The sequence below is a fragment of the Brevibacterium sp. 239c genome (genome assembly GCF_900169365.1).
Classification (GTDB): Bacteria; Actinomycetota; Actinomycetes; order Actinomycetales; family Brevibacteriaceae; genus Brevibacterium.
Genome location: NZ_FXZH01000001.1, coordinates 57,228 through 172,570 on the forward strand (window position 1 = coordinate 57,228; position 115,343 = coordinate 172,570).

Here is a 115,343-nt window from a genome sequence, read left to right on the forward strand (position 1 = left end):
GCACTTCGATGACGCTCCGATCATCGAGGTCGCCGGCCGAACCTATCCGGTCGAGGTGCGCTACCGCCCACTTGTCGACGACTACGAAGAAGACGGCGACGACGGTCCAGAGGAATCCGGGAGCTACGAAACGGGGCCCGAGGAACAGACCGAGGGCATCATCGCCGCCTTCGACGAACTCAGCGCAGAAGAACCCGGCGACATCCTCGTCTTCCTCTCCGGGGAACGCGAGATCCGCGATACCGCCGAAGCCCTCGAGGCTCATGTGCGCAAACGTCCGCGTCTGAGCAACTGGGAAGTCGTGCCGCTCTTCGCCCGACTCTCCGCCGGCGAACAGCAGAAGGTCTTCAAACCTCACTCCAGACCCCGCCTCGTGCTGGCCACGAACGTCGCCGAAACCTCGTTGACGGTGCCTGGCATCAAATACGTAATCGACGTCGGCACCGCCCGCATCTCCCGATACTCCAACCGCACCCGAGTCCAGCGACTGCCGATCGAACGCATCTCCCAGGCGAGCGCGAATCAGCGCAAGGGCAGGTCGGGTCGAACCAGCGACGGCATCTGCATCCGCCTGTATTCCCAAGACGACTTCGAGTCGCGACCCGAGTTCACCGACCCGGAGATCCTGCGCACCAACCTCGCCAGCGTCATCCTGCAGATGACAGACCTGGGGTTCGCTTCCAGTGACAAGGAGATCCTCGAGTTCCCGTTCCTCACCCCACCGGAGGCCAAGGCCGTTCGCGACGGACGCACCATGCTCTCCGAACTGGGGGCTCTGACCAGCGATAAGGCCGGAACGATCACGGTCACCCCGACCGGTCGACAGTTGTCCCTGCTCCCGATCGATCCGAGGCTGGCGCGCATGGTCATCGCCGGCGCCGAGGCGGGATGTGGGGGAGAGGTCACCGTCATCGTGGCCGCACTGTCCATTCAGGACCCCCGCGAACGACCTACCGAGGTGCGCGCGGCCGCCGATGAGAAGCACGCCCGCTTCACCCACCCGGGCAGCGACTTCCTGTCCTACCTCAACCTGTGGAACTACCTCGACGACCAGCAGTCGGCGCTGACGAGTTCGAAGTTCCGCCGCCAATGCAGGGCCGAGTTCCTCAACTTCGTGCGCATCCGCGAATGGCAGGACCTCGTCGGCCAGCTGCGCTCTTTGCTCGGCTCCTCCGGCATCCGTGTCAACAAGTCGGTGTGGCGCCCGGTCGAGGCGTCTGCTGCCGACGCATCGGCGTCGCCGGCAAAGGCTTCCGGGCCTCAGACGAGCACGTCGAACACTGCCGCTGCTCCGACGAGCTCGAAGAGCGCCAACGGCAAGGTCGGATTCGCCGAACTCAGCGCACAGAAACGCAGTGCGAAGAAGAACGGCGGGCAGGATGCGGAGAAGGACTCCGGACAGAGTGCTGCAAGCGCGAGACTCGACCCTCATGCCGCGGCTATCCACCGGGCACTGCTGACGGGGCTGCTGTCGATGATCGGTGCCCGGTCCGAACGCAACAAGGACTATCAGGGAGCCCGAGGTACCCGCTTCGCGATCTTCCCCGGATCGGGTCTGTTCAAGAAGAAGCCCGACTTCGTCATGGCCGCCGAACTCGTCGAAACCTCCAGACTGTGGGCCCGTACCGTTTCAGCGATCGAACCCGACTGGGTTGTCGAAGCAGCCGGTGATCTGGTGACCAGACAGTATTCGGACCCGCACTGGTCGAAGAAGGCCGGCGGTTCGATGGTCTACGAGAAGATCTCGCTCTACGGCGTCACTCTCGTCTCTGACAGGCGGGTCGGCTATGGGACCTTCGACCAGGAGGCTGCACGGGACATGTTCATCCGCAAGGGCCTCATCGAAGGTGACTGGCACGAACGCTTCGGATTCCTCGAACACAATGTGACGGTCATCGATGAGGCAGAAGCGCTCGCCTCACGCACACGTAACCGCAGGGTCCTGGACCAGGACGATGCGCTCTTCGAGTTCTACGATGAACGGATTCCTGCCACAATCACCTCGGCGGCGGACTTCCGTGCCTGGTGGAAGAAGCAGAAGCGTCGCGATTCGCATCTGCTGGATCTGAACACGTCGATCCTGCTCAGCGACGACAGCGAGGAACTCACCGCCTCGGTGGCCGACGATTTCCCGATGGAATGGGAACTGGTCGACGGTTCGATGGCGAAGCTGAGGTATTCCTTCGAACCCGGCAGCACCGAGGACGGGGTGACCGTCGAACTCCCGGCAGCGTCCGTGCCCCTGGTGGATTCCGATGAGTTCTCCTGGCAGGTCCCGGGCCTGCGTGAGGAACTCGTCGCCGCCTACATCCGGTCGCTTCCGAAGAACAAGCGCCGCTATTTCGTACCCGCGCCTGACGTCGCCCGCGACATCCTGCCCATGCTCATTCCCTACCGCGGGGCTCTGCCCGAGGTGCTCGCCGCTCACCTGAGCGAACGTGCAGGCGGGGGAGGCCTGAACGACCTGGTTCCCATTACCGTGACCGCCGCGGACTTCGACGAAGATCGTATTCCGCCGCACCTGCGGATCCGCTTCCGCGTCATCGACGGGACCACAACAGTGGGTATCGGCGAGGACCTGACCAAGCTGACGGCGACGGCGAAACCTCAGGTGCGCAGGGCCCGGGCGAAGCAGGTCTCGTTCAATGCTAAGACGGGACTCACCTCATGGTCGTTCGGCACGCTGACCAGCCCGGACGAGGCTGAAGTCGGGGCTGTGCCCGGGTTGGTCGACCGTGGAACCAGCGTCGACCTCGTTGCCTTCGACACGGCTGCCCAGGCCCGTTTGGCCTCACGCGAGGGGCTCATCACCCTGTTGGGCCTGCGCACGAACGAGGCACTGAAATACCTGCGAGAAGGACTGACGACCGATGAGAAACTCGTCCTCGCCGGTCACCAGCAGTCCTCGGACGAAATGCTCCACGCCCTCATCAGGGCAGGAATCCGCAGCGTCGTCGAGACCGAGCTGGGTGCTGCTGAGACCAGCTGGGTGGCAGATGCCGGAGAGTTCGGGAAGCTGGAAGCCGCGATGCACGCGGTCCTGACCGACATGTGCTCGAACCTGCTGCCTCATCTGATGAAGGCACTGCGGTCCACCACCGAACTCGACCGGCGCGTATCAAGGGCCTCATCGTTGGCGATCCTGTCCAACCTGGCAGATGTGCAGACATGGCGGGGAGCACGAGTCACAGGTGAGTCGGTGGCCGCGATGACCGGGCAGATGCTCCGCGATCTGCCCCGGTGGGTGCAGACTGAGGTAGTCCGCATCGATGGAATGCAGAACTCGCCGATGCGCGACAAGCAGCTCATGGACCGTATCAGCGGCAGCAGCGACGCCGTGTTGAAGAAGGTCGGCAACAGGTTCCCCGAGCTGGCCAAAGCGAATTGGTCACGGATCGTGGTCTCGGTGCCCAGTGAGTGGCGGGACGTGATCATCATGCTCGAGGAGCTGCGCGTCAGCCTCTACGCGAATTCGCTGGGAACTGCCCACCCGGTGTCGGAGAAGAGGATCGCGAAGGCACTCGCACAACTGTGATGGGTCGCGGCGCTGAGAGTTGCGGCTAGGCGGGGCCGGAGGTGAAGTAGCCGGCGAACAACCACCAGATGGGGAGGACCGCGGCGGCGAGGAATGCGGCGACAGACCACCAGATACGCCATTTCCACGTCCGTCGGCGGGTCCCGACGAAGAGGAACACGAGGTAGAAGACAAGGCAGAACGCGCCTGAGAGACTGAGCATCACCATGCTGAAGGCCTCCCACCCGGATGTCCCGAGGTCGAAGAGGTAACTGGTGACTTGACCGATCTCGAGCGAAAACTTGAGCGCGTACACCAGGGCAGGGATGCCGAGGATCGCCGCGAAAATCAGCGGCAGGGCCTTGAGCAGGCGTTCCCTCGGTTCGGAGCGTCCGGCGTATTCAACAAATTCCTCATTCATCGCCATCCAGCATAAACGCGAAATCCGACAAGACGCTGGACACCCCGCGGAGCCGACCGCGCACACTAACCACAACTGTGACTGACCGGACACCCGTTCAACGACAGAAGAGAGATAAGATGTTTTGGTGACTTCTGGCCAGTATTCTGACAAGGACATTCGAACCGAGGCGGCTCGCCGCCGGACGTTCGCTGTCATTTCGCACCCCGACGCGGGTAAATCGACGACCACCGAGGCGCTCGCACTGCACGCACGAGCCATCGGCAAGGCCGGCGCCACCCATGGCAAGGCCGGCCGCCGCGCCACTGTCTCCGACTGGATGAAGATGGAGCAGGACCGCGGCATCTCGATCTCCTCAGCGGCGCTGCAGTTCGAGTATCGGGATGCGGTCTTCAACCTCGTCGACACCCCGGGTCACGCGGACTTCTCCGAGGACACCTATCGAGTACTCTCCGCCGTCGACTGTGCCGTGATGCTCATCGACGCAGCCAAGGGCCTCGAAGCGCAGACCATGAAACTCTTCGAAGTCTGTGCCCACCGCAACATCCCGATCATCACCGTGATCAACAAATGGGACCGTGCCGGTCTCGACGCGCTGGAGCTCATGGATGAGGTCCAGGAACGCACCGGACTCCTGCCCACCCCGCTGACCTGGCCTGTTGGCCAGTCCGGTGACTTCAGGGGAGTCCTTGACCGTCTCACCGGTGACTACACGAAGTACGACCGCACCAATGCCGGTGCCACCATCGCCGGCGAAGAGACCTATGGCGCGGACAAAGCCGTCGAGCTCGAAGGCGATGCCTGGCAGACTGCTGTCGACGAATCCGATCTTCTCGACATGGAGGATCAGAACCACGATCAGGAGACGTTCCTGGCCGGCAAGTCGACCCCGGTGATGTTCGCCTCGGCGGTGCTCAACTTCGGTATCCACAAACTCCTCGACATGCTCGTCGACCTGGCGCCCGCGGCAGAGGCGCGTCTGGATAAGAACGATGTGCCGCGCGACGTGGCCGATCCGTTCTCCGGATTCGTCTTCAAAGTCCAGGCAGGCATGGACTCCAACCACCGTGACCGGCTGGCCTACATTCGAGTCTGCTCCGGTGTCTTCGAACGCGGTTCCGTGCTCACCCACGCCGCGACCGGCAAACCCTTCGCTACGAAGTATGCGCAGCAGGTCTTCGGCCGTGACCGCGACGTCGTCGATGAAGCCTTCCCAGGAGACGTCGTCGGACTGGTCAACGCCAGTGCACTGCGGGTGGGCGATTCGCTCTACCTGGACAAGAAGGTCGAATTCCCCGGCATTCCGACGTTCTCTCCCGAACACTTCATGGTCATCAAGGCCAAGGACTCCTCGAAGTACAAGCAGTTCCGCCGCGGTATCGAACAGCTCGACCACGAAGGAGTCATTCAGGTGCTTCGCTCTGACCTGCGCGGTGACCAGGCCCCGGTTCTCGGAGCCGTTGGACCGATGCAGTTCGAGGTCGCCGAGGACCGGATGAACAACGAATTCCACGCGCCCTGTTCGCTGGAGCGCCTCAACTTCTCCTTGGCTCGGCGCACCACACCAGAATGCGTGCCGACGCTGGCGAGGGAACGATCAGTTGAAGTTCTGCACCGCTCTGACGGTGAGCTGCTCGCCCTGTTCTCAGACAGGTGGCGCCTCCAAGGCGTGCAGAAGAATCATCCGGATCTGGTTTTGGAACCGCTCGTCGTCAGCTGAGCCCACACACCGCGATCGGCAGGGGAATAAACTTCCGCCGATCACACGTTCGTCGTTTCGACGAGGACGTCTCGCCGTTTTGACGAGGACATTAAGATGAATAGTCGGGGTCATTTCAAGATGGCCCCAGTTGGGGAGACCTGACGCTCGGGGAGACCCGAAATGACAAAGGAGAGATCACAGACGTGGGAACGAAATCGATTCGAGTCGCGATTGCCGGATTGGGCAACTGCGCCTCTTCCCTGATCCAAGGTGTTGAGTATTACCGGGATGCGGCCCCAGGAAGTAAAGTACCGGGACTCATGCACGTTGAGTTCGGCGATTATCACGTCGGTGATATCGAATTCGTCGCCGCATTCGACGTCGACGGCAAAAAGGTCGGCGCCGATATCGCTGAGGCGATCACGGCCAGTGAGAACAACACGATCAAGATTGCCGACGTGCCATCGACCGGTGTCGAGGTTCAGCGCGGACCGACCTTGGACGGCCTCGGCGAGTACTACCGCGAGACCATCGTCGAATCCGACATCGAACCCGTCGACGTCGCACAGGCGCTGCGTGAGGCACAGGTCGATGTTCTCGTCTGCTACCTGCCCGTAGGTTCGCAGGAAGCCGTCGAGTACTACGCACAGGCCGCCATCGATGCGAAGGTCGCCTTCGTCAATGCCCTGCCTGTCTTCATCGCCGGCACCAAGGAATGGGACGAGAAGTTCCGTGCCGCCGGCGTGCCGATCGTCGGCGACGACATCAAGAGCCAGATCGGTGCGACCATCACTCACCGTGTGATGGCCAAGCTGTTCGAGGACCGCGGCGTCGTCCTCGACCGCACCTACCAGCTCAACGTCGGCGGCAACATGGACTTCAAGAACATGCTCGAGCGCAAACGCCTCGAGTCGAAGAAGATCTCGAAGACCCAGGCCGTGACTTCGAACACCTCGGCCGAGCTCGAGCCCCGCAACGTCCACATCGGACCCAGCGACTACATTGAGTGGCTCGACGATCGCAAATGGGCTTTCGTCCGTCTCGAAGGCCGCAACTTCGGTGATGCTCCGGTGTCGCTGGAATACAAGCTCGAGGTCTGGGACTCACCGAACTCGGCCGGAGTCATCATCGACGCCGTGCGTGCGGCCAAGATCGGACTCGACCGCGGCGTCGGCGGAGCTCTCATCTCCGCCTCGTCGTACTTCATGAAGTCGCCCCCGGAGCAGAATGGCGATGACGCAGCTCACGACGCAGTCGAAGCCTTCATCCAGGGAAACCTCGAACGCTGAGCTGAAGACCCCCGCAACCCGAGAATGCCGATCGCGCCTACGTGCGGTCGGCATTTTCTCTGCGCGCAAGCGATCCAGGATATGAGATCGGCTCGCCTGTAATCGGTGTTGTCCATAACACTGGGGCGTGCACACAGTGGTCCCTGCCACAGACGAGCCGTGACTCGACCACTGGATGAGCTTCGGCCCATCTGCACACCCCTTTTGACGAATCACCGAGGAGTATCGATGTCACGCAATGCAGCTGCCACCGACACCGCGAAGAAGAAACCGGCCGAACTCGACTGGCTGATGCGCCTGCTGGTCATCATCGAAAAGGCCGGAAACAAACTTCCGCACCCCTTCTGGCTGTTCCTGTCCCTGGCCGTCGTAGTGATGGTCCTCTCCACGATCTTCTCCGCCGTCGGATTGGAAGCCGTCAACCCGGCCACCGACAAGACGGTGAGCGTCACCAACCTCTTCAGCACAGAGTCCCTGCGGGAGATAGTCGCCGGAGCCACGAACAACTTCGTCACGTTCCCACCGTTGGGTCTCGTGCTCATCGTCCTCATCGGCGTAGCCGTGGCCGAGCAGTCCGGACTGATCCCGGCGATGCTGCGCGGAACCATCGCCGGTGCCTCACCGAAGTGGATCACGTTCATCGTGGCACTTGCCGGAACCGCTTCCTCGATTGCCTCCGACGCCTCCTACATGATCATGATTCCCCTGGGCGGGCTCGCGTTCAAAGCTGTGGGGCGCAATCCGCTGCTGGGGTGTCTTGTCGCCTATGCCGCCACCTCGGGTGGGTATTCTGCGGCGCCGATGGTCAACTCCCTCGACACCATCCTCGGCGGGCTCTCCACGTCGGCGGCTCAGATCATCGACCCCGACTACGTGGTCAGCCCGATTGCGAACTTCTACTTCAACTTCGTCTCGATGTTCGTCGTCGCCGCCGCCGTCACTCTCGTCACCGAACTGCTGCTGTCGAAGCGAGCCGACCAGATCGAACTCGACGAACCAGACGAGAACGATCCCGACAACTTCGATGTCAAAATGGCGCTGGATGCCAACGAGAAGCGCGGCATGGTCTTCGCTGTGCTCAGCATCGTCGCCTGCGCCGCACTCCTCTTCTTCCTTGCACTGCCCCAGGATTCGTTCCTGCGCGATGAAGCCGGTGGCTTCGGCCCCGAATCGGGACTGATGGCAGGAATCGCAGCCATCATCGGCTTCGGATTCTTCATTGTCGGCATCGTCTACGGCTACGCCACAGGATCGATCAAGAAGACTTCGGACATTCCCGACATGATGGGCAAGGGACTGCTGCCGTTCGTCCCCGTCATCGTCCTCTTCTTCGCCGCCAGCCAGTTCCTCGCACTGTTCAAGATGTCCAACCTCGGCGAGATCCTCGCCATCCGCGGCGCCGAATTCTTCGGCTCACTCGACACCGGACCCTTCGTCATCCTTCTCGGCGGGTGGCTGTTGGTTGCCCTCGGCGCAATGTTCCTGACCTCGGGATCGGGACTGTGGACCCTGATGGCACCGGTCCTCGTGCCGATGTTCATGCTCCTGTCCATCGCCCCGGAAACCACGCAGGCCCTCTATCGCATCGGTGACTCCACGACGAACATCATCTCCCCGATGAGCCCGTACTTCGTTGTGGTCCTCGGCTTCATCCAGCGATATAAGAGGGATGCGGGAATCGGCACCGTTCTGTCGTTCACCATTCCGCTCTCGTTCGCAATGTTCATTCTCTGGGGACTCCTCTTCTTCATCTGGTGGGCCACAGGAATCCCATGGGGCCCGGGTGCAGCCACGAGCTACCACATGGGCTGAGGCTCCTGGTACGGCCTACGAAACTGGAGCGGACACGACACCTCCCACGGAATCGGGAATATTCGGCCCGTCGGGCGACGTTGCGATCGTGCAACGCTCGTTCGCTCGAGCATCGGTTCTTCAGCGACTGTCCAGCTCAAGTGACTAGACTGAGACAATGATTCAACTCTCGTGCGGCATTTCGTCTGTGCGAGCAACCTGCTCAGATCGAAAGGATCTCGACCGTGAGTAACCCCATGATGAACCGGGCGATCAACCAGGGCGCCCAGGCGGGCCGCAACGAACCGGTCATGTCCGACCAGGAGCTCAACAACCTGTTCGACAAGCCAGCCGCGCAGAACCGCAATGCTGGCCCGCAGGCCGCTGACCGGGCAATGACCTACGACGACGTCATGATGAAGACGGGTGTTCTCTTCACCATTCTTCTCGCCGGGGCCGTGCTCGGCTGGTTCGTTCCGCCACTGGCTTTCCCTGCGATGCTCATCGCACTGGTCCTCGGTCTTGTCAACGCCTTCAAGAAGGAACCGAACAAGGGCCTGATCATCGGCTACGCTGCGTTCGAGGGAGTCTTCCTCGGCGGCATCTCCTCGATGTTCGAAACGATGTTCCCCGGTATCGTCATCCAAGCCGTGCTGGCCACACTCTGCGTCTTCGGCGTCATGCTCGCCCTGTTCAAGTTCAAGGGCGTGCGCTACGGCTCGAAGATGAAGAAGTTCATGATGATCGCCATCGGTGGGTACGCCATCTTCTCGCTCATCAACTTCGGCATCGCGATGATGACCGGCACCGGGGGTGCCCGCAGCGTGCCGATCAACATCATGGGATTTGAAATGCCGCTCGGTGTCATCATCGGCATCGTCGCCACCGTGCTGGCGGCCATGACCTTGATCATGGACTTCCAGATGATCGAACAGGGTGTGAAGCAGCGGATCCCGGAGAAGTACTCCTGGATGTGCGCCTTCTCCCTCATGGTCACCCTCGTGTGGCTCTACATCGAAATCCTGCGCCTCATCTCCTACTTCAGGAACTAGACACCGTTGGTCCCGGCACCCCACACCAGCTGTGTGGTCCCGGGGACAGCGTCTATGATTGGGCCATGAACAACGTGACGGCGGACCTCGAAACGGAGGTCCGCCGTCTGCGTATCCGCATCATCGGCCTCAACCCGCGTCAGCTCGCCGCGGCGGGCCCGAATTCTCCCCCCACCGACGTCGGCTCCATGTCCAGGAGAGACACCATCGCCGAGGCGCTCGCACGGTTCTCATCCATCGGCTCCGGTGGCCGTACGGTCCCTGACCTGGGAGATCAGAGCCTGGCTGATCAGGTCGTCGTCCTGATCGATGAGGGGATAGCCTCGACCGCGAATCTGCCGGAGGTGCAGCAACAGGCACGCCTGGAGCAGCTGCTCGACGCCGCAGTACGACTGCGCCGAAACCTCGCCTAGAAGTTCCTGCCCGCTGACGGTCGCGGAGGAGGATAATCGAGGGCACCATCACTTGCCCTAAGAAGGTGCGAAAATCCGATGACAGATCGCCGCCCGCTACTCTTCACCCTCGCCGGTATCGTCGCGACCCTGGTGTATTTCGGTACTGCAGAGTTCATCGCCGGCGCCGTCTCTGCAACCTCAGCGCCCCTGCTGATCCTGGGGCAGACGATCATCCCACTCGTGCCTACCGCCATGATCAAGACCGCCATCAGCGTATTCGGTACGAACGACAAGCTCGCACTCGTCATCACCCTCGTCATCGTCGGAGCGATCCTCGGCGGTGTGATCGGGCGCATCGGCCTGCACCGCAGGGCCCTGTCCTTCGTCCTCCTCATCGGCCTCGGAATCCTGCCCGTCGTGGTGCTGCTGAGCACAGGAGGAACGATCCTCGACACGGTTCCGGCACTCGTGGGTGTGGCGTTGGGATGTGCAGCCTATGTGGCACTGATCCGATTCAGCAACGGCACCGAGTCATCTGCCCGAAATTCTGTCGGACGCGATGAGGACTTCGGTGCTGACAATCAACCGGGCACCGACCGTCGCGCCTTCTTCGGTCTCGCCGCAGGTCTGAGCGCGGTCGGCATGGCCGCGATCGCTGCAGGTCAGTCGGCTTCGATCCTCGCCCGAAATGCGGCAGGAGCGGTGACTAAGCTGGTGCTGCCACGGCCGGCCACCTCGGCGCCCAAGATTCCAGCTGGAGCAGACTTCGACATCGAGGGGCTCACACCGATCATGACACCTAACGATGACTTCTACCGCATCGACACCGCACTCATCCCGCCCTCCGTCGACGCCGCGTCCTGGTCGCTGCACATCCACGGAATGGTCGAAGACGAAGTCACGATCACCATGGCGCAGCTGCTCGAGCTGCCGCTGGAGGAGCATCGTGTGAGCCTGACCTGCGTCTCGAACGAGGTCGGCGGCGACCTCGTGGGCAATGCCACCTGGCTGGGCTACCCGGTGCGTGAGCTGCTCAAACGCGCCGGCCCGAAGAAAGGCGCAGACATGGTGCTCTCGACATCCGATGACGGCTTCACTGCCTCGACACCTCTCGAAGCACTCACAGATGATCGGGCGTCCCTGCTGGCAGTCGGGATGAACGGTGAACCGCTGCCCCGCGACCACGGGTTCCCCGCCAGGCTCGTCGTCCCCGGACTCTACGGTTTCGTCTCCGCGACCAAATGGGTGACCGAACTCGAAGTCACCCGCTTCGCCGACAAACAGGCCTATTGGACGAAACGAGGATGGTCCACCCACGGACCCATACTCGTCGCTTCTAGAATCGACGTTCCCCGCGCCGGTGTCCATGTCAGCCCCAACAAAGACGGGCAGATCGTCACCGCGGGAATGGCCTGGGCCCAACACGTCGGCATCGCCGAGGTGCGAGTGCGCATCGATAACGGCGACTGGCACACAGCGGAGCTGAGTGAGGAGCTGACCACCGACACCTGGCGACAATGGCGATGCCCCTTCGACGACTTGGAACCGGGCACCCACACCGTGACGGTCAGAGCGGTCGACGAAGACGGCAACGTTCAGATCTCCGAACGCCGCCCCGCGATCCCCGGCAGCGCCACCGGCCTCCACGACCGCCAATTCGTCGTGGACTGAGAGGCTGGTCGCGGTGTCCTGAACAGCGGCACGCCCCGCGCGTGAGAAGTGTGTGAGCTGACTGACAAAACGTTGTATGGTCACCTATGGTGCGGTCGCTGTAGGGGCCGCACCTGCCAGTCCTGTTCAGTGACACAACGAGGTGGTCTCAATGTTCGGTCTCCCGACGGCAACCGTCGTCATCATCTTCGGCATCCCCGCAATATGGGTGATCTACACGCTGATCTTCGTCTACCTCTCACGCGGTTGGAAAGCCGAGGATGTGGCCGAGGACCAGCTCACCCCCTCGGCGACGGAGCGCCGCTCCGGGACTGAGAACGGGGGACTGGCATGAACCTCGAAACCTGGTTCCTCGTCATCTACTTCATCGCCATGGCCGGCATCGGCGTGTGGACACTCAAGATCGGCAATAAGGACAGCGAAGGCTACCTGCTGGGCGGGCGCAGCCTGGGTCCTGCGGTCACGGCACTGCGCCTGCAGAGTTCGTCGATGTCGGGGTACATGTTCCTCGGTGCCGGATCGCTGGCGTACACGAAGGGCTACTTCTCACTCTGGTACGCGATGGGCGACATCGGCGGCGGAGTGCTCAACCTGTCGATCCTGGGGCGGCGCATGCGCAAGCTCTCCCAGATCCTCGGATCGCTGACCTCGATCGAATATCTCGAGCATCGCTACCCTTCGAAGTGGATCCGGATGATCGCGGCCCCGGTGGCGGTGTTCTGCATCTTCTTCTACGTGATGACTCAGTTCATCGCGGGCGGTCGCGGCTTGGAGATGGTCACCGGCATTCCCTACGCTTGGGCCCTGCTCGTCGCCATCGGCGTCATCGTCTTCTACACCTTCCTCGGCGGCTACCTTGCGGTGGCGTACACCGACTTCGTCCAGGCCATCATCATGCTCATCGGCATGGTCTGGATCCTCATCGGCACCCTGCAGGCCGTCGGCGGTTGGACTGCCGGCAACAATGCGGTGGGAGAGATCAACCCGAACCTGCTCACCATGTGGGGGCCCGAGGGATTCGGCTCGGTGCAGTGGGGCGTCATCATCGGCGCCGTCCTCGTCTTCTCCATCGGCTACATGGGCTGGCCGCACGTCAACGTCAGCCACATGGCCATGAAGCGCCCCTCGGTCGCGCGCACAGCAAGCCTGTACGCCACCGGCTTCAACCTGCTCTTCATTCCGGCGCCCTACATCGTGGGCATCATGGCCTTGATCATCTTGCCCAACCTCGACAACCCTGAGCTCGCAGTCTTCCAGGTCGCGGACACGGTTCTGCCGAACTTCGCCGTGGGTATCGTCATGGCAGGCATCATGGCCGCGATCATGTCCACGGCCGATGCGCTGCTGCTGCAGTCGGGCACGATCGCCAGCCAGGATCTGTTCCAGCGCTTCATCAAGAAGGATATGAGCGACAGGCAGTCAGTGTGGGTCTCACGCTTCACCGTCCTCATCCTCGCGATCATCGGCTACTGGGTTGCTGTCAACGACCCGCCCTCGGTTGCCGAGGTGGCCATCTTCGCCACCACAGTCCTCGGTGCCGCATTCGTCCCCGTCTACGTGGCGGCCGCCTGGTGGAAGAAGGCAAATGTTCCCGGAGCCATCGTCTCCATGATCCTGGGCACCGTGTCCTCGGTGAGCTGGCAGATGGCTGGCCTCGTCGACGTCACCGGTGTCGATCCGATGGGTGTCGGCATCGTGTGCTCGACCCTGGGCCTCATCGTCGTGTCTCTGGCCACGCAGAAGTCGCACCCTGTCCCGGCATATGTCATCGACGCGCTCAAGGAGACCGACAAGATCGGCGCCATCCCCGCACGCATGCTCATCGGCCAAAACGATGCGCTCGCCGGACAGGTGCCCAAGGATGCGTGAGCACCCGGACAGTTTCGCCGGTGGGGGAGAGAAGCCAGAGCTGATCGCCCCGGAGACGGCGTTGAAGCTGGCACCGAACATCACCGCCGCCGAGGCGCTCGCCGTCTTCAGGCGCAAGCTGCCCAATGCCGACGCCGAGGTCAGAGAGGTCCTCCACCCCTTCTGGTCGACGGTGCTCAGTGCCCAGACGAGCAGCATATTTCGGCGGAACCGAAAACCTGAACCGGCCGGTCGTGCTAGGGCGGAGGCAAGCCCAGGGCAGTGCATGAACGTCCTGGTCAACGCCTATTCGGGCAAGGGGTATCTCGCGGACTTCGATCCTCGTGGTGAGACGGTGGCCGTGACAGAGTGGCTGGATGCCTTCGAATCCTCTGATCAGGCGGGCCCACAACCTGGCCCAGATGATGTGAGGCGAACAGCACGTGCGTTGGTGCGCACGAAGGTGCTGAAGACGGTGAAACTGGGCATGGGGCTGAGCCTCGACGAGATTGCCGCACCCAGTGGAATCCTCAAACCCAACTGGGTGGTCACCGGCGACAACGACAAGTTCTCGGCCACGATCCTCGTCGACGGCCTCGACTCCTCCCATTACATCGTTCGGGTCGAGAAGCTGACCCAAGATTGAGACGCGTCCCCGCGGGGACGTTTCGGTGGGACAGCGCAGATGCGTCAGCCCCAGTTCTTCGCATCAGAGAGGCAGAATGGGTGCCCTGCGGGATCGATGAGCACTACCCAGGTTTCGCCTGGCTGAGGATAGGCCCTGCTCGCTCCGAGTTCGATGCAGCGAGCGGCCGCAGCTTCGATGTCATCGGCGGCGAGATCGAGGTGGAACTGCTTGCGTCCGTCGTCGGGCCAATCCGGGCGTTTGTAGTCCGGGATCGTCCCAATGCCCAGAGCGTTGCTGGGGCCGGTGAGCATTGCGTAGTTCTCATCTGAGTACGCCACCGGCCAACCCAGCACCGCGGAATAGAAGTCGCCGAGCGCCGAAGCGTCCGGGGCGTCGAGCGTGACCATGGCCAATTTCGCGACAGGTGTTGCCTCGGTGGTGGAGGCAGTGGCAGGGGCTTCCTTCATCTCTGTGTCAGTCATGTCTGCCATTCTTGTTCCCTGGACGATGTCGTCGATAGGAAAAATCCGCCACGTAGCGAATCACCGCCCGAACATTTCTTCGGGCGTGTGCTCAGGCCGGCGGAGATGCTTCAGCACGCCAACTATTCCGTGCCGGCGGTGGTCGTCGAAGAGCTGCGTCCCTGGGTGAAGCGGTTGTGGTCGGTGACATGGGACCTGCCCGAGGGCGAGCGCTATCAGACGGCGACAGTGTCGGAACCAGGCATCAACCTCACCGTTGAGTTCGGCGATCTCTATCGGGCGAACACGAACGGTGCCGGGACGTGGCTGACGGGTCCGGTGACTACTCGTCGATTCGATGTCGGGCTCTACGGTCGTGGTGGTGTCATCGGGGTCAACTTCCACCTCGGCGGGACACTGGCGTTCGCGAATGGGTCGCCGGCACTGATCCGGGACACAACTGTGCGGGCCGGTGACTGGTTTCCGGGAATTGATGAACAACTGGGCGTTGACGAGCAGCTGGATGTCGACCAGGTGCGTGAAGCTGATCTGGCCTCCTCAGCTGAGGTGCTTCAGGCGTGGCTGCTGTCTCTGCACCCGAGGATGACCGAGGGATATACCCGGTTCCGACGCGTGCTGGAACTCCTCGACGATCCGAGCGTCATCAGCCTCGGCGAACTGTCATCGCATTGTGCAATGAGTGAACGGTCGCTGCAGCGGATGTTTCACGAATACTGCGGTGTCGGTGTCAAGAAGATCCTCACCCGTGCCCGCGTCAGAGATGCTGTAGCGGCAATCGATCAGGGGTGGGATCGGTCGTTTGTCGAGCTTGCTGCTTTGTTCGGTTGGTTCGACCAGTCGCACTTCACAGCGGATTTCCACCGCGTGACCGGATGCACACCAACCGAGTATCTCGGCTCCCGGATGACGAGCGCCTAGGAGTGCGGCGGCGACGAGAGCAGGACGCAGGAGAGGAGCGGCGTCAGAGGTCGCAGCACGCTCAATCAGCGTCAGAGGTCGCGACACGTTTGGCGATGCCGAATCCGGTGTATCCGAGGATGATGGCAAAGGCGAAGCCGACGTAGCAGAACACTGCCCACGGGGCGTAGTCGAGGACGGAGACGCCCAGTACGCCGGCCATGTAGACGCCTGCCGAGGACCAGGGAACGAGTGGAACGACGACCGTGCCGGAGTCTTCGAGTGTGCGTGAGAGGTTCTTGGCATCCAGGCCCCGATCAGCGTAGGCCTTCTTGAACAGTTCGCCCGGGACGATGATCGACAGGTAGGAATTGCCGGTCACGATGGCCATCGTGATGCATGAGAGCACCGTGGAGAGGACGAGGTCACCTGTGCGCTTCACGAACGTCAGCAGGGACCGGATGATGGTCTCGAGAGCACCGGACTTGGACATGATGCCGGCGAAGGCGAAAGCGCTGAATGCGATGAGGATGACACCGGTCATCGATGCCATTCCGCCCTGGGTCACCAACTCGACGACCTGCGGGTCCAGATTCTTCAGGGTCGAGGGCCCGACTTCGAGCATGTCCGGGGTGAACCCGTCGACGGTGGAGGCGAAGATCGATTCGATGTTGACCTTCTGGAAGATTGCGGCGAGGATGCCGGCAACCAGTGAGGAACCGATGATCGTGGGAAGAGTGGGCAGTTTGAGAATCGCTCCGCCGAGGACGATGAGCATCGGCAGGAGCAGGAGGACGTTGAAGGAGAAGAGACTGTCCAAGGTTCCGGTGACGGCACTGATCTGATCCGAATCGGTCCCGCCGGACTGCTGGTTGATGCCGACGATCAGGTACAGCGCCAGGGCCACGACTGTGGCCGGGATCGTAGTGTAGAGCATGTGCCGAATGTGCTCCCACAAGGTGGTGCCGGCAGCGATCGGAGCCAGGTTGGTCGTATCCGAGAGCGGCGAGAGTTTGTCACCGAAGTACGCACCGGCGACGATCGCTCCGGCGGTGGCCGCCAGCGGTGCGTCCAAGCCCGCGGCGATTCCCATGAGGGCGACGCCCACTGTTCCTGCCGATCCCCACGAGGTGCCGGTGATGACCGAGACGATCGCGGAGATGACGAAGGCGATGAGCACGATGAACTGTGCGCTGATGAGTCCCAAGCCGTAGTAGATCATCATCGGAATGGTGCCGGCGATCATCCAGGTGCCGATGAGAATGCCGATGGAGATGAGCACGAGCAGCGCCGGCATTGCAGTGTCGAGTTTCTCCCTGATGCCAAGGAGCATCTCCTCCCAGCTCAGTCCCATCCGCAGAGCCACCAGGCCGGCGATGATGGCGGAGAGGATCAGCAGCGGTTCGGGTGCGAGCCCGAGAACGCCGTAGCCCACAGCCAGCAGCGCGAGCATCGCCGCCAGGGGCACCAGTGACCAGCCCAGGGACGGGCGCTTCTCCTCGACATCATCGGGCAGAGCCGTCGTGTCGTGCTCATGGCTCATTCGAAGGTTCCTCGGATCTGTGGTGTGCCGTCGCGGACGACCTCTCGTCCCCGGGCAAAGGCAAGCTGGATGGTGTGGTCATCATCGGTCAGCAGGATGTCGGCATCCGCTCCGACACGCAGGCGTCCCTTGTGGCTGAGGCCGAGCGCATCGGCCGTATTGGACGTGACGAGAGATATGGCCGCAGACAGGTCGACACCAGGGAGGTCGGCACACGCCCACACCTGCTCATACAGGGTCGTCTGCTTGGCGACGTCCATGCCGATGAGCCGTCCATCGGGGTCGAACTCCGGCAGGCTGCCGTTGGCATCGGAGGAGAGAGTGAGACGGCCAAGTTCACCGCCGAGGTCGATGTAGCGTGTCAGCGACCTGGTCGTTGTCGACGAGGCCGTCATATCGACTGTGGCGCCTTTGGCGGCCAGATCAACGGCGTCGGCCAGCAGCTCGGGGGACCGGGTGATGTGGGTGGCGTAGATGGCCTGCGGCGCGATCGGATATTCGTCGAGGAGACGATGCAGCGGGGCCAGCCGGGTCTCGTAGGGGCCGACGTGGAAGTGGGTGATTCCGGCCTTGCCGGACAGCAGTCCACCGACATGAGACTGACTGACGAGCTCGGCCAGAGCCTCGATTGTGGGTTGGAACGAACGCCGGTCCGAGATCGCAACCTCTCCGACGCCGATGACCTTGTCGATGAGGACGACATCATCGACGACAGCACCGGTCAGGGTCCGTGCCGGGACCTGGTAGCTGCCCGTATAGATGTAGGTGGAGATGCCCTCGGCTTCGAGCCCTCTGGCCTTGGCGAGGAGATCGGCGTGGCTGCGGGTCACACCGTCGGTTCCCAGACAGCCGATGACGGTGGTGACTCCGGCGCCCACGATGTCGCTGACCACGATCTCGGGGGTGCGGTTGGCGTAGCCGCCTTCGCCTCCGCCGCCAGCGATGTGGACATGAGGATCGATGAAGCCTGGAGTGGCTGTGAGTCCCTGTGCATCGATGACGGTGGCGTGGGGAAGACCGTCGAGGGCCTCGGCGGGGAGGTCACCGATGAAGGTGATCTGCCGTCCCTCGATGAGGACGTCCTGCTTACCAAGTCGTTCCGGGGCACAGATGTCGGCGCCGCGCAGCAATGTGACCATGGTTCGTCTTCTCCTCGGGGTCTTTCCTCGCAATGGCTATCCGGGAATGATTCCTTTGCCGTCGACCTTTGGGATGGCAGCGAGCAACTTCTGCGTATAGGGATGCTGAGGGTCATTCCAGATCTGTTCTGTCGAACCGACCTCGACAATCCTACCTGCCTCCATGACAGCCACACGGTCCGCGATGTCACGCACGACCGAGAGGTCGTGGCTGATGAAGATCATCGACGCGCCCGAGTCAATGGCCAGATCTCTCATCATCCGCGCGATCCTGGCCTGGAGAAACGCATCCAGAGAGGCGATCGGCTCATCGCCGACGAGCACCTTAGGGCCAGCCGCCAGCGCACGCGCGATGGCGATGCGCTGCCGTTGCCCGCCCGAGAAGGAATGCGAGAACCTCTCCGCAGCATCGACGGGCAGATCGACGGCTTCGAGGAGGGACTCCACGCTCCAGTTCTGTTCCGGGTCGAGAGCAAGGGCGTCGGTGAGCTGATCCCGGATGCGTCTGCGCGGGTTCAATGATGCGTAGGGATTCTGGAAGACCATCTGGACTCCCCGCAGGTTTTTGGGCCGGCGGGCAAGGCCGAGGGGTTTCACCGGCTGGGATTCGAAGGTGATGGAGCCACCCGCGGTCTTCTCGAGTCCGCAGATGAGTTTGGCCAGCGTGGACTTGCCGCAACCGGATTCGCCCACGAGGCCCAGGACTTCCGAATGCCGCAGCTGCAGGGAGACGTCGCTGACGGCACGGAACCGGCCGCCGCCATTGAGCTTGTACTCACACGACACATTGTTGAGTTCAAGCAGCGGCGTCTGGGACGTACGAGGAGCACCCTCGGTCGTTGTCGTCGTTGTCATCAGCGTGAGACCTCTGCTCCTGGCAGCGATTCGATGAGTGAGCGGGTGTACTCGTGTTGGGGTGCTGTGATCACAGGTTCGCGATCACCGGTTTCGACGACCAGTCCGTTCTGCATCACGACGATCGTGTCGGCTACCGAGGACAGGACCCCGAAGTCGTGAGTGACTAGGAGGACGGCCAAGTTGAGGTCATCGCAGAGTTCACGCAGCAGCCGCAGGATTCCCGCCTGCACGGTGACATCGAGGGCGGTGGTCGGTTCATCGGCGATGAGCACGTTCGGGTCGCAGATGATCGCCGAGGCGAAGGCGATGCGTTGGAGCTGACCGCCGGAGAATTGGTGGGGATACTTCCCGATCGCCTCCTCAGGGTGCGGCACGCGGGTACGTTCGAGGATATGGACCGCGCGTTCCAGGGCTTCCTTCTTCGAGACCTTCTTATGATGGCGAAGGTGATCGGTGATCTGATCGCCGACGGTGAGCATGGGATGGAACGCGGAGGAGGGATCCTGGAACACCATCGACAGCTGCACCCCGCGCAGCCGGTTGTGGACCTTGGCAGGCATACCCACCAACTCGGTGCCGTCGAAGTCGATGCTGCCGCTCAGCTGGGCGCCGGCGGGGGAGAGGCCCATGATCGCCAGTCCCGTCTGGGTTTTGCCCGAGCCGGAGGCACCGGCGACTCCGGTGATCTTTCCTGCCTCCAGATCGAAGGAGACGTTGCGGAGGATGTGCTTCTCGTCCTTGCCCGTCGTCACCGACAGGCTGAGGTCTCTGATGCTGATCATGCTCATGAGGTGGTCTCTCCGACTTCCTGTGCCGTATGCGGGTCAAGTGCATCGCGCAGACTGTCACCGATGAAATTGAAGGCCATGACGATGGTGAGGATGCACAGTCCGGGGAAGAACGCGATCCACCATGAGGCGAACTGCGAGACTCCTTCGCTGATCATGGCTCCCCAGTCCGGAGTCGGTGGGACGACGCCCAGAGACAGGAACGAGAGTCCGGCCATCGTGAGAATCGCCGAACCCACATCGAGGGTGGCGAGAACCACGACCGGGGAGAGCACATTCGGCGCTATCTCGCGGATGAGGGACTTCCCGGCGCTGAAGCCGAGCAGTCTGCCGGCGACGACGTATTCGCTGTTGCGTGCTGACATCACCAGAGACCTGGTGACACGGGCATAGGAGGGCCAAGAGACAAGGAGAATTGCGATGATGGCGTTCTTCAGACCCGGTCCCAGCGCTGCTGCGATGACCATGGCGAGGATGATGGTCGGAAACGCGAAGACGAGATCGGCTATGCGCATGATGACCTCGTCCACTGCGCGTCCGAAATAGCCGGCGATCGCACCGAGAACTGATCCGAGCAGTGATGAGCAGATGACGACGAAGACCGCCGCGGGCAGGGTGGTGCGTGCGGACACGACGAGTCTGGAGAGCACGTCTCGGCCCAGGGTGTCGGTGCCCAGCAGGTTCCCGCTTCCAGGAGCGCTGAGCCTGGGGAAATCCTGGGCCAGCGGATTGAACGGGGCGATGAGAGGGGCGAAGATCGCCACGATCAGCCAGAGGGCAAGGATGACGGCGCCGACGAAGCCCAGGGGCGTGCGCAGTGCCTTCGGGAATCTCAGCTTCCACCGTTTGACACCGAGGTCGACGGGATTGCGATCGAGCACCTCGGCGCCGGTGTCATGGGTGTTCGTCGGTGGCTGTTTGGGAGTCCCGATGCTCATCGCACCCTCACTCTCGGATCCACGAAGCCGTAGATCAGGTCGACGATGAAATTGACGATGATGTAGACGATGCCGATGACGAGGCCCACGCCCATGATGACCGGGAGATCGAGTGTCGTAGCACCGCGGAATGCATATTGACCCAGACCATTCCAAGCGAAGACGGTCTCCGTGAGCACCGCACCGGAGAGCAGTGAGCCGAAGGCCAGGCCGACCACCGTGATGATGGGGACGAGGGCGCCGCGGAAGATGTATTTGAAAATGACGGTGCGCGCAGACAGGCCTTTGGCCTTAGCCGCTGTGACGTAGTCGAGCCTGATGATGTCGAGGACACTGGAGCGGCTGAACCGTGTGAGCAGGCCGATCGTGAACAGTGCCAGGACACATGAGGGCAGGATCAGATGCCCGAAGGCGTTGACGAACGTCGACATCTGGCCGGCCAGGAGGGAATCGAGGGTGTAGAGGCCGGTGACCCGAGGAGGTGGTGTAATCCAAGGGTCGAGGCGCCCGGCACCGGGAACCACACGGAGTTTGAAGAAGAAGACGTAGTAGCCGACGGCTGCGATCCAGAAGGTCGGGGCGGAGATGCCGATGAGGCTCAGCGTACGGATGGCGTGATCGAGGAACCGGTTTTGATTGAGCGCGCTGGCCAGACCCAGCAGCAGGCCGATGATCACCGAGATGAGGATGGCTCCGATGCCCAGTTCGATCGAGGCAGGGAAGACCTGCCCGATCGACTGGAGGACTGGTGTTCGGGTTTGGTTCGAGACACCCATATCACCGTGAAGCAGATTGCTCAGATATGTGAAGTACTGCACGATCAGGGGTTGATCGAGGCCGAGGCGCTCGCGGGTAGCCGCGACGATAGCGGGATCCGCGGCCGCCCGGTCGCCGAGGATGGCGGCGACCGGGTCGGTGGGAACCAGGTTCGTCAGCAGGAACGTCACGACGGTGACACCCCAGATGAGAATCAGGCTGATCCCAATCCGAATGAGGATGTAGCGCAGCAGCGGAGGCAGCAGCGGGGGTTTGATGCGCTGCGCTTCGTCGGAGCTCGGCGGGTGTGCGGTGGAGCTATCGGCAGTGCTGACCGACATTCTTACTCGGCTTTCGCGAAGTCGAATGAGATGTCGGCATTGGAGACGTACTTGTTGATGCTCGATCCCACTGCCACGGTGTTGACGGGCTGGACCAGAGGAATCCAGACACCCGTGTCCGTGGTCGCCTTGTACAGCTTGGCATAGGCGGCGTCACGGTCGCTGTCTGTGGCCTTCTCTGCCTCCGCGGCGAGTTTCTTCAGCTTCGGATCGGAGTCCCAGTTGACGCGATCGGCGACACTGCCGCCGGGGATGAAGACGTTGTAGTTCGTGGGATCCGGGTAGTCGGCACCCCAGGTGCCGATGCCCATGGGCTGTTTGGCCGAGCGGAATCCGTCGAGCTGTGTCGAGCTCGGTGCCGGTTTCAGCGCGAGATTGATGCCGGCCTCCTTCAGCTGAGCCTGCAGAGTCTCTGCCAGCTGAGCCAGATCGACTCCGTTGACTGCTTGGTCACTCGAGTAGTGGAAGGGAATCTTCTCACCCTTGTAGCCGGCCTTCTTCAGCAGCTTCTTCGTCTTGGCAAGGTCCTTCTCTGGCGCCTGATCCTTCGGGACGGCACCGATGAACTCGTTGGGGACGAGGCTGGCCATGCGCTGAGATCCCTCCCCGGCGAGGTCGGTGAGTTTGTCGTAGTCGATGGCGGACATCACGGCCTTGCGGAAGTTCGGGTCGGCGGCCGGTCCGCCGAGCTTCTCATCGGTGTTGTTGAAGATGTAGAGGCTGCGTGTCGATGGCAGGCTCGCGATCTCACCCATGGAGTCATCGATCTGCTTCGCCTGGTCGGCATTGAGGTCATAGGCGACCTGCGCCTGACCGGACTGAATATCGGTCAGCTGGGTCTCTGCAGAGACGTTGCGCAGCACGACGCGCTTGAACTTCGGCTTCGGGCCGTTGTAATGCTCGTTCGCCGTCAGCACCACCTGGCTGTCGGCATCATATTTGTCGACCTTGTACGGCCCCGAGCCCTGCGAGTTCTCGTTGAGGAATGCCTCGGCACCGTCCTTCTCATCGGTCGTGCCTTCATTCTCCTTGACAACTTTCGAATTCACGATGCCGATCGAGGCATTGGGCAGAATGTAGGGGAGCGCAGGATTGGGCTTTTTGCTGGTCAGCTCGACGGTCTCATCGTCGACTTTCTTGATGGTGACGCCGTCGAGGAAGAACGAGGGATTGCCCTTGATGCCCTTAAGCCGTTCGAAGGAGAAGACGACGTCATCCATGGTGACAGGGTCGCCGTTGGAGAACTTCGCGTCCTTCTCCTTGAGCTTCAGCGTCATCTTCTTGTTGTCGTCGGACATCTCGAAGGAGCACAGGCCATCGGTCGGCTTGGTGAGATCGCCGTCTTTGAACTCCAGCGCCGTCTGATAGATCGCGGTGTCGATCGTGGAACCGGTGAACTCGAACTGTCGGTGGGGATCGATCGTCTTGAGGTTGAAGGCGGTTTCGGCGACGATCGTGTCGCCGGCCTCGCCTCCTCCTTTGTCGCCTCCGCTGCATGCTGCGAGACCGAAGGTGAGAGCCAGGGCGGAACCGATCGCGAGCGCTCGGCGGGGGAGACGGACCTTCATGTGAGCTTCCTTACGTTAGGTGTTGTAGCTCACACTAAATCCCCATCGGCCTCCGTTCAATCTGCCATGCCACAACGCTGAGTGTTCTATGCTGTGGCATTCCACCAATGTCTCACCAGGTGGGAGCCTTAACCTGCGGTTTCAGCCGGGCGGAGGTGCCGAGCCCGAGTGCAGCGTCGGTGGCGGCGGAACTGCGCGCTACAGCCTCGGTGTCCCAGTCTGTTCTGTCGATGTCGGGGATCGCCTGGCTCATGATGTCCTTCCATCCGCGATGCCACCGGGTGGGGAAAGCCGAGCGCAGCAGATTGAGCATGATCGGCACGGCGGTCGAGGCTCCAGGAGAGGCGCCGAGGAGTCCCGCGATCGAACCGTCGGCACCGACGACGAGTTCCGTGCCCTGCTGCAGAACGCCGATGTGCTTGGCATCCGGTTTCACCAGCTGTGCTCGCTGCCCGGCGGGAACGAGCTGCCATTCGTTGAATCGTGCCTTCGGATAGTAGCGACGCAGCTGTGCGAACTTCTTCTTCGGACCGGCGGCGAGCTCCGTGACGAGGAATTTCACGAGGTCGAGGTTCTGCAGGCCCGCGGCGGCGATGACGTGGAGATTATCCAGGCGCAGCGTGGTGAAGAAGTCACTGAGCTTGCCGTGTTTGAGCAGCTTGGTGCTGAACGTCGCATAGGGGCCGAACAGCAGATGCTCCTTGCCGTCGATGATGCGTTTGTCGAGATGGGGCACGGACATCGGGGGAGCGCCGACATCGGCCTGACCGTAGACCTTCGCCTCATGGTGCCGGACTGCAGCGGGAGTGGAGCTGCGGTAGAACGAAGCGCCGACCGGCAGCACGGCATAGCCCCGCACCTCCGGGATGTGACTCTTCTGCAGGAGATGCAGGGCGAATCCGCCGGCGCCGACGAAGACGGTTCCTGCGCGAAGTGAAAATCGGCCATGGTGTGATTTGCCTGTGATCTCCCATCCCTCGGCGGTGCTGGACAGCCCGGTGACCTCATGGCCGACAAGGATCTTATTGGCCGAATCGTCGGTGACGATCGACATCAGTGCCTTCGTCAGTGCTCCGAAGTCGACGTCGGTGCCACGCGGATCGCGTGATGCGGCGATGGGTTCGCCGTCGCGGACTCGCCCGTCCATGGTCAGCGGCGCCCACTTCGCGATCTGCTCAGGGTCAGCGGTGAATTCCATGGTCGAAAACAGCGGATTCTCCCGCAGCGTTTCGACTCGATGACGCAGATAGGCGACATCCTCGGCTCCGAAGACGAGGTTCATATGGGTCGTGGAATGGATGAAGTCGTCTGCGGCGATGAGGCCCTGCTGAGCCAGGTATGACCACCACTGGCGGCTGAGGTGGAACTGCTCGGCGATCGCGGCCGGCTTCGCGCCGTTCGAAGGGTCTGCCATGTAGTTGAGTTCGCAGAGCCCGGAGTGTCCGGTTCCGGCATTGTTCCAGGGGTCGCTGCTCTCGCCAGCGATGGTGTCGGCCTTCTCAAGGACGACGACGCGCAGCTCGGGGTCGAGCACAGTGAGCATTGAGCCCAGGGTGGCCGACATGACGCCGCCTCCGATGAGTACGACATCTGCGTTGGGGAGGGTGTGGGGTGCAGCAGTATTTCGCTTCATGCTCTCACCATGCGCCGCAGCGAATCATCCGTCCAATGCGGAATAGTATCGATATAATCCGAATATGGATGGATGGGTGGCGGGCCAGATCCCGCAGCTGAGCGCTCTGGTGGAACTTGTCGACCAGGAGGGGCATATGACTGAGGCTGCTACGGCACTCGGCATTCCCCAGTCGACGATGAGTCGGCGGATTCACGGTCTTGAGGACCATCTCGGCGTGCCCCTCATCGTCCCCGATGGAAGGGCGATCAGCCTGACTGGGGCCGCCAGGGCGCTCGCAGATTCGATTAGGGGGCCGATGCGAGAGATCGGAATCGCGATCGCGGACCTCGCCGAGGCTGCCGATCCAGATCATGGAACGATTCGGTTCGGGTTTCCGCTCACGATGGGTGCGGGCCAGATCCCCGACCTTCTGGCCGCCTTCAGCTCGCGACACCCAGGAATCCGACTCGATCTCAAGCAGGCACATGGTGCTGAGCTTGTCCGGGATCTGCAGAAGGGGGCACTCGACCTGGCGATCATCATCCCGACACCGTTCCAGATGCCGCATGAGGTCATCGCTTCTCAAGAGATAGTGGCCGCAGTACCTGCTAATCATCGGCTTGCGGGCAGGCGAAGTGTCACCGTGGCGCAGCTGGCGAACGAGGAATTCATTGCCAATCCAGCGACCTACAATCTGCGCAGCCTCACCGACCAGTGGTGCGCGGATGCCGGGTTCGGGCCACAGGTGAAGACCGAAGTCACGGAGTTCTCAACGATCCGCGAATTCGTCAGCCGGGGAATGGGTGTCGCGCTGATCCCGCGCAATGTGCGCCACATGGAGGGAATCGCCGAGGTTGTCCTGCGTGGCGGTGACTATGTCCGTGAGGTCTCTGTGTGTTCGGCTGTCCGTCATCCCAGTCGCGTCGTTGGCCGCCTGCGCGACTTCATCCACGAGCGAGCCCAGCAGTGGGAGGCGATGCCGTAACCTCGGCGGCAGCCTGACCAGCGGTGAGGAGCACTCCTTCTCAGGCCCGCGAGCGCGCCAATAGGTACACGAAGTACGGAGCGCCGATGAGTGCGACGATGAGTCCGGCAGGAATCTGCGCGGGAGCAATGACCGTCCGTCCCAAAGCGTCCGCCACGACCAGTCCGAGCGCACCCAGGAGCATCGCGGTCGGAACGACGCGGGCATGCCGGCTGCCGACGAGGGCACGGGCCGCATGCGGAGCGACAAGTCCGATGAATCCGACGACGCCGACGGCGGAGACGCTGACAGCGGCCAGCACCGCCGCAGTGACGAGCACGCCCAGGCGCACGGGTTCACGCGGAACCCCGACCAACCTCGGCGTATCGTCGTCAAGTGCCAGCAAGTCCAGCTCCCTGGTCCACACGAAGGCCAAGGGAATCGCTGCGAGGAGAACGAGGGCCACAGGCGCGACATCCGCCCAGGCCCGGCCATAGGTGGAACCGGAGAGCCAGGTGAAGAGCGTTGGAGTGTCCCAGGGATTCGCGCGGACGAGGAACAAGGTGGTCAGGGCGGTGAAGCCGAACCACATGCCGATGCCGATGAGCACGAGTCGGTCGGTGTTCATCCCACCGCGCCAGGAGAGTCCGTAGATGATGGCGAAGGCCACGAGAGCACCGATGACGCCGGCGCTCGAGATGAGGACGACGGTGGCTCCGGGAATCAGAGTGATGACGATGACGGCACCGAGACCGGCGCCACCCGTGATGCCGAGCAGTCCCGGCTCCGCCAACGGATTGCGGGCGCTGGCCTGGACGAACGTCCCCGACAGCCCCAGGGCGGCACCAGCAGCCAGAGCAGCAGCTACACGCGGTGCGCGGGAGTCGAGCGCAAAGGAGATGACCGGTGCCGCCCGGTCCTGGAGCCACAGCGCGACGTCGCCGAGGAGGTAGAACCGTTCACCGGTCAGCAGCGCGAGGACGGCGACGGCGATGAGCACGACGACCCCGGTGGCGATGATGACGACTGCGCGACGAATGCCGAACACCCGCGATCGGGCGGCCGAGGTCGCTTGAGCAGGTCCCGAGGAGCGCATGGAACGAGCCAGGACCACGAGGACGATTGCGCCGAGCACCGTAGTGGTCACCCCTGAGGGCAGGGTGATCGCCTCGGTGGCTCCGACGATGGCGCGCAGCACGGCGTCGGCGAGGATGACGATGATCGCGCCGATGAGCGCCGTGGCCGGAATCATCACCGCATGCTTGCCGAGCACTGGAACGAGGCGCGTGAGCAGCCTGGCGATGACCGGGGCGCAGAGCCCGACGAACCCGATCGGCCCGGCCAGGGTCACTGCCGTGGCGGTGAGGATGACGGCGAGCAATATCCCGATCGCACGAGTCGAGCGGATCGGCACGCCGAGAACCGAGGCGGCATCATCACCGAGACTGAGCAGATCGAGGCGGCGTGAGAGCAGTATGGCGGCGGCGGTGATGACGGCGATGACAGGGATGCTGCGGATCGCGGCCGTCCCATCGAGCTGATTGAGGGTACCCGATCCCCAGGAGTAGAGGCTCGTCGTCTCCTCCTGGAAGAGGATGAGCAGCGTCGAGGTGCCGGCTTGCAGGGCCAATGCGGTCGCAGTGCCTGCGAGCACCAGGCGAGTAGTCGAGGACGCTGCGCCACCGGCGAGGCCGAGAACGAGGGCGGCAGCGAGCAGGCCACCGACGAAGGCGACACCACCGGAGGCCCACATCGGAATCGAGATCCCGAATGCCGTGACCACGGTGACGGCGAAGTACGAGCCTCCGGTGACGGCGAGGGTGTCCGGTGAGGCCAGCGGGTTGCGTGCCAGTGACTGGAACAGTGCACCTGCCACGCCGAGGGCGACGCCCACGAGTATTCCGGCACCCACGCGCGGCAGCCGTGACCCGATGAGGATGTCACGGGCACTCGGTCCCACCTCGGCGGGGGAGTCCGAGGCCCCTGTCAGCGCAGCGAACAGATCCCGGAATCCGATCCCCGAGGTGCCCTGAGTGATGTGCCAAGCCGAGATCAGGGCAAGGACGACGGCCAGTCCGAGCAGGACGCCGCCGGCGGAAAGTGCGCCGATGGCTCCGAACCTCCGTGCCGGAGCGTCGGGCGTCGCCATCGCCGAGGTGTTCGCAGGCATTTTCGTGGGTGTGTGAGCGGACATGGACTACTTGGTCAGCGCCTCGACGTAGGCGTCGAGAGCCTGTTCAGAGGACTTGGGCCCGCCGAAGGTCCAGATGCCGGAGGGGAATGGGTAGGTGCGCTTGTCCTTGACAGCAGGAATGTTCGACCAGATGTCGTTCTTCTTCAGCAGCTCGACATAGTCCTCTGATTCCGGGTCGTCGGTACCGGTGTAGAAGAAGTTCGCGTCACCGACCTCCGAGATGCCCTCGATATCGGTCTGCCCCAGGCCATAGGCCGGGTCGACCTCACCGGTCCATACGTTCTTCAGTCCCAGTTCCTCACCCAGCTCACCGAACAGGGAACCCTGACCAAAGGGGCGCAGGGCGACATTGGAGCCGTTGACCCAGCCGTCGAAGTAGACGAAGTCCTTTGTGGGCAGGTCAGCGTCGGCGAGTTCTTTCTTCGACTCCTCGACCTTGGCATCGAAGTCGGACAGGACAGTCTTCGCGCGCTCGCCACGGCCGGTCACCTCGGCGAGGGTGGAGAAGGTGTCCTTCATGTAGCCGATGGGATCCTTGCCGTTCGCTCCGGTCATCGCCATGACGGGGATGCCCTGGTCCTCGAGCTGACCGACGATCTTGTCATCGCGAGAGGTCGTCTCGATGATGACGAGATCGGGGTTCGCCGAGAGGATCGACTCCACATTGGGTTCCTGCCGGGTACCGACATCGGTGACGCCCTCAGGCAGCTTCTCCGCAGTGTCCCAGGTGGTGAAGCCCTTCGCATCGGCCACGGCAGCCGGGTCGATGCACAGTGAAACCAGATCCTCGGTGTACTGCCACTCGAGTGAGACGACCTTCGCGGCAGGTTTGTCGAGATCGATCTGGTGGCCAGTGTCGTCCTTGACGGAGACAGGGTCCGCCGAGGTGGTGCTTGAGTCGTCGGCACACGCTTCGGATGTCGATGTGGATGAGCCATCATCGGCCGAAGCATCGGTGGAGGTCGTGCCGCAGGCCGACAGTGTGAGGGCGCAGACAGCCGAGACGGACGCGAGGACGAATACGGGCTTGCGCAGATGTGTCTGAGGCGAAATTTTCACGGAGGTGTCTCTTTCTTGAGAGGTGAAACGGCGGTATTTCAGTGAAGAAGTCAGGAAGCTGCGTCGAGGGTCCGACGACGCCGACGTGGCAGCGCCTCAATCCGGACCATTCCGGTGTCCTCATCGAGGCGGGTGGTGATCGGAAGACCATAGACTTCGGTGAGCACATTGGCGGTGAACACGTCCTCGCAAGTGCCGGCGGACCTGACCCGGCCCTGGCTGAGCAGGACGATGTCATCGGCGACGGCAGCGGCATGGTTGAGATCGTGGAGGACGACGCCGACGGCGGTCCCGTGATCATCGGCCAGGTCGCGCATGAGGTCCAGGATCTCCGCCTGGTAGCGCAGATCCAGGTGGTTGGTGGGCTCGTCGAGGAGCAGGACGCCGGTCTCCTGGGCCAGGCAGGTGGCCAGCCACACCCGTTGGAGCTCGCCTCCGGAGAGCTGATCGACGGAACGATCGGCCATCGAATCGGTGCCGGTCAGTTCCAGGGCCTGATCGATGGCGGCCCGGTCGTTGGTGGTGAGTGAGGCGAACCGGCGGCGGTGCGGGTGGCGGCCATAGGCCACGATCTCGCGCACGCTCAGCCCCGATGGATGGGGGCGCGATTGGGAGAGCAGGGTGACCGTGCGAGCGAATTCGCGGACCGACAGTGCAGCCGCCGGCGTGGTCGATCCTGCCGAGGAGATGGTGACCTCGCCCGAGCTGATGGGATGCAGGCGGGCCAGGGACCGCAGCACCGTCGATTTCCCGCTTCCGTTGGGGCCGATGAGTGCTGTGACTTTCCCAGGGGCGATCGAGACGGATACGTCATGGACGACCGACGCATGGTTGTAGCCCAGGTGCAGGCCCGAAGCCTGCAGCTGGGCTCGGTTCAAGGTCTCTGTGCGGTTCACATGCATAGCCTAACCTAAGTAAGGGTGGGGTGGGTTGAAATTCGAGCCTGCGAGCGAGGGTCGACCGCGTCATGCGGCAAATTTGCTGGGTGCACTCCCGGTGAATATGACTCGCCTCACATGCCATGTCAGTGTCGAATCGTAGGGTGGGGTCTGAATACATAGGATGGGGGAGACCCCGAGGAGGAACCCATGAGATTCGTCGCCACTGGTGACTGGCAGCTGGGCATGACGGCTCACTACCTCAGCGCCGAAGCCCGCCCCCGGTTCCACCGTGCCCGCCTCGACGCTGTCGCGCGGATCGGTGAGATCGCGGCCGAACGCGACTGTGAATTCGTCCTCGTCTGCGGAGATGTCTTCGAGTCGAACCAGCTCGACCGTGCGATCGTCTCCCGCACCTTCGAAGTCCTCAACACCTTCACTGTGCCCGTCGTTCTGCTGCCGGGTAACCACGATCCTCTCGACGCTGCCTCTATCTACGACTCCTCGGATTTCACCTCTCGTCAGCCAGACCACGTGCACGTCCTGCGTGACAGCGAACCGTTCGACGTCATCCCCGGCGTCGAAATCGTCGGCGCCCCATGGTTCTCCAAGCGTCCTCAGGCCGATCTGCTGGCTCAGGCAACCCGGAACCTCGTCGAGGTGGCCCCGGGGAATGTGCGCATCATCGCCGGTCACGGGGCCGTGAGTTCCCTTAACCCCGACCGGGATTCGCTGGCGACCATCGATGACGCTTCCCTCCGAAGCGTGCTGATCGAGGACCGAGCCCAATTCGTCGCATTGGGTGATAGGCACGCAACCCATGCGGTGACTGAACGCATCTGGTACCCGGGCGCTCCCGAGGTGACATCGCGCCGCGAGGACGATCCGGGAAATATCCTCCTTGTCGATATCGACCCCGAAACTCATGCTAGTTCCGTGGAGAAGGTGCACGTCGGAGCCTGGTCCTATCTCGTCGTCGAGGAGGACGTGAACTCCTATGACGACATCACCCATTTCGAGCAGCGGCTGGCCGATATTCCCGACAAGGACCGGACGGCTGTCTGGTTGATCCTGCGCGGAACACTCTCGACTGCAGCTAAGACGAAGCTCGATGAAATCCTCGACCACGCCTCGGACCTCTTCGCTGTCGTCTCCCTGTGGGAACGACACACCGACATCGCAGTCATCGCCGCCGATGACGACTTCGCCGGACTGGGATTGAGCGGATACCTGCAGGAATCGCTCGACGAACTCTCCACGCAGGCGGCCGGCGACGAGGAAAGCGCGGTGGTCGCACAGGATGCCCTGGGACTGCTCTACCGGTTTGCAAGGAGCGGATCATGAAACTCCATTCCATCCACCTGCAGAACTATCGCGGGATCACGGATGCGCGCGTCGAATTCACGGATGGCGTCACTGTCGTCGAAGGGCCGAACGAGGTCGGGAAATCTTCGATCCACCAAGCCATCACTCACCTTCGTGACGACAAATCGAGCTCACGCAAAGGCAGCATCAAAGACATACAGCCCGTCGGAGCCGATGTGGGCCCTGAAGTCGAGCTGCATCTGAGCACCGGCGGCTATGAGCTCAAATATCGCAAACGGTGGCTCAAACAGCAGGAGACGCAGCTCAATGTCCTGCGGCCGGCCCCCGAGCAGCTGAGCAGCGACGATGCCCACGACAGGTTCCTTGCGATCCTCGACGAGACCGTCGACGTCGACCTTCTCGTTGCACTCGACGTGGCGCAGGGGGAGAGCCTGGCACAGGCACCCCTGGCACAGATCAAGGCACTTCACAGCGCCTTGAGCGAATCCGGCGCCGAAGTCGCTGATCACGATGACTTCCTCGACCGGGTTGAGGCCAAGTACCTGAAGTACTTCACCGCCAAGGGGCGGGAGACGGGGGAGTACAAGGAACTCATCGCGCAGGTGCCTGTCGTCGAGGCCGCCTATGAGGACCTGCTCGAACGCAGTCGCGGAATGGATGACCTCGTCGACAATCATGCACGGGCCGCGGCACGAATGGAGACCGTGCGCATCCAGTTGACGCAGGCCAGCGAGGACAAGGAAGAGGCAGAGAAGGCCTCGGCAGCGATTGCGGAGCTCAAAACCGTCCTCGACCAGGTCACCGATCGCGCGAAATCCGCTGCTCGGGATGAACAGATCGCTCGGGAGTCCTTGGACCGCCGTACAACGCTCATCGAAGAAGTGACCGCAGCCGAAGACGCCGTGGACGCTGGTTCCAAAGAAGTATCCGAGCTGGAATCCTCTCAGAAGGAACAGGACACAGAGTTCGAAACAGCGCAGAAGGCCGTCGATGCGAAGCAGGAGGTGCTCAACGCCTCGCGTTCCTCGGCGAAGGATCTGACTCGTGAACTCACACGGGCTCGTGCCCGGGCAGATCTGACCGATCTGAGCCAGCGCCTCGAGACCGTCAGAGACCATGACGAACGTCGAACCCAAGCGCAGGCGACCATCGCATCGATCGCGGTGACCAGCCGGGAAGTCGAGACACTGAACTCGCTGGCGACAGACCTGCGCATCGCCGAGAACGCGAAGACGTCCGCGGCGGCGCGGATCGTCGCCACCCAAGTCGGAGACCAAGCGGTGACGGTCGATGATGCGATCGTCGGGCAAGGGGCCACTGAAGACGTTGCTGTCGTCAAAGACGTGCATATCACGATCGGCGGAATCGCCGACATCACCATCCGGCCGGGAATCTCACCAGCAGAACTGGACCAAGCGATCACTTCGGCGAAGAGGGCCTTCGATGCCGAGTGTGAACGGCTTGGAGTCGATTCGGTCGAGCAGGCACGAGAGCGGGCCCACCGGCGGGCCGATGCCGAAGCTGTCCTGGCCGAATCGACGTCGACTCTCAAGGCGCTGCTGGGCAACGAAGAGCGCACGACCCTCGAAGCGAAATTGGCCCGAGCTCAGGAACTGGCCGGTGCAAACGTCGAAGACAGCACAGGCGATGACGACAGTGCAGACGGCGAATCATCTGCAGAACGTGAGACCGACACGGCTGATGAGGCTGATACCACCGCCACCCGCAGCATCAAGGAATTCGAAGCTGCCGTCGAGGAGGCAGAGAAGGCCGCCGACACAGCACAGCGTGACCTCGATGCTGCCCGGACAAATCTCGACCGTCTCCGCACGTCACGTGATGAAGCACGCGTCGCCACCGTCCGCGCCCAGACGACGCTGCAGGAAGCGAGCGCACAGCACGTTCGTCTGAAGGAATCACTTGAACAGGCCCGAGCCGCAGCAGCGGATGAGGATCTCGAAACTGCAGTGAAGGCGGCGGCATCGGAGTCCGAGGCCATTGCTGCGAAGGTGACAGAGGCCAGAGCGAACTACGAGGCTGCCGACCCCGAGACGTTGGAGATGCAGCTGCAGAACGCCCGCCAACTGGTGCTCAGCAAGGAGACGCAGCGGGAGACCGACCGGCAGAAAGTCGACCAGCTGTCGGCACTCATCGACGACCGTGCGAGCGAAGGCATCTACGAGAAGCTCGCTGCCGCCGAAGAGACCATGGAATCGGCACGTCGGAGACTGTCACGTCTGAGACGCCAGGCCCGAGCAATCGACCTGCTGCGGTCCACGGTTCTTGCGCACAAGGAAGAAGCACAGCGGAAATATGTGGCTCCGTTCAAGGAACAGATCGAGCGACTGGGACGACTGGTCTTCGGACCGGGACTCTCCGTCGAAGTGTCGGAGAACCTCGAAATCGTCTCACGGACACTCAATGAACGCACCGTTGCATTCGAATCACTCTCCGGAGGCACGAAGGAGCAGCTGGCACTCATCGGCCGCCTCGCTGTGGCCACGCTCGTCGACAGTGATTCTGGGGCACCGGTCATTCTCGACGATGCCTTCGGCTTCGCCGATGCTGAGCGTCTCAACGCTCTCAACGTCATCCTCGGTACAGTCGGTCAGCGCGCTCAGGTCATCCTGCTCACCTGCCAGCCCGACCGCTTCGGGAACATCGGCGGAGCAACGACGGTCAGTCTGAGCTGAGCGCGGCCTCGCGCGCATCCTGAGCTGCCTCGACAGCATCCTCTCGCAGCGTCCGCCGGAGGATCTTGCCCGAAGTCGTCTTCGGCAGCTCACCGATGAACGTCACCCGGTGCGGAGCCTTGAACGAAGCGAGATGTTCGCGGCAGTAGGCGATGATGTCGGACTCGCTGACAGCGTCGGCCTCGGCGCCGGGAGCGAGCGTGACGAACGCAGCAACGTCCTCGCCACGGTACTCATCGGGAATGCCGACAACTGCGGCCTCCTGGATGGCCGGATGAGTGTAGAGGACATCCTCGACTTCACGCGGCCACACCTTGAAACCGGAGGCGTTGATCATGTCTTTCATCCGGTCGACGACGAAGAGCCACCCTTCGCAATCCATGAAACCCACGTCGCCCGTGCGCAGCTCCCCGCCGGGAATCTGCTCGGCTGTGGCCTGCGGGTCATTGAGATACTCGGAGATCACCTGAGGGCCGGAGATTGCGATCTCCCCGATCTCGTTGGGCCCCAGCGCCTGACCCGAGGCATCGAGGATCCGGATCATCGTGTCCGCTTGGGGGAGTCCGCACGCGAGGTTCCCGCTGTTCTCATCCACCGGAGCACGCAGATTCGTGGGCACTGTCGCGGCCTGAGCGCAGGTTTCAGTCAGACCATAGCCTTGAGCGAGGTAGAGACCGGTCCTGTCCTCGAACTTGCTGACTAGGCCCTCGGGCAACGGAGCGCCACCCGACTTGAGGCGTGTGAACGAGGAGAAATGATCCCTCGTGAAATCAGGATGCGCCAACATCGCCGTGTACACAGTCGCCGGTCCGACCATATAGGTCGGCCGTTCACGCCGGCACAGCTCCAGCATCGGACCCGGCGCGAAGCGATAGTTGAGGATGAGTCGGGCACCACCGGCCACAGCAGCGATGAACTGGCTGACGAAACCGGTGATGTGGAACAGCGGCGCCAACGTCGCGAAGCCATCACCGGGTGCGAATGCTGCGGTGCGCACGGTCTGGCGAGCATTGTTCGAGACGTTGCCGTGCGATGCAAGCGCACCCTTGGACTTACCGGAAGTCCCTGATGTGAACACCACGAGCGCATCGTCGTCAGGCAAGGGAGTGAAAGGAGTGAAGTCAGTCTCGAGGTAGGCCTCAATGATCTCGTGGACAAGGTCGAGCTCAGGAGTCGCTGGTAGATTCGCGAACCCGGAGAAGATGGCCTCCGGGCCGTGAACCTGATAGCTGAGGTCATCGCTGAGCACGACCACGGGAAGCGATTGTGCATATGGCTTGACCCGGTCGAGGTAGGTGGCTTTCGACACGACGAGGCCCTTGACCTCGGCAGTTGAGAAGATATGTTCGAGTTCCCCGCGATACATTGGGTTGAGCGGGACGACGGTGCCGCCTGCTTTCCAGATGCCGAAGGCGGCGAGAGCGAATTCCGGGGTGTTCTGGTCATAGATGCCCACCCTGTCCCCGCGAGTGATTCCCTGCGCCGCCAGGTACGCGGCGAAAGCTGTCGACCAGCGGTCGAACTGCGACCAGGTGAGCGAGAAGCCGTAGTAGCTGATGGCTTCTCGCTCGCCGTGGTGTTCAACGGTGTCGGACAAATCCGCAAGAGGCGTCGACGCTTCCAGTCTGTAGGGCCGTGGAGCATCCTCGCCCAGTGTTGCCAACCAGGGTCGCGTCTCGCACCAATCGCTCATATCCGAATTTACCTTCTTCGTGTTTCTTCAGGTCGGCGCACGTCACCGGCTCCATAGAAGTACGCTACTGCGACTGCCTGCCGAGAGCAATCGAACGATCGAATAGCGGCAGGATCGGGTGCTGTACCGTTCAGTTCGTGCCGGCTGCCTATTGCGCGGCCTTGGCTGCGGCAACCGCATCGGCACGAATGGTGCGCCGCAGAATCTTGCCGGAGCTCGTCTTCGGCAGCTCGTCGATGATGGTCACCCGACGTGGAGCCTTGAAGGAGGCCAGCTTCTCGCGACAGAACTCGACGATAGAGGCCTCGGTGACCTCGTCGGCTTCGGGACCTGACTGCAGAGTCACAAACGCAGCAACACTCTCTCCCCGATACTCATCGGGAATGCCGACAACTGCTGCCTCCTGAATCGCGGGATGCATGTACAGGACATCTTCGACTTCCCGCGGCCAGACCTTGAAGCCGGAGGCGTTGATCATGTCCTTCTTACGGTCGACGATGAACAGCCATCCTTCGTCGTTCATATAGCCGACATCGCAGGTGCGCAGCTCCCCATCTGGGATCTGCTCGGCCGTGGCCTTCTCATTGTTGATGTAGGCGGAGACGACCTCAGGGCCAGAGATGGCGACTTCGCCGATCTCATCGGGTCCCAACGGTTCGCCGGCATCATCGAGGATGCGAATCATCGTGTCTGGCTGCGGCAGACCGCAGGAGAGATTGCCGCTGTCGGGATCCACCGGCGCCTTCAGCCCGGGCGGGACAGTGGCGGCCTGCGCGCATGTTTCAGTCAGGCCGTATCCCTGCCCGATGTAGACACCGGTCTTGTCCATGAACTTGTTCACCAGTCCCTCGGGCAGGGGAGCTCCACCCGACATGATCCGCTTGAACGACGCGAAGTGTTCTGCAGTCGCAGCGGGATGGGCAAGCATCGCCGTATAGACCGTGGCTGGCCCCGCCATATACGTCGGCTTCTCCCGCAGGAAGAGTTCGAGAAGAGTTCCCGGCTCGAACCGATAGTTGGGGATCAGCCGAGCACCACCACTGACTCCAGCGATGAACTGGCAGATGAACCCCGTGATGTGGAAAACCGGGGCCAGCGTGAGGAAGCCATCACCTGGCTCGAAGGTCGGTGTCCGCACACAGTAGCGTGAGTTGCTCGACACCGAGGCATGAGATCCGGAAGCGCCCTTTGCCTTGCCAGAAGTCCCGGAGGTGTAGACAACGATCGCCTCGTCCTCAGGAGTTGGGATGACCGCCGTGAAATCGGTACCCAGATGGGACTCGACAACGGCCTGGAAATCAGGGAGGTTCGGTGTCTGGCCCATGCCGGGATTCTCGCCAGGTGTTCCGGGCAGTTCATCGAACATAGAGAAGATCGCATCGGGACCATCGACCTGATAGCTCCGGTCATCGCTGAGCACGACAACAGGCAGGGCCGCCGCATACGGAGCCACCCGGCCCAGGAATGCTGCTTTCGAGACCACAAGTCCCTTCACCTCGGCGTCGGCGAAGATGTGCTCCAGTTCCCCGCGATACATGGGGTTGAGCGGGACGACGACGCCTCCGGTCTTCCAGATGCCGTAGGTGGCGATCATGAAGGCGGGAGTGTTCTGCTCATAGATCGCGACGCGATCGCCGGCGGTGATTCCCCGTTCCACCAGATAGGCGGCGAACGCCGTGGAATACTGGTCGAACTGCGACCAGGTCAGGCCGAATCCGTAGTAGCTGATGGCCTCTTCGTCGCCGTATGAGGCGACCGTCGACGCCAGGTCTTGGAGAGTGGTGGACTTCTCGAGGGTGTAGGGGTTATTCGCGAGATCTCCCCAGGTCTTCAGCCAGGGCCGGGTGTCAAACCAACTGCTCATTGCTTCGCTTCCTTCGTCGTTGAATGGATGTCGAACAGGATGTGCTGGACTTACTTACGATACTTCTTGATCTCGTTGCGGGCGATCGAACGTTTGTGGACCTCATCAGGACCGTCGGCCAGACGCAGGGTGCGCATGTGCGCCCACATGCTGGCCAGCGGGAAGTCCTCGGTGACACCGGCGCCGCCGTGGACCTGGATCGCACGATCAATGATCTTCAGCGCCATGGCCGGGGCGACGACCTTGATCTCAGCGATCTCGTTCTTCGCGACCTTGTTGCCGTGCTTGTCCATCATGTCCGCAGCATGCAATGTCAGCAACCTGGCCTGATCGATCTCGATCCGGGCCTCGGCGATCCAGTCCTGAATATTCGCGCGAGACGACAGCTTCTCACCGAAGGTCACCCGCTCCTCGGCGCGTTTGACCATGAGCTCCAGCGCCCGTTCGGCCGCACCGATGGCACGCATGCAGTGGTGGATGCGACCTGGACCCAGGCGGGCCTGGCTGATCGCGAACCCCTCACCTTCGCCCTTGAGGATGTCGCTGGCAGGGACCTTGACGTTTTCAAACGTGATCTCGGCGTGGCCCTCCCGATCGTGGTAACCGAAGACGGGCAGGTTGCGGACCACGGTGACACCGGGGGCATCGATCGGAACTACGAGCATCGACTGCTGACGGTGCACCTCGGCATCGGGGGAGGTTTTGCCCATGACGATGAGGACACGGCAATTGGGGTGCATGCCGTTGGAAGCGAACCATTTGCGGCCGTTGAGGACGAACCCGTCCTCGGTGGGCTCCATGCGCATCTCGACGTTCGTGGCATCGGAGCTGGCAACCGCGGGTTCGGTCATTGCGAACGCCGAGGCGATCTCTCCGTTGAGCAGAGGTTTGAGGTATTTCTCCTTGTGCTCATCGGTGCCGAAGCGGGTGAAGACTTCCATGTTGCCGGTGTCGGGAGCGTTGCAGTTGATGGATTCGGGAGCGATCTCGATGCTGTGGCCGGTGATCTCGGCAAGGGGTGCGTACTCGAGGTTCGTCAGTCCCGGGCCCCACTCGGGGTCGGGATGGAAGAGGTTCCACAGTCCCTGGCTCTTGGCCTCGGCCTTGAGGTCCTCGAGGATCTGCGGCTGAGTGTGCGGGCTGTCTGCCGCCGCCATCTGCTCGGCATAGACGGACTCCGCGGGGTAGACGAAGTCGTTCATGAACGTTGTCAGGCGCTCCTGGTAATCGCGGCTGCGTTCACTTGTTTCCAGCATGTGTGGTCTCCTCGTTGAGTCGGTTCGCTTCGTTGAGTCGGTGCTGATAGCGGCTCATGCCCTTGAGCCAACGGTCGTAGTCGCTGCCCTTCATGCGGTACATGTCGAGCACCTCGGGGTGGGGGAGGATGAGGAACTGCTCAGCCTCGACGGCATCGAGGGCGACGTTTGCGACGGCCGCGGGCGTGTGCACCTCGCCGGCCTCGGTGACCGCGGACTGTGCCGGTCCGTCGGCACCGCTGTCGCGCAGCAGGTTCGTGTCGACGCCCATCGGGGCGATGACCGAGGCCCGGATGCCGTCGTCGCGGTAGGTCAGGGACAGCCATTCGGCGAACCCGACCGAGGCATGTTTGGTCACCGAATACGCGGCCGATCCGATCTGGGTGAGCAGGCCGGCCGCCGAGGCGGTTGCGACGAAATATCCTGATCCGGCTTCCTGCCAGCGGGGGATGAGGGCTTGAGCTGCGCGGATGTGGGCGCGCAGGTTGACGTCGATGATTGCGTCCCAATCTCCGTCGGAATCGCCGAGACCAGCAGGCCCGATGATGCCGGCGTTCGCAAAGTACATGTCGACCCCGCCGAGGCGGTCGTCGGCGAAGGCGATGAGATCGTCGATTCCGTCGACCGAGGACACGTCCCCCACCCACGCGTGCGCACCGGAATGGAGCCCGGCGGCGGTGTCGGTGACAGTCGCGGACAGGTCGGCGAGGACGACGGTGGCTCCGCGCACGATCAGTTCGGTCGCCAATGCCGCACCGATGCCACCGGCGGCCCCGGTGACGATGGCCTTGGTATTCGCGAGGCTGCTCATGATTTCTCCAGAAGTGTCAGGGCCTGCCGTGCGAGGTCTTCGACTCCGGCACCGGCGGCTTCCGGATCGAAGTCGAGGTCGCCCATCTTGCCGGTCACCAGGCGTGTGTAGACACCTTCGCGGATGCACGCGAGCTTCCACATCGCGAAGGCCTCGTAGTAACCGACGTCGTGGACCTCGTGTCCGCTGACCTCTTGGTAGCGGTCGATGATCTCCTCAGCCTCCGGGAAGCCGAGGTTGGGGGTAGGAACCCAGATGCTCGTGTAGTCGGTGGGCACCGTGAGCATCGCGACGAAGTAGCCCAGATCGGTGAGCACCTCGCCGACGGCGGTGAGCTCCCAGTCGACGACCGCGTTGACCGCACCGCCCGGGGCAAAGATCATGTTGTTGGGCTTGAAATCTCCGTGAGCCAGGCCGACTGGGCTGCCGGCCGGGTCGGGCATTCTCTCGGCCAGGGCGTCGTGGACTTCGCGGATGATGGGGATGTCGCGCATCGAGATCTCTTCAACCTGTCCGAGCCAGCGTCGCAGCTGCCGTTCGATGAGCCCGCCGTTGCGGCGCAGGTCGCCGAGTCCCACCTCGTCGATGTCGACGCGATGGATTGCCGCCAACGTGTCGACCATGCCGAACGCGCACGCGCGCTTGTCGTTGAGTCCCGGGCCATCGGGGATCTGCGCCCAATCGGCGGGTTCGTTGATGGCGAACCCGGGGCAGTGATCCATGAAGACGAAGGGTACGTCGAGGATCTCAGGATCGTCGACGATGTCGATGACATGGGGGACTGGAACGGGGCTGTCGGACAACGCGGCCATGATCCTGCCCTCCCGCGAAACGTTGTGCGCGCTTCCGCCGGAATGCCCGAGCGGTGGACGTCGGAGCACCCAGCGCGGGAGTCCGTCCACGGTGATGGTGAATGTGAGATTTGAGCGTCCGATGGACATGACTTCGACGTCGAAGTCCGTGACTCCGAACCGGTACTCAATCCATGCTCCGATGGTTGAAGCATCGAATCCTGCAGGTGCTGTGGTCAACGTCGACCCTCCCGAGTGAACAATCGTTCAGTTTCAATCACAGTATTCAAACGGAGCGTGGGAGTCAAGCTGAAATCGTGATGCCGGTCACCACCGAATGTGATAGTGATGAGTGGGCCATCCCAAGCTTCTTTCATCCACAGTGAGGAAATCATGAGAGCCATTCGCGTTGCCGCCTTGACCGGACCAGATGATGTAGAGCTCGCCGAGGTCGACCGGCCAAGCCCGGGGCAAGGTGAGGTCCTCATTGAGGTCGCCTATGCCGGCGTGACGTTCCCCGAACTGCTCCAGACCCGGGGCATGTACCAGGTCAAGCACGACCTGCCTTTCGTTCTCGGGTCGGAGGCTGCCGGCATCGTCGCCGAGGCGGGCCCGGGATCCCGGTTCTCCGTGGGCGACCGTGTGGCCGCAATTCCCGGCAAAGGCTCGTTCGCCGAATTCATGGTGGTCAACGACGAGCAGACGGTGCCCGTGCCTGATGGCATCAGTCTGGCGCATGCGGCGGGAATGCCGATGAACGTGCTCACCGCGGACTTTGCGTTGCGCTTGAGGGCGCAGGCCAAGGCAGGACAATCCATCCTCGTCCACGGCGCCGCCGGCGGACTCGGATCAGCGGCGGTGCAGATGGCGCTGGCCATGGGCCTCGAGGTCATCGGCGTGGTATCGACCGAGGCCAAGGCTCAGACCGTCCGCGAACTCGGTGCCACCCACGTGGTCATGGCCGAGGGGTTCAAGGACGCGACCAAGGAGATCTACCCGGACGGAGTCGACTATGTCTTCGACCCGGTCGGCGGGGCCCGCTTCACGGACTCGACCCGAGTCCTCGCCCCCTATGGTCGCCTTCTTGTCCTCGGATTCACCGCCGGTGAGATCCCTTCGGTCAAGGTCAATCGTCTGCTGCTGAAGAACATCTCCGTCGATGGTGTGGCGTGGGGAGCCGCGACCCGCGAGCGGCCCGGCTACATTGCCGAACAGTGGGATTCGATCGCCGCCTATGTGGCGGCAGGTAAGCTCAACCCGGCGATTCACGGCACCTATCCGCTCAGCGACGCCGCGAAGGCGATCGGCGAACTCGATTCCCGCAGTGTGCAGGGCAAGGTGCTCCTCGAAGTCAAAGGCGAATAGGGAACACTGAAACACAATTGTGCGGTGCGGCTGTGGGCAAACCACCGCAGCACCGCACGCGTCACTTTTGGCGGTAGCGCTTGGCGATGTCGCGGCCGACGAGTTCCTTCATAACCTCGTTCGATCCGCCGAAGATCGCCTGGACCCGGCTGTCCTTGAATGCTCGGGTGATCGGGTATTCGAGCATGTAACCATAGCCGCCGAAGAGCTGCAGGCACCTGTTGATGACCTCGATCTCGAGGTCGGAGCCCAGGTACTTCGCCTTCGCCGCATCGACGGGAGTCAGCTCACCGGCGTTGAGCGCCAGCGCACAGCGGTCGACGAATGCTTCAAGGGCATCGACGCGGGTTTCGAGCTCGGCGAGTTCGAAACGCGTGTTCTGGAAGTCCCCGATCGTCTGTCCGAAGGCTGGCCGGGTGAAGACGTATTCGCCCGTCCACGCAAGTGCTGCTCTGGCGCCGGCCAGTGTTCCCGAACCGATGAGCATGCGCTCGGTCGGCAGGTTGACCATGAGGTGGATGAACCCTTGGTCGAGTTCGCCGAGGAGAGCATCGGCGGGCACGCGCACATCGGAGAAGGACAGCTCCGATGTGTCCTGGGCGTCCATGCCGAGCTTCTTGAGCTTTCGCCCGCGTTCAAAGCCCGGAATGCCGTCGTCGACGATGAACAGTGAAGTCCCCTGGGACGGCTTGGCGTCGGGGTTCGTGCGGGCGACGACGATGACGAAGTCGCAGTGGTAGCCATTGGTGATGAAAGTCTTCGCGCCGTTGATCACCCAGTCGTCTCCGTCGCGCACAGCCTTAGTCGTGATGCCTTGGAGGTCAGAGCCGGCATTCGGCTCGGTCATGGCGATCGCACCGATCGCCTCGCCCGAGGCGAGGCCTGGCAGGTATTTCTCCTTCTGAGCCTGGGTGCCGAAGGCCAGGAGGTAGCCGGGAACGATACCGTCGGATACGCCCCATCCACTTGTCGTCCCGCCGACGCCTCGCCGGGCGATCTCTTCGCTGCGGACCATCTCGAATCGGAAGTCATCGACTCCGGCTCCACCGAATTCCTCGGGGATGGTCAGGCCGATGACGCCCGCCTCGGCGGCCTTCTTCCACATTGATCGGTCGACGAGGTGCTCTTCCTCCCAGGCTTCGACGTGGGGCACGACCTCACGGTCGAGGAAGGTGGCGACGGTGCCGCGGAAGGCTTCGTGGTCCTCGTTGTACAGGTTTCTCTTCATGGGTGGTGTCCTCTTCGTCAAACGGGTTCAGAGCAGTTCGAGGATGGTGGCGTTGGCTTGGCCGCCGCCCTCGCACATCGACTGCAGTCCGTAGCGGATTCCCTGCTGCTGCATGTGGTGGATCATCGTCGTCATCAGCCTCGCACCCGAGCCGCCGAGTGGGTGGCCCAGAGCGATGGCCCCGCCATTCGGGTTGAGGCGTTTGATGTCGGCTCCGGTTTCCTGCAGCCAGGCCAACGGCACCGAGGCGAAGGCTTCGTTGATCTCGAAGACTCCGATGTCGTCGACGGAGAGCCCGGATTTCTTCAGCGCCTTCGCAGTTGCGGGGATGGGGCCGGTAAGCATGATGACGGGATCGGCGCCGGCGAGGACGGCCGTGTGCACCTTCGCAATCGGGGTCAGGCCCAGTTCCTTCGCCTTGGCTGAGGTCATCATCAGCATGGCTGCCGAACCGTCGGAGATCTGGGAGGCGTTGCCTGCGGTGACGACGCCGTCCTGCTTGAACACGGTGTCGAGACCAGCCAGCTTGTCCACGCTGGTGCCGCGGCGAATGCCCTCATCGGTTCTGAGGTCTCCGCTTTCGGTGCTCACAGTGATGATCTGGGATTCGAAGCGACCGGCATCGGTGGCTGCGGCTGCGAGTTCGTGGGAACGCACGGCGAGTTCGTCCAGTTGGGTGCGACTCAGCTTCCATTGTTCTGCGATCATCTCAGCGCCGATGCCCTGATTCGGCGTGACGTCGTCATAGCGGGCATTGAACTTCTGCCCGTACGGGGACTGGCCAGCGGCAGATGAGCCCATGGGGACGCGGGACATGGACTCGACGCCGCCTGCGACGACGACGTCGTACTGTCCGGCGATGAGACCGGCCGCAGCGAAGTGCACGGCCTGCTGGGAGGACCCGCATTGCCGGTCGACCGTGACGCCGGGCACTGACTCGGGGAGTCCTGCGGAGAGGGCGACGGTACGTGCAATGTCACCGGTCTGCTCGCCGGACTGGGACACGCAACCGAAGATCACGTCGTCAATGACTTCTGGATCGATCCCTGTCTGGGCGACGACATCGGCCACGGCGATGGCGCCCAGGTCGGCCGGATGGATGCCTGAGAGCATGCCCTTGCGCTTGCCGGTCGGTGTACGTCGTGCGGCGACGATGACTGCGTCGTTCATCTGTGCTCCTTCGAGGTGCCGAACCTGCAGTCAGAGAGCTGGAGGTCGATGGCGAGTATGTGACTCAGATAACTGATCGTGAGTTAAGATTTTCACGAAGCCAAGAAACAGTCAAGATAGACCGTAAGTAGACGGGGCAGTCGATCTGCAGGCGGAGGAGAGTGCAGTGGATCAGTCGAACCGGACGGCACTTTCGCGAGAGATCATCCTCGACGCAACGATCGAATGCCTGCTCGCCGAGGGTTACTCAGCCACGACGACGATGAAGGTTCAATCCAGGGCCGGAGTGACTCGGGGCAGGCTTCTGCACCATTTCCCCTCGAAACGGGAGCTGCTCACGGCCGCGGTGGCCCGCCTCGGCGAACAGCGTCTCGACCGTCATCTGGAGGACCGGACCGATGATCTCAGCCGTTCCCTGATGCGCAAGCGCCCTCCTGCCGCCGAGGTGGGACCGCGATCCGACTGGGCGGTGCTGACGCTGTGGGCCGGTCTCATGCATTCGAGCTTCTTCACCGCACTCGAGCTCTGGGGTGCCTCCCGCACGGACGACCTGCTCGCGGAGAAGGTGCGAAACCATGAGAAGACGGTCCTCGAGCGAGTCAGGGACAACGCTCGGGAGCTGTTCGGGCCGAAGATCTGCGCGTCCGAGCGGTACGAGCACATGTTCAACATTCTCTTCTCCAGCATGCGCGGGATGGCCGTAACCTACACCTTCTCCCACCTCGACCCCGCAACCGAACCGATGATCGGAGAATGGCAGCGAACCGCGCGTACGCTCCTCGCGCACACAACCACCGGATGACCTCAATGCCGACACTCACAAGGACGTGACATGTATCCAGGAAAATGGGCAGCGGAGACCCCCGACAAGCCAGCCGTCGTCATGGCAGACACCGATGCCGTGCTCACCTACGGCCAACTCGAGGACAGATCGCTGCGCCTGGCCAACCACATGCGCGCCGCAGGATTGGTCAAGGGCGACCACATCGCCGTCATGTCAGAGAACCGTTTCGAGATCGTCGAGGCACTCTGGGCGGCGCTGCGCACCGGTGGGATCATCACAGTCGTCAACTCGCACCTGACGGCCGCGGAATCGGCCTATATCGTCGACGACTGCGACGCCAGGGTCTTCCTGCTCTCCACTGCTCTGGATGCGGCCGCCGAGGTGGCGGCTTCGTGTCAGCAGGTGGAGAACCGGATCCGCATCGACGCCGTCCCCACGGGTGAGGGCGGTGACGTATTCGCCGACTGGGACGAATATGAGGCGGTGCTGGCAGCCGCCTCGGCGAGGAAGCCGGTAGTCGAACCGCGAGGGGATGACATGCTCTACTCCTCGGGCACCACCGGGCGGCCGAAAGGGATCCTGCCCGGGCCGACAGATCTGCAGATCGAAGACGAGGATGTGTCGATCGTCAAGCTGTTCACTATGCTCTTCGGTTTCGACTCGGAAACTGTCTACCTCTCACCGGCACCGCTCTACCATGCTGCGCCACTGCGTTTCGTGATGACGACGCATGCCAGGGGCGGAACCGCAGTCATCATGTCGCATTTCGAGGCCGAGCCTGCTTTGGCGATGGTCGAGAAGCATCGCGTGACCCATTCCCAATGGGTGCCGACGATGTTCATCCGAATGCTCAAACTCCCCGAGGCAGTCCGCAGCTCCTATGATGTCAGCAGTCTTGAGGTGGCTATCCATGCAGCCGCTCCCTGTCCGCCGGAGGTCAAACAGGCGATGATCGAGTGGTGGGGGCCCGTCCTCTACGAGTACTATGCGGCAACCGAGAGCATCGGCCTGACCGTGATCACCAGCGAACAGTCCCTGGAGAAGCCCGGCTCGGTCGGTCGTGACGGAATCAAAGGCATCGTCCACATCTGCGGTCCGGATGGACAGGAGCTTCCGGCAGGGGAGGTCGGCGTCATCTACTTCGAAGACGCAAGATCCCTGTTCGAGTACTACAAGGACGATGCGAAGACGCAGACATCCAGACATCCGGACCACCCCGACACCTGGGCGACGACCGGCGACATGGGGTACCTCGACGAGGATCGCTACCTCTACATCGCCGAGCGAACTACTGGCCTGATCATCGCGGGCGGAGTCAACATCTACCCTCAGGAAATCGAGAATGCGTTGGCGCTTCGACCTCAGATCGCCGATGTCGCCGTCGTAGGACAGTCCGATGACGAGTTGGGGCAGGTTCCGGTGGCATTCGTGCAGCTGGCCGACGGTGTCGACGAAGCCGGAGCGGCGGACGAGATCCGGATGTGGCTGAGCGATAAGCTGGCCCGTTTCAAGATTCCCCGCGAGTTCTATTTCGTGGCCGAGCTGCCGCGGACACCGACAGGGAAGTTGGTCAAGCGTCGACTGCCCGACCCCGCTGCGTTCACGGGCTGAGTGCTCGGCACTCACAGATTGAGCGCTCGCCGGATGAAGATGCCTAGGGCGGGAACACTCAGCTGTCCTCGATCCGGTCGAAGACGCTGAGATCACCGACGACTACGAGTTTGGTGGTCGCCCGTGACATTCCGACGTAGAGCATGTCCAAGGCTCGTTCGGAGTCGCGGAAGCCATTGAGACAAAGGACGACGACGGGACGTTCGAGGCCCTTGAAGCCGAGGACGTGACCGTAGAAGACGTCCTCAGCGGCGAAGAATTGATCCCAATAGGCCGAGGGGCCTTCCGCTTCGACGATCGATCTCTGCTCAGGGTGGCGGCTGCCGGTCGTCAGCAGGGCGATGTCACCGGGGTTCCATCCGGAGTCCATGAGCGATTCCACCTGGGAATCCGCCTCGGCGATGGCATCGTCGATCTCGACCCTGCTCCATTCGATCTCCTCTCCGGGTCCGTTGCGGGGGATGGGTGGTTCGAACGCGAGGTGGGCGAACCCGGCGACGATCTGTTCGGAGTTCCGCAGATTCTCATCGAGCTGGATAGGATTCATCGTGATCGGTGACTCGCCGTCGCGACCGAAGATCCGCTGCCGCTCATCGGTGAAGACATAGAGGGTGCCCTCGACCTGGTTGCGCAGGCACGACTGGACAGCCTCCCACCACAGCAGGCTGAAGTCCTGGCCCTCATCGATGACGATGGCGTCGAAGAGGCTCTTGCGCGGGCGGCTGTCAGCTAGGTCCTTGAGCTGAACGGGAAGATTGTGCTCCCAATAGTCGGAGTCGTCATCGCTGCCCGGTGCCGCGCCCCAGGAGATCGGCAGATCGTGGAACAGGCCCACATACGCCGGCCGGTCGGATTCTGGCCACTGCGCGGTGAAGAGCTGGAGAAAACGCCCCAGCCCCCGCGAATAGCACATCAGCGCGACCTTCTTGCCCTCCTGCGTGAGAGCTCTGGCTTTGAGGAGCGCCAGATAAGTCTTGCCCGAGCCGGCACCGCCACTGATCTCTGCGCGGTTCTGGTGGCGCAGGATGCGGGTGAGCTTCGCCTGTTCACGGCTGAGTGCATCGGCTCGATCCGAGATCTCTGAGGCCGTGATGCGTACATTCTCAACAGCCTGATTCGTCCGCCGCAGGTTCTTCAGGACGAACTCGTGTGGGGTGAAGACATCGTCGCGGGCAGGATCGAAGTCGAAGCGCATTTGGGTGGCAATCGCTGCGGCGATCGAATCGAGCTGTGTGGAGTCCACGAGCTGGCGCCTCGGCGCATCCGGCTGCTCCCAATCCCGGGGCAGCTGGGTGTAGGGCAGCACCGCGAGGTGACTGATGGGTCCCGGTGTCTTCGAGACACGCGAATTCAGATAGGTGACGAGGGTGTGCTTGGCGACCATCGCCTGTTCGAGTGGGGAAACCTTGAGTCGATTGCGATGCCCTTGCGCACCCTGTGTGATCCAGGTTCCGTCCTCGACGCTGACGCGACCGCCCTTGACCTCGATGACGGCGATCCCGACACCGGGCCAAAGCACAAGAATGTCGATCTCGACGTCTTTGTCTTCACCGGTCAGACGCTGACCGTGGACCATTGTCGCCTCGTCGGGGAGCTGTTCGCACAAGGAATTCCAGACGGTTTCCTCGGCGGTGGAATCAGCGAAATCAGGCTGCTGTGGGATCAACGTGACCATGGTCCGAGACTATCCCAATAGTCAGCAGATGCTGTTCGGGCGCGCTGGGAGTCCAGCGGGCCCGAACAGCACCCTGAGGCTATCTGCGCTGTGCTCTGTCAGCCTTTGTCAGCGCTTTGTGAGTGCAGACGTCGGTCACTTCGCGTCTTCGACGAGTTCCTGCTCTTCGAAGACGATGTCGGCTCCCTCTTCGGGAAGACCAGAGCCGCGCAGCGACGCGCCCTTCGTCTCCTTCATGAAGATGGTGGCGATGAAGCCGATGGCACACGCCCCCATCACGAAGTAGGCAGGCACGATCGTATTTCCTGTAGCCCCGATGATCGCATCATTGGCTGAGGGTGCGGTGCCTCCGAAGAGCGCGGTCGAGACGTTGTAGGAGATCGCGAAGCCGGCAAAACGCACTGGGCCGGGGAACATCGCAGGGAAGGTCGCCGAGATCGTCGAGATCTGCGGGATGTAGAGAATCCCGAGTACAGCGAGCCCGACGAGGGCCCAGACGAAGCCGTTGGCCATGAGCATGAACATCGGGATGGCGGCGACGAAGAGGCCGACGAGCGAGAAGTACCAGACAGGTTTGCGTCCCACCTTGTCCGAGAGTATCCCACCGAAGGGAATGAGGATCATCATGAACGCTTGGGCCAGGAACATCACTGTCAGGGCGGCATTCGAACCCATGCCGACCGGGCCCTGCAGGTAGGCGGGCATGTAGGACAACAGCGTGTAGTTGACGACGTTGACCGCGACGACCATGCCGCCCAGGATGAGCAGCTGCTTCCAGTAGTCGGTGAACAGGATGCGGAAGACTTCCTTGACCGACTTGCCCTGGTCGTTGTCGTTGAGCTCCTCATAGACGGGAGACTCGTCGAGCTTTGTGCGCATGTAGAGGCCGACCACGCCGAGGACGCCAGCGAAGACGAAGGGAATTCTCCAACCCCAGTCCATCATCTTCTCGTCGCCCAGACCGAGCTGGAGCAGAAGGACGAAGAGCGAACCGGCGGCCATGCCGGCCAGTGTGCCGAACTCGAGGAAGCTGCCATAGAAGCCACGGCGCTTATCGGGGGCGTACTCGGCCATGAATGTGGCTGCGCCGCCGTACTCGCCGCCTGAGGAGAATCCCTGGATGACGCGCAGCAGTACGAGGATGATCGGCGCGAAGACGCCGATGGTGGCGTAGCTGGGCAGCAGTGCGATGCAGAAGGTCGAACCGGCCATAAGCAGAATTGTCAGAGCCAGTACCTTCTTGCGACCGAGACGGTCGCCCATCGGACCCCAGACGATGCCGCCGAGCGGTCGGAAGATGAAGGACACGGCGAAGGTGAGCAACGCGAGAAGCTGACCGTGGCTGCCCGGGAAGAAGTGCTGGGTGATGTAGGTGATCGAGACCGCGTACAGTCCGTAGTCGAACCACTCCGTGGCGTTTCCCAGCGCCGAGGCGGTCACTGCCTTGCGGACGGTTTTCAGGTCTGGCTCGGGTGGGGCATCGGGGATGTTGGCATCGGGATGCGTGTTGGAGTTACTCACGTGTTCCTCCGATCGTGTGGGGCCATCATCGTGATGGACCTCATGAGAGAAGCGACTATGTACGCTACGAGTATCTTCTGAGCGAATCAACGCGAAAATGTTGTCAAGCCAACGGCGTGTCTATGTCGGTTCCCTAATTTCATGAGTCTCTGACCTGGAGTGACGTGAAATTCAGGCAAAATCTGAACGCACGAATAGTTTCACAGGAAACTCTGCAGATATCGTTACCTGTTCCCTATTGACACAATTTCGGTTTGATGGCGCGCTTCGTCTGAGGTGCGAAGAGGCGTAAAGTCCGCTCACCGCCTTTTCTGCACTTCGGTGGCTCCCGCGGTGGTAGTCTGCCGGAGCTCATGGGAGTGCTGCGCAGGAATGACGTCATCCACCAAGACGACGAGCCGGGGGAGGGCGGGCATCTTCACGCTCACCGGTCTGGAAGCCAAAGACAATGCGGGACCAGCTGTGATGGTCTCCTTCGTCATTGCAGGACTCGTCGCTCTCCTCGCTGCCCTCTGCTATGCGGAACTGGCAGCGGCAGTTCCCACCGCAAGGCAGTTCCTATACCTACGCCTACTCCACGATCGGTGAGATCTTCGCCTGGATCATCGCATGGGATCTCATCCTCGAATTCGCACTCGGTGCCTCGGTCGTCGCCCGGGGCTGGTCCGGATACATCGCCGGTGTGGTTCGCCGAGGAAGGGTCGATCGCCAATCTCGACGACATCTTCATCTCACTCGTCCTCGGCTGGGTGGCCTTGCGCGGCATTCGCGAGTCGAAATGGGTGACCAACGGCCTCGTCGACATCGTCGCGATGGCATGCATCGGCTTCGCTCTCTTCCGTGACGGACTGCTGCCGCCGATCTTCTCCCGCATCCACCCCGGCTGGGGCACACCGGTGCTGATGACTGCCCTGACCGTCGGATCCGTGGTGCTGTTGTCCGGGCTGGTGACGATCGAGATACTTGCCGAGATGGTCAGCATCGGAACACTCTTCGCCTTCGACGTCGTCTACTTCGCCTACGGGTACCGGAAGTCGCGATTGGCTCGCAAAGAACGTGAGGAGGCGCTGAAATGAGCGTTCTCGTCGGATTCGGCATCGATACGAAGAGCCGCGCCGCTGTGCGCTTCGGCGCTGACCTCGCCCGGACCACGGGGGAGCCCCTGATCCTCTGCCTCGTCGTCCAGGACCGGTTCTCGTCCAGCCAGATGTCAGATTCCTCTGGGGTCTCCGACGACTGGAAGAAGGAGATCAGAAACATGTCCTCCCAGGCGATCGCCGATGCCAAGGAGGCCCTGCCTGAGGATGTGGACGCCGAGGTGGTCACCCGATCCGGTCGATCCGTGACCCGAGTGCTCCACACCGAAGCCACCGACCACAATGCACAGGCCCTCATCACCGGGTCCTCGGTGCGCGGGCAACTGGGGCGCATCGTCCTCGGTAGCACGACCGACCGTTTGGTCCATTCCTCGCCGTTGCCGATCGCACTGGTGCCTCGCGGCTACAACTCGTACCGGACCGAGGCTCGACGGTTGGTCTTCGCTGTCGACCCCTCGCGCAGGACCCAAAGGTATTACGACTCCGTGTCGCGCCTGGCTCATTGGCTGGGCATCGGAGTCGAGGTTGTCACCTTCGCAGTCAGGCCGTCTCGACCCACCGGCCTGGGAGCATTCACCGATCACGGTATGTACTCATACTGGTGGGATCAGGTGGCTTCCGGACACGCACATCATGCGCCTCTCGCCGGTGCCGATGATTCTGCTGCCCAACCCCCGGCGCCAGCCAGCCTCTCCCAACGGCTGTTGGAGCTGACGCATCCGAGGTGCAAGCGACTCTCGATGCAGAGACCAGTGACCGCCCCAGGTTGACACTGTCCGCAATATCGAGTGAGCCCCTCACATTCAGGTGGTTTTGCCGGCAGGGACTGCCTGTTCACTCGCCTGATGTCCTAGAGTTGAGCGCTGCGAATCCTGACAGAATGCTCAACACAACGCACTGTCCTGTTGCCGGAACTTCGGCCAGCGGGGCTCGGAAGGCAGTACGACACGTGGACAACACCAGGAACCATTCGGAATCATCCGAGAAGGACGCAGACCCTCTTCCTACAGAAGAGACAGACACCGTCGCTGCCGATCATGATTCCCCAAATGGGCCCACCGAAGCTGCCCAACGCAGCCGTATCGACATCCCTGTCGCGGGAACCAGCGTCGGAATCCTGGCGATCTTCGTTGCCCTCGCCCTGATTCTTCCCGACAAGATGTCCGCCTGGGTGGACACCGCATTCGCCGCCTGCGCGAACATCTTCGGCATGTACTGGCAGATCCTCCTGCTGGCCACGGCACTCATCGCCATCATCCTCATCTTCACCCCTTGGGCCAAGGCACGGTTGGGCAATCAGGCCCGCCCCGACTTCAACCGCTTCAGCTGGATCGCCATGATCATGACGACACTGCTGGCTGCCGGGGGAGTCTTCTGGGCGGCCGCGGAACCGATGTACCACTACGCGACGACACCGCCGTACTTCACCGACAGCGGAGACAGCGGCTTTGATGCAGTGGCCGCCGCGCTCGCCACGAGCTTCATCGACTGGGGCTTCCTGGCCTGGGCGATCCTCGGTTCCCTGGGAACGATCGTGATGATGCGCGCCGCAGAGAAGGGGATGCCCCTGCGTCCCCGCAGCCTGCTCTACCCTGTCCTGGGCAAGAAGGCCGGGACCGGCCCGATCGCAGCCATCGTCGACATTGTCTGTGTCATCTCTGTCGCTGCCGGAACGATCGGACCTGTCGGATTCCTCGGCATGCAGGTCTCCTACGGTCTGAACTCCCTGTTCGGCATCCCCGACATCTACCCCGTGCAGCTCGTTGTGATCGCAGTGCTCACCGCAGTTGCCGGCGTCAGCGTCTTCTCCGGTGTCAGCCGGGGCATCCGCTTCCTCAGCAGCGCCAACGTGTGGATGGCACTGGCACTCATGGCCGCCGTGCTTGTACTCGGCTCGGCCTGGTTCGTGATCAAGAGCTACTTCAGCGGCTTCGCCCTGTACATGACCGACTTCTTCAGCATGACGCTCTACCGAGGAGACACCGAATGGCTCTCAGGCTGGACCGTGTTCTTCTTCGGCTGGTTCCTCGGCTATGCGCCACTGATGGCGATCTTCGTCGCCCGCATCTCAAAGGGCCGGACCGTTCGTGATCTGCTCATCAGCACCACGGTTCTTCCTCCCATCGCCACAACGTTCTGGTTCACAGTCCTGGGCGGCACGGGCATCTTCCTGGAGCAGAAGTCTGCCGGTTCTATCTCCGAACCGCTGATGGACGGAGGTCTGCCCGCCGCAGTCATGGCCATCAGCGATAATCTGCCGCTGTCGTTGATCATCAGCCTCGGATTCCTCCTCTTGACGATGACCTTCGTGGCAACCACCACGGACTCCATGTCGTTCGCGATGTCGCAATCATGCATGTCGAGCGGAGAACCGTCGCCGAAGCTGCGGGCCACGTGGGCACTCCTCATCGGCGTCACCGCGGCCGTGCTCATCAGCCTGGGAGACGGCGGGGTCGACGCGTTGCAATCGGCGATCGTCATCACCGCCGTGCCGGTGGGCTTTGTCATGCTGCCCTCACTGTTCGCGGCGCCGATCTATGTCAGACAGATGGCCAAGGAACAGAACCTGGCCTGAAATAAGAGAGTCTGCACCCCATCCTCGTCGACTGTTTCTTCCCGTGTGGCACTGGTCTATCGAATATCGTCAATGTTGTTACTGGTCTTGGTCTGCGGCATCCGACATGATGAGGATATGACTGAAGAGAACAGCAAGGCCCACGCAGACGCAACAATGATGAAAGCCATGCGCCAGACCGAGTTCGGTGGCCCCGAGGTTCTCCACGAGGAGGAGCTGCCGAAGCCGAAGCCGGGACCGAGCCAGATCCTCATCAAGGTGAAGGCATCAGGAGTGAACCCCACGGATTGGAAGCACCGCAGTGGCCCCCGGTTCCTTCCCGATCTGCCGCTCGTCCTCGGCTGGGACGTGTGCGGGGTGGTCGAACAGGTGGGCGTCGGTGTGACCCTGTTCAAGCCGGGCGATGAAGTCTTCGGGATGCTGCCCTATCCTTTCGGCGTCGGCGCGCACGCCGAGTACGTCGTTGGTCCGACTCGAGCCTTTGTGCCGAAGCCCAACAACGTCGACCACGTGCAGGCGGGAGCGCTTCCGCTCGTATCGCTGACCGCGTGGCAGTCCCTGGTCGACACCGCGAAGATAACCCCGGGTGACCGGGTTCTCGTCCATGCCGCTGCCGGCGGGGTGGGGCACGTGGCGGTGCAGATCGCCAAGGCCCGAGGCGCCTATGTCATCGGAACGGCGAGCGCACCGAAGCATGATTTCGTCCGCGGGCTGGGTGCTGACGAGATGATCGACTATCGCGAGGAAGACTTCGTCGAGAAGGCTCGCGATATCGACATTGCCTTTGACACCATCGGCGATGACTACCAACTGCGCTCTCTCCGAACTCTCAAGCCAGACGGAATCATGGTCTCGACGGTCCCGGTCCCGGCCAAGGGGCTCTTCGACGAGGCCAGGGCCCTAGGCGTTCGCGGTGAAACCATCCTCGTCGAGGCCGATCAGGCGGGCATGCTAGAGATCGCTGCCCTCGTCGAGAGTGGGCAGCTGCGGGCAACGATCGCAGACACGTTCCCGCTGGCAGATGCCGCGAAGGCTCATGCGGCAGGGGAGACCAACGCGACGACAGGCAAACTGGTGCTGACCATGGAATGAAGCCGACCATGGAGTGAGCGAAGATCTGGGCCGACTGGCGCGATGCTCACCCTCGACCTGGGCCGTGCACCCGATGCTCGTTGATCCAGATCCACCCCTCGGGCAGGGGCGCCCACGCGGCCACATCGCGTCTGGCCTTCGAACTGTCAGCGAGGACCACGACGCGCTTGGCGCGTTCGGCGATGAGCTCCTTCGTCCGTGCCTCGTCGAGGGTCGGCTCGCCGAGTCCCTGGGCAGGATCCACCGCGTCGGCGCCGAGGAAAGCGACATCGACGTGGAGCCGACCAAGCGCATGGTCGCTCAGTGCACCTGTCGTCCCATGGGACATCGTCGAGACCTCACCGCCGACCATGATCACCTTCGGTCCCAGGGGATGGGCCAGAGCCAGCGCGATCTCGAGTCCGCGGGTGATGATGGTGAGATCACAACGATCGCGAATGCGTTCGGCCAAACGCACCGTCGTCGACCCGGCATCGAGGAAAACCGTGCGCACAGTCCCCTCGCCGAGGTAGTCCTTCGCAGCGGCGGCAATGACATCCTTGGCCTCGGCGTTGGCTTCCATCCGCTGTCCCAGCGGAGGTTCGACGTATCCGGCGGCGGTGGCACCGCCGATGGTGCGGATGACCTCACCGGTCTCGGCCATCTCCCGCAGATCCCGACGGATCGTCGACTCTGAGGTCTCCAGCTCTTCGGCCAGCCGGGAGATGGTCCACGAACCTGTCTTGAGCAGAGACAGGATGTCTTCGCGACGCTTCTGTGTGCCCGTGCGAATTGCCATGATGAGAATCCTACTTCGGCAGGTGCTGGTTACTTCGGCAGGTATTCTGCCCGAATGCCGTCGACGAACGGTGCGTAGCCGATGGCTGCGGTGTAGGCCGAGCGCATGGTTCCAGCATCCGCGATGCCCTGTCCGGCGATGTCGAAGGCGGTTCCGTGATCGACGGAGGTGCGAAGGATCGGCAGCCCGACGGTGACAGAGATGGTGCCGTCGAAGTCATAGGTCTTCGAAGCGATATGTCCCTGGTCGTGGTACTGGGAGAGGATTCCGTCGAATCGACCGGACAGCCCCTGGTGGAAGACCGAGTCCGCTGGGATCGGACCGGCCACCTCGAGCCCGGATTCGACGACGCGCTCAACGGCGGGGCGCAGGATCTCGATCTCTTCGTCTCCGAAGGCACCGTTTTCGCCACCATGTGGGTTGAGCGCGGCGACGGCCAACCGCGGCGAGGACACACCGTAGAGCTGCAGGGCACGGTGGGCGCGTTCGATCGAATCGACCTGAGTGTCGACGCTGAGCGCGTCGATGGCCTTGCGCAGCGACATGTGGCGGGTGGCGAAGAAGATCTGGAGCTTGTGGTTCGGGGCCTTCGTGTTCTCGACGACGAACATTGTGTCCTGTTTGGTCACACCGGTGAGCTCGCCGAGCATTTCAGTGTGGCCCAGGTGCTTGGAGCCGGACTTCCACACGGCTTCCTTGTTGATGGGGCCGGTGACGATGCCGGCGATCTCGCGATCCATCGCGGCCTTCGTGGCGATCTCGATCGCGGTCACGGCGGCCTGACCTGCGCGGGCATCGACGACGCCCCACTCGGGCAGGTCCTCACCGAGCACACCGATGTCGAAGACGTCGATGATGCCCTCACCGGTCGAGGGTGTCGACCAGTCGGAGATCGAGCGCAGTTCTACGTCGAGTCCCAGGACGTCCACGGCGCGTTTCATCACGGCCAGGTCAGCCACGGCGACACCGTGCTGATCCTCGCGGCCGGAGAACTCGGCGAGCACCGTCGCGGTGATCTCGGGGCCGATGCCCACCGGGTCGCCCACGGTCATAGCGAGTACGGGTGCGGGTGCGGTCATTTCAGTCTCCTCAACGTTGTTCTCTTGGATGTGATGCGCGCGTCGACAAGGCCGAGTTGCGCGAAATTATGGGGGATCATGCGCGGCCCGACTCTGAGGACTGCATGAGATGGCCCAGGCACAGGAGTCCCGTGCCCGCGTCACCGATGAGGCCGCCCTTCGTGACGATCGGCAACCCGGTGGCGACTCCGCCGACGATGCGGCCGGCCACGGCCAATGGCACGATCTCGGCCTGGATCTCCATGCCGAGCGCGCCCAGTTCGCCGAGCACGGCTGCTGTGACATCTCCACCTGTGGTGTAGAGGCCGGTGAGCGCGGTCGAGGCCATCAGCTCGGCGGCGATCTGAGCAAGTCTGCGGGGAATGAGCTCGGACTGTTCGTCGGTGAGCTCGAGCAGGTCGGTGGCATCGACGACGGTGGCGACGATGACCGCCCTCACCGAGGCTGTCTCGTTCGCCGAGGTGGACCAGGCGCTCGAGGCGGCCGTGCGGACATGCTCGACCGTGGCCCGCACATCCGGGAGGTAATCCTCGTCGAGAGCGGCCCGGAGCACTGTGATCGTGGGATCCTCGTCCAACTTTGCCAGCTGAGTGCGGGTGATCTCGGTCGCCGAGCCGGAGACGCCGAGGATGATCCCGGGTTCTCGTTTCGGCAGGAGCGCTTGGGCGAGGGCGAGGCTGCCGGGCCCAGGATCGATGGACACCCATTCCAGGTTCTCTTCCTGGTTGAGGTCGGCGAGAGTGCGGGCGATGAGGTCGATGTGCTCGTTCGTCAACGCATCAGCAACGATCACCTCGGCGCCTGTGGCCAGAGCGGTGAGCACCTCGGCGCGGATCGCCTCGGCGCCGTCGAGAACCGTGGAGAGTTCGACGGTGTGGCACTTGAGCTCAGTGTTCGCCCGCAGGATATCGGCGACGACCGATGTGAGCATGGGGGAGCGGACGTCGTTGCGCAGTTCGGTGTCCTCAAGCAGCTTCCCGTTCAGCAGCTGCTGACCGCCCACGGTCACCCGACCGGAGGCAGGGAACGCGGGAATGCACAGACCCAGCACTCGGCCCGACCCCGATGTGGAGGCCAGATCCTGTCGGGCACGCAGAGCCGCCTCGGCGGTGGGTCCGACATTGCCGCGCAGGGTTGTGTCGATGCGGCATACCACGAGGTCGACAGAGCCAGCCTCGCGGATGAGAGCATCAGTCAGTGCTGCGGCCTCGGCTGGCTTCAGGTGTCGGGAATTCGCATTGACGACGACAGCGTCATAGTCGTCGAGCGCGGCGCTGACGCTGACCTCGCCGCCGCTGGTGCCGGTGATCGTCATCGTCGACAGGCCCGCTTCAGCGAAGAGAGCACCGCAGGCGTTGCCGCCGGTGAGGTCGTCGGCGACGATGAGGATCCGTGGACTGTCCTGGCTCATACGATCAAGTCGAGCACGAACAGCAGTGGGATGGAACCCACCCACACGGCGGTGGTGATGCCCGACCAGCCCTTGATGGCATTGATGCCGTCGAGGCCGGTGAAGCGGGTGACGACCCAGAAGTACGAGTCGTTGAAGTAGGAGAAGACCATCGAGCCGGCGGTGCAGGCCATGACCGCGACCAATGGACTCAGGCCCAGGGGTGCGATGAGCGGGGCGGTGACCGAGGCTGCGGTGATCATGGCGACCGTGCCCGATCCCTGTGCGATCCGGACCAGGGAAGCGATGAGGAAGGGCACGAGAAATGCCGGCAGACTGATCGAGGCGATGGCCTCGGCCAGAGCGTCGCCGACACCGGATTCGGTGAGCACCTTGCCGAAGGCTCCACCGGCGCCGGTGATGAGCAGGATGAGACCCGCCGAGGCTGCGGCGTCGGCCAACCAGTTCTGCACCTTATTGCGCGGCGTCACGCGAGGCAGCAGGGTGTAGACGGCGAGGACGAGTCCGATCATGAGCGCGATGACCGGGTTGCCGAGGAATGCCAGCGGGGCCACCCAGGATGAGGGCTCGTAGGCGTCGCCGGAGAGTTCGCCCTGAGCGTTCTTGTCAATCGCCGTCGATACGGTGTTGGCGACGATGAGAAGCAGGGGAACGATGAGCGGGAGGAATCCGAGGAAGGCTCCCGGCTTCTTCGTTGAGCCGGTTTCAGTATTGACGGTGTCCGCTGTGTTCACGGTGTCCGCGTTGTCACCGGAGCCTGCTGTGGTGACAGTATCTGCGTCTTCCCCGGTGATGGTGGTGACGCCACCGTGACCAGCGACTTCGCCGCCGTCAATAGCGTGTGATTCCGCCGAGGTGGCGGTGACCGAGCCGTACACCTCACGCTTGACTGCGGAGTTGAGCACGGGTTCGAGCTTCGGGCCGATCCAGCGAGCGTAGATGACGACGACCGGGAGAAGGATGACGGTGAAGATGACGCCGGTGAGGATGACTGATCCGATGTCGGCGCCGAGGATGCCCGTTGCCGCGAGCGGTCCCGGGGTCGGCGGGACCATGTGGTGAGTCAGCGTCATGCCGCAGCCCAGCGCGAGTGCGAGGGTGACGTAGCCGCCGCGCTTGACGCGGGCGATGGAGCGGGCCAGAGGGTTCATGATGACGTAGCCGGAGTCGCAGAAGACCGGGATGGACACGAGCGAGCCGACGGTGCCCATGGCCCAGGGTTCACGGCCCTTGCCGAAGGCGCTCAGGAAGGCACGGGCCAGTGAGTCTGCGGCTCCGGAGACCTCGAGGATCTTGCCGATTCCAACTCCCAAGCCGATGACGATGCCGATGCTGGCCAGAGTGTTGCCGAAGCCGGTGGTGATGGCGTCCACGAGTGAGAGCAGATCCTGACCGGCGACGATGCCGGTGACGACCGCTGCAGTGAGAAGTGCGATGAAGGCGTCGAGACGGGTCGCCAAGACGATGACGACGATCGTCGCGATCCCGGCGATGAGCGCCAGAATGAGTTGCAGATCCATGAGATCCTCCGCGGTGAGGCCGACTCGCTCAGCGAGCCGGGGTTGATCCGAGTCGACTCTCGGGGTGGCCCGGGGCCCGGGACATTCAGGTTGCCTGGGCCTCGGTGGAGAGCCGCGCACAGGCGATGAACATGAGAGTCGAATGTAAAGTTGAACAGCATGAGCAAGTATTGCTCATACATGAACATATATGCAATGTCTGCCTGTTCGAGGAAGTTGGTCGGTGCCTGCGGGGCGAAATATCGCTGATATCCGACCCGCAGGCACCGACTACCGAGACCCACGCCGTGGTTTTGGAAGGTAGGCCGCGAGGAGCTTGCCGAAAGTGTCCATGTCGGTGCGTTTTGAGACCCGCAGAACCGTCCAGCCTTCGGCCTCCAACAGCTGTCGACGCTCGATGTCGGCGGCGAATTGTCCCGGCGACGTGCGATGGTGATCGCCCTCGTACTCAATGGCCAGTTTCAGGTCTGGGTACCCGAGGTCGGGGTGGAGCACCACATTCTTCAACCCACAAGTGATAACTGGATGAACCTGAGGCTCGGGGAAGCCCTGATGGACGATCCACACTCTCAACCACGTCTCCATCGGCGAGTCGACGGAATAGCGAACCAGGCTGATGGCCTGCTGCAGCTTCTTGCGACTTCGTACCCGTTTTCGTGCACCCAGCTCAGATCGCATCAGTTCAACTGATGTCGTTGGTCCAGTGAACCGTTTGGATATGGCGGCATCTCCCATTTGAACGAGCTCCGAGAGGTAGAGCATCGGGGCCACCTCAACCATCAGTTGAGGGACCGAGATGAGAGGAATGGCGAAGTAGTCGACGGCATCGATCCGTCGATGCCGGTGGAGGGTTACGCCTGGGCGGTTGATCTTGCTGCTCGATTCCCTGCCAGCGACATGAAGATCGGAGTCAGTGATTCGTCTTGGCACAGGTAGTCCGAAGAGGCGAGCCGCGGTCCACAGTGAGCCGACGACATCTGGCCGAAGCAGTTGGAGCCCGGACAGCCTGGTCGCCTCGCGAGTCCAATTGGTTCCGGCCCAAATTGGGGTCGGCACTTCGCCGACGTCAGTGCTGTCGATCCACACATTGCGATAGATCTGCACGTACTGAGGATTCGTCTTCAGCGCATAAGACGTGACACCTCTGGACGCGCCATCGTCTCTGGTGAACGGAGTCGGTACCGGTTGGAACTTCATCGGTCTTGAATGCCAGTAAGTCATAGTGGCCAACACTGAGCGGCTATCGCTACGGCGTCTAGTGTGCGAAACCGACCAGTGGATAGTGCAGAACCTTCCACAGGCAATCTACGTCGAAGTGCCAACGAGCGGTGTCGAAGCGAATCTGATCGAGTGACGTATCTTGTCTCAACGGTCGGGGTGTTTGTGCAGGCCACAGCTGTGCGGACGTCCTGGAGCTGCTTGCCGCCAATATTCGACTCATCTTGATGGCGAAGCTGCGGCCGGGAATGGTGCCGTTGTGCACAGGCAGAAGATCGCAAGTGGGTGCTCGAGGCAGGGGGCGGCAGTCCGATCCGTGGTCGCTGTAGAAGCGATAGTCGGTGCCTCAGGGGCGAAATCGACTCGAATTTCGCCCCTGAGGCACCGACTATGAGCGGTCCTCCCGGGAAGCGCTTGTGTGGGGTTGTATCGGGGATGCATTTTCAATGCTCGCTGGAATGCCAGTGCTGGTGGCATTCGTGGACTCGAAGCGCTCGGGCTGGAGGCTCTTTGAGGGGTGGCCAAGCGGAGCGTTGTGACAGACCGGACCGCGATGCCCGACGGGACCGCGATGCCCGACTTGACCGCGATGCCCGACGGGACCGCGATGCCCGACCGGAACGCGGTGACAGACCGGACCGCGATGCCCGACGGGACCGCGGTGGTCGACAGGAGGGGCGTGAGGGAGCGGAGGCTGCGAATCGCCTACTGCAGACTTCCCACGGCGGTGACGGAGGACTCACCGCTGCGATTACTGCAGGCTCCCCGCGAGGTTGACTGCGGACTGTGGGTCGCGTGCGAGGCGATCGCCTTGAGGCTACCGCGTGAGAGTCTGATCGACGGAGCTGCCGCCGATACCCAGTGTGACCTGCGTACCCCATGGATCGGAGACCTGCACCGAGCGGCCGTCGTCGGCGAACTGCAAGTTGCGGGCCTTCAGGCGAGCGACGAGTGCGTCGAGATCCTCGCGGCCCGGAACGGTGATGGCGACGTCGCCGAGGCCGAGGCTGGCAGCACGGGGGCCGGCACCGCGACTGTTCCAGGTGTTCATTGCGACGTGGTGGTGGTACCCACCGGCGGCGGCGAAGAGGACGCCCGGCATCGAAGCCAGGGTCGGTTCGAAGCCGAGGGCGTCGACGTAGAACCTGCGGGCGGTCGGCACGTCGCCGACCTGCAGGTGGACGTGACCGATGATGCCCGGAAGCGTATTGGCCTTCGCCAGAGTCTGCTCGTCGAGGTGCTCGGCCAGGAAGGCGTTCGGGTCGAGGTAGATCGAGTCCATGGCGACTTCGCCATCGGCTGAGTGCTTCCATTCGGAGCGGGCGCGGTCGACATAGAGTTCGATGCCGTTGCCCTCTGGGTCGGTGAAGTAGAAGGCCTCGCTGACAAGGTGGTCGCTCGACCCGACGAACTGGCTGTTCGTGTTCTGCGCGGCGTGAGCAACAGTCGCAGCCAGGGAAGCCTGGTCCTCGAACAGGAATGCGGTGTGGAAGAGGCCGGCCTGGCTGGAGTCGACGCCGGGCAGATTAGGCGTGGCTACGAGCTTGACCAGGGGAGTAGTGCCACGGCCGAGAACACGGTGGATCTCATCGCCGCGCGAGACCTCTTCGAGGGGTTCCATTGCGAGGGCGCTGGAGTAGTAGGTCGACATCTTCTCCAGATCGCCGACGCGCAGGGTGACGGCGTCCATTCCGGTGTCGGCGCTGAGCAGGGTGTCATTGACGACGGGAGACTCGGTGGCGGATGCGGTGGTGTTCTCGGTGACGGTCATGACGTCCTCCAGGCTGAGCGAATGGTTGCGATCCAAGTAGTTGAATCTTCAATTATTATTGTACAGGGGTGTAACCGCCAGGGCAAGGCTAATATTCCCGGTCACTGATTCAGACGAGCGAGCAGCACGGCAGCACGGCGTGATATGACAGAACGAACCGCTGACCGTGGACGCCGAAGGCTTCCATGGCCGACTTCAAGGGAGATGATGGCATGAATGGCGCCGAGAGCCTGCTGGAGACACTGGGTCACAACGGAATCGAAGTCTGCTTCGCCAACCCCGGCACCTCGGAGATGCATTTCGTGGCGGCCCTGGATCGGCAGCCTCACGTCCGCGGTGTGCTCGGCCTTTTCGAGGGCGTTGTCACCGGGGCCGCCGACGGCTACTCGCGAATGCTCGACAAGCCCGCGGCCACGCTGCTGCACCTGGGGCCGGGTGCCGCCAATGGCCTCTCGAGTCTCCACAACGCACTCCGGGCTCGGACCTCGATGGTCAACATCATCGGCGATCATGCCGGCTACCACCGGAGCCTCGACGCACCCCTGACCTCTGACATCGAAGGGGCACTGCGGCCCTTCAGCAACTGGGTGCGCACCTCACCATCGGCGAACTCCATCGCCAAGGACGCAGCAGATGCCATCGGCTACAGCCTCTCGGGACAGATCAGTTCGCTCATCCTTCCCGCCGATACCGCGTGGAACACCGCCGATGAGTACACTCAGCCACCGAATGCGGTCGCACCCACCTCGCCGTCGATCAACCCGGCCGAGGTGGAAGCGGCGGCGGCACGTCTGAGGGAGGCCGGCCCCCGGACTGCCATCCTCCTCGGTGGACGTGCTCTGCGCTCATCGCAGCTCGAGGTCGCCGCCAGAATTGCTGAGGCGAGCGGTGCCACTCTGCTGGCAGAGACCTTCGCAGCACGGACCGAACGAGGTGCCGGGCGGCCCACAGTGACGAAGATTCCGTATCCGGTCGAACCGTCCGTTGAGCTTCTGAAGAACTTCGACGCGCTCATCTTCGTTGACGCGAAACCGCCCGTCGCCTTCTTCGCCTACCCGGACAAGCCGAGTGTGCTCACCGCACCTGGCACCACCTTCTACACGCTCAGCCCCATCGGTGCTGATTCGCTGCAGGCACTTGAGGACCTTCGCGAGGCGTTCGAGGCAGGGCCGGTAGGCAATCACTTCGCCGAGGCGGCCAGCAGTTCAGCTGGTCACCCTTCTTTGCGTGCGGAGCTGGCTCCGGCTTCTGTTCCCAGTGGCACCGTCACCGCGGCGAAACTCGCCGCGTGGCTCTCGGGTGCCATCCCCGAGAACGCGATCGTCCTCGACGAATCCATCACCACGGGCCGGGACTTCTACGCACAGACGGCCACATCGCAGCCCCACGACTACCTCGGCGGAACCGGTGGGTCCATCGGGTGGGCGCTTCCCGTCGGTGCTGGAGCTGCGATCTCGAGCCCCGACCGGAAGGTCATCGTCTTAGAATCCGACGGTTCGGGGATGTACAACCCGCAGTCTCTGTGGACCTACGCGCGGGAGCAGCTCGACATCGTCGTCCTCATCTTCGCCAACCGGAAATATCAGATTCTGCGCAATGAGATGTCCAATGTCGGTGTCCCCGACTTCGGGCCGAAAGCCGAATCTCTGCTCGACATCGGCAACCCCGCCATCGACTGGGTCTCGCTGTCCCACGGCATGGGTGTGCCAGCCACGCGAGTAGAGACCATCGAGGACCTCGACCGCGACTTCCGCGCAGGCTTGGCTGATTCGGGACCACGACTCATAGAGGTTCTCGTCTGAGGGTGGTTGAGGCCGAATAGTTTCCTAGTCGTCAGTCGAAATTGTCGCCTGCGTGAGATTCATCGATCGCCTCATGTGAGCCGTCTAGATTCCGATACAGCGTGACTCCCTCGTGCAGTGCGGTTGACTGCATCCGGGTCTCCGAACTGTCTTCGGTATATCCGACTTTCTCTCCCTGGCCGATATTCACGCTTTTGAATCGCCTGGCCAGGCGGATGATCGGGTTGGTGGATGTGTGTGATCTCTTCACTTCTGCGGTCATGATGATTCGCCCCACTTCATCGCAGATTCAGTGAATTGATTATAGCTCTGGCGGCTGGGAAAGCTCCTTGGAATCTGCCCGGAACGGTTGGGCTGGCGTGGTGGTCTGAATGGCACCCGGAGTGACGGTCGCTGACCAGATTTGGATAGGGTGGTGCCATGAAGTCTGTCCCTCAGCTTGTCTCGGCAATAGCCGCGGCGCTCGCCCTTTCACTCAGCGGTTGCAGTGGCAGTGAGTCCGAGGCCGGTGACATCGAGTCCGGTCAGGTCGCCGAGGTTCCCAGCAGTGACTTCGACACCACCGATGAGCTCGGTGACTTCCTTCGCGACACTGTCGCCGAGGTCCATGTGCACCGTGAGTCCGAGGGCAACCCGGACTTCGATCACAACAGAGACGCCGACCGCCTGCACGTCGAATTCCCTTCAAACGGCCAGGTGAACACCGATAAGAAGGCCACAGCTGATGCGGTTCAAGCCGCGGGCAGCGCCGAATTCGCCTATGACATGCTCATGGTCACCGGCACCACCGATGCAGGCACCTGGTCGTATATGTTCAGCACCGACACCGTGGATGAGCTCACTGCCAGTGGCTCAGTCGTTGAAGCTGACTCCGTATGGGACTCCGCCGACCAGGACTTCGACTCCGTCCATCGCTGAGTCTGCAGGCAGTTGACAGTTCCACATCCAATGACGGATATTGCGATCATGCGACGAAGCAGTCAGTGCGGCAAACGAGAATGACCCCTCAAAGTTCTCCAGACCCGGCCGGTCAGGCGCCCGGTAAAACGCCCGGGGCGCCGACGAACCGCCCCGAACCCAGCCCGAGGACTGGGCGTACCGTGACCCACAAGGTACTCAGTCTGTTGACGACCTTCGAAGAACCTCGGCGCAGTTTCACTCTGACGCAGCTGGCTGATTCGGCCGAGATTCCACTCAGCACGGCTCACCGACTGGCAAATGAACTGGTGGAATGGGGCTTCCTCACTCGCACAGCACAGGGCAGATACCAGTTGGGCCTACGGATCTGGGAGATGGGCCAAAACGTCGGACAGCAGCTGCGTGAAACGGCGCGGCCCTTCATCCAGGACCTCTACTCCCTCACCGGTGAGACCTCCCAACTGGCCATCCGCGATGGCCGCGAGGTCCTCTACATCGATCGCGTCTACGGGACGGAGCGCGTGCCTCGAGCCTCTCGCGTGGGCGGGCGTCTGCCGATGCATTCGACGGCGGTCGGGAAGGTGCTCCTTGCGTATGAAGAGCCGTGGGTTCGCGAAGCCTATCTGCAGCGGCCGATGGATCAAGTCGCGCCACGCACAGTCATCAACCCCGGCATGCTCTCGCGCCAGCTCGACACGATCATCGACGAAGGTTACGCGGTTACGGTCGAAGAGCAGCGTTTGGGTGCGTGTTCAATTGCGGTTCCCGTGTTTCACTCGGGCCGTATCGGGGCTTCACTCGGGCTCGTTGTCGCCTTCGAAAAGGCGTCCACGTTGACCCGTCATCTCCCAGCACTGCGAGGCATCAGCAAGCGGATCGAGCAGGCCACGGCTCACATCCCGCTCGAGACCCTACTGGAATCTCAGTTCAATGCCCACGGACGCCACTGACAAGGATCAAGACCGAAGTCACTTCCATCCAGCGGAAGTCTTTCCGCTGCTCAAGCCGTCCCAGCCAGTAGTGTGATCAGCACGTTGAACAGTGACTGCGATCACAGGAGAGGCAATGACTTTGGATTCGGCACAGACCACCGGCGGCTGCCCCTACAGCGGCTCCGCCAACAGCAACACGAGCGATCATCACGGGTTCGAGCCCTTCGACATGAAGGACCCTTTCCCTTCCTATGCAGAGATGCGCAAAGAGGAACCCGTAATGTTCGACGAGAGGGTCGGCTACTGGGTCGTCACCCGCTACGACGACATCAAGACCGTCTTCGAGGATTGGGAGACCTTCTCCTCCGAGAACGCCCAGGCGCCCGTGCGCAAACGCGGACCACAGGCCACACAGATCATGCAGGACGGCGGCTTCACTGCCTATTCGGGGCTCTCGGCCCGCGTTCCACCGGAGCACACCCGAATCCGTACGGTTGTGCAGAAGGCCTTCACACCTCGGCGATTCAAAGTCCTCGAACCTCAGATCAGGGACAATGTCATCTCCCGTGTCGAGACTATGCTCGCCCGTGCCGACAAGGACGGTGAACTTGTCCGCGATCTTGCCTATGACATCCCGACGATCACGATTCTCACCCTGATCGGTGCCGATGTGTCCAAGGTCGACACATATAAGCGATGGTCTGATTCCCGCGCAGCCATGACCTGGGGAGACCTGAGCGATGAGGAACAGATTCCTCACGCCCACAATCTCGTCGAATACTGGCAGGAATGCCTGCAGCTCGTCGCCGGCGCGCACAAGAACGGCGGGGACAGTATGACTGCCGATCTCGTCCGCGCTCAGTCAGAAGGCGCAGAGATCACCGACCATGAGATCGCCTCGGTGCTCTACTCGCTTCTCTTTGCCGGACACGAGACAACGACAACGCTGATCGGAAACTGCTTCCGAGTCCTGCTCAACCATCCCGAACAGTGGCAGACCATCATCGACGATGAGAAGAAGATCCCCGCCGCGGTCGACGAGGTGCTTCGCTATTCCGGATCGATCGTCGGCTGGCGTCGCAAGGCACTCAAGGACGCCGAGGTCGGGGGAGTGAGCATCAAGGAAGGCGAAGAGCTCCTTCTGCTCATGGGGTCGGCAAACCGCGATGCGGACCGCTTCGACAACGGCGAAGAATTCGACATCGGCCGCTCCAACGCCCGTGAACACCTGTCGTTCGGGTTCGGCATCCACTACTGCCTGGGCAATATGCTCGCCAAACTTCAGGCCAAGATCTGCCTTCAGGAAGTCACCCGCCTGGCCCCGAACCTGCAACTGGTCGGCCCCGACTCCATCGACTTCCGCAAGAACCTGTCGTTCCGGGTCCCGATCTCCGTACCCGTGACCTGGTGAGAGGACCATCATGAACTACGTCCAGACATTCCATGCAGACATCGAACCCGAGCTGGAGAACCTTGGTGGCAAGGGAGCTTCACTGGTCACGATGACCGCCGCAGGCATGCCCGTACCACCCGGATTCGTCGTCACCACGGCGGCGTTCGACTCATTCCTCTCCGACTCCGGAATCGCCGATGAGATCCTCAGCGAGCTGAATGGCCTCGACACCGACAACGTCACCGAGGTAGACACGGTCTCAGCTCGGATCCGCGAACGACTCACCAGCGCCGAGGTGCCCGAAAGTGTTCGCACTGCCACCCGTGACGCCTACGACGAGCTCATCACCCAATGCGGTGGCGAAGTTCCCGTCGCCGTGCGTTCATCGGCAACCGCCGAGGACCTGCCCGACGCCAGCTTCGCGGGCCAGCAGGATACCTATCTGTGGATCAACGGCTACGCCGGTGTCACCGATCACATCCGCCAGTGCTGGGCCTCCCTCTACACCTCCCGCGCCATCATCTATCGACTGAAGAACTCGATCCCCGACGAGGGACTGTCGATGGCCGTTGTCGTGCAGAAGATGGTCAACGCCCGCACCGCGGGAGTGGCAATCACAATGAATCCCTCGAACGGGGATCGCTCCAAGATCGCCATCGATGCCTCATGGGGAGTCGGAGAGACTGTCGTCTCAGGACTCGTCACCCCCGACAACATCCTTATGGACAAGGTCACCCTGCAGGTCGTCACCGAACACATCGGTGAAAAGCACATCGAGCTCGTTCCCGCCGACGGAAAGCTGGCCGAAAGAGAGGTCAGTGCCGAACGTGCCGAGGTACGCTGCCTGACCGATGAGGAAGTGACATCGGTGGCGAGCCTCGCCAAACGTGCCGAGAAGCACTACCAGTGTCCACAGGACATCGAATGGGCACTCGACCGGGACCTGCCTGACGGGGAGAACCTGCTCCTGTTGCAGTCCCGCCCGGAGACAGTCCACTCCTCGGCCAAGAAGAAGACTGAGACGGACGAATCAGTGAAGAAGCCGGCCACTGCTGGCATCGATCTCGGGTCGATCACCGCGTCACTGATGAAGTCCAACGGCTGAGGCCCAGCCACCAAACACACATCTACTCTGATAAGCAATGGAGCAGCACAATGCCGATGAAGTCATTTCCACGTCCCTCTGACCTGCCTGTCCCTGCTGGGGCCGAAGGCTGGGAGAAGATCTATCCCTACTACCTCGTGTTCCAGGATGAGCTGAAAGACATCGAGGACGAGAAGTTCTGGTTCTGCGACTCCCAGCACTGGCCCACCGCCTTCAAGCCCTTCGAAACGATCGGCGGAGAGTTCGCCGTCAAATGCCTGGGCCAGTACAACGCCCGTCACCTCATGATCCCCAACGCCAACGGGATCGACTTCCGTGTCCACCTCGGCTACCTCTACATGTCGCCGATCCCGGTCCCCGAAGAGCAGATCGAAGCTCGACTGCCAGAGTTCCAAGCTCGTATCGGCCACTACTTCGCGAATTGGGACACGATGCTCGACCAGTGGCGAACCAAGGTCCGCGGCACGATCGACGAGCTGGAGTCGCTGCGCTTCGACCCGCTGCCGGAAATAGTGCCCATGGACGACATCGTCTCAGGCAAGGCCATGGACGGATCTGAAGTCCTCATGGAGAACTACGACCGACTCATCCAACTGTGCTATCAGAACTGGCAGTACCACTTCGAGTTCCTCAACCTCGGATACATCGCCTACCTCGACTTCTTCAACTACTGCAAGGAGATCTTCCCCGATATTCCCGACCAGTCGATCGCGACCATGGTCCAGGGTGTCGACATGGAACTGTTCAAGCCCGATGACGAGCTCAAAGAACTTGCCGCGCTTGCCGTCGAGCTCGGCCTGCAGTCGAGGTTCGACAATACCGATAACGCCGCTGAGGTGCTTGATGCCATCGCGGCTGCCAAGGGAGGAACCCGTTGGTTGGCCAGGTGGGAGGAAGCACAGGACCCATGGTTCAATTTCACCACCGGCAACGGCTTCTATGCCCATGACGTGTACTGGCGCGAAGAGCTGTCAATTCCGCTCGGGTTCATCGCGGACTACATCCGACGCCTCGATGACGGCCAGCAGATCATGCGGCCCACGGAGGCTCTCATCGCAGAGAAGGACCGGATCGTCGGTGAATACCAGGACCTGCTCGACAGCGAACAGCGCGAGGTCTTCGACGCCAAACGCCAGCTCGCCGCCACCGCCTACCCGTATGTGGAAAACCACAACTTCTACATCGAACACTGGACGATGGGCGTGTTCTGGCGCAAGGTTCGTGAGCTTGCTCGCACCCTCGTCCACCATGGTGTCTTCGCTGAGGAAGGTGACCTGCTCTACCTCAACCGCAATGAGGTCCGAGATGTCCTTTTCGATCTCGTCACCTCGTGGGGAGTCGGGGCACCACAGGGACCGATCGCTCCCGCCTACTGGCCGCCGGTGCTCGAAGAGCGCAAGGCGATCGTCACGGCGCTGAAGACTGCACGCCCGCAGCCTGCGCTCAACACACCACCGGAGTCGATCACCGAACCCTTCACCCGGATGCTGTGGGGAATCACCACCGAACAGGTTCAGTCCTGGCTCTCGGCCGACGATGAGGACAGCAGCGGGCTCAAGGGCATGGCCGCCTCGCCGGGCGTCGTCGAAGGAACAGCACGGGTGATCATGGACGCTTCCCAGATCCACGAGGTCGAACAGGACGAGATCCTCGTCGCACCCATCACCGCACCCAGCTGGGGGCCGATCTTCGGCAAGCTCAAGGCCACCGTCACCGACATCGGCGGCATGATGAGCCACGCCGCCATCGTCTGCCGCGAATACGCACTGCCCGCCGTGACAGGCACAGGCAATGCTTCGACGAAGATCCGCACCGGTCAGCGCCTACGCGTCGACGGCACCCGCGGCACCGTCGAAATCCTGGACGTCGAGGAGACCCTGCCCGAAGTATCGGGGCCCGGAGCTCACAGCCACGCCCACGCACCGGTTGGTGGATGACATGAGTGATCCACGCACCGTCCTCATCACTGGCGCGGCAGGTGGCCTCGGTCGTGCCTTCGCCGAAGGTTTCGCAGCCGGCGGCGACCGTGTGATCGTCGCCGATCGCAACATCGACGGCGCCGAAACGACGGCAGCGGCACTGCGAGCCACCTCGGCGGAGGCATTGGCCGTAGAGGTCGACGTCACCTCGGCGGACTCGACGAAGGCAATGGCGAAAACCGCCGCAGAGTTCGGTGGCGGACGCATTGACGTTGTCATCAACAATGCCGCGATCTATGCGGGGATCACTCGTGCCCCCTTCGAAGACATCAGCGAGGACGAATGGGACCTCGTGATGAACGTCAACCTCAAGGGCCCGTGGCAGGTAGCCAGGGCGCTCAGCCCACATCTGCCCGAGGGCGGACGAATGATCAACCTTTCGAGTGCGACGGTGATGTCGGGATCAGCCAACTGGGCCCACTACGTCGCTTCGAAGGGCGGGGTCATCGCTCTGACCAGGGTGCTGGCAAAGGAGCTCGGACAGCGTTCGATCACCGTCAACGCAATCGCCCCGGGCTTCACCCTCACCGAGGCCAGCCTCGAGCTCATGGACGACGCCGAAACCTATGGCGTCGACCGGGGAGCCATCAAACGATCCAGCCAACCCGACGACATCGTCGGTACGGCACTGTTCCTCGCCTCGTCGACGGCCGGTTACATCACCGGTCAGACCATCGTCGTCGACGGCGGACGCCAATTCATCTGATCAGGAGGAATTACCATGCCGACAGTTCACTTCACCGATTCCGAGGGCACCACACGTGACATCGACGCGAACCCGGGCGACTCCGTCATGGAGACAGCCGTGCGCAATGGTGTCCCCGGTATCGTCGCCGAATGCGGCGGATCCCTGTCCTGCGCCACCTGCCACGTCTTCGTCGACGAGAACCAGCTCGACGAGCTGGATCCGATGTCGGAGATGGAGGACGAGATGCTCTACGGAACCACCGAAGACCGTGAGGACAACTCGCGCCTGTCCTGCCAGCTCAAGGTCACAGACGCCACCGACCTGCGTGTGACCACTCCTGAATCGCAGGTGTGACATGCCCCAGACACAAGAACGCACCACCACCGAGGCGGTCGGCAGCACCGCAGCCTGCGCCGCAGAGTCGTCGACCGTGCACACCGAAACTGGGATCCTCATCGTCGGAGCGTCTCAGGCCGGAGTGCAACTGGCGATTTCGCTGCGAGGAACCGGTTTCGAGGAATCGATCACCCTCCTCGGAGAAGAGGACCACCGACCCTACCAACGTCCGGCCCTGTCGAAAGAGTTCCTCCAAGGCAAGGTCGACAAAGAGAATCTCATCTTCCGATCGGCAGAGTACTGGGACGATCACAACATCACCCTGGTCAAGAATTCGCGGGTTGAGCGGATCGAAAAGAACTCGGATGGATCCGGTGTCGCTCACGCGACCGACGGGCACCAGTACCCGTTCCGACGCGTTGCACTGGCCGTGGGCGCACGAGCCCGCCCACTCGAAGTTCCGGGTGCGGGCCTGTCAGGAGTCAGCTACCTGCGCAGTGCCGACGACGCACTCGACCTCAAAGGCCGTTTAGACGAGTTCACCGATGTCGTCGTCATCGGCGGCGGATTCATCGGACTCGAGGTCGCTTGCTCGCTGCATGGGATGGGCAAAACCACAACCGTGCTCGAACACGGTCCACGGCTCATCGGACGCGCCGTGGGCGAGCCGACATCGGAGTACTTCCTCAACGCGCACCGCGATCGTGGAGTCAACATCATCCTCAACTCAAGAGTCGAATCACTCGTTGACGCAGGCAACGGCAAGGTCTCGGGTGTGAAACTCGAAGACGGAACGATCGTTCCCGCCCAGCTGGTCATCGTGGGCATCGGCGTCATCCCGAACACGGGACTGGCCGAGCAGATGGGACTCGAAACCGACAACGGCATCGTCGTCGACAGGTACGCTCTGGCTTCCGACGGATCGACGATCGCAGTCGGCGATGTCGCAAACATGCCCAACCCACTGCCGGGAGCGCCTGAGGGGGAGAGGATCCGCCTCGAGAGCGTCAACAATGCGATTGAACACGCCAAAGTCGCCGCCTATTCGGTGTCTGGCCGGCGTGAAGAATACGCAGGTATCCCGTGGTTCTGGTCGAACCAAGCCGATATGAAACTCCAGATCGCGGGACTATCGATGGGCTTCGACTCAACAGTCGTGAGACGAGTCGAAGAGAAGGGCAAATTCACCGTTCTGTACTACCGCGAGGGGCAGATCATCGCAGCTGACTGCGTGAATGCGCCCTTGGATTTCATGGCCGTGCGGGCCGCACTGGCTAAGAACCAGCAGATTCCCGCCGAGGCTGCAGCCGATCCCGACGTCATGCTCAAAACGCTGGCGGTTGACCGAGAGGACACCCGATGAACACTTCGACGAACACGTCCCCGAATGCTCAGACTGATGCCTCGGACCCAGGGGCTGAGGCTAGTTCCGCACCGACCGATAACGGCCGCGACGGCGACTACGCACAGTGGGCACCTGCAGAGTCCACCTCGGAATTCGAATCGGACCCGCGCGCCGCGCGCTTCGCAGCGGACTATCCGATCCGCCCGATCCCGGCCGAGGGGCCTGTCGAGACCTCGACGATCTGCAACACTCCGACGGCCGGCTTCGACCAGTTGTGGAAAGCGATCGAACCCGAGACCCGTACACGCGGCAACGATGTGCATCTGCCGGTGTCCACGGCCTACGCGGAACGACTCTGCGCGGCTCACCCGCATGCAGACCGGGAGCTCGTGATCACCACGATCATCCTCCATGACACGGGTTGGGCTCATGTGGACGAATCCCGAATCATCTCCGAAGGTTTCGGCGGCGACTGGCGAAAAGCAGGAATCCGCTACGAACACGAACGCGAGGGGTGTCTCGTCGCTCGGCGAGTGCTGCCGGCCCTCGGCTACTCCGAGGACTTCATTGAGCGAGTTTGCGAGATCATCGACGGGCACGATACGAGGCCAGTCGCCTTCAGCCTTGAGGATGCACTGGTCCGTGACGCTGACCGGCTCTGGCGCTTCGACCGGGCTGGAATCGCGTTGTCCTCGTCGTGGTTCGGCATGGACATGGCTACGTACACCGATCGGCTCAGGGATGAGATCATCCCCGAACTCATCACCGCCGCAGCCGTGGACATGGCAACGGCAGACCTGGCCCGCCACCGGAGTCTCTTGCGAACGGAGGTAATCCGATGATCTCTCGCGCAGAGGTGCTTGCACGCCTGCCGTACACCCACGTTGATGATCACTTCATCGGCGGGGCGTGGACTGCTTCGAGCGACATGACGCGCAATCCAGTGACAGATCCCGCGACAAACGAGCAGTGGGGATCCGTCCCCGCTGCCACTGAGGCCGAGCTCGACCAGGCAGTCGGTGGCGCCCGTGCTGCCCTGCCCGAGTGGTCGGGCCTCCAAGCCGCGGATCGGGCAGAGTTCTTGGTGCGCATCGCCGACGAGATCGAGGCCCGGGCCGAGGACCTTGCTCTGACGAACACCTTAGAGAACGGCACACCGATCACGGAGACCCGAGGAGCGGCGGCAAATGCAGCCGGCATCTTCCGGCACTTCGCCACTTTGGCTTCGTGGCTCGACGACGAAGATGCACGCCTCTTCCCAGTCGGTGACGGATCCTACTCCGTCGTCCGCAAAGATCCTGTGGGTGTCTGTGCCTTGGTCGCACCCTGGAACTTTCCCATCAACCTCGTCGTGGTCAAGCTTGCCCCGGCATTGTTGGCCGGATGCAGCGTCGTCATCAAGCCAGCCTCGGTGACTCCTCTGTCGATTCGCTTCATCATCGACGCGGTCGCGGCCGCCGGTGTGCCGGCAGGAGTGGTCAATCTGCTCACCGGACCCGGACGCTTCGGCGATGCGCTGGTCAAACACCCCGGAGTCGATAAGGTCGCGTTCACCGGATCGACTCCGGTGGGACGCCAGATCGCCTCAGCATGTGGCCAGCTGCTGCGGCCCGTGACGCTCGAACTGGGAGGCAAATCCTCGGCGATCGTGTTGCCCGATGCTGATCTGCACGCCATGTCAAACGTTCTCATCCGCTCATGCATGCGCAACACCGGACAGACCTGCTATATTTCTACCCGCATCATCGCCCCAGCGTCGCGTTACGACGAGGTCGCCGAGGTCGTCGCCGCCACCATCGGCCGAGCGCAGCAGGGAGATCCGCTCGAAGAATCGACCGTGTTCGGCCCGGTCGCCTCGGCAGCGCAGTTTTCGACGGTGATGGAATACATTGACTCGGGACATGCTCAAGGAGCGCGTGTTCTCACCGGGGGAGAAGCTGCCGAGATGGGCGGAGAGCTGTCCGCTGGGCAGTTCATCGAGCCGACAGTCTTCGCCGAGGTGGATCCGGCCATGCGGATCTCCACCGAGGAGATCTTCGGGCCAGTCATCTCGATTCTTCGCTACGATGACTCGGCTGGCGTGCAGGACGCCATCGACTTAGCCAATAACACCGAGTTCGGGTTGGGCGGAATCGTATTCGGCGGCGATGAAGATCGTGCTCAAGCGGTCGCCGACCAAGTTGATTCGGGGTCGGTGGGAGTGAACTTCTTCGGATCGAACCACAGCGCGCCTTTCGGAGGCCGTCACGACTCCGGCCTCGGCGTTGAATACGGACTCGAGGGTTTGAGTCAGTACATCAGCTACAAGTCCATTCACCGGAAGGGTTAGTTGAGGACGCGAAGGCCCTCCCCACACGGGCCTAACAGGTGGCAGCTTCAAGCGATAACAGCCTCAACCGAAGACGGCCTCAGCCGATGCCGGCTTGGGCAATGAGATTGTCCAGTCGTCGGACGTCGAGTCCCTTGCCGATCTTGATCTTCACATGACCGGCCCGAGTCCACAGCTCCAGCTCCGCGTTGAAATCGAGTTTTCCGCTGTTCTCGCTCGACCACATGTTGATGGACGAATAGGGGATCGAGTACATCTCGACCTTCTTACCCGTCAGCCCCTGGGCATCACGGACGATGAGCCTCTTGTTCGTGAAGATCGCCGAGTCGCGGATCGTTCGATACGCAGCGACCGGAGTCTCTCCTGTCACCAGGATCGGACGGAGGTCGTCTGGAATGGGGCACTCAGAGGTGAAGGTCCACGCTGCCAATGCCTGAAGATCGTTAGCCATGATCGAATCATACTGCGAAAGTAGTGGGGTGGTGAATCAGGTGTTGGGCGGGGAGGCTGAGCGGGTGGCTACTTCTCCACCAGGACACAAGGTGACACTATTAACGTCGCTGATCGAGAACGATCGCTATATCTGCCACCTCCGAGCGCAGCTTTTCTAGGAGTTGATCGCTTTGGTCCCAATAGCGCCGCTCATTTTCAAGCGAGTCCCATTCAAATTCAGGGCCGTGCTGGTCCGTGAAGTGTGCGTTCCAGAGCTCCATCAATTCCCTCAGCCCAGATGCAAGTTCGTTGGACAGATCGTAGTCCCAGGGGTCCATCGCATACTTGTCGGTGCCGCTTTCCCATAGCGGGTACTTCCTCCCGAAATCGGGAAAGTACCTGATCTCGCGCAGCTTCTCGCCCATTCCTATTTCTCCACAACGACACCATCAGGGTCGGCGAACACCATTGCACCGGGACGGATCGTGGCTCCTCCGACCTCGACCGTGACGTCGAGCTCGCCATCGCCGGTCTTTGCGCTCTTGCGGGGGTTGCTGGCCAAGGCTTTGATGCCCAAGCCCATGGACGACAGTGCCACTCGGTCGCGGACAGCTCCATTGATGACGACGCCGGCCCAGCCGTTGTTCACGGCGAGCTCGGCGATCATGTCGCCCATGAGGGCAGTCGCGATGGAACCGCCACCGTCGATGATGAGCACGGCCCCGTCGCCGGGCTGGGACAGGGTCGACTTCGCCAGCGCGTTGTCCTGAAAGCAGCGCACGGTCCGAGCCGGTCCGGAGAACGAGTCCTTGGCACCGAAGTCACCGAAGTTCAGAGCAATCGAATTGAGTTCTGGTCCGCGTTCGTCCCAGAGATCAGCGGTCGAGACTGTCATGGTTTTTCCTCCAAGATAGGTGAGTCACACAAGTAGGTCAGTTGAGAAGATGTTGGTTCTTGGCACCAGACTATGCGAATGCTCCGGCCCGAGCATAGAGTCCGGGCACACCACCCGAGTGGATGAAGACCACATGATCGTCGGGCCCGAAATGTCCCTGTCTGATGAGATCGATGAGGCCAGCCGCGGCCTTCCCGGTGTACACCGGGTCGAGGAGAATTCCCTCGGTCTGAGCGAAGAGGCGCACCGCTTCGATCATCTCCGGTGTCGGCAGCGCATACCCGGTGCCGAAGTACTCGCCCAGGCCGAGGCTGCGATCGCGGGGGACCGGTGGGAGTTCGAGGAATGAGGCCACCTCGTCGACGAGGCCTACGATCTTAGGCTCCTGATCCTCCTGCGAGCGGCTGACGTTGATGCCGACCACAGGAATCTGACTGCCGGCACCGTGAAGACCGGCGATGAGTCCTGCCTGCATCCCAGCAGACCCACTCGGGGTCACGATCGACGAGATGTCCAGGCCCACCTCGGCGAACTGGGTGAGCAGCTCCTGCGCGCAATCGACATAACCCAGGGCGCCGGTGACGTTCGAGCCACCGACGGGGATGACATAGGGTTTTCGCCCCTGAGCCTCGAGCTCTGCGGCCAGCTCGGCTACGCGGGCGAGCAGGTCACTGCCGTTGGGATTAACCTCAATCGAATCCGCGCCGAGGAGGTCAAAGAGCAGGAAATTGCCCGTGTGCTCGGGCGGATTGCCACCGGCGTCCGCCGGGATCGGCACACCATCGGAACCGAGGTCCTCTTCGAGGATCAGGTGGCATTGAAGTCCCTCACGCCTGGCCGCCGAGAGCGTGAGTCGGCAGTGGTTGGACTGCACGCCGCCCGCGGTGACGAGAGTATCGGCCCCCTGTGCCAAGGCATCGGCGATGAGGAACTCGAGCTTGCGGGTTTTGTTCCCACCTTGTGTCAGGCCCAGCTGGTCATCGCGTTTGATCCAGATCTGGGGGCCGCCCAACTCCGTGCTCAGATGCTCGAGGTGTTCAAGCGCGGTGGGTCCGTTGGAGTAGCGGCGGCGAGGCAGTGTGTTCAGGTCAACCATGGTTCCTGAGTCTACGTGCCAACTGTTCTCGGCAGGCTCAGTGGGACGACTCAGTGCGGTCCTTGAACTGGATATGGTGAACCGCCGGGTGCAGGCCATGTGTGGCGGCTTCATTGTTGACTCCGAAGATCAACAGTTCTCCGGTGACCTTGTTCTTATAGACCACGGACGACGACTTGCCGGCCCCGTCGGCGGCGATGCGATCCCACTGACTCGCATGCTCGTCACCATGCTTGGACAAGGCTTTGACGACGCCGGGTGTGGCGTATTCCCGGACTTCTGTGTCGGAGCCGACACCCCACGCCTTCACGAGGGCATCCGCGTAGCCGGACGCATTCGTCGGATAGCCATCGCTGTGCGCATCGACGGCAACACTGACCTCGGAGCCCGAGCCGGAGCCGGAATCTGCTGGGGAATTCGTTGCGGCCAGCGCGGATCCGCCGGTGATTGCTGCTCCCGCGAGGCCAACGAGCGTCGCGACTGACAGCGCTGCTGCGTGATTGCGAAAGGTGGTGTTCATAGCGTCATTGCCTCCTGCTGTGACAGTCAGAGTGAGTGACCGTCGGTGAGATGTCATCGATCCCAATGATTATCGTCACTGCAGGTGAGCGACGAACAGCGGTCCCTGAGTAAGCTCTCAGCGACTGTTGCAGTTCTGCGAATTTCACGTTGCAACGACGTCGCAACTTCGAGATATTTGCATGAACCCTTGTGGAAATGCCGAGTTGACGGACCGACAAGGACGGTTTCAAGCGGGCGGCCGAAATGCGATCGTGATCAAGAAATTTCGGACCAGGTGTCGTCTCGGGGGTGTCGTCGGACTTAAACGTCGGCCGATTCGGTGGTGTCCGAGCCGGTGACATCGGGGTCGAGCTCCTGAGATTCTTCGGACTTGTCCATCCAGTCCTTCCCGTCCAGGACGCGGGCGACCATCATAGAACTGGCCTGATCGCCGACCGCGTTGACGGTGGTGGCCGGGGGATCGATGACGGTGCCGATGATCTGGATGACAGGCAGGGCCGCGGCAGGGAAGCCGTAGAGGGTGATGATCATCAGCTCCCCGATGAATCCGCCCGAGGGGATGCCGGCCATGACCATCCCAGCCAGCAGGGCCACAGCGATGCCGATGAGGATATTTCCGGGGGTGAAGAAGTCGCGCTGGAAGACGGCGAAGAGGAAGGCGATCTTGAGGATCGCAGACAGACTCGAACCCTCCATGTGGATCGTCGCCCCGATCGGAATGATCGTCTCCCGAATATCGCGGGGCACACCGATGCGCTCACCGGCCCGGAGATTGGCCGGGATCGCGGCCACCGAGGAGGACGTGCCCAAGGAGATCGCCGTCGGCTCGATGATGTTCGCCCAGAACGCGACGATTCCGCGCCGGCCGCCGGCAAGGAAGGAGTAGAGCGTGAAGGCGACGACGAAGTAGACGATCGCCACGGGGTAGTAGACGAGGAAGGCACGGACGTAATCGCCGACCAGCTGTGCCCCGAGCTCACCGATCAGAGCCGCGAAGTAGGCGCCCAGGCCGATCGGGGCGTAATACATGATGATCGAGGTGAACTTGAGGAATACCTCGGATCCCGAATGGAGGAATGCGGCGAACGGGCGGCCCGCCTCGCCGATCTTGGACGTGGCGATGCCGACGATGACCGCGAAGACGATGAGGGCGAGCATGTGCTCGGCGGAGAGGATCTTCGAGAAGTCGTCGACGACGAAGGTCTGAACAAGCTGATCGCCGATCGATCCGAGCTCTTCGACGTCCTTGGGCTGAGTCATCTCGACCTGGACGCCCTGGGTGGCCTTGGTGATCCACAGGGCCGCGATCATCACGATCGAAGCGATGATGCCGGTGACCGCGAAGATGCCGAGCATGCTGCCGAGGATCTTGCCCAGCCGCGTGGCTGAGGACATACCCGCCACCGCCGAAGAGATGGAGAAGAAGACCAGCGGCACAACGAGGGTGAACATCATGTTGATGAACAGCGTGCCGAAAGGTTTGATGACTGCGGCCTTCTCGCCGAAGATCAGGCCGATGATCGCACCGATGACGACGCCGGTGAGGATGAACAGCGGGAAGCGATAGTTGCGCAGGATTTGGCCGAGCTTCGACGGGGACTGCGGCGGGTTGCCGGCAGCTGCTGGGCCTGCAGTGGATGCCATGAGCGACGACCTTTCCGGGGTATCGGGGTGCTCGGAGAGCAAGGAGAACTGTTCAGGCGATCCTAAGGGATTGAGCGAATTCAAGCTGAGTCGTCCGCCCGGTGAAAGCGGACTTCCGGAGCGGCAGGCGAGCGGCAGGCGAGCGGCAGGCGAGCGGCAGGCGAGCGGCAGGCGAGCGGCAGGCGAAACACCCTGTGCTTAACGATCAATTAGTTTAGACTGGGTTTCGTGAACGATCAGAACCTGGACAATGTTGTCCCTCCGTCTTCCACCGACTCCCTGCTCTCATCAGCAGACATCGAGTTCCTCCTCTACGATTGGCTGCGCGTCGACGAGCTCTGTGAGCGCGAACGATTCGCCGGACACTCCCGCGAAACCTTCGACTCGGTGCTGTCCGCCAGTGAGGAGCTGGCAAAGGAGCACTTCGCCCCGCACGCTAGAAAATCCGATCTCAACGAACCAACCTTCGACGGGGAGAGAGTCACCCTCATCCCCGAGATCAAGACTGCACTCGAACGATTCGCCGATGTCGGGCTGCTGTCAGCGACCATGGACGAGGAGGTCGGAGGCATCCAGCTGCCCCAGACCGTGGCCACCGCCTGCTTCACCTGGTTCCAATCGGCGAACATCGCGACCTCGAGTTATCCGATGCTGACCATGGCAAACGCCGGCCTGCTGTTGGAATACGGGACACAGGAGCAGATTGAGACCTTCGTCCTCCCCGAGATCGAAGGCCGGTTCTTCGGCACCATGTGCCTCTCGGAACCCGAAGTCGGATCCTCACTTGGTGACGTCACTACGCGAGCCGTCCCCGATCCAGACGGGCCCGAGGGCATCTTTCGGGTACACGGCACGAAGATGTGGATCTCCGGCGGCGACCACGAACTGTCCGAGAACATCGTCCATCTCGTCCTCGCCCGGGCCGACGGCGATGGACCGGGAACCAAAGGGCTCAGTCTCTTCATCGTGCCCAAGCACCTCGTCAACAGCGACGGCAGACTCGGTGAACGCAACGATGTCGTGCTCTCGGGCCTCAACCACAAGATGGGCTGGCGCGGGACCACGAACACGCTGCTCAACTTCGGGGAGGGAACGCACACACCACACGGTTCATCCGGTGCTATCGGCTACCTCGTGGGGGAGCGCGGCAAGGGCCTGTCCTACATGTTCCACATGATGAACTCGGCGCGCATCGGCGTCGGTGCTGGGGCCGTCGCGCTCGGCTACCACGGTTACCTCGACGCACTGCGCTATGCCCGTGAACGCCGCCAGGGCCGCTCCGACGACGGCCGCGGCAAGGATTCCCCGCAGGTCCCGATCATCGAACACGCCGATGTCCGCCGCATGCTCCTGGCCTCGAAGAGCTACGTCGAAGGCGGACTCGGTCTCATCCTCTACGCCGCCACGCTCCTCGACGAATCCGAAACTGCAGAGGACGAGGCCGAGCGTGCACGCGCGGCGCTTCTTCTCGACGTGCTCACCCCGATCGTGAAGACCTGGCCAAGCGTGTGGGGGCTGAAGGCCAATGACCACGCGATTCAGGTCCTCGGCGGAGCCGGCTACACCCGCGACCATGCCGTCGAGCAGCTGTTCCGCGACAATCGACTCAACCCGATCCACGAAGGCACACACGGCATCCAGGCCAAGGATCTCCTCGGCCGCAAGGTCGTCATGAGTGGGGGAGAAGGGCTGAAGGTTCTCGTGGAGGAGATGCGCTCCACCCTCGCGGAGGCGACCGCTTCGACCTCGTGGAACGCAGAAGCTGCTGCTTTGGCAGCGGCCATCGACCGCGTCGAGACCGTCACCGCCGCTGTGTGGAAGTCGGGTGAACCTGTTCATGCGCTGGAGAATGCGTGGACCTACTTCGAAGCGGTGGGGCACACGGTCATCGCCTGGCTGTGGCTGCAGCAGGGTATGGCCGCCGAGGCAGCCGTGGCCTCACGTGGTGACTCGAGGCTGCTGAGTGGCAAGATCGCTGCGGCCCGCTACTTCTTCGTTCATGAACTGCCGCAGACCGGGCCCTGGTTCGACCTCGTGGAAAGCGGCCCGTCGACGTTCACCGGCCTGGACGACAAATGCCTGTGAAGAGGTTCTGCTCTTCCGGCTTTCACCGAGAGCATCCCCTTGTTACGGTGGCGGCACAAGCGGAATGTTCTCGTCGTTCCCCTTAAGAATCAGTACCGGTTGCGATGAGGCGTCCGCACTATCCGAGGAGGGAAGCACGATGACAGTAATTTCACCGTCGACAACCACGGATCTCTACCCCACCCGCACCGGTGAGACCACCGAAGTCCTCGACCGCAGGGGACCGATCGCCTTCGGCTCTGCCGAACAGGGGCCTCTCGATGCGAAGTCGCTGCAGCATTACGATGACAAGGGGTTCCTCACCATCGATGAACTCATCACCCCCGATGAGCTTCAGACGTTCCGAGCCGAGCTTGCCCGTTTGGCCAATGACCCGAAGGTCAAGGACGATGACGCCACCATCGTCGAGGCGAAGTCCAACGAAGTCAGATCGATCTTCGACATTCACCGCAGCAATGAGATCTTTCGCAAGATCGCCAATGATCCCCGGGTCATCGCCCGCGCGGAGCAGCTGCTGGGGTCCGAGGTCTACATCCACCAGAGCCGCATCAACTACAAGCCGGGGTTCGTGGGCAAGGAGTTTTCCTGGCACTCCGACTTCGAAACCTGGCACGCCGAGGACGGCATGCCCGAGCCACGTGCAGTGAGCCTGTCGTTGTCGCTGACTGACAACTACTCGTTCAACGGGCCGCTGATGATCATGCCCGGTTCGCATCAGCGCTACATCAGCTGTGTCGGAGGCACCCCGGAGGACAATTACAAGAAGTCACTGGTCATGCAGGGTGCGGGCACTCCCGATCCGCAGACGCTGACTGACTTCGCCGATGAATACGGCATCGATGTTCTCGAGGGACCTGCCGGTGGTGCGGTCATGTTCGATTCCAACTGCATGCACGCCTCGAACGGAAACGTCACGCCGTATTCGAGGTCGAACATCTTCATCGTCTACAACTCGGTGGAGAACACATGTGTCGAACCTTTCGCCGCACCGAAGCCGCGGCCGGAATTCGCCTGCAGCACGGACTTCACTCCCGCCGGTTCCTGACGCGGACGACCTGAGGCAGTACGGACGGCCTGACACAGAGGCCCCAATCTGATGGAGAGGGTCCGGCACCTGGATGACCAGGTGCCGGACCCTCTTTCAGCCTGTCAGGGACTCTTCGTCTGTCAGCGTGTCCGCGTGTCAGTCGTTTGAGTCGCTTCGCTGGGGCGCCTTCGACTCGTCGACGGCCTCATGCGAGCCATCCGGGTTGCGGTAGAGCTTCACGCCCTCGCCGTCGGCAGCAGTTTGGGCTTCCTCTTCGACGTGTTCCTGAACGTATCCGGGAGTTGATCCGTATGAGACGTCCGGTCCGCTCGCCTTCGAAGCCACCTCGTCGAGTTTGTCGTTGATCTTGTCGATCTTCTTCCGCTGATCCTGATCGTCAGTCATGTCTCAACACCCCACTTCGTCCAGATCGGTCTGAGCCTCCATTCTGCTCCGAGGCAGGTCGGAGGGGGCCAGGAGCGGGCCGCTTGGCACCGACAGACTGATCACAAGATAGTTTGTCGTTTAGGGCTGCGTTCCTGATACGGTCGCTGACCGTGAAAGATGCATCAGCCTCCACCACTCGTCCCACTGCCTCCCGCCCGAACGATCGCATCGTCTCGATCGATGTCATCCGCGGCATCGCGATCGCCGGCATCCTGCTCGTCAACATCACCTATTTCCTCAACAGCGCCGGTCAAACCGCGGAACCGCGAGGCGTCGATGCCGTGGTGTGGCAGGTCGTCGACATCCTTGCATTGGGAAAGTTCCACTTCGTCTTCGCCTTCCTCTTCGGCACTGGGGTCTTCATCTTCCTCTCCCGACTGCGGGCGAAGGGCCGTTCCACCTGGGTTTACATCCGACGTATGCTCATCCTGATACTCGCCGGTGTGGTGAACTCCGCACTGGGAGGCATCGATGTGCTGACCTCGTACGGATGCCTCGGCTTGGTGCTTCTGCTGCTCACCCTCCTGCCGCGATCGATTCTGTTCATGGTCGCCATCGCTGCGGCGATCATCCCGGACTCTCTGCACCTGGTCTCCACTCTTACTGCCGCGGGTCCTGAGGTTCCGGGAGCACTGCTGCTGATCTTGGAGTTCGGTCGCACACTGGGTCATATGGCCCTCGGGTTCTGGTTGGCCGAACGCGGCCTGTTCGCCGCAGGAACTCGGGTTCCGGTTACCCGGATCTTTATGATCGCCCTGGTGGTATCGGTACCTGTCTGGGTCTGGACCATCGCTGCCGGGACAGGGACGGACGCGGCTCATGAGATCGCGTTCCGCACGGCGATGATCCCCGGCCTCATGTACATCGCCGGGCTGATCCTGCTCCTTCGTCTGCCGGTCGCGCGGGGTTGGCTGTCGTTCCTGCGCTTCTACGGCCGGATGGCGTTCAGCAACTATCTTGGTCAGACCGTCATCTGTGTGACGGTGCTTCCGCTGTTCGTTGCTGCTGGTCAGCTGTCTGCCGTCTCCGCATTGAGTTTCTGTCTCGGTGTCATTGTGGTCCAATGCGTGTTCTCGATGCTGTGGCTGCGTTGGTTCCGTTTCGGGCCCCTGGAGTGGGTCTGGCGCTGCGGCACCTATTTGGAGATCACGCCGTTGCTGGTGAGAGGATCGAACCGGAGCCTGTGAGGTATTCCGAAAACAGTATCGCTAGAGGCGCACGGAGGTGCATGATGGAGTTATCAGGTTTGCGCACCGACAGCCGAGGGGAGGTGTAGCCATGTCTGAGAATCCTCAGCCGGAGAAGGGCAGGGACGAATCTTCAACCACCCCCGCCGAGGCGAGCGACAGTTCCGAAGGAAGGTCAGAGTCAGAGCAGATCCGTCATGACCACGAGGACGAGATGGTCGACGAATGGGAAGACGAATCATTCCCCGCCAGTGACCCACCAGGTCACTACTGACCAAGCCTGAGGCGAGATGACTAGCGCGCAGCCCCTTCGGACTGCAATTGCGGTTCGATGGGGCAGCGCGCTTTACTGTCAGTGCGGTCGAATCAGGAGCTCACCGTCCGAGCAGACGGAGCGGAGCGACGGGGGAGATCGCGGGCCACACGGTCGAAATGACTCATTCCCTTCCACAGGCGTTGGTCTCCGATGACATAGAGCCGTCGTTTCGCGCGGCTGACTGCGACGTTGAGCAGATTGGGACTGTGAGAGGCCCATCCTTTGGCCCCCGGGCGATCTCTTGTTCTGGCAGAGCATTCCACGGAAGCTCGTCTCCGGGGCGCCAATCGATGACTTGCTTCGTCGACGACGCTGCGCGCATTGTCAGTGCCGGAAGCTGTTGGGGGTTGAACTGTTCAAGCATCTGCCAGGTGGAGAGCACTCGCTCTGGTTCGGACGTGTTCGAAGATCGTCGACTCTGCATAAGACGAGCCTAAAACACAATGTCACTTCTGTAATGAGCTTGGGTAATGAAGGTAGGCGGCCAAAGGTCTGTGACCGGCATGTGGACTCGAGGTACAGGTCAGGGCGACGGTGCTGTCTGGCCGAATCGGTGCGGCGGCTTCAAGGACTTCTCCGATGGTTACCGACGTACCCTTTTACGTTGGCATCTTGACCTGCTTTCGCTCACACTAGGCGAGAGAAGCTGCAATAGATGTCATCGGCTGTCGTAAGAGGAAATCATCTCCGCAAGCAAACAATCTTCTCTGGCCGAGCAAACCCGCTGGCCGACGCTTATTCCGTCACTGATCGTGAGGCCTCAATGACCCAAAGTCCAGAGAACCCAGGCATTCCAGAGGGCCCAGACCTCGCAGTCTCCGGCGACGCCACACCTCCCGGGTTGTCCTACTTAGCCACCATTGACGTTGAAGTGGACGCGCCGATCGCCATCGGCACCACAGTCGACGGGCTGCGCAAGGTCATCCCGATCCGCGGCGGCAAGGTCTCAGGCCCGGGACTCAGCGGCGAGGTGCTCGACGCCGGTGCCGACTTCCAGCAATACCCCAGCGAGACCGTGGCCTACCTGGCCGCCGACTATGTACTGAAAACCGACGACGGGCACCACATCCTCGTCGAGAATCGGGCATTGCGCACCGGCAGCAGCAGCGACCTGAACAAGCTGATGAACGGCGAACAGGTTGACCCTGAGCGAATCTATTTCCGCTGCGCACCTCGTTTGAGCGCCGACCAGTCCGGCCCATACGCCTGGCTCAGCGACGTCCTGTTCATCGGCTCCGGAGTGCGCAGCCCCAACGGCGTGCGCATCGACATCTTCCAGGTCCGCTGAAATTTGCCAATTCCGCTCGCGCCATCCAGTGCCACAGACCTCGGGCTTATGGCCTGACCGTCACACTCCTGCAGCTTCTCTGACGTCCGGGCGACGGTTGGCCTCAACATCGACTCCGCGCATGCCCAGAAGCACGATTGCCGCCAGCAGAAGCACCACGCCGACGAAGACGTAGATCGCCTGCGGAGTCCATCCGCCGTCGAGCATCGCACCGGTGGCTGTCGGGGCGATGATCGCGCCGAAGCGACCGATCCCGATTCCCCAACCCACACCGGTCGAACGCAGTGAAGAGGAGTAGGACTGCGGGGTGAGAACGTAGAGGCCGGCAATGCAGCCGTTGCTGAACATGCCGACCAGGACGCCGACGATGACGACCAGAACGATCCACTGCGCGGTGAAGATGAACACTGCCATCAGGATCGCAGCCAGCACTGAGAAGCATGCCAGAACTGACCGGGTCGACCAGCGGGAGGTGAACAGCCCGAAGGCGACAGAGCCGATCGCCCCGCCCAAGGTCAGACCGACAGTGACGATCATTGACAAGGTGTCGGTGAGCCCGGTTTCGTGCATGAGTCGCGGGGTCCAAGAGTTGACGAAGTAGAAGCCGAACATCACGATGAAGAACGTTGCCCAGACGACGAATGTGACCCGGCGGTTGCGACGGTTGAACAGAGCCAGGACACCTGAGTCGCTCGTCGCGTTCTCCTCGGCGATGGTCGTGGCAAAGAGATCGACCGTGTCGGTGAAGCCCAGCTTCCGAGCAATGACATCGAGCTTCTTCTGCGCGGTCGCCGGTTTCCGGTTGTAGAGATAGGACGGCGACTCGGGGACCAGCAGCAGGACGAGAACGAGGGACGCCGTGGCGAGGCAACCGCCGAGGACGAAGACCGAGCGCCAGCCTGAGGTGGCGATGAGCGAGACCATCACCGATCCGCCGAGTGCTGCACCGATGCCGTAGCCGGCGGTGTAGATGCTGATGACCAGGCCGCGGCGCTTGCGGGAGGCGTACTCCGCGCAGATGACATTGGTGCCCACCAGAATGCCGCCCACGCCCAGTCCTGTGACGACGCGCCAGATGCCCAGCTGAGCCGCCGAGGTGGCGGTGGCGGAGAGGAAGAGACCGCAGATATTGACGATGAGAGCCACAATCGTCATGTTCCGTCGCCCGATCCGGTCCGCAACCGGGCCTAGGACCAGGGCGCCGATTGCCATGCCGAGCAGCGCCGCACTCATCACCAGTCCGAGCGCCGTCCCTGAGAGGGAGAACTCCTCGCTGACCTGGTTCGAGGAGAAGGAGATGGCAAGGACGTCATAGCCGTCAAGGGCGTTGAGAAGGGTGCAGATGCCGACGATCAGCCATTGATAGGCCGACATTCGAGAGGTGTTGAGTCGTTCGCGCAGGTCCACCGCATACTCCGATTCTGAGGTGAGATAAGCACCCGCACCATTGCGGGATACCTATGATGATAGGGAAAGCGTGACGCTCAGCACATTATCAGCGGCGTCGGACTCGGGCAATGGCCGCGCGGTGGCGAGCGGGTCGATGGCACCCCGGTGTCATCAGCGAAAAGCATTTTACCTATGGACATAGGTAAATACCTATGCGTATAGTGATTTCAAGAACCCACCGCAGTGTTCGCGAAAGGAATCGCCACGTGGAGGCAACGACCGCTACCAAGGTGCTGGACGACTTCTCTTTGGAGATGACCGGCAAAGACATTCCCAGCCTGCAGCAGGCTGCTCATGCGATTCCGCAGGGAACGCGCGTCAACGTCACGTTCCTCGGCAACGAGAATCTTCAGATGCGTGTCGAGGCCGCCAATGAAGTCCTCGAACTCGGATTCGTTCCCGTTCCTCATATCTCAGCCCGCAGGCTGAAGTCAGAGACCGAGCTGCGCGAGTTCCTCGATGCTCTGCAGCAAGCTGGGGCCAGTGACCATGTCTTCGTCGTCGGGGGAGACCCGGCAACGCCCGAAGGCCCCTACCCTGATTCGCTCTCGGTCATCCGCTCCGGAATCCTGCAGGACTATGGGGTGAGGGAGGTGGGCATCGCTGGTTACCCCGAAGGCCACCCCGACATCAGCACGGAGACTCTCTGGGAGCACATGTCTGCGAAGACCGAGTCTCTGACGGAGCAGGGGCTGGGCCAAGTCGTCCTCACCCAGTTCGCCTTCGACGCTGCGGCGGTCGTGGCGTGGGTCCATGAAGTGCGCGGCTGCGGCATCGAGGCTGACCTTCGCATCGGCACCCCCGGTCCCGCAGGCATCAAACGACTCCTGGGCTATGCCCGCCGCTTCGGTGTGGGCACCAGCGCGGGAATCGCGAAGAAGTACGGGTTCTCGCTGACGAATCTGATCGGCACTGCCGGACCGGAGCGATTCCTCAAGGATCTGACCTCATACGAATCCATCACCTCGGCGTCCTCAGGGGTCAAGACCCACTTCTACACCTTCGGCGGACTCGCGTCCACAGCCGAATGGGTCCAAGACTTCACTGCACAGGCCTGAACGCCAGTCACACACAGAGATAAGAACAGAGAGGTTCATCGACCATGACAGACAATCTCCAGCAGATCCTCGATTCGACCAATGCCGTCGATCATCTGCGCAATTCGCAGATCGGCTCGTACATCTATCCGGTCGTCCCCGCTGACTTCACCAACTGGATCAAGGAACAGAAGGCATGGCGTGAGACCGCTGTCCTCTACGATCAGTCGCACCACATGGACAACGTATTCCTCAAGGGTCCCGATGCCATCAAGCTGATCTCCGACACCGCGATCAACTCGGTCGCCAAGTTTGCTGTGAACAAGGCCAAGCAGTACGTGCCCACCACCGAATCCGGCCACGTTGTCGGCGACGGCATCCTCTTCCACGAAGCCGAAGACGAGTACGTGTACGTGGGACGCTCACCCGCGTCGAACTGGCTGCTCTACCACAGTGAGACCGGCGGCTACTCGAACCTCGACATCGAGGTCGACCGCAGGTCCCCATCACGGCCATACGGTCACGCTGTCAGCCGCCGCTACTACCGCTTCCAGATCCAGGGCCCCAACGCCTGGGCGATCATCGAAAAGCTCAACGGCGGCGAGCTGGAGAAGCTGAAATTCTTCAACATGTCGACCATGACCATCGTCGGCAAGCAGGTTCGCACCCTGCGCCACGGCATGGCAGGCGCCCCCGGCCTCGAGATCTGGGGCCCCTACGAGGACCACGACGCGATCCGAGATGCCATCGTCGAGGCGGGTGCTGAGTTCGGTCTGCTGCCCGTCGGCGCGCGGGCCTACCCGTCAAACACGCTGGAGTCGGGTTGGATTCCCTCGCCGCTGCCGGCCATCTACTCTGGAGAGGCCGAGCGCGGCTACCGCGAATGGCTCGGCGCCGACAGCTACGAAGCCACAGGCACACTGGCTGGATCGTTCGTCTCCGACAACATCGAGGACTATTACCTGACCCCATGGGAGCTCGGCTACGGGTCGTTCGTGAAGTTCGACCACGACTTCATCGGCCGCAGTGCCTTGGAAGCCATGGATCCGGCAACCCAGCGTAAGAAGGTGACTTTGGCCTGGGATGCCGATGATCTGGGTGAAGTGCTGTCCTCCCCGCTCAATGTCGATGGACCGAATTACAAGTACTTCGACCTGCCCTTGGCCAACTACGGTTCGGCGAACTATGACTCGGTCGTCGATGCCGATGGCAATGTTGTCGGCATCTCGATGTTCACCGGGTACTCGGCCAATGAGCGCCGAGGTCTGTCCTTGGCCACGGTCAATCCCGACGTTCCCGAGGGAGCTGAGCTCAAGGTCGTCTGGGGTGAGCCAGATGGTGGCACCTCGAAGGCCTCGGTGGAGAAGCACGAGCAGACCGAGGTGGGTGTCGTCGTCAGCCCCGTTCCGTATTCGACGGTTGCGCGTCAGACCTATCGCGGTGGGTGGCGCACGGGCCAAGGCGCCTGAGAGTTGTAGTCTGAGGGGGTTCGGGCAGCGGGCCCGGACCCCCTCGCTGATTCACAGAATAGGAACCACGATGAGTCTCCGAAGCGCTCTCCTGGCGTTGCTCCGCATCGGCCCGATGTCCGGCTACGAGCTGCAGAAGCAGTTCTCCCAATCCGTTGGTCACGTGTGGCATGCCCCGGATTCGCAGATCTATCCCGAGTTGCGGAAGATGGCGAAAGAAGAGCTCATCATCGCTGAGGAGCAGACTCGCGGATCTGCTGGAATGCGCCGTGTCTATCATGTCACCGAGGCGGGGGAGCAGGCCTTCATCGACTGGATGCACAGTCCATTGAAGTACCAGCGCACACGCGACGCCGCTCACTTGAGGGCCGCATACCTCGAGTCGGCTGACCAGGACGCCGTCTTTACGTTCCTCAACGAGCACATAGCTCACTGGACGAGCGAACTCAAAGTCTGGGAGGACGAGATCGCCACCATTGAAGCTCTCGAATCTCCGATGCTCAATCGTCGTCTGGCAGTCACGGCCGATGAAGACCGTGAAGTCACCATTGAGTATAAGAAGTTCGCCTACGAGGGTCTGGCCGCCCGAGCCCGCAGCGAGATCGAATGGGCCCAGCGGGGCCTGAAGCTCAGCAAGAGGCTTGAACGAAAAAGCGCGCAGACCGCACAATAATTTGAGTTCGCCACCGTGGCGGAATCAAGCCGAGCTGCGAAGATTCACGAAGATGTTGCGGTGAAATTGTCCATACGATTCCACCGGTAGCGCGTCTGTCTGTCGCACTGCACCAGGATGCGCAGGAACAGGCCGCCCGCAATGAGGCCACCGAGGAGATCTGTGGCCCAGTGCCAACCGAGGAGGAATGAGACCGCCACGGAGTTCACGCTGATCGCGACCACGACCCAGCACAGAATATGGACGAGCCGTCGGGAGGCGCCACTGTAGTGGGCGATGAGGTAGACGGCGGCGCCATAGATGAGCACCGCCTCGGCGGAGTGTCCGGAGGGGAAGCTGATCCCACGATCACCGAACTCGAGCAGACCGCCTTGGAAGAATCTCGGATCATGCAAAGTTGTCGCTGGCCGGGCCAGCAGAATCTTCAGCCCCCCGATGCCGATGAAGAAGGCCGCCTCGGCCGCCAGCGCGAACCCGATCGGGCGCCAGGACTGCCTCCTGCGCGCGAGCACAATCGCAACAATCGCCAGCACGGGCATACAGACTGCCTGCCCGGCAATGCTGTCCAGAATATTCTGTGTGAACCACACCAGGTCAGGGTTGAAAAGGTAGAGCCAGCGACGATTGAGCTGGTAGTCCCAGACTCGCAACGGCCCCGCGGCGAAGATAGTCAACACGACGAATCCGAGTGCCAGCACCCAAATTGAGGTTGCCTGAGTAAGCCATCCCTTACTCTTCGCCTGTACTCGGTCATGATCGGAGGGAAAGCCGGTCTGACCATCAGGCGCCATGCGAGAATCGACAACCATCAAGGGCGAGTTTAGTCGGTTCGAGGTGCCGACGTGGAAACAGCTGAATAATGGGAGTTGAACCACCAGCGCATCTTGGCGCTGAATACTATTGGTGTTATGACATGACTCACGTAGCATCAAGTATGGACGTCGTTGACTTTGTTCCAGAGCGCAATCAATTCGTCTACACCTTTGGCGGATCCCAACCGGCAGCCACGATCACACCCGGCACAGCCCTGCGCCTGTGGTCCGAGGACGCATTCAACAATGCGATCACTTCTGTCGCTGACATTCCGAGCGAAATGCTCGACGCACGGTATCTCAACCCGCAGACGGGACCCTTCTACGTCGAAGGAGCCCAACCGGGGGACACCCTGGTCATCCACATTGTCGAACTCACTCCTGCACGCAGTTGGGGAGCATCGGCGATGATCCCGTTCTTCGGCGGACTGACGGCAACGGACAGAACCAGCCTCCTGCACGACCCGCTGCCGGAAGGAGTCTGGATATACGAGATCGACTCCGCCGCACAGACGGTGGGTTTTCAGACGCACAAGGGCGACTTCGAACTGGCGCTGCCTCTCGAACCCATGCTCGGCACCGTGGGCGTGGCGCCTGCCGGAGGCGAGGTGCATTCCTCACTGACTCCCGAACGCTACGGCGGAAACATGGACACCCCCGAGATGAAGGTCGGTACGACAGCCTATTTCGGAGTCAACGTCGACGGAGCCATGTTCTCCATCGGCGACGGTCACTACCGGCAGGGCGAGGGCGAAGCGTGCGGCACAGCGGTCGAGGGGGCGATGAACTCGACGATCATCGTCGACCTCATCAAAGGCGGCGGTCCGGCGTGGCCGCGGCTGGAAAACGACGGCCATTGGATGGTGGTCGGGTCTTCGAGGCCGATGGAGGACTCGTGGAGGATCTCCCAAGTCGAAATGATCCGCTGGCTCGGCGAGCTCTACGGACTGGAGACCATGGACGCCTATCAGCTGCTCACCCAGATCTCCCTAGTCCCCGTCGCCAATGTGGTCGACACCAACTACAGCGTCGTGACGAAGATTGCGAAGTCCCTCCTGCCCACGCGCAGTGCCTTCGACGGGATCCACGCGGACCTGCGTGATCGTGCACGTTCCTTGTCCTAGTTCCAGAGAGCATCGAGGAGAAAGAGTTCCGTCATGGACCTGAAGATCAGCGGGAAGACAGCAATGGTCACCGGGGGCACACGGGGTATCGGGCGTGCCATCGTCGAGGCATTTATCGCCGAGGGTGCCAACGTGGCCTTCTGTGCAAGAAAGGCCTCAGAAGTCGCCGAGGCGGAAGAATCCTTGGCTTCGAGGGGCAGAGCCATCGGCACGGTCCTTGATGTTCAAGACGCCACGTCTCTGTCCGAATGGGTCGAGGCCACGGCCGCAGAGTTCGGCGGAATCGACATGGTCGTCAACAGCGTCAGTGCCTTGGCGATACCGGATACCGAAGAGAACTGGTACGAGTCGTTCAACGTCGACATGATGGGCACGGTGAACCTGTCCAAGCTCGTGATCCCATATTTGGAGAAGAGCGATGTGGCATCGCTGCTATCCATCTCGAGTGTCTCTGGTCGAGAAGCTGACTTCGCCTCCGGGCCCTATGGCACGATGAAGACCGCGATCATCGGCTACATGGCCGGACTGGCGCTCAGTCTTGCCGACAAGGGCGTCAGGGTGAACACGGTGTCGCCGGGCAACACGTATCACGAGGATGGAGTGTGGCCGGGAATCGAGTCATCCGACCCCGAACTGTTTGCACAGGCGATGAGCTTGAACCCCACAGGACGCATGGGAACACCGCAGGAGACGGCTGCGAGTGTCGTGTTCTTGTCGAGTCCGATGTCGAGCCGGACGTCTGGGGCGAACCTGCTGATCGACGGTGCGTTAACTAGAGGGATCCAGTTTTGAATCTGTGTGGGACGCTCAGGCGTCGTCGGACTCGTCGTGTGAGGCTTCAGATTCGTTCCGCTTAGCCTCTTCACCTTCGTCGTGGTCTTCGGTGCGTGCGTCCTTCGAAGTGGGGGCCGCACCTGCAGCTTCGTCGAGGTTCTCGGCGGCATTGCGCATACCGTCTTCAATCGGCATGATCTTCACCTTTCGCAATCGAATGTGAAGGCCGAGTCTACGCCCTGACTATGACCCCAGCAGCTGCATCTTGCGCTCCAGTGTGATCTCAGCGGGCTGCGCTCTCATCGCGGTCTACCGACAGTTCATCGCCGAATTCCGGCGAAGCCGGGGAACAATGGCCTCTGGGACAGGGTTCAGTTCATCGGCCGCATGAATCAGCAGTACTCAGAGATGGATTTCAACTGCGGCTGAGCCTGCGCATTGGCGACTACCGCCGCACCGACGGCGTTCGCGGTTTGCAGCGCCTCGGCAGGAGAGGCGCCAGAGCACAACGCTATGGTCAGCGCGGCACAGAAGGCATCGCCGGCTCCCACCGTGCTCACCACCTCGGCGCTGAGCCCGGGAGCGAAGGCGGTCTGATTGCCGTGGTGGAGAATTGCGGCTCCCCTCGCGCCGTAAGTCACTGCTACCAAGGATGCTTCACGCAGGGCCGGGTTGAGGGCGAACTCGGACTCATTGACGATGATGAGGTCGGCACGGTCGATGAGCTCTTGCGGCAGCCGAACGGCCGGTGCGGCATTGAGGGCGAAGAATCCTCGGCAGCGTCGGGCGGCTGCGATGACGGTGGTCATCGGAATCTCCAGCTGAGCGAGCACAATCTCGTCTGCCCCGAAGACCACACCGTCGACGGTGGCTGCGGCATTGGCTCCATCACAGACGGAGATCTGATTCTCCCCAGCGGCGTCGACCATGATCATGGCTGTCCCTGTGGCATGCGACGAGGTGGTCACACCGCTGACGTCGACTCCCGACTCCTGCAGGGAGTCGAGCATCGCCGTGCCGTCGGAGTCATCGCCGACGGCTCCGATCATTCGAGTTCGTGCCCCTAAACGTGCAGCTGCTGCTGCCTGATTGGCGCCCTTTCCTCCGGCACTGCGGGTGAGGACACCGCCGCTGACGGTCTCACCGGCCAGCGGCAGCCTCCGAGAAGTTGCTGTGACGTCAATGTTGATGCTGCCGACGACGGTGAGGCTGACGGGAGAGCTCGGGGCTACTTCAAGCTGTGTATCGGGGGAGTTGGTCATTGGGCGTCCTCTGTGCTCTGGCAGGTAAGGGGGTAGATGTCATGCAGTGGGGCTTTGGATGACGGTGAGTGGGCCCACATTGGAGGCGATGATGCATTTCGCGAGGTAGACCGGGGCGGAATAAGCTTCGGCAACCTGGGTGAGGATGAGCACCGGGTCGGTTTCGAGGAGATTGAGCTGTGCGCCTCGGGACGCTCCGATGATGCTCGGCGTGATCTGGCAGCTGGCCATCGTGAGCACCGGGCCGCAGAGCTCTTGGATTCCCGTGAGCAGGGTGGCCTGCGCGTCTGCGGCGCGAGGCAGGGCCGCAGAGATGAGGGGGTGGGCGTCACTGAGGTATCTGCCAGCTGGAAGGTGCTCCTGGACGATGGCCACGGGTTCGCCGGCACGGAGCAGCACGCTCTCGCGGAACCAAGCATTGGCTTCGGCTTCTAGGTCGAGGTGGTCGGAGACGAACTCTGTGTTCGGTTGGAGTTGAATGGGCGAGGCTTCCACTGTGAGTGGTGACTGCGCACCGGCCAGCACGATTTCGAATGGGCGCAGACCCTCAAGGCCCATCCTGGTCACCGAGGCCGTGACGAATCGCCCCACCCCGCGGCGAGTGCGGATGAGGCCGTCCTCCTCCAGGAGCATCAATGCTTCGCGGATGACTGTACGGCTGACTCTCAAGGCAGTCCCGATCTCCGTCTCGCGAGGCAGAGCTGAACCGACTGGAAAGGTACCCGAACGGATGCCTTGAGCGATGCGTGAGTAAACAGCTACTCGCATCGGTTGACCTGCTGTCGTGCTCAGCGGTGTAGACAGCAGGGCCTCGGCGTCGGTCATCGTCATTCCTTCGGTCGGGCGGGATGCTGCGAGTAGTGGTGTGCGGGTTCGCTCTCTTGATGTGCCGCCAGGGACGTCAGTATCTGTCCATTCAAACAAGAATTCTCTGCAATGTACATATCATACACAAGAGGTATAACATCATACTTGAAAATGAACGGCGGTACTTCAAAGAGGCGGCACCAACCCGATGATCAATCCAAGGACGTTCCTATGACTTCTTCCTCAGCGACAGCTGACGGCCCGTCGGATCTCATCGACGGCACCGAAGGGAAGCTCCGCGGGAGTGCAGCCGTCGGCCTTGTGGCCACTCTGACGCTTGCGGTGGTGGCCTTCCAGCTAAACGCGAGCATGCTGGCCCCGGCGCTGCCGGACATCGCTCACACCTTGGGTGAAAGCCTAGACGCGGTGTCTCACGTGTCTTCGCTGTTCTTCCTCGCCGGTGCAGTCGGCGGAGTGCTCCTGGCTCGCTGGTCCGACTTCATCGGGCGCAAACGCGGGCTGCTCATAGTCCTCTCGATCCTCACTGTGGGCACGGTTTTGTGCCTTCTTGCTCCGAACCTCACTCTGCTGCTGATCGGCCGCGTGTTCCAAGGTGCTTCGAGTGCCGCCTTCCAGCTCTCCTACGTCATCCTCAATGAGAAGTTGAGCCGGAAGATGTTCGGCACAATGCTGGGAATCCTCACCGCCGTCAACGGCGGCGTTGGTGGGATCGACGGCTGGGTGGGCGGGCTGCTCACAGATGCCTTCGGTTACCGGTCGCTGTTCGTCGTCATCCTTGCCATCGGCCTGATCGCTCTGTTCAGTGTTTGGCAGTTCGTGCCAGCTGATCACGGTGCAGCATCGGCGGGACGGATGGATTGGTGGGGCGCAGGTGCGTTGTCACTGGGGCTGATATGCCTCACCTATTTCGTTACCACAGGCGGAGGGTCGGGCTGGACAGATCCACTGACTCTGGCCTTCGCGGCCGGCACCGTCGCCTCCCTCATCGTCTTCGTCCTCATCGAGAAGCGCCGGGCCACTCCGCTCATCGCCGTCGACCAGCTGAAGTCCCGATGCGTGTGGCCAGTCATCACGACGACCGTGCTCGCACTCTCCAGCGTATTCACGGTGATCAACTTCACCGTGGTTCTCCTCAGCCAGGATGCGGACCACGGTTATGGTCTCAACGCTGCGACCAGCGCTCTGATGTTCCTTGCTCCGCCCGCGCTCATCGGGCTCGCGGCGGCCCCGTTGGCCGGTTGGCTTGCGGCCCGAATCGGCTGGGCGCTGATCCTTCGCATCGGCCTTGGGCTCTGCGTAGCGGCACTCATCGTCATTGCCCTCTCGCCTGGATCGACCTGGCTTGTCTTTGCCATGATCATCGTCCTGGGCATCACCTACAACGGTCTGGTGCTGACGACGGCCAATGGCCTGGGTGTGCTGCAGTCCCCGCCAGAGGCACCCTCTGCCCTGCCGAGCATGAACAGCGCGGCCTTCGGCATCGGCGCAAGTCTGGGGATCGCGATCGTCGCTCCTTTCACGGCATCTGGGGGTATCGGCGGCTATGCCAGCGCGCTGTGGATTTCGACGAGCATCGCCGTGCTCGCGCTCATATCATCGTTCACCCTCAAGACCTCACCTCAGGCAATGGCCCGCTGATAGTGACCGTTCATTCCGAAACTCTCTTCACCCGAAATCCGACGACGCACAAAGGATCTGCTGTGACCACACCCATTTACTTCGACTGCGACACCGGGGTCGACGACGCCATGGCCCTCGGCCTGCTGCTCGCTTCTGCTGAGGTAGACCTTGTTGGTATAGGCGGCGTGCACGGCAACGTCAGCGCTGCTCAGGGGGTGGAGAATACTCTGCGTCTGCTCTCTCTGGCCGGTTGCGAGGAGATCCCCGTCGCAGTTGGAGAGAACGATCCTCTGTGCGGCGACTTCGGCGGTGGAGTTCCCCATATCCACGGTTCCAACGGACTCGGCGGCATAGCTCTGCCCGCCGCAGCGGCGACACCCGTGGAAGAAGATGCCGCCGACATGCTCGTGCGCCTCTCGCACGAGTACGCAGGAGATCTGAAAATCGTCGCAGTAGGGCCGTTGACGAACCTGGGCACTGCTCTGCAGCGAGATCCGTCCGTGGCTGAGCGGATCGCCTCGGTGACTCTGATGGGGGGAGCGGCACTGGCACCTGGCAACATCACCGCCGTCGCCGAGGCGAACATCGCCAATGACGCTGAGGCCGCACAAGCAGTGGTCTCCGCACCTTGGTCTGTGACGATAGTGCCACTGGATGCCACAATGACCAATCTCTTCGAAGAATCCGATCGTCAGCAGCTGCTTGCCGCGGAGTCGGAGTTCGTTCACTGCCTCGGGCAGATCCTCGACCGCTACTTCGACTTCTACGTAGGCGAGTTCGGCCGGCGCTGCTCTGCTCTGCACGACCCACTGGCCGTGGCGATCGCCATCGGAGCCGTCGCACCGGGGAAGGCGCCGCGTGTGCCGGTCATCATCGACACCTCTGACGGCCCCGGACGCGGACAGACGATCTGCGATCTGCGGGGACGGAGGCCGGACCAGGTGGACAGAGATGGAGCGAACGTCCGCGTTGTCCTCGATACACAGGACCAGCTCGCGCCCGTGCTCATCGACCAGCTTCTGAGCTTCGGGCGCAAGCTCGTCGCTCAGGGGGGTGTCGGCAGCTGAGGCCTGCCGGTACGTCTCTCAGCTGGCACGAGACAGCCGCCCCGGACCCCTGCAGGGTGCAGTGTCAGTGTCCGCAGAGCCCATGGTCAGCACAGCGGGCTGGACCGGTTGGTCATCGTTCAGTGTCGTCGTGCTTCGCCTCGGCCGGGGCAACCAGGACGGGACATTCGGCATTGTTGAGGACACCGAGCGATACTGAGTCCAGCAAGGCGCTCGGAACTGCGCCACTACCTTGGGTCCCGATGACTGTGAGAGCAGACGTACGCGTCTTAGCCGCGATCAGTAAAGGCGGCTCACCGACGTCGACCTCGACCTCGACTGTGATGTCCAAGGACGGGTACAGCTCCTGGAGCCAGGAGACTTCGGCCTCGATCGACTTCTCAAGTTCACTCCGGCGTGTTTTGATGGTGGACTACGTCGACGTAGAGCTCCGGGCATCAATACACCCACTCATCGATCAGGGGCATGGCGGCGAGGGTATGAATCTTGCCGCCGTGATGTTCGGCCTGCTGCGCCGACGTGAGCAGGACCATGCGACTTTGCTCGGAGCCATCGATCGTAGCAATGACAGGGGAGTCGGTCGTTCCGCGGGTGAAGCGCTCGGTGGCTTGGGCCGGGACAGCTGATATCCACTGGGCACCACGACGGTGGGGCAGTGGGCATGGGCTGGCAGTGCTGGTGCGACCGATCTCAGAATCCGGCCGACGAAGCCATCCCGACTGCGGGCCCCCACGACGACCAGCTTCGCCCGGGCCGAAAGATCGACGAGGGCGCCGGTGGCGTCTCCCTGCTCGGTCACGAAATCCACTTTGCTCTGGTATCCCTTGAGGTATTCGCGTTCTTCGGCAAGAGTCTTCTCGGCGATTTCCTGCCTGAGCTGGTCCTCAGGTTGGGTCGGAAGTGATGCAGGGTTTGATGACACTCATACTGATCCTTGCATCAGTCCCGAACAGATCGATGTAAGGAAAGGTGACAGCCTGTGTGGTGCCCTCGTTGGAGCCCTGTCACAGAGCTTGTTCTTCGACGCGAAGAGTCATGTCCCTTGGCATCGACGTGTTGACCCGCAAGCGCAAACCGTTGCAATGCTGTCCAGTCTGACCTGCCGTGGTTATTCGCTTTGGATTATACGAGAATTCCCCACCCGAGCCCGCTCCACGATCACTGCGATGTGCACGCGGTTGCTCGTGTCCAGCTTGATGTTGATGCGGTTGAGGTGAGTCTTCACGGTCGCGGTGCTCATGTAGATGGCGTCTGCGATCTCTTGGTTCGACAGGCCTTGCGCCACGAGTACCGCGATCTCGAGCTCCTTAGCGGTGAGATCAGCCAGAAGTGCGGTCGCCTCACGCTGCAGGCGTTGGTCCTGCCTGGTCGTCACCGTCGAGATCAGCTGCTGCATCGACCTCGGCGAAAGGATCGGCTCGCCGAGATGCACTTTGCGGATCGCCTCGGCGAGAGCCACCGGCCCGATGTCCTTGAGGAGGTAGCCGGCGGCACCGGCCTGGAGGGCGCGGAGGAGATAGTCATCGGTATCAAAACTCGTCAGCGCGACTACCTTCGGTGGGCGAACACTGTTGACGAGGCGCTCGATCGCCTCGATCCCGCCGATGCCGGGCATGCGGATATCCATGAGCACAACATCAGGGAAATGCAGGGCTACCTTCTCCAGCGCCTCTTCACCACTTGACGCGGACCCCACGACCTCGATGTCATCAGCAGCGTGGAGGATTCCCCTGATCCCGGTGACAACCATCGCATCGTCATCGACAACGAGCACACGGTTCGAGGCAGCATTCTGGGTCATGATCGACACATTACCCGAGGGCAATGACACCGATAGTCCAGCGGCTCAGCTCCGGTGTGTGAAGGCCGGAAGTTTTGCATCGATGATGAATGAACCGTCGTGAACGCCGATGAAGACCTCACCCTCGAGCATCGACACCCTCTCCCTAATTCCCTCGAGCCCGGCACCCGAACCCGTCGATGACAGATCCCACTGACCGGTGGGGTTTGTCGAACCCACGCTTGGCGCGGACGTCGGGTAGGGCGGAATGCCGGGAGCCACCTCGGAGAAGGAATTGGTCGGCGGTTGGAAACGATTGGTCGACGGCGGCATGGGATTTGCGACGACGACATGTGTGCCTAGGGCAGCCGAGACCGTGACCTCGAGTGTGACCGGGGCACCCGGCGCGTGTTTCATCGCATTCGTCAGCGACTCCTGGACGATGCGATACACCGCACGGTCGAGGACTGTTGGAGCGCTTTCGACATCTTGGATGATGATCGAGGGGCGGATGATCGTGCCGGTGGACTGCACCGAAGCGACCAGCTGCGGGATCGAGCGCATCGACGCCAGGCTCGGAGGAGCCGACGCTTCCTTCTGTTGACCGGCATTGGCCAACGTTCCCTCGCGGACCCCGCCGACCAGATGGCGTAGATCTTCCAGGGATGCGTGTGCCTCCTGCCGCAACGCCGAGGCGGTCGAGGCGACATCGCCGTCATCCTTGCTGCCGACCTCAAGAGCACCGCTGTGCAAAGAGATCACTGAGAGCCGGTGGGAGAGAGTGTCATGCAGCTCCCGGGCGAGGAGCTCGCGTTCGGACTGGCGGGCCAGCTCGGCGGAGAGGGAATCATTGCGCTGGGTCTCGCGTGCAGCGATCGTCTCGACTGCCTCCATCCGTTTGGTCCGGCGCAGCAGAGCACCAACGCCGAGGCTGATGCCGAGTCCGATGATGGCTGCGGCGATTGTTACGAGGGTGATGGCCAGCAGCGAATCGGCCGAGGGGGTGGGCGCGTCGAGGTTCGTCATCTGCTCGGGGTCGGTCAGGAACAGGATAGCGAAGGGATTGAGCTGAGCCGGTCCTAGGCACATACGCACGGTGGAGGCGGTGACCAGGATCGATGCCACCGCTGAGGCTACGATGGTCTGTCGCTTTGATGCGCGGATGACGAGGTGGAAGAGCCCGATGAGCAACAGGAGGGCATCACCCCACCCTGCGGTGAGTAGGGCACCGGTGATGAACGGGGCCCAGGGCCACTTGTGCCGGAGGAAGACTGTTCCCCACACGGGCGCGAGGAGGAAGACTCCCAGCATCCCCGTATTGCTGATGATGCCGTCGTCAAAGGCCCACGTGTTCGACGTCAGCGCCATCACCGAGGCGAAGAGTCCAAAGAGTAAGAGGACCACGCCGATGACGATGCTCATGACGATGCGCACCCACTGGGGAACCCGGCGCCGCCGTGGGCGGGGGAGGTTCTCAGGGCGCTGCTGAGTAAATGGTTGACCTGACACACCTGAATAGTAGCCGCGAGCTCTGACACACGTAGTCCACCGATCGGGTGGACCGACTCAACCGATCGGCCAGCCAGTTGGAGCCGATGGGTGGACGTGCAAAACGTGACCACACGCGAGGCTTGACGAGTCAGCACGTCACAGCCGTTCAAACACCTTTTCAAGGAGCATCATGTCCAACCCACACACACCCCAGAATCCCGACCAGCCGCAGCAGCCTGGTCCTCAGCAACCCGGCTCCCAGTCGGCAGGTCCTCAGCAGTGGGCACCGCAGTACGCGCAGACCAGCCCCAACCAAGGCTGGGCAAACGGCACCGGTCCCGGGCACCTCACCTCAGAGTCATTCTCGGCAGCCGGCTCGGCGCAGGGCTACCCCGGGGCACAGCCCGGTGATCCAGGTGAGCATCCACGGCAGCAGGGTTACGTCGGTGGCCCCTATGGGCAGAAGCCGGTGAAGCAGAAGAAGTCATTGCTCAAACGTTGGTGGTTCTGGCTCCTCGTCCTCGTCATCGTCATTGCGATGATCAGCGCGCTGGGTGGCGGCGGAGAGGACACGCCCGACGAAGCCAGCTCCTCTTCTGCACAGGATAAGAAAGCTGCGGGAGGCGAGCAGAAGGCCGAGAAAGCACCTGTCGAAACCGGCATCGGCGATGCGGTCACGGCCGACGGATGGGAGATCACTGTCAACAAGGTCGAGGACGGTGTGGCATCGGTCGGTGACGAGTTCATGGGTTCCGAGGCGCAAGGGCAGTTCGTCACGGTGGCGCTGTCGGTGAAGAACACGGAGGCGGAGCCGGACTACTTCTTTGAGGACAACATCAAGCTCGGCGATGACGAGGGCAACACCTACTCCGCCGATTCCGAAGCCGGGATCTACGTCGACGAGAACTCGATCCTCTTCCTCGAGGAGATCAACCCGGGCAACACAGCCAAAGGCGTGCTGGTCTTCGACGTTCCCAAGGACGTCAGCCCCGACCGACTCACCTTCGAAGGCGGAATCTTCTCCGACCCGGTGGAGATCTCACTGAAGTAGGGACCTGCTCGTGGGCGACTCGGAACACCCAATCGTGTGTGCCGGGTCGCTCCGCGCGTGAGCTCAGGCGCCGAGCTCTCGGCCTCTGTCTATGATCTCATCCGCAGCAGAGAGAGTCTGGCCCAAGAACCCCGCCCCAAACAATTTCACGTGAGCCAGCAACGCGAAGAAATTGTGGACCGGCAGATCGTTTGCCCAGCCAGAAGGCATCGGATGGACAGCCTCGTAGCCGGCAAAGATCTCATCAAGGTACGGTGTCCCGAACAGTGCCAGCATGGCCAGGTCCTCGAGACGGTGCCCGCCATGAGCAGCAGGATCGATGAGCGTGCACCCATCTTGCGTCCACATGAGGTTCCCTGCCCAGAGATCACCATGGACTCGAGACGGTTTCTCACGACCGACGCCAGCAATGCCCTCGAAGGCACCACTAGCTATCTCCTTGATCGCGGTGGCGATCGTTTCCTGCTGGTCACTCGACAGTTGGTCGCGGATCTCGTTCGCCAATGCTTCCAATCGTGTCTCTACCCAGAACTCCGTGAACGACTTGCACGAGGCGACCTCTACCTCGAACGGAGACTCCAATGGCCCGAACCAGGCAGGTTCCGCAGGTGCCCACCCGAACGAAGGAGCACCGGAGTGATGGAGCATCGCAAGTTGACGGCCGAAGGCGAAAGCAGAGTTGGCGTCGGGCGCGGCTTCCTTGACACGGTCTAGCCGCAGACTGTTCGCATCATGTTCGATGACGCCCACAACCGGAACAACATCCGGCTCTGCCAGCCACCGCAGCCCTGCAGCCTCAGCAGCGAAGAAGCCTCCCGGTGCGTTTCTGCGACTTTTGATGAAATCAGCCATGTCGCTAGGGTAACGGTCGTCCGCGTCAGATCGTGCCGTCAGGCGTGAGTCAAACTGTTGTACTCAGGCAATTGGATGTTCGTGGCGAAGATGTCCGTAATCTTCATCATGGACTTGAAAAGCACGCGGTTGCTGAAAGAGAGATCGCGCAGACGGATGCCGAGCTTGCTCGGCGGTGCAAGGAACGGTCCGGCATTGCCAGATCGCGCAATCTTCGCATACCTGCGCATGATCGAATCGTAGTTGCCGAGTGCCCGCATGACGCCTGCACCGGGAGTCAACAATTCACCAGCCAATACGTACGCGCCGACCACAGCCAGTCCAGTGCCGAATCCGCCGAGGGTATTGCCATAGGCTGAATCGCCGACGAGGACCACCCGATTGCGATAGAAACGATCCATTCGCACTCGGTTGATGCCGTCGATGTAGAAGTCTGGAGCGTCTTCCAGCCGCGCAAGCATTTCGGGCACCCGCCACCCCATGCCGTTGTATCTCTCGGAGATGTACTGCTTCTGGCTGTCGGAGTCATTGCGCTCATAGGCTTCCGGTGCGCCTGAAAACACATATAGGTCAGGTGCCTTGGGGCCGCCGATGGTTGCTAGCCTGCCCGGCTCGTTATACCAATACCCACGTCGCCTTCCGGGGCCGTTTGTGTCCCAACCGTCTGTTCCAGTGCTGTCCCTAAGATGATCGAGCGAGCCGGAACCGACGACCGCGTAGTGGTAGCCGAGATGCTGGACGTGCTCGTGCTCGGGTCCGAATGCGAGTCTTCGCACCCCTGAATGGATCCCATCGGCACCGATGACCAGGTCAAAGCTGTCGCAACGTCCACTGCGGAAACGGACACCCATATGATCTGTCTGCGGTGTCAGGGCTTCGATCCTGTCGTCGAAGATCCATCGCGCGGCTTCGGCACTGCAATTGAAAAGCAGCGTCCCCAGGTCGCCGCGGAGAATTTCGATGTCCCCGCCGGTGAACTCGTGTGGAATGGTCGCCCGCGTTCGCCCGTCTGCATCAACCAGATGCTGATCAACCGCGGAAGTGCGAAGCTCGTATATGTCCTCCCAGAGCCCCATCCGGTCGAGAACCATGCGATGAGTGGGCCCTTTGAAGTCGACTGCTTGGCCGCCCGTCCGCAAGGTCGGAGACAGATCAACGACGGTGACATCGTGGCCGGCGCGTGTGAGCCAGAAAGCCACGGCTGAACCGGCGATGCCGGCCCCTGATATCAGGATCTTCATGAAATTGGCCCCCAAGTCGTATAAACTGTGTCTACCAGATACATATTAGTGTCGGGTGGACACAGTAATCAAGGTCTTAAGGAATGACAATGTCGAACGATTCGCTGTCCGAGGTGCTCTGGTCCGCGCCACCCGCATCTAGGCGAGGCCCGAAGCCCCGTGTCGGCCAGGACATGATCATCGAGGCGGCTGTGAGGATCGCCGATGAGCAGGGCGCAGATGCGGCATCGATGCAGCGAATAGCAAACGATCTCGGTGTCACCAAGATGGCCCTCTACCGTCACGTCCCAGGCCGCCCCGAGATGGTGGCGCTCATGATCGAGGCCGCACTTGGACCGGCTCCCGAGCCATCCGGCGCCTGGCGTGAAGGACTGCGGCAGTGGGCTGATGCCATGTACATCGTCTTTGCAAGGCACCGATGGCTGTCGGCGTTCGCGACAGGCGCCCGGCTCATCGGGCCCGTCGAGCTCTCTTGGATGGAGTCGGGATTAGCCGCTATGACCGATTTGAAGCTCAACGGGATGGAAAAGCTGGACACCCTCGTCCTCATCGGGTCGCTCGTTCGTGGAATGGTCGAACAGCGTCGGGACCGGCACGACGGATGGGAACAGACGATGCAGGCTCAGCTCCTGCCGGTGCTCAAATTGCGGGAAGACGAATTCCCGCTCACTGCAGCTGCCTTCGCGGACCGGTCGATTCCCGATTCGTCGGAGCAGGCCTACGAATTCGGGCTGAATCGGATTCTTGACGGCGTCGAGAACTTCGTCGCAACGCGCTGACCCTGGTGTGAGGGCACGCCGGATCCATTGAGGACGGCTTCCGTGCGATCAGGTTCGTCACTCGGGATTCAGCTGCGCCTGTGCGGCGTCCATATGATCGGCATCGCCGGTCTCCAGTGCGTAGAGTCCCAGCTCGACCGGAGAGGTCGAGAACAGTTCGCCGCAGTGCTCGGCCAGCCTCGGCCACACACGTCCACCCTTCTCCACATACCGCTTTACCGTCGCGTCGAACGCTTCAGCCGAGACACTCGCGTGGTGAAACATGAAGTCACGCGCGGGATCGCCGATGGTGGCCGTCGTCCAATCGAGGATGCTGAGATTCCTCGCCCCATCCATGAGCTGATGCGCCGGATACACCTCTCCATGAGTCACGACCGTGAACGTGGGCCAGAAGGAATCATCATCGAGCCACGCGCCCCACCGATCCTGGAGACTCGGGGCTACATCGAACTCGGCCACGACGCGAGCGATGTCATCACGCTTACGCTGCCTCACCTCGGCAGGGGAGCGCTCCTCAATGCCGGAGGCGCGAACGATTGAAGGATCGACGAGGTGGAGCTCGGCGAGGAAATCGCCGAGCGAGTACACATATTCCTTGGCCTCGACATCAAAATGCCACTGCGGCTGACCCTGCCCATCGATCGTGAGTCCAGGATCACCGGGCAGCAGCGGATAGGCAATGAGGTCCTTCGTGTGGATGCGCCAGTTGGGGACCGCGACACTGAGATGAGGTGCGATCGCCTGCAGAAAACGGCCCTCGACAGCGGCCCGGTCGGTGACGTCCGGGCGGCGGGGGATTCTCAGCACCCAGGACTGACCATCAACCACCTCGGCGATGGCGACTTGAAAATCGAGGCCAAGCTCATTGACGGTGACAGTCTCAGGAACGATATCGAGACCATGATCCGATGCCAGCTTCAGGATGGTGGTGAACTCTGCACTGTCGGCCGACATGTGGCCACCTTTCGGCGAAGGAGTCGCTTCGTAGGGATCTGTGATCAGTCTAAGGCGGCAGCGCGATCTTGCGACAGCGGAATCTGAGGGCGCCGCGAACTGAGCAGAACGATTCCGAAGAGCATCTCCCACCCGATGATCGCGTACATGCCGATGCGCTCCCACACTCCGTCGGGAAGAAGAATTCCGGGTACGGCCCTGACGTCGACCTGGAGCATGACGATGCCGAGGATCCCGATGAGACCGATGGCGATGGTCAGGAGGCCGACGATGCTGTTGCGTCGGCCCAACAATAGGGAGATGCCGATGCATATCGCGCTCACATGTCCGCCGAAGAAGGCGAAGAACGCGCCGAGGAGGTGAACCCAGGCGAGACCGAGTTCGTTGTTGTGCTGACCTGCATTGACCGCTGCGATGATGACCATTCCGAGGGCATGGAGGATCGCGCAGGCGATCACCGGGACTCGCAGCGGAAACCGCGATCCGCGCGCCATATATATGGCCGCAGCAGCGAATAGGAGCCCCTGAGCGACAAAGGCGATGTTCATAACCAGGTGCAGGGGCGAATCGATGACACGATCACCCAACATCTCGACATCGGGCACACCGAGATCGCTGATGTAATTCATTTCATACGAATAATGGGGAAATGCAGATGCGGCGAGAGCCTCGGCGAGGAGATAGATAGTCCCGGCGAGGATCCAGCAGATCGCCGCTATGACGGTCGAGCTGGGTGTCGCGGAAGCATCAGATTGAGTCTCACGCATGCGGCCAATAATAGAGGTCCGAAATAGGCAATAGAAAGCACAATTCGGGCGAACATATGTTCGACACGCCGAAGTCGCTACTGTTCAAGCGCTTGTCAGGTGAGTATTGCCGTGCAAATATGAAAACATCCTGTTGATCGGATCCACATGATCAATGAGAACCGAATAGGCAGCAAGGAGAGAACGCATGAATACAACTACCATCATCTGGATAGTCGTAGCGATCGTCGTTATTTTGATTGTCGTCGGCATCATCATTGCGGTCAGTCGTAAGGCCGCAGCTAAGAAGCGTGAACACCAGCGCAAGGAAGCAGCACGGATCCGTCAAGAGACCGCCGAGTCCGAGCATGAAGTCCATGCCCGCGAAGCGGATGCCGAGCACCGCAAGGCCGAAGCGAAGAAGGCTGACGCCGACGCAGAGGTTCAGGCCGCGGAAGCAAAGCGCAAGGCCGCCGAGGCGGAGAAGATGGACGCAGACGCCGCTGAACGCGATCGTCTGGCCCAGGAGACGCGCCTCGAACAGGAACGTAAACTCAAGCACGCCGATGAACTCGATCCCGACGTGGACGCCCACGGCAACCGCAAGGCCGCACCCGGTACAGCCGCAGATGCCGGTGCGGGAGCTGCCGCAGGCGCAGGCGCCGGAGCAGTTGCCGGTGATGACCGGGCCGGACACGACCGCCCCCACGATGACCGTCCGGTATCTGACGGTCGTCCGGTTGCGGACGAGCGTCACGCGGGACACGACCCTCGTGTCGCCGACCAGCCTCCTGTCGACGACGGACGCCCTGTTGACGATGGCCGGCCCGTTGTCGATGATCGTGGTGCACCACGTGAACCGGAAGGTGACCCTCGATTCGCTGAGGATCAGGGACAGCGTGAAGGCGTCGACGGAGTACGAGATCCTCGTGCGCCTGAGAATGACTCCCGTCTGACCGATCGCAGCTACGATCCCAGAGCCACCGAACAGAGAACGTTCGAGGACCCGGAATCGCCGCGACACTGATAACCCCAGCGGCACTGAAAAATCCCCACTCTCCGACAGGCTCAATGTCCCGTCGGTGAATGCCCACCGAGAAACATGTAAAGAAGGGTCAGGACAATGGCAACTATTCTGTGGATCATCGCAGCACTGCTCGTCATTTCAGGCATCTTCGCAATCTTGCGGAAACAGCTTGTATGGGGCATCGTCCTCATCGTCGTCGGCTGCCTCGTCGGCCCAGGTGGAGTGAGCATCTTCGGCTGAGGTGCCTGCTCCGATCTCACTTCGGGGCAGGTGAACAGAGCGGCGCCTCAACCCTTCGTGGGTTGGGGCGCCGCTCTGTGCTGACTAGGAATTCTAGCTTCGACCCAGTCGAGGGCGATCAGCCGTTGAGGTGCTCGATCGCGTAGTCGGCCTGTGAGGAAGTGAACTGCTCGCCATGCTCGCTCGTCAGCTGATCGTGGATAGCGTCGGGAGACATTGCCATGTTGTCTTGGTATGACTTGGCCTTCTCCAGAGCATTCTGGTTCCAATCCGCGTCGACATTGTCGATTCCGTATTGTGCTGCATCAGCAGAGAACTGTTCTCCGTACTCGCTCGTCAGCTGATCGTACAAGCCGGCCTTGCTCATGTGCATCATGTCCGAGTATGACTGCGCTTTGGTCAGTGCCGAGCTGTACTCGGCAGGAACGCTGGAGTCTTCCTCTTCTTCGACGACCGGCTCGTCCGCTTCAACGGGGGCCTCGACAGGCTCATCTTCGACAGGAGCATCGCTCGCGGACTCTTCGGCAGCTTCTTCTTCTGCCGGTTGGTCCGCAGCAGGCGTTTCTTCCGCAGCTTCGTCCGGATCTTCCTCTGCGACAGCCTTCTTCGCTGGTTCCTCGATCGCTGCCGGCTCGGCCTCTGCGCTCGACGCAGGATCCGCAATCTGAGTCGATGGCGATGATTTCGCTGACAGCGTGCCGATGAAGATGCCCAAGGCGATGACGACTCCGGTGACGATCCACGCGAGCTTCTTATGCTGCTGGTAGCCGTGGAGTGGCATTCCACGTTTGTCCTTCTGCGCTCCGGACAGGGTGAGGATGAGGTCCACCAGGATCCAGATGCCGAAACCGCCGAAGGTGATGAGCGTGAGGATTCCGGTGCCGATCTTTCCCAGGTAGAAACGATCGACTCCGAGCCCGCCTAAGAGCCAAGAGAAAAGCCATGTTGCAATGAAGGATTTCTGTCCGGCGTTTTGCTGAGGCGGAATCCACGTACCCATATAAGTGGTCTCGGGCATCTGCTGCTGTGTCATTATCACTTCCAGTGTGTGAGCGAGGTTGCAATTACAGAAATAGTATATCTAATCATTGAACATTAAACTACAAATTTGAAGTGAGGTTGGACACTGCTCCTCTTCCCGCCGAATGGCATTCCCTCTAGGCTGACGGGTGATTGCCGTTGTTATGTACCAAGCTGCTATCGGCTCAGAGAGGAACTGTCATGTCGGAGTCACGCCCACCCTTCCCACCATTCACTGCCGAGACCGCGGCACAGAAGGTACAAGGTGCCGAGGATGCGTGGAACACCCGCGATCCGCACAAGGTGTCACTGGCCTATACCCGGGATTCGGTGTGGCGCAATCGCGATGAGTTTATGACCGGTCGGGAGGAGATCGTGGCCTTCCTGACCCGGAAGTGGGAACGTGAACTCGACTATGCGCTGCGCAAGAGCCTGTGGTCCTACAGCGATAACCGCATCGCGGTGCGCTTCCAGTACGAATACCATGACGCTGCGGGCCAGTGGTGGCGCAGCTACGGCAACGAGCTGTGGGAGTTCACCACCGCTGGCCTCATGTCTCGGCGGGAGGCGAGCATCAATGATGTATCCATCACCGCGGAGGAACGCCGCATACTCGGCCCCCGTCCCAGCGGAGAACAGGGAGCGGACATCGATCTGCGCTGACGGCGGGCCACCTCGGCGAGGGTGCGGTCTCGGCACAATCTCGACCTAGTCCCCGAGCAGTCCTCGGGGTACAGAAAAACCACCGGTGATCACGACTGTGAAAGTCGTGCTCACCGGTGGTTTTCAGTTCGAGCACCATCACACGACGATGGTCGTGCAGGTCAGTTCGAGGGGGAGCGGGTCTCCGCGCTGAGGAACCATGCCTGCTGCTCGAGCGAAGCGATGAACTCATGGAAGATGTCGGCCGTCGTCGGGTCGGCCTCGTCGACTTCGTCATGAACCGTGCGCATCGTGGCGACCGTGGCTTCCACGGCTCGTACGCTGAGGTCGATGGCGTCATGAGTCGTGACCTCGCCGGCAGGGAACTCCGGCAGCGAGGACTGCTCGGCGACGACGCTGGGTCGACCGTCAGCGGTGGCATGCAGTGCCCTCATGCGTTCGGCGATGCTGTCAGAGCCGGTGCGGGCGATGTCCACAACCTCGTCGAGGTTGAGGTGCAGGTCGCGGAAGTTGGGGCCGACGATGTTCCAGTGTGCCTGTTTGGCGACCAGCTGCAGGGCAATGAAGTCGACGAGGACGGACTGCATGTTCTTGGCCAGAGCTGGGGAGGCGGTGAAACCGTGCTCCGCATTTTCGGCCGTGGTGGTCTTCGTTCCGGCTGGCTGGGGTACCTTGACTGATTGAGCCATGATTCGTTCCTCCTTGAGCAGTGCAACGATGTGCCGTATCCGGGCACCTGGTGCCGACCATAGACCCGATTCTTGGGTATGAGGTTAACGTTTCCCAGAATCGGCAACGGATATACTGAACCGTTATGGGATCCGCTTCGCGCAGTCTTCGTCACGGCATCGATCGTCTCCGTTCCATCGCGCCATGGGCTGTTGCCGGTGCGGCCTGTGCCGTGCCGCTCACGGTGGGCGCATCTATGGCAATCGACCTGCTGCAGAAACGTGATCGGGAACAGCGGGAAGCGCCTCGGCCCGGGACCTTTCACGCGGACGTGGAAGACTCCCAGCTGGGCATCTTCACCGACGGCGAAACGCTGTATGAGGACATGCTCGATGAGATCGATTCGGCCGCGGATACGATTCAGATGGAGACGTTCATCTGGAAGAACGATGAGATGGGTCAGAAGTTCATCGACGCGTTCAACGCCGCAGCCGAACGCGGTGTCACCATCCACCTCATCTACGATGGATTCGCCAACCTCTCCATCCCACGTTCCTTCTATGAGCAGCTGTCTCCGCGCATCAAGGTTCTGCGACTGCCCACCGTGGCGAGGAAGTTCTGGAAGGGGCCGCTGCGCTACTCGGGTCTCAACCATTCGAAGATCCTCGTCATCGACAATCGAGTTGCCTATGTCGGTGGTTTCAACATCGGTTCGCTCTACGCTCGCCACTGGAGAGACACTCACCTCAAGGCGGCTGGCCCCGGCACTTGGGGGCTGCGCCAGGCCATCTCTCAGGTGTGGAACCAGTACCACGACTCCGATGAGCAGATTCCCTGGGTCGCGCCGACCGCCTGGGAATCCAAGCTGCGGGTCTCGGCCAACCAGCCAGTCCAGCTGATCTATCCGATTCGGTCGATGTACATCAACGCCTTCGAACGTGCACAGGAGCGCATCTGGCTCACGACCCCGTATTTCATCCCGGATCAGCAGCTGCTCAGCGCACTGATCGCTGCCGCTGAACGCGGAGTCGATGTCAGGGTCATGGTTCCTCAGGAATCTAACCACATCCTCGGCGACTATCTTTCACAGGGATTCTTCGAACAGATGGTGCGCTCCAAGGTGACCGTTCTGCTGTACGCGGCGTCGATGATCCACGCGAAGATCGCGACGGTCGACGGAATCTGGTCGACGGTGGGCACGGCGAACATCGACCGGCTCTCACTGACCTTCAACTATGAGACCAACGTCGAGGTCATCGACGACAACTTCGCCGCTGAGATGGAGAAGGTCTTCCTCAAGGATGCCGAACATTGCGAAATCCTTGGCCCGGACTGGTTGGATCGTCATGCTCTGACCCAAGCCGCCGAGTGGGTGCTGAAGCCCATGCGCCCGTTCCTGTGAGGCACTGAAACTTCATTTGAGGCACTGAAGCATCGTTCGCGGATAGGGCGACTCGTGAGTGCTAACTGGATTCAGGTGCTTGATTGGATTCAGGTCAGGAGCTCGGTGAGCGTCTCTGCTTCCTCGGCACACACGGCGCACCCCGCCAGGTGTACGTCCATGGGCACGTCTCGATAATTCGGATCTGCCAGCGTGTGCTCGACGTATTCGTCGATGCGGGCGAAGCACTCATCACATGACAGGTACGGGTCCGTGTCTGTGAGCAGCCGAGCGATCGCGTCTGAGGTCAAGGGCTGGTGCGGGTCGGTCATGACGTCCTCCTATCGGGGAGTGCCTCGAGATGACCGGAGGCGGTGAGCGCCTCGCGCAGCCGTTTCCTGGCATCGTGGACATTCTTGTACAGCGCATTGCGAGTGGTGCCCAGCCTCTGGGCCAGAACATCGATGGGCACGTCGTCGATGAGCAGGGCGATCATGATCTGCCGTTGCCGAGTCGTCAGTGCCGTGGACAGGGCAGTGCGGACCGCGCGCGCGAGGTCGGCGCCCTCGGCGCGGCTGGCCGGCCCATGGTCAGGATCGACGAGCGGCAGTGTCTCCGACAGGGTGACCTCGCGGTGACGCCACGCCTGCCGGCGCACGGCGACACCTGCCTGCAGGATGCCGAATTTGAACACCCAGGTGCTGAATCTGCTGCGCGCTTCGAACTCGCGAAGTCTGCGCAGCACCGCGAGATGAGCATCGTCGGCGGCCTGCTGAGCCAGATCCTCCAGGTCGGTCGGCCCGGCCCCGGGGAGTTGATGCCGCAGCCGCCATACCTGCAGTCGGGTGGCCTTGAGCAGCAGCTCGTGCAGTCTGCGCTGAGCCGCGAGCCGCTGCGGCGTCTCTGGCCCAGATTGACCTTCACTTCGTGCAGGGTCCAGAGAATGGGGCTCGCCGAGGTGGAGGTGCCAGTTGTCATCGTGCACACAGTCAGGGACAGAGATGGGTACATCACTCACGATCGTCATTGTGCCACCACCTGGCGAAGCAAAGAAGGGTCATAGTTCTTTGGTGTCAGGTAGGGGAGGAGATCTTACCGGCATCGGCGAAATAGTTTTCGGCAAAACAATTTCTCTCACACGGGTAAGACGTACAGGAGGCGAAGACACCAATTGAGTACAGAAGGCCATCAGGCATTCTCCGCTCATTCGTGAAGGGAAACGCTCATGTCACACAAAATCGCCACCCCCGCAGGCACCGGATCAGGCGCTGGGCCAAATTCTGGGGCCACTTCCGGAGCCATTGGTCTCAGGTCGCATCTGGGAAGTGATCGTGCCTTCTTCCTGCTGCGCACGATCTTCACTGTCGCCCCGATCCTGTTCGGCCTCGACAAGTTCTTCGGCCTGCTCACCAATTGGGACAGCTACCTGGCACCGTGGATTGATGCGATCCTGCCGGGAACCGCCCATCAGGCCATGCTCGCCGTGGGCATCATCGAGATCGTCGCCGGCATAGTCGTCGCCGTGGTTCCGAAGTTCGGCTCGCTGCTGGTCGTGGCCTGGTTGGCCGGGATCATCATCGACCTCGTATCCATGGGACAGTTCTTCGACATCGCCCTGCGTGACTTCGGTCTGCTCGTCGCTGCTCTGGCCCTGGCCGCGCTTGCCTTCGACCGTTCACGGAAGGTGAAGGCCGCCTGACTGCTGCACCGACGGTCACAGCTAGCCGGTCACAGCCCGCCCCATCACGATCCACCTGTTCACAAGCCGGCTGTTCACAAGCCGTAGGTGGTGTGCTTCTCCTCCTCGTCGACGAGGAGGGTGAAGACATCGGGGCGGGCATAGTGACCACCTGCATCGAAGTCGAACTTCGCCTGGGCCAGCTCGTCGAGGTCGATCTCGGCGAGAAGGAGTCCGGCACCATCGCATTTCGGCCCGGCGAGCACACGACCTAAAGGCGAGACGATCATGCTGCCGCCGGAGATCAGCGTTGTGTCACGATCTTCGCCCTGAACGGGATGGACATCGTCGGGCAGGTCGCGGCGTTGCAGGTACTGGTTCGCACTGATGACGAAGCACCGTCCCTCCAGCGCGATATGGCGCATGGTCGAGCCCCACACCTCCCGCTCGTCGACGGTGGGCGCGCACCAGATGTCGACGCCCTTGGAATACATGGTCTGGCGCAGCAGCGGCATGTAGTTCTCCCAGCAGATCGCCGAACCGACGGTGCCCAGCTGCGTCTCGATCGTCTCCAGTGTCGATCCGTCACCGCGGCCCCAGAGGTAGCGCTCTGCGGCCGTGGGGAGGAGCTTGCGGTGCTTGGCTGCTAAACCGTCCTCGGGGGTGAAGAACAGTGAGGTGCAGTAGAGAGTGCCGCCGTCACGTTCGATGACCCCGATGACGATGGTGAGCCCATGCGTGTTCGCAGCCTCGGCCAGGGCATCGGTCTCAGGACCGGGTACGGCAATCGCGGAGTCGAAGTAGCGTTGGAACTCCTCCCGGCCCTGGGACGAGCGGGAACCTACCGTGATACCGAAGTCCAGACCCTTCGGATACCCGCCGAGGTAGGCCTCAGGAAGCACGACAAGTGAAGCTGACTGCTCCGCGGCCTCACCGATATAGGCAAGTGCCTGTTGGAGTGTGGCTTCGGTATCGAACAGTGTGCTGCCGGCCTGAATAGCGGCAACGGTGAACTTCGACATATGAGGCTCCTTCGATTCGTGGCATCCGACGAGTTCGATTCGTGACACCCGACGAGGTGGTCAGCACCTGCCGTCATCGTCTCACCGGTGACCGGATGAAACCAGGGCGAGCTCGCGGTGAAACCACGATGAAACCGGTGGCGTGAACACTGAGGGCATGCAGAACACACGAACCGACCCAGCGGTCCAAACCAACGACACCGCCACC

107 protein-coding genes and 1 pseudogene (2 of these 108 cut by a window edge) are annotated in these 115,343 nt (G+C 62.0%); 54 read left to right on the forward strand and 54 right to left on the reverse strand.

The genetic code is table 11. The annotated features are described in order from the left end of the window. A protein-coding gene (gene hrpA, locus BSP239C_RS00295; RefSeq protein WP_257929969.1) for an ATP-dependent RNA helicase HrpA crosses the window boundary here: on the forward strand, nt 1-3,535 show its 3' portion. Its footprint begins 791 nt before the window's first position; 3,535 of the gene's 4,326 nt are visible here — the last part of the coding sequence; its start codon lies beyond the left edge, outside the window; its stop codon occupies nt 3,533-3,535. A 25-nt stretch (nt 3,536-3,560) separates the two neighbouring features. On the opposite strand, the gene BSP239C_RS00300 is transcribed toward hrpA, so the two are convergent. Further along, entirely contained in the window at nt 3,561-3,935 is a 375-nt protein-coding gene (locus BSP239C_RS00300) for a hypothetical protein (RefSeq protein WP_101569627.1), read from the reverse strand. Between the two features lie 127 nt (nt 3,936-4,062). On the opposite strand from BSP239C_RS00300, the gene BSP239C_RS00305 reads away from it, so the two are divergent. From BSP239C_RS00305 to BSP239C_RS00345, 9 genes are all read left to right on the forward strand, one after another. Beyond that, nucleotides 4,063-5,655 carry a peptide chain release factor 3 gene (locus BSP239C_RS00305; protein WP_101569889.1) on the forward strand — a complete coding sequence of 531 codons (1,593 nt, stop codon included), beginning with the start codon at nt 4,063-4,065 and terminating at the stop codon, nt 5,653-5,655. Nucleotides 5,656-5,840: 185 nt separating this feature from the next. After that, entirely contained in the window at nt 5,841-6,926 is a 1,086-nt protein-coding gene (locus BSP239C_RS00310; protein WP_101569628.1) for an inositol-3-phosphate synthase, read from the forward strand. Nucleotides 6,927-7,154: 228 nt separating this feature from the next. Then, nucleotides 7,155-8,738, forward strand: coding sequence for an AbgT family transporter (locus BSP239C_RS00315; protein WP_101569629.1), 1,584 nt, complete (start codon nt 7,155-7,157; stop codon nt 8,736-8,738). Nucleotides 8,739-8,974: 236 nt separating this feature from the next. Next, entirely contained in the window at nt 8,975-9,769 is a 795-nt protein-coding gene (locus tag BSP239C_RS00320; protein ID WP_101569630.1) for a Bax inhibitor-1/YccA family protein, read from the forward strand. Between the two features lie 65 nt (nt 9,770-9,834). Then, nucleotides 9,835-10,182, forward strand: coding sequence for a hypothetical protein (locus tag BSP239C_RS00325; protein ID WP_101569631.1), 348 nt, complete (start codon nt 9,835-9,837; stop codon nt 10,180-10,182). A 78-nt stretch (nt 10,183-10,260) separates the two neighbouring features. Next, nucleotides 10,261-11,835, forward strand: coding sequence for a molybdopterin-dependent oxidoreductase (locus BSP239C_RS00330; RefSeq protein WP_101569632.1), 1,575 nt, complete (start codon nt 10,261-10,263; stop codon nt 11,833-11,835). Between the two features lie 151 nt (nt 11,836-11,986). Beyond that, entirely contained in the window at nt 11,987-12,169 is a 183-nt protein-coding gene (locus BSP239C_RS00335; RefSeq protein ID WP_101569633.1) for a hypothetical protein, read from the forward strand. Beyond that, the gene (locus BSP239C_RS00340) at nt 12,166-13,704 is read left to right on the forward strand and encodes a sodium/proline symporter (protein ID WP_101569634.1); all 1,539 of its coding nucleotides are present in this window, start codon (nt 12,166-12,168) and stop codon (nt 13,702-13,704) included. Before BSP239C_RS00335 ends, BSP239C_RS00340 begins: the two co-directional genes overlap by 4 nt. Then, on the forward strand, nt 13,697-14,329 hold the full coding sequence (locus tag BSP239C_RS00345) for a hypothetical protein (RefSeq protein ID WP_101569635.1): 633 nt from the start codon (nt 13,697-13,699) through the stop codon (nt 14,327-14,329). The genes BSP239C_RS00340 and BSP239C_RS00345 overlap by 8 nt, the downstream gene beginning before the upstream one ends. A 44-nt stretch (nt 14,330-14,373) precedes the next feature. On the opposite strand, the gene BSP239C_RS00350 is transcribed toward BSP239C_RS00345, so the two are convergent. After that, entirely contained in the window at nt 14,374-14,793 is a 420-nt protein-coding gene (locus tag BSP239C_RS00350; protein WP_101569890.1) for a VOC family protein, read from the reverse strand. Between the two features lie 105 nt (nt 14,794-14,898). Between BSP239C_RS00350 and BSP239C_RS00355 the strand changes: the two genes are divergently transcribed. Further along, complete coding sequence (locus tag BSP239C_RS00355; RefSeq protein WP_257929970.1) at nt 14,899-15,711, forward strand: helix-turn-helix transcriptional regulator; 813 nt, start codon at nt 14,899-14,901, stop codon at nt 15,709-15,711. A 61-nt stretch (nt 15,712-15,772) separates the two neighbouring features. On the opposite strand, the gene nhaC is transcribed toward BSP239C_RS00355, so the two are convergent. From nhaC to BSP239C_RS00395, 8 genes are all read right to left on the reverse strand, one after another. Next, the gene (nhaC, locus tag BSP239C_RS00360; RefSeq protein ID WP_101569637.1) at nt 15,773-17,233 is read right to left on the reverse strand and encodes a Na+/H+ antiporter NhaC; all 1,461 of its coding nucleotides are present in this window, start codon (nt 17,231-17,233) and stop codon (nt 15,773-15,775) included. Next, nucleotides 17,230-18,372 (reverse strand): beta-aspartyl-peptidase, encoded by a 1,143-nt coding sequence (gene iadA / locus BSP239C_RS00365; protein ID WP_101569638.1) that lies wholly within the window; start codon nt 18,370-18,372, stop codon nt 17,230-17,232. Before iadA ends, nhaC begins: the two co-directional genes overlap by 4 nt. Nucleotides 18,373-18,408: 36 nt before the next feature. Beyond that, complete coding sequence (locus tag BSP239C_RS00370) at nt 18,409-19,227, reverse strand: ABC transporter ATP-binding protein (protein ID WP_101569639.1); 819 nt, start codon at nt 19,225-19,227, stop codon at nt 18,409-18,411. Beyond that, nucleotides 19,227-20,018, reverse strand: a complete 792-nt coding sequence (locus BSP239C_RS00375) for an ABC transporter ATP-binding protein (RefSeq protein WP_101569640.1) — start codon at nt 20,016-20,018, stop codon at nt 19,227-19,229. The genes BSP239C_RS00370 and BSP239C_RS00375 overlap by 1 nt, the downstream gene beginning before the upstream one ends. Further along, nucleotides 20,015-20,956 (reverse strand): ABC transporter permease, encoded by a 942-nt coding sequence (locus tag BSP239C_RS00380; protein WP_101569641.1) that lies wholly within the window; start codon nt 20,954-20,956, stop codon nt 20,015-20,017. The genes BSP239C_RS00375 and BSP239C_RS00380 overlap by 4 nt, the downstream gene beginning before the upstream one ends. After that, the gene (locus BSP239C_RS00385; RefSeq protein WP_101569642.1) at nt 20,953-22,053 is read right to left on the reverse strand and encodes an ABC transporter permease; all 1,101 of its coding nucleotides are present in this window, start codon (nt 22,051-22,053) and stop codon (nt 20,953-20,955) included. Before BSP239C_RS00385 ends, BSP239C_RS00380 begins: the two co-directional genes overlap by 4 nt. Nucleotides 22,054-22,055: 2 nt before the next feature. Continuing rightward, on the reverse strand, nt 22,056-23,621 hold the full coding sequence (locus tag BSP239C_RS00390; protein ID WP_101569643.1) for an ABC transporter substrate-binding protein: 1,566 nt from the start codon (nt 23,619-23,621) through the stop codon (nt 22,056-22,058). A gap of 112 nt (nt 23,622-23,733) precedes the next feature. Beyond that, the gene (locus BSP239C_RS00395) at nt 23,734-25,254 is read right to left on the reverse strand and encodes a malate:quinone oxidoreductase (protein WP_101569644.1); all 1,521 of its coding nucleotides are present in this window, start codon (nt 25,252-25,254) and stop codon (nt 23,734-23,736) included. Nucleotides 25,255-25,318: 64 nt separating this feature from the next. Here BSP239C_RS00395 and BSP239C_RS00400 point away from each other — a divergent pair, with 64 nt between their 5' ends. Then, entirely contained in the window at nt 25,319-26,221 is a 903-nt protein-coding gene (locus BSP239C_RS00400) for a LysR family transcriptional regulator (protein WP_101569645.1), read from the forward strand. 40 nt (nt 26,222-26,261) lie between these two features. Here the strand turns inward: BSP239C_RS00400 and BSP239C_RS00405 are convergent, their stop codons facing one another. From BSP239C_RS00405 to BSP239C_RS00415, 3 genes are read right to left on the reverse strand one after another with little or no spacing between them, the layout of a single operon-like run. Further along, on the reverse strand, nt 26,262-28,370 hold the full coding sequence (locus tag BSP239C_RS00405) for an iron ABC transporter permease (protein ID WP_374701002.1): 2,109 nt from the start codon (nt 28,368-28,370) through the stop codon (nt 26,262-26,264). Nucleotides 28,371-28,397: 27 nt separating this feature from the next. Continuing rightward, nucleotides 28,398-29,453 carry an iron-siderophore ABC transporter substrate-binding protein gene (locus BSP239C_RS00410; RefSeq protein ID WP_257929972.1) on the reverse strand — a complete coding sequence of 352 codons (1,056 nt, stop codon included), beginning with the start codon at nt 29,451-29,453 and terminating at the stop codon, nt 28,398-28,400. 50 nt (nt 29,454-29,503) lie between these two features. Beyond that, nucleotides 29,504-30,349: an ABC transporter ATP-binding protein gene (locus tag BSP239C_RS00415; protein WP_257929974.1), complete on the reverse strand. Its 846-nt coding sequence runs from the start codon at nt 30,347-30,349 to the stop codon at nt 29,504-29,506. 192 nt (nt 30,350-30,541) lie between these two features. Between BSP239C_RS00415 and BSP239C_RS00420 the strand changes: the two genes are divergently transcribed. Together BSP239C_RS00420 and BSP239C_RS00425 are read left to right on the forward strand one after the other, a co-directional pair. After that, nucleotides 30,542-31,675 carry a metallophosphoesterase gene (locus BSP239C_RS00420; protein WP_101569648.1) on the forward strand — a complete coding sequence of 378 codons (1,134 nt, stop codon included), beginning with the start codon at nt 30,542-30,544 and terminating at the stop codon, nt 31,673-31,675. Continuing rightward, a complete protein-coding gene (locus BSP239C_RS00425; protein WP_101569649.1) occupies nt 31,672-34,350 on the forward strand; it encodes an AAA family ATPase in 2,679 nt (892 codons plus the stop codon). Before BSP239C_RS00420 ends, BSP239C_RS00425 begins: the two co-directional genes overlap by 4 nt. Here BSP239C_RS00425 and BSP239C_RS00430 read toward each other — a convergent pair. The 5 genes from BSP239C_RS00430 to BSP239C_RS00450 all read right to left on the reverse strand — a co-directional run bounded on the left by BSP239C_RS00430 (nt 34,337) and on the right by BSP239C_RS00450 (nt 41,005). Beyond that, nucleotides 34,337-36,043 (reverse strand): class I adenylate-forming enzyme family protein, encoded by a 1,707-nt coding sequence (locus tag BSP239C_RS00430; protein ID WP_101569650.1) that lies wholly within the window; start codon nt 36,041-36,043, stop codon nt 34,337-34,339. The genes BSP239C_RS00425 and BSP239C_RS00430 overlap by 14 nt on opposite strands. Before the next feature lie 148 nt (nt 36,044-36,191). Continuing rightward, nucleotides 36,192-37,907, reverse strand: a complete 1,716-nt coding sequence (locus BSP239C_RS00435; RefSeq protein WP_101569651.1) for a class I adenylate-forming enzyme family protein — start codon at nt 37,905-37,907, stop codon at nt 36,192-36,194. A 50-nt stretch (nt 37,908-37,957) separates the two neighbouring features. Then, nucleotides 37,958-39,163, reverse strand: coding sequence for an acyl-CoA dehydrogenase family protein (locus BSP239C_RS00440; protein ID WP_101569652.1), 1,206 nt, complete (start codon nt 39,161-39,163; stop codon nt 37,958-37,960). Beyond that, nucleotides 39,147-39,974 (reverse strand): SDR family oxidoreductase, encoded by an 828-nt coding sequence (locus tag BSP239C_RS00445; RefSeq protein WP_101569653.1) that lies wholly within the window; start codon nt 39,972-39,974, stop codon nt 39,147-39,149. Before BSP239C_RS00445 ends, BSP239C_RS00440 begins: the two co-directional genes overlap by 17 nt. Then, nucleotides 39,971-41,005 carry a phosphotransferase family protein gene (locus BSP239C_RS00450; protein WP_101569654.1) on the reverse strand — a complete coding sequence of 345 codons (1,035 nt, stop codon included), beginning with the start codon at nt 41,003-41,005 and terminating at the stop codon, nt 39,971-39,973. The genes BSP239C_RS00445 and BSP239C_RS00450 overlap by 4 nt, the downstream gene beginning before the upstream one ends. A gap of 153 nt (nt 41,006-41,158) precedes the next feature. Here BSP239C_RS00450 and BSP239C_RS00455 point away from each other — a divergent pair, with 153 nt between their 5' ends. Continuing rightward, on the forward strand, nt 41,159-42,130 hold the full coding sequence (locus tag BSP239C_RS00455; RefSeq protein WP_101569655.1) for an NADPH:quinone oxidoreductase family protein: 972 nt from the start codon (nt 41,159-41,161) through the stop codon (nt 42,128-42,130). A gap of 61 nt (nt 42,131-42,191) precedes the next feature. Here BSP239C_RS00455 and BSP239C_RS00460 read toward each other — a convergent pair whose 3' ends face one another. Both BSP239C_RS00460 and BSP239C_RS00465 read right to left on the reverse strand, forming a co-directional pair. Next, nucleotides 42,192-43,358, reverse strand: a complete 1,167-nt coding sequence (locus tag BSP239C_RS00460) for an acyl-CoA dehydrogenase family protein (RefSeq protein ID WP_101569656.1) — start codon at nt 43,356-43,358, stop codon at nt 42,192-42,194. 27 nt (nt 43,359-43,385) lie between these two features. Further along, a complete protein-coding gene (locus tag BSP239C_RS00465; protein WP_101569657.1) occupies nt 43,386-44,528 on the reverse strand; it encodes a thiolase family protein in 1,143 nt (380 codons plus the stop codon). Between the two features lie 166 nt (nt 44,529-44,694). Between BSP239C_RS00465 and BSP239C_RS00470 the strand changes: the two genes are divergently transcribed. Together BSP239C_RS00470 and BSP239C_RS00475 are read left to right on the forward strand one after the other, a co-directional pair. Further along, nucleotides 44,695-45,330 (forward strand): TetR/AcrR family transcriptional regulator, encoded by a 636-nt coding sequence (locus BSP239C_RS00470; RefSeq protein ID WP_180958861.1) that lies wholly within the window; start codon nt 44,695-44,697, stop codon nt 45,328-45,330. Between the two features lie 30 nt (nt 45,331-45,360). Beyond that, nucleotides 45,361-46,923 (forward strand): AMP-binding protein, encoded by a 1,563-nt coding sequence (locus BSP239C_RS00475; protein ID WP_101569659.1) that lies wholly within the window; start codon nt 45,361-45,363, stop codon nt 46,921-46,923. A gap of 58 nt (nt 46,924-46,981) precedes the next feature. Here the strand turns inward: BSP239C_RS00475 and BSP239C_RS00480 are convergent, their stop codons facing one another. Both BSP239C_RS00480 and BSP239C_RS00485 read right to left on the reverse strand, forming a co-directional pair. Then, on the reverse strand, nt 46,982-48,598 hold the full coding sequence (locus tag BSP239C_RS00480; protein WP_101569660.1) for a nuclease-related domain-containing DEAD/DEAH box helicase: 1,617 nt from the start codon (nt 48,596-48,598) through the stop codon (nt 46,982-46,984). Between the two features lie 135 nt (nt 48,599-48,733). After that, on the reverse strand, nt 48,734-50,119 hold the full coding sequence (locus tag BSP239C_RS00485) for an MFS transporter (protein ID WP_180958862.1): 1,386 nt from the start codon (nt 50,117-50,119) through the stop codon (nt 48,734-48,736). Between the two features lie 372 nt (nt 50,120-50,491). Here BSP239C_RS00485 and BSP239C_RS20625 point away from each other — a divergent pair, with 372 nt between their 5' ends. From BSP239C_RS20625 to BSP239C_RS00505, 5 genes are all read left to right on the forward strand, one after another. Further along, complete coding sequence (locus BSP239C_RS20625) at nt 50,492-50,707, forward strand: hypothetical protein (protein WP_180958863.1); 216 nt, start codon at nt 50,492-50,494, stop codon at nt 50,705-50,707. A 92-nt stretch (nt 50,708-50,799) separates the two neighbouring features. Beyond that, entirely contained in the window at nt 50,800-51,195 is a 396-nt protein-coding gene (locus BSP239C_RS20630) for a hypothetical protein (protein ID WP_180958864.1), read from the forward strand. Then, nucleotides 51,192-51,986, forward strand: a complete 795-nt coding sequence (locus tag BSP239C_RS00495; RefSeq protein WP_101569661.1) for a universal stress protein — start codon at nt 51,192-51,194, stop codon at nt 51,984-51,986. The genes BSP239C_RS20630 and BSP239C_RS00495 overlap by 4 nt, the downstream gene beginning before the upstream one ends. A 179-nt stretch (nt 51,987-52,165) precedes the next feature. Continuing rightward, nucleotides 52,166-53,791, forward strand: a complete 1,626-nt coding sequence (locus BSP239C_RS00500; protein WP_257929976.1) for a BCCT family transporter — start codon at nt 52,166-52,168, stop codon at nt 53,789-53,791. A gap of 117 nt (nt 53,792-53,908) precedes the next feature. Next, nucleotides 53,909-54,883 (forward strand): NADP-dependent oxidoreductase, encoded by a 975-nt coding sequence (locus BSP239C_RS00505; RefSeq protein WP_219618817.1) that lies wholly within the window; start codon nt 53,909-53,911, stop codon nt 54,881-54,883. Between the two features lie 46 nt (nt 54,884-54,929). On the opposite strand, the gene BSP239C_RS00510 is transcribed toward BSP239C_RS00505, so the two are convergent. From BSP239C_RS00510 to BSP239C_RS00535, 6 genes are all read right to left on the reverse strand, one after another. After that, the gene (locus BSP239C_RS00510; protein WP_101569663.1) at nt 54,930-55,661 is read right to left on the reverse strand and encodes a DeoR/GlpR family DNA-binding transcription regulator; all 732 of its coding nucleotides are present in this window, start codon (nt 55,659-55,661) and stop codon (nt 54,930-54,932) included. Nucleotides 55,662-55,690: 29 nt separating this feature from the next. After that, nucleotides 55,691-56,740: a 4-hydroxythreonine-4-phosphate dehydrogenase PdxA gene (gene pdxA, locus BSP239C_RS00515; protein WP_219618818.1), complete on the reverse strand. Its 1,050-nt coding sequence runs from the start codon at nt 56,738-56,740 to the stop codon at nt 55,691-55,693. Nucleotides 56,741-56,816: 76 nt separating this feature from the next. Beyond that, nucleotides 56,817-58,151, reverse strand: a complete 1,335-nt coding sequence (locus tag BSP239C_RS00520; protein ID WP_101569664.1) for a four-carbon acid sugar kinase family protein — start codon at nt 58,149-58,151, stop codon at nt 56,817-56,819. Next, on the reverse strand, nt 58,148-59,671 hold the full coding sequence (locus BSP239C_RS00525; protein ID WP_180958865.1) for a GntP family permease: 1,524 nt from the start codon (nt 59,669-59,671) through the stop codon (nt 58,148-58,150). The genes BSP239C_RS00520 and BSP239C_RS00525 overlap by 4 nt, the downstream gene beginning before the upstream one ends. Before the next feature lie 270 nt (nt 59,672-59,941). Further along, on the reverse strand, nt 59,942-60,868 hold the full coding sequence (locus BSP239C_RS00530; RefSeq protein WP_101569665.1) for an endonuclease domain-containing protein: 927 nt from the start codon (nt 60,866-60,868) through the stop codon (nt 59,942-59,944). Between the two features lie 838 nt (nt 60,869-61,706). Further along, on the reverse strand, nt 61,707-62,660 hold the full coding sequence (locus BSP239C_RS00535; protein WP_101569896.1) for a VOC family protein: 954 nt from the start codon (nt 62,658-62,660) through the stop codon (nt 61,707-61,709). A 185-nt stretch (nt 62,661-62,845) separates the two neighbouring features. On the opposite strand from BSP239C_RS00535, the gene BSP239C_RS00540 reads away from it, so the two are divergent. After that, the gene (locus BSP239C_RS00540; protein ID WP_219618819.1) at nt 62,846-64,462 is read left to right on the forward strand and encodes an acetolactate synthase large subunit; all 1,617 of its coding nucleotides are present in this window, start codon (nt 62,846-62,848) and stop codon (nt 64,460-64,462) included. A 31-nt stretch (nt 64,463-64,493) separates the two neighbouring features. Here the strand turns inward: BSP239C_RS00540 and BSP239C_RS00545 are convergent, their stop codons facing one another. Further along, nucleotides 64,494-64,724 carry a hypothetical protein gene (locus BSP239C_RS00545; protein WP_145997388.1) on the reverse strand — a complete coding sequence of 77 codons (231 nt, stop codon included), beginning with the start codon at nt 64,722-64,724 and terminating at the stop codon, nt 64,494-64,496. Between the two features lie 158 nt (nt 64,725-64,882). Between BSP239C_RS00545 and BSP239C_RS00550 the strand changes: the two genes are divergently transcribed. From BSP239C_RS00550 to BSP239C_RS00595, 10 genes are all read left to right on the forward strand, one after another. Beyond that, nucleotides 64,883-65,380 (forward strand): hypothetical protein, encoded by a 498-nt coding sequence (locus tag BSP239C_RS00550; protein WP_101569667.1) that lies wholly within the window; start codon nt 64,883-64,885, stop codon nt 65,378-65,380. A gap of 182 nt (nt 65,381-65,562) precedes the next feature. Beyond that, nucleotides 65,563-66,330: an IclR family transcriptional regulator gene (locus BSP239C_RS00555; protein ID WP_257929977.1), complete on the forward strand. Its 768-nt coding sequence runs from the start codon at nt 65,563-65,565 to the stop codon at nt 66,328-66,330. Between the two features lie 115 nt (nt 66,331-66,445). Then, nucleotides 66,446-67,723, forward strand: a complete 1,278-nt coding sequence (locus tag BSP239C_RS00560) for a cytochrome P450 (protein ID WP_101569669.1) — start codon at nt 66,446-66,448, stop codon at nt 67,721-67,723. Nucleotides 67,724-67,733: 10 nt separating this feature from the next. Beyond that, entirely contained in the window at nt 67,734-68,810 is a 1,077-nt protein-coding gene (locus BSP239C_RS00565) for a PEP/pyruvate-binding domain-containing protein (RefSeq protein ID WP_101569670.1), read from the forward strand. Between the two features lie 50 nt (nt 68,811-68,860). After that, complete coding sequence (locus BSP239C_RS00570; protein WP_101569671.1) at nt 68,861-70,747, forward strand: PEP-utilizing enzyme; 1,887 nt, start codon at nt 68,861-68,863, stop codon at nt 70,745-70,747. 1 nt (nt 70,748) lies between these two features. After that, nucleotides 70,749-71,495 (forward strand): SDR family NAD(P)-dependent oxidoreductase, encoded by a 747-nt coding sequence (locus tag BSP239C_RS00575; protein WP_101569672.1) that lies wholly within the window; start codon nt 70,749-70,751, stop codon nt 71,493-71,495. Between the two features lie 15 nt (nt 71,496-71,510). Then, entirely contained in the window at nt 71,511-71,831 is a 321-nt protein-coding gene (locus BSP239C_RS00580; RefSeq protein WP_101569673.1) for a 2Fe-2S iron-sulfur cluster-binding protein, read from the forward strand. 1 nt (nt 71,832) lies between these two features. Further along, nucleotides 71,833-73,176, forward strand: a complete 1,344-nt coding sequence (locus BSP239C_RS00585; RefSeq protein ID WP_101569674.1) for an NAD(P)/FAD-dependent oxidoreductase — start codon at nt 71,833-71,835, stop codon at nt 73,174-73,176. Further along, nucleotides 73,173-74,000, forward strand: a complete 828-nt coding sequence (locus tag BSP239C_RS00590; RefSeq protein ID WP_101569675.1) for an HD domain-containing protein — start codon at nt 73,173-73,175, stop codon at nt 73,998-74,000. Before BSP239C_RS00585 ends, BSP239C_RS00590 begins: the two co-directional genes overlap by 4 nt. After that, entirely contained in the window at nt 73,997-75,487 is a 1,491-nt protein-coding gene (locus BSP239C_RS00595) for an aldehyde dehydrogenase family protein (protein WP_101569676.1), read from the forward strand. The genes BSP239C_RS00590 and BSP239C_RS00595 overlap by 4 nt, the downstream gene beginning before the upstream one ends. Nucleotides 75,488-75,566: 79 nt before the next feature. Here BSP239C_RS00595 and BSP239C_RS00600 read toward each other — a convergent pair whose 3' ends face one another. From BSP239C_RS00600 to BSP239C_RS00625, 6 genes are all read right to left on the reverse strand, one after another. Beyond that, nucleotides 75,567-75,938, reverse strand: coding sequence for a PH domain-containing protein (locus BSP239C_RS00600; RefSeq protein WP_101569677.1), 372 nt, complete (start codon nt 75,936-75,938; stop codon nt 75,567-75,569). Between the two features lie 100 nt (nt 75,939-76,038). After that, on the reverse strand, nt 76,039-76,344 hold the full coding sequence (locus tag BSP239C_RS00605) for a hypothetical protein (RefSeq protein WP_101569678.1): 306 nt from the start codon (nt 76,342-76,344) through the stop codon (nt 76,039-76,041). Between the two features lie 2 nt (nt 76,345-76,346). Then, nucleotides 76,347-76,814: a ribonuclease E activity regulator RraA gene (rraA, locus tag BSP239C_RS00610; RefSeq protein WP_101569679.1), complete on the reverse strand. Its 468-nt coding sequence runs from the start codon at nt 76,812-76,814 to the stop codon at nt 76,347-76,349. Between the two features lie 70 nt (nt 76,815-76,884). After that, nucleotides 76,885-77,910 (reverse strand): D-cysteine desulfhydrase, encoded by a 1,026-nt coding sequence (locus BSP239C_RS00615; protein WP_101569680.1) that lies wholly within the window; start codon nt 77,908-77,910, stop codon nt 76,885-76,887. Between the two features lie 37 nt (nt 77,911-77,947). Further along, entirely contained in the window at nt 77,948-78,430 is a 483-nt protein-coding gene (locus tag BSP239C_RS00620) for a hypothetical protein (RefSeq protein WP_101569681.1), read from the reverse strand. 302 nt (nt 78,431-78,732) lie between these two features. Beyond that, complete coding sequence (locus BSP239C_RS00625) at nt 78,733-80,076, reverse strand: dicarboxylate/amino acid:cation symporter (protein WP_101569682.1); 1,344 nt, start codon at nt 80,074-80,076, stop codon at nt 78,733-78,735. 228 nt (nt 80,077-80,304) lie between these two features. Here BSP239C_RS00625 and BSP239C_RS00630 point away from each other — a divergent pair, with 228 nt between their 5' ends. Further along, entirely contained in the window at nt 80,305-82,161 is a 1,857-nt protein-coding gene (locus BSP239C_RS00630) for an acyl-CoA dehydrogenase (RefSeq protein WP_257929979.1), read from the forward strand. 139 nt (nt 82,162-82,300) lie between these two features. After that, nucleotides 82,301-83,206, forward strand: a complete 906-nt coding sequence (gene thpD, locus BSP239C_RS00635) for an ectoine hydroxylase (protein WP_101569683.1) — start codon at nt 82,301-82,303, stop codon at nt 83,204-83,206. A gap of 138 nt (nt 83,207-83,344) precedes the next feature. On the opposite strand, the gene BSP239C_RS00640 is transcribed toward thpD, so the two are convergent. Further along, nucleotides 83,345-83,593, reverse strand: coding sequence for a hypothetical protein (locus BSP239C_RS00640; protein ID WP_101569684.1), 249 nt, complete (start codon nt 83,591-83,593; stop codon nt 83,345-83,347). A gap of 152 nt (nt 83,594-83,745) precedes the next feature. Here BSP239C_RS00640 and BSP239C_RS00645 point away from each other — a divergent pair, with 152 nt between their 5' ends. From BSP239C_RS00645 to BSP239C_RS00660, 3 genes are all read left to right on the forward strand, one after another. Further along, nucleotides 83,746-84,822: a DUF418 domain-containing protein gene (locus BSP239C_RS00645; protein ID WP_101569685.1), complete on the forward strand. Its 1,077-nt coding sequence runs from the start codon at nt 83,746-83,748 to the stop codon at nt 84,820-84,822. Between the two features lie 91 nt (nt 84,823-84,913). Then, a complete protein-coding gene (locus BSP239C_RS00650; protein ID WP_101569686.1) occupies nt 84,914-85,096 on the forward strand; it encodes a hypothetical protein in 183 nt (60 codons plus the stop codon). An 805-nt stretch (nt 85,097-85,901) separates the two neighbouring features. Then, a complete protein-coding gene (locus BSP239C_RS00660) occupies nt 85,902-86,426 on the forward strand; it encodes a DUF3237 domain-containing protein (RefSeq protein WP_101569688.1) in 525 nt (174 codons plus the stop codon). Nucleotides 86,427-86,486: 60 nt separating this feature from the next. Here BSP239C_RS00660 and BSP239C_RS00665 read toward each other — a convergent pair whose 3' ends face one another. Then, nucleotides 86,487-87,800: an MFS transporter gene (locus BSP239C_RS00665; RefSeq protein WP_257929980.1), complete on the reverse strand. Its 1,314-nt coding sequence runs from the start codon at nt 87,798-87,800 to the stop codon at nt 86,487-86,489. Nucleotides 87,801-88,081: 281 nt separating this feature from the next. On the opposite strand from BSP239C_RS00665, the gene BSP239C_RS00670 reads away from it, so the two are divergent. From BSP239C_RS00670 to BSP239C_RS00680, 3 genes are all read left to right on the forward strand, one after another. Then, nucleotides 88,082-88,933: a methylenetetrahydrofolate reductase gene (locus tag BSP239C_RS00670; protein ID WP_101569690.1), complete on the forward strand. Its 852-nt coding sequence runs from the start codon at nt 88,082-88,084 to the stop codon at nt 88,931-88,933. Nucleotides 88,934-88,977: 44 nt separating this feature from the next. Continuing rightward, nucleotides 88,978-90,381: an aminomethyltransferase family protein gene (locus tag BSP239C_RS00675; protein WP_101569691.1), complete on the forward strand. Its 1,404-nt coding sequence runs from the start codon at nt 88,978-88,980 to the stop codon at nt 90,379-90,381. A gap of 70 nt (nt 90,382-90,451) precedes the next feature. Then, entirely contained in the window at nt 90,452-91,054 is a 603-nt protein-coding gene (locus BSP239C_RS00680) for a PadR family transcriptional regulator (RefSeq protein WP_101569692.1), read from the forward strand. A gap of 44 nt (nt 91,055-91,098) precedes the next feature. Here the strand turns inward: BSP239C_RS00680 and BSP239C_RS00685 are convergent, their stop codons facing one another. Beyond that, nucleotides 91,099-91,863, reverse strand: a complete 765-nt coding sequence (locus BSP239C_RS00685) for a phosphatase PAP2 family protein (RefSeq protein WP_257929981.1) — start codon at nt 91,861-91,863, stop codon at nt 91,099-91,101. Nucleotides 91,864-91,967: 104 nt separating this feature from the next. Between BSP239C_RS00685 and BSP239C_RS00690 the strand changes: the two genes are divergently transcribed. Further along, complete coding sequence (locus tag BSP239C_RS00690; protein WP_257929982.1) at nt 91,968-92,990, forward strand: acetamidase/formamidase family protein; 1,023 nt, start codon at nt 91,968-91,970, stop codon at nt 92,988-92,990. Nucleotides 92,991-93,023: 33 nt separating this feature from the next. Next, nucleotides 93,024-93,782, forward strand: coding sequence for an SDR family NAD(P)-dependent oxidoreductase (locus BSP239C_RS00695; protein WP_101569695.1), 759 nt, complete (start codon nt 93,024-93,026; stop codon nt 93,780-93,782). A 15-nt stretch (nt 93,783-93,797) separates the two neighbouring features. Here BSP239C_RS00695 and BSP239C_RS20635 read toward each other — a convergent pair whose 3' ends face one another. From BSP239C_RS20635 to BSP239C_RS00705, 3 genes are all read right to left on the reverse strand, one after another. After that, nucleotides 93,798-93,959, reverse strand: coding sequence for a hypothetical protein (locus BSP239C_RS20635; protein ID WP_180958866.1), 162 nt, complete (start codon nt 93,957-93,959; stop codon nt 93,798-93,800). 197 nt (nt 93,960-94,156) lie between these two features. Continuing rightward, nucleotides 94,157-95,026, reverse strand: a complete 870-nt coding sequence (locus BSP239C_RS00700) for a PfkB family carbohydrate kinase (protein ID WP_101569696.1) — start codon at nt 95,024-95,026, stop codon at nt 94,157-94,159. Between the two features lie 39 nt (nt 95,027-95,065). Beyond that, on the reverse strand, nt 95,066-95,851 hold the full coding sequence (locus BSP239C_RS00705; RefSeq protein ID WP_257929983.1) for a GntR family transcriptional regulator: 786 nt from the start codon (nt 95,849-95,851) through the stop codon (nt 95,066-95,068). 213 nt (nt 95,852-96,064) lie between these two features. On the opposite strand from BSP239C_RS00705, the gene BSP239C_RS00710 reads away from it, so the two are divergent. Together BSP239C_RS00710 and BSP239C_RS00715 are read left to right on the forward strand one after the other, a co-directional pair. Further along, nucleotides 96,065-97,492 carry an MFS transporter gene (locus BSP239C_RS00710; RefSeq protein ID WP_101569697.1) on the forward strand — a complete coding sequence of 476 codons (1,428 nt, stop codon included), beginning with the start codon at nt 96,065-96,067 and terminating at the stop codon, nt 97,490-97,492. 62 nt (nt 97,493-97,554) lie between these two features. Then, nucleotides 97,555-98,541, forward strand: a complete 987-nt coding sequence (locus tag BSP239C_RS00715) for a nucleoside hydrolase (protein WP_101569698.1) — start codon at nt 97,555-97,557, stop codon at nt 98,539-98,541. A gap of 112 nt (nt 98,542-98,653) precedes the next feature. Here the strand turns inward: BSP239C_RS00715 and BSP239C_RS00720 are convergent, their stop codons facing one another. Next, complete coding sequence (locus tag BSP239C_RS00720; RefSeq protein ID WP_180958867.1) at nt 98,654-98,872, reverse strand: universal stress protein; 219 nt, start codon at nt 98,870-98,872, stop codon at nt 98,654-98,656. Between BSP239C_RS00720 and BSP239C_RS21005 the strand changes: the two genes are divergently transcribed. Next, nucleotides 98,784-99,167, forward strand: a complete 384-nt coding sequence (locus BSP239C_RS21005) for a hypothetical protein (RefSeq protein ID WP_257930009.1) — start codon at nt 98,784-98,786, stop codon at nt 99,165-99,167. The genes BSP239C_RS00720 and BSP239C_RS21005 overlap by 89 nt on opposite strands. Nucleotides 99,168-99,235: 68 nt before the next feature. On the opposite strand, the pseudogene BSP239C_RS21010 reads toward BSP239C_RS21005, so the two are convergent. The 3 genes and pseudogenes from BSP239C_RS21010 to BSP239C_RS00735 form a co-directional block, all read right to left on the reverse strand. Then, nucleotides 99,236-99,463: pseudogene (locus tag BSP239C_RS21010) on the reverse strand (universal stress protein); the annotation flags it as partial. A 186-nt stretch (nt 99,464-99,649) separates the two neighbouring features. Then, nucleotides 99,650-100,342 (reverse strand): response regulator transcription factor, encoded by a 693-nt coding sequence (locus BSP239C_RS00730; RefSeq protein ID WP_101569701.1) that lies wholly within the window; start codon nt 100,340-100,342, stop codon nt 99,650-99,652. A 45-nt stretch (nt 100,343-100,387) separates the two neighbouring features. After that, nucleotides 100,388-101,830, reverse strand: coding sequence for a sensor histidine kinase (locus BSP239C_RS00735; protein ID WP_257929985.1), 1,443 nt, complete (start codon nt 101,828-101,830; stop codon nt 100,388-100,390). Nucleotides 101,831-102,002: 172 nt separating this feature from the next. On the opposite strand from BSP239C_RS00735, the gene BSP239C_RS00740 reads away from it, so the two are divergent. Next, entirely contained in the window at nt 102,003-102,863 is an 861-nt protein-coding gene (locus BSP239C_RS00740; protein ID WP_101569703.1) for a DUF4352 domain-containing protein, read from the forward strand. Between the two features lie 63 nt (nt 102,864-102,926). On the opposite strand, the gene BSP239C_RS00745 is transcribed toward BSP239C_RS00740, so the two are convergent. Further along, entirely contained in the window at nt 102,927-103,715 is a 789-nt protein-coding gene (locus BSP239C_RS00745; RefSeq protein WP_101569704.1) for a fructosamine kinase family protein, read from the reverse strand. 38 nt (nt 103,716-103,753) lie between these two features. Further along, nucleotides 103,754-104,956 carry an FAD-dependent monooxygenase gene (locus BSP239C_RS00750; protein WP_101569705.1) on the reverse strand — a complete coding sequence of 401 codons (1,203 nt, stop codon included), beginning with the start codon at nt 104,954-104,956 and terminating at the stop codon, nt 103,754-103,756. 89 nt (nt 104,957-105,045) lie between these two features. On the opposite strand from BSP239C_RS00750, the gene BSP239C_RS00755 reads away from it, so the two are divergent. After that, nucleotides 105,046-105,735, forward strand: coding sequence for a TetR/AcrR family transcriptional regulator (locus tag BSP239C_RS00755; protein ID WP_180958868.1), 690 nt, complete (start codon nt 105,046-105,048; stop codon nt 105,733-105,735). A 57-nt stretch (nt 105,736-105,792) separates the two neighbouring features. On the opposite strand, the gene BSP239C_RS00760 is transcribed toward BSP239C_RS00755, so the two are convergent. Further along, the gene (locus BSP239C_RS00760; protein WP_101569707.1) at nt 105,793-106,689 is read right to left on the reverse strand and encodes a macrolide 2'-phosphotransferase; all 897 of its coding nucleotides are present in this window, start codon (nt 106,687-106,689) and stop codon (nt 105,793-105,795) included. A 44-nt stretch (nt 106,690-106,733) separates the two neighbouring features. After that, nucleotides 106,734-107,456 carry a DUF998 domain-containing protein gene (locus BSP239C_RS00765; protein WP_101569708.1) on the reverse strand — a complete coding sequence of 241 codons (723 nt, stop codon included), beginning with the start codon at nt 107,454-107,456 and terminating at the stop codon, nt 106,734-106,736. 187 nt (nt 107,457-107,643) lie between these two features. On the opposite strand from BSP239C_RS00765, the gene BSP239C_RS00770 reads away from it, so the two are divergent. Continuing rightward, the gene (locus tag BSP239C_RS00770) at nt 107,644-108,462 is read left to right on the forward strand and encodes a hypothetical protein (RefSeq protein WP_101569709.1); all 819 of its coding nucleotides are present in this window, start codon (nt 107,644-107,646) and stop codon (nt 108,460-108,462) included. A gap of 96 nt (nt 108,463-108,558) precedes the next feature. Beyond that, a complete protein-coding gene (locus BSP239C_RS20640) occupies nt 108,559-108,702 on the forward strand; it encodes a GPGG-motif small membrane protein (RefSeq protein WP_180958869.1) in 144 nt (47 codons plus the stop codon). Nucleotides 108,703-108,820: 118 nt separating this feature from the next. Here the strand turns inward: BSP239C_RS20640 and BSP239C_RS00775 are convergent, their stop codons facing one another. Continuing rightward, nucleotides 108,821-109,735: an Ltp family lipoprotein gene (locus BSP239C_RS00775; RefSeq protein ID WP_101569710.1), complete on the reverse strand. Its 915-nt coding sequence runs from the start codon at nt 109,733-109,735 to the stop codon at nt 108,821-108,823. Between the two features lie 188 nt (nt 109,736-109,923). Here BSP239C_RS00775 and BSP239C_RS00780 point away from each other — a divergent pair, with 188 nt between their 5' ends. Further along, on the forward strand, nt 109,924-110,385 hold the full coding sequence (locus BSP239C_RS00780) for a nuclear transport factor 2 family protein (RefSeq protein WP_101569711.1): 462 nt from the start codon (nt 109,924-109,926) through the stop codon (nt 110,383-110,385). 161 nt (nt 110,386-110,546) lie between these two features. On the opposite strand, the gene BSP239C_RS00785 is transcribed toward BSP239C_RS00780, so the two are convergent. Beyond that, entirely contained in the window at nt 110,547-111,074 is a 528-nt protein-coding gene (locus tag BSP239C_RS00785) for a Dps family protein (protein WP_101569712.1), read from the reverse strand. 125 nt (nt 111,075-111,199) lie between these two features. Here BSP239C_RS00785 and BSP239C_RS00790 point away from each other — a divergent pair, with 125 nt between their 5' ends. Beyond that, the gene (locus tag BSP239C_RS00790; protein ID WP_101569713.1) at nt 111,200-112,456 is read left to right on the forward strand and encodes a phosphatidylserine/phosphatidylglycerophosphate/cardiolipin synthase family protein; all 1,257 of its coding nucleotides are present in this window, start codon (nt 111,200-111,202) and stop codon (nt 112,454-112,456) included. An 89-nt stretch (nt 112,457-112,545) separates the two neighbouring features. Here the strand turns inward: BSP239C_RS00790 and BSP239C_RS00795 are convergent, their stop codons facing one another. Both BSP239C_RS00795 and BSP239C_RS00800 read right to left on the reverse strand, forming a co-directional pair. Then, nucleotides 112,546-112,767, reverse strand: a complete 222-nt coding sequence (locus tag BSP239C_RS00795) for a hypothetical protein (RefSeq protein WP_101569714.1) — start codon at nt 112,765-112,767, stop codon at nt 112,546-112,548. Then, the gene (locus BSP239C_RS00800) at nt 112,764-113,453 is read right to left on the reverse strand and encodes an RNA polymerase sigma factor (protein WP_219618820.1); all 690 of its coding nucleotides are present in this window, start codon (nt 113,451-113,453) and stop codon (nt 112,764-112,766) included. The genes BSP239C_RS00795 and BSP239C_RS00800 overlap by 4 nt, the downstream gene beginning before the upstream one ends. 207 nt (nt 113,454-113,660) lie before the next feature. On the opposite strand from BSP239C_RS00800, the gene BSP239C_RS00805 reads away from it, so the two are divergent. Then, nucleotides 113,661-114,134: a hypothetical protein gene (locus tag BSP239C_RS00805; protein ID WP_257929986.1), complete on the forward strand. Its 474-nt coding sequence runs from the start codon at nt 113,661-113,663 to the stop codon at nt 114,132-114,134. Nucleotides 114,135-114,208: 74 nt separating this feature from the next. On the opposite strand, the gene BSP239C_RS00810 is transcribed toward BSP239C_RS00805, so the two are convergent. Beyond that, the gene (locus tag BSP239C_RS00810; protein ID WP_101569716.1) at nt 114,209-115,135 is read right to left on the reverse strand and encodes a carbon-nitrogen hydrolase family protein; all 927 of its coding nucleotides are present in this window, start codon (nt 115,133-115,135) and stop codon (nt 114,209-114,211) included. 157 nt (nt 115,136-115,292) lie between these two features. Between BSP239C_RS00810 and BSP239C_RS00815 the strand changes: the two genes are divergently transcribed. Then, nucleotides 115,293-115,343: the beginning of an ATP-binding cassette domain-containing protein gene (locus tag BSP239C_RS00815; RefSeq protein WP_101569901.1), read on the forward strand. The gene runs 960 nt beyond the window's last position; only the first 51 of its 1,011 coding nucleotides appear in the window; its start codon is at nt 115,293-115,295; the stop codon falls past the right edge of the window.

Coding starts and splice junctions, on each gene's coding strand:
- BSP239C_RS00300 (WP_101569627.1), bottom strand. CDS start 3,935: ATGAATGAGGAATTTGTTGAATACGCCGGACGCTCCGAACCGAGGGAA.
- BSP239C_RS00315 (WP_101569629.1), top strand. CDS start 7,155: ATGTCACGCAATGCAGCTGCCACCGACACCGCGAAGAAGAAACCGGCC.
- BSP239C_RS00320 (WP_101569630.1), top strand. CDS start 8,975: ATGATGAACCGGGCGATCAACCAGGGCGCCCAGGCGGGCCGCAACGAA.
- BSP239C_RS00325 (WP_101569631.1), top strand. CDS start 9,835: ATGAACAACGTGACGGCGGACCTCGAAACGGAGGTCCGCCGTCTGCGT.
- BSP239C_RS00330 (WP_101569632.1), top strand. CDS start 10,261: ATGACAGATCGCCGCCCGCTACTCTTCACCCTCGCCGGTATCGTCGCG.
- BSP239C_RS00335 (WP_101569633.1), top strand. CDS start 11,987: ATGTTCGGTCTCCCGACGGCAACCGTCGTCATCATCTTCGGCATCCCC.
- BSP239C_RS00340 (WP_101569634.1), top strand. CDS start 12,166: ATGAACCTCGAAACCTGGTTCCTCGTCATCTACTTCATCGCCATGGCC.
- BSP239C_RS00345 (WP_101569635.1), top strand. CDS start 13,697: ATGCGTGAGCACCCGGACAGTTTCGCCGGTGGGGGAGAGAAGCCAGAG.
- BSP239C_RS00350 (WP_101569890.1), bottom strand. CDS start 14,793: ATGACTGACACAGAGATGAAGGAAGCCCCTGCCACTGCCTCCACCACC.
- BSP239C_RS00355 (WP_257929970.1), top strand. CDS start 14,899: ATGCTTCAGCACGCCAACTATTCCGTGCCGGCGGTGGTCGTCGAAGAG.
- nhaC (WP_101569637.1), bottom strand. CDS start 17,233: ATGAGCCATGAGCACGACACGACGGCTCTGCCCGATGATGTCGAGGAG.
- iadA (WP_101569638.1), bottom strand. CDS start 18,372: ATGGTCACATTGCTGCGCGGCGCCGACATCTGTGCCCCGGAACGACTT.
- BSP239C_RS00370 (WP_101569639.1), bottom strand. CDS start 19,227: ATGACAACGACGACAACGACCGAGGGTGCTCCTCGTACGTCCCAGACG.
- BSP239C_RS00375 (WP_101569640.1), bottom strand. CDS start 20,018: ATGAGCATGATCAGCATCAGAGACCTCAGCCTGTCGGTGACGACGGGC.
- BSP239C_RS00380 (WP_101569641.1), bottom strand. CDS start 20,956: ATGAGCATCGGGACTCCCAAACAGCCACCGACGAACACCCATGACACC.
- BSP239C_RS00385 (WP_101569642.1), bottom strand. CDS start 22,053: ATGTCGGTCAGCACTGCCGATAGCTCCACCGCACACCCGCCGAGCTCC.
- BSP239C_RS00390 (WP_101569643.1), bottom strand. CDS start 23,621: ATGAAGGTCCGTCTCCCCCGCCGAGCGCTCGCGATCGGTTCCGCCCTG.
- BSP239C_RS00395 (WP_101569644.1), bottom strand. CDS start 25,254: ATGAAGCGAAATACTGCTGCACCCCACACCCTCCCCAACGCAGATGTC.
- BSP239C_RS00400 (WP_101569645.1), top strand. CDS start 25,319: ATGGATGGATGGGTGGCGGGCCAGATCCCGCAGCTGAGCGCTCTGGTG.
- BSP239C_RS00405 (WP_374701002.1), bottom strand. CDS start 28,370: ATGCCTGCGAACACCTCGGCGATGGCGACGCCCGACGCTCCGGCACGG.
- BSP239C_RS00420 (WP_101569648.1), top strand. CDS start 30,542: ATGAGATTCGTCGCCACTGGTGACTGGCAGCTGGGCATGACGGCTCAC.
- BSP239C_RS00425 (WP_101569649.1), top strand. CDS start 31,672: ATGAAACTCCATTCCATCCACCTGCAGAACTATCGCGGGATCACGGAT.
- BSP239C_RS00430 (WP_101569650.1), bottom strand. CDS start 36,043: ATGAGCGATTGGTGCGAGACGCGACCCTGGTTGGCAACACTGGGCGAG.
- BSP239C_RS00435 (WP_101569651.1), bottom strand. CDS start 37,907: ATGAGCAGTTGGTTTGACACCCGGCCCTGGCTGAAGACCTGGGGAGAT.
- BSP239C_RS00440 (WP_101569652.1), bottom strand. CDS start 39,163: ATGCTGGAAACAAGTGAACGCAGCCGCGATTACCAGGAGCGCCTGACA.
- BSP239C_RS00445 (WP_101569653.1), bottom strand. CDS start 39,974: ATGAGCAGCCTCGCGAATACCAAGGCCATCGTCACCGGGGCCGCCGGT.
- BSP239C_RS00455 (WP_101569655.1), top strand. CDS start 41,159: ATGAGAGCCATTCGCGTTGCCGCCTTGACCGGACCAGATGATGTAGAG.
- BSP239C_RS00460 (WP_101569656.1), bottom strand. CDS start 43,358: ATGAAGAGAAACCTGTACAACGAGGACCACGAAGCCTTCCGCGGCACC.
- BSP239C_RS00465 (WP_101569657.1), bottom strand. CDS start 44,528: ATGAACGACGCAGTCATCGTCGCCGCACGACGTACACCGACCGGCAAG.
- BSP239C_RS00475 (WP_101569659.1), top strand. CDS start 45,361: ATGTATCCAGGAAAATGGGCAGCGGAGACCCCCGACAAGCCAGCCGTC.
- BSP239C_RS00480 (WP_101569660.1), bottom strand. CDS start 48,598: ATGGTCACGTTGATCCCACAGCAGCCTGATTTCGCTGATTCCACCGCC.
- BSP239C_RS20625 (WP_180958863.1), top strand. CDS start 50,492: ATGACGTCATCCACCAAGACGACGAGCCGGGGGAGGGCGGGCATCTTC.
- BSP239C_RS00495 (WP_101569661.1), top strand. CDS start 51,192: ATGAGCGTTCTCGTCGGATTCGGCATCGATACGAAGAGCCGCGCCGCT.
- BSP239C_RS00505 (WP_219618817.1), top strand. CDS start 53,909: ATGACTGAAGAGAACAGCAAGGCCCACGCAGACGCAACAATGATGAAA.
- BSP239C_RS00510 (WP_101569663.1), bottom strand. CDS start 55,661: ATGGCAATTCGCACGGGCACACAGAAGCGTCGCGAAGACATCCTGTCT.
- pdxA (WP_219618818.1), bottom strand. CDS start 56,740: ATGACCGCACCCGCACCCGTACTCGCTATGACCGTGGGCGACCCGGTG.
- BSP239C_RS00520 (WP_101569664.1), bottom strand. CDS start 58,151: ATGAGCCAGGACAGTCCACGGATCCTCATCGTCGCCGACGACCTCACC.
- BSP239C_RS00525 (WP_180958865.1), bottom strand. CDS start 59,671: ATGGATCTGCAACTCATTCTGGCGCTCATCGCCGGGATCGCGACGATC.
- BSP239C_RS00530 (WP_101569665.1), bottom strand. CDS start 60,868: ATGAAGTTCCAACCGGTACCGACTCCGTTCACCAGAGACGATGGCGCG.
- BSP239C_RS00535 (WP_101569896.1), bottom strand. CDS start 62,660: ATGACCGTCACCGAGAACACCACCGCATCCGCCACCGAGTCTCCCGTC.
- BSP239C_RS00540 (WP_219618819.1), top strand. CDS start 62,846: ATGGCCGACTTCAAGGGAGATGATGGCATGAATGGCGCCGAGAGCCTG.
- BSP239C_RS00545 (WP_145997388.1), bottom strand. CDS start 64,724: ATGACCGCAGAAGTGAAGAGATCACACACATCCACCAACCCGATCATC.
- BSP239C_RS00550 (WP_101569667.1), top strand. CDS start 64,883: ATGAAGTCTGTCCCTCAGCTTGTCTCGGCAATAGCCGCGGCGCTCGCC.
- BSP239C_RS00560 (WP_101569669.1), top strand. CDS start 66,446: ATGACTTTGGATTCGGCACAGACCACCGGCGGCTGCCCCTACAGCGGC.
- BSP239C_RS00565 (WP_101569670.1), top strand. CDS start 67,734: ATGAACTACGTCCAGACATTCCATGCAGACATCGAACCCGAGCTGGAG.
- BSP239C_RS00570 (WP_101569671.1), top strand. CDS start 68,861: ATGCCGATGAAGTCATTTCCACGTCCCTCTGACCTGCCTGTCCCTGCT.
- BSP239C_RS00575 (WP_101569672.1), top strand. CDS start 70,749: ATGAGTGATCCACGCACCGTCCTCATCACTGGCGCGGCAGGTGGCCTC.
- BSP239C_RS00580 (WP_101569673.1), top strand. CDS start 71,511: ATGCCGACAGTTCACTTCACCGATTCCGAGGGCACCACACGTGACATC.
- BSP239C_RS00585 (WP_101569674.1), top strand. CDS start 71,833: ATGCCCCAGACACAAGAACGCACCACCACCGAGGCGGTCGGCAGCACC.
- BSP239C_RS00590 (WP_101569675.1), top strand. CDS start 73,173: ATGAACACTTCGACGAACACGTCCCCGAATGCTCAGACTGATGCCTCG.
- BSP239C_RS00595 (WP_101569676.1), top strand. CDS start 73,997: ATGATCTCTCGCGCAGAGGTGCTTGCACGCCTGCCGTACACCCACGTT.
- BSP239C_RS00600 (WP_101569677.1), bottom strand. CDS start 75,938: ATGGCTAACGATCTTCAGGCATTGGCAGCGTGGACCTTCACCTCTGAG.
- BSP239C_RS00605 (WP_101569678.1), bottom strand. CDS start 76,344: ATGGGCGAGAAGCTGCGCGAGATCAGGTACTTTCCCGATTTCGGGAGG.
- rraA (WP_101569679.1), bottom strand. CDS start 76,814: ATGACAGTCTCGACCGCTGATCTCTGGGACGAACGCGGACCAGAACTC.
- BSP239C_RS00615 (WP_101569680.1), bottom strand. CDS start 77,910: ATGGTTGACCTGAACACACTGCCTCGCCGCCGCTACTCCAACGGACCC.
- BSP239C_RS00620 (WP_101569681.1), bottom strand. CDS start 78,430: ATGAACACCACCTTTCGCAATCACGCAGCAGCGCTGTCAGTCGCGACG.
- BSP239C_RS00625 (WP_101569682.1), bottom strand. CDS start 80,076: ATGGCATCCACTGCAGGCCCAGCAGCTGCCGGCAACCCGCCGCAGTCC.
- thpD (WP_101569683.1), top strand. CDS start 82,301: ATGACAGTAATTTCACCGTCGACAACCACGGATCTCTACCCCACCCGC.
- BSP239C_RS00640 (WP_101569684.1), bottom strand. CDS start 83,593: ATGACTGACGATCAGGATCAGCGGAAGAAGATCGACAAGATCAACGAC.
- BSP239C_RS00650 (WP_101569686.1), top strand. CDS start 84,914: ATGTCTGAGAATCCTCAGCCGGAGAAGGGCAGGGACGAATCTTCAACC.
- BSP239C_RS00660 (WP_101569688.1), top strand. CDS start 85,902: ATGACCCAAAGTCCAGAGAACCCAGGCATTCCAGAGGGCCCAGACCTC.
- BSP239C_RS00665 (WP_257929980.1), bottom strand. CDS start 87,800: ATGTCGGCCTATCAATGGCTGATCGTCGGCATCTGCACCCTTCTCAAC.
- BSP239C_RS00675 (WP_101569691.1), top strand. CDS start 88,978: ATGACAGACAATCTCCAGCAGATCCTCGATTCGACCAATGCCGTCGAT.
- BSP239C_RS00680 (WP_101569692.1), top strand. CDS start 90,452: ATGAGTCTCCGAAGCGCTCTCCTGGCGTTGCTCCGCATCGGCCCGATG.
- BSP239C_RS00685 (WP_257929981.1), bottom strand. CDS start 91,863: ATGGTTGTCGATTCTCGCATGGCGCCTGATGGTCAGACCGGCTTTCCC.
- BSP239C_RS00690 (WP_257929982.1), top strand. CDS start 91,968: ATGACTCACGTAGCATCAAGTATGGACGTCGTTGACTTTGTTCCAGAG.
- BSP239C_RS00695 (WP_101569695.1), top strand. CDS start 93,024: ATGGACCTGAAGATCAGCGGGAAGACAGCAATGGTCACCGGGGGCACA.
- BSP239C_RS20635 (WP_180958866.1), bottom strand. CDS start 93,959: ATGCCGATTGAAGACGGTATGCGCAATGCCGCCGAGAACCTCGACGAA.
- BSP239C_RS00700 (WP_101569696.1), bottom strand. CDS start 95,026: ATGACCAACTCCCCCGATACACAGCTTGAAGTAGCCCCGAGCTCTCCC.
- BSP239C_RS00705 (WP_257929983.1), bottom strand. CDS start 95,851: ATGACCGACGCCGAGGCCCTGCTGTCTACACCGCTGAGCACGACAGCA.
- BSP239C_RS00710 (WP_101569697.1), top strand. CDS start 96,065: ATGACTTCTTCCTCAGCGACAGCTGACGGCCCGTCGGATCTCATCGAC.
- BSP239C_RS21005 (WP_257930009.1), top strand. CDS start 98,784: ATGACTGTGAGAGCAGACGTACGCGTCTTAGCCGCGATCAGTAAAGGC.
- BSP239C_RS00730 (WP_101569701.1), bottom strand. CDS start 100,342: ATGACCCAGAATGCTGCCTCGAACCGTGTGCTCGTTGTCGATGACGAT.
- BSP239C_RS00740 (WP_101569703.1), top strand. CDS start 102,003: ATGTCCAACCCACACACACCCCAGAATCCCGACCAGCCGCAGCAGCCT.
- BSP239C_RS00745 (WP_101569704.1), bottom strand. CDS start 103,715: ATGGCTGATTTCATCAAAAGTCGCAGAAACGCACCGGGAGGCTTCTTC.
- BSP239C_RS00750 (WP_101569705.1), bottom strand. CDS start 104,956: ATGAAGATCCTGATATCAGGGGCCGGCATCGCCGGTTCAGCCGTGGCT.
- BSP239C_RS00755 (WP_180958868.1), top strand. CDS start 105,046: ATGTCGAACGATTCGCTGTCCGAGGTGCTCTGGTCCGCGCCACCCGCA.
- BSP239C_RS00760 (WP_101569707.1), bottom strand. CDS start 106,689: ATGTCGGCCGACAGTGCAGAGTTCACCACCATCCTGAAGCTGGCATCG.
- BSP239C_RS00765 (WP_101569708.1), bottom strand. CDS start 107,456: ATGCGTGAGACTCAATCTGATGCTTCCGCGACACCCAGCTCGACCGTC.
- BSP239C_RS00770 (WP_101569709.1), top strand. CDS start 107,644: ATGAATACAACTACCATCATCTGGATAGTCGTAGCGATCGTCGTTATT.
- BSP239C_RS20640 (WP_180958869.1), top strand. CDS start 108,559: ATGGCAACTATTCTGTGGATCATCGCAGCACTGCTCGTCATTTCAGGC.
- BSP239C_RS00775 (WP_101569710.1), bottom strand. CDS start 109,735: ATGACACAGCAGCAGATGCCCGAGACCACTTATATGGGTACGTGGATT.
- BSP239C_RS00780 (WP_101569711.1), top strand. CDS start 109,924: ATGTCGGAGTCACGCCCACCCTTCCCACCATTCACTGCCGAGACCGCG.
- BSP239C_RS00785 (WP_101569712.1), bottom strand. CDS start 111,074: ATGGCTCAATCAGTCAAGGTACCCCAGCCAGCCGGAACGAAGACCACC.
- BSP239C_RS00790 (WP_101569713.1), top strand. CDS start 111,200: ATGGGATCCGCTTCGCGCAGTCTTCGTCACGGCATCGATCGTCTCCGT.
- BSP239C_RS00795 (WP_101569714.1), bottom strand. CDS start 112,767: ATGACCGACCCGCACCAGCCCTTGACCTCAGACGCGATCGCTCGGCTG.
- BSP239C_RS00805 (WP_257929986.1), top strand. CDS start 113,661: ATGTCACACAAAATCGCCACCCCCGCAGGCACCGGATCAGGCGCTGGG.
- BSP239C_RS00810 (WP_101569716.1), bottom strand. CDS start 115,135: ATGTCGAAGTTCACCGTTGCCGCTATTCAGGCCGGCAGCACACTGTTC.